This is a genomic window from Citrobacter sp. wls710, from assembly GCF_005281115.1.
In the GTDB taxonomy this organism is placed as follows: Bacteria; Pseudomonadota; Gammaproteobacteria; order Enterobacterales; family Enterobacteriaceae; genus Citrobacter; species Citrobacter werkmanii.
On the sequence record NZ_SZXD01000035.1, the window covers coordinates 1 to 115343 of the forward strand.

The 115343-nt window shown below is 52.3% G+C and carries 101 protein-coding genes and 1 riboswitch (1 of these 102 running past the window's edge); of the genes, 48 read left to right on the forward strand and 53 right to left on the reverse strand.

The window, feature by feature from the left end; all coding sequences use genetic code 11:
• Positions 1-410, forward strand: a 410-nt coding sequence (locus FDX14_RS16635; protein WP_286364582.1) for a nucleoside transporter C-terminal domain-containing protein, incomplete at its 5' end; no start/stop codon positions are given.
• Positions 411-453: 43 nt separating this feature from the next.
• Here FDX14_RS16635 and FDX14_RS16640 read toward each other — a convergent pair.
• The 3 genes from FDX14_RS16640 to FDX14_RS16650 all read right to left on the reverse strand — a co-directional run bounded on the left by FDX14_RS16640 (position 454) and on the right by FDX14_RS16650 (position 3517).
• Positions 454-1542, reverse strand: a complete 1089-nt coding sequence (locus tag FDX14_RS16640; protein ID WP_061382074.1) for a sugar kinase — start codon at positions 1540-1542, stop codon at positions 454-456.
• A 2-nt stretch (positions 1543-1544) separates the two neighbouring features.
• On the reverse strand, positions 1545-2402 hold the full coding sequence (gene nfo, locus FDX14_RS16645; protein WP_042307296.1) for a deoxyribonuclease IV: 858 nt from the start codon (positions 2400-2402) through the stop codon (positions 1545-1547).
• 65 nt (positions 2403-2467) lie between these two features.
• Positions 2468-3517, reverse strand: coding sequence for a YeiH family protein (locus FDX14_RS16650; RefSeq protein WP_042307297.1), 1050 nt, complete (start codon positions 3515-3517; stop codon positions 2468-2470).
• Positions 3518-3761: 244 nt separating this feature from the next.
• Here FDX14_RS16650 and yieE point away from each other — a divergent pair, with 244 nt between their 5' ends.
• Both yieE and lysP read left to right on the forward strand, forming a co-directional pair.
• Positions 3762-4643: a DNA-binding transcriptional regulator YeiE gene (gene yieE, locus FDX14_RS16655; protein WP_079223428.1), complete on the forward strand. Its 882-nt coding sequence runs from the start codon at positions 3762-3764 to the stop codon at positions 4641-4643.
• Between the two features lie 195 nt (positions 4644-4838).
• A complete protein-coding gene (gene lysP, locus FDX14_RS16660) occupies positions 4839-6308 on the forward strand; it encodes a lysine-specific permease (RefSeq protein ID WP_137349893.1) in 1470 nt (489 codons plus the stop codon).
• A 72-nt stretch (positions 6309-6380) separates the two neighbouring features.
• On the opposite strand, the gene FDX14_RS16665 is transcribed toward lysP, so the two are convergent.
• From FDX14_RS16665 to serB, 3 genes are all read right to left on the reverse strand, one after another.
• Positions 6381-8366 carry a ligand-gated channel protein gene (locus FDX14_RS16665; RefSeq protein WP_079223430.1) on the reverse strand — a complete coding sequence of 662 codons (1986 nt, stop codon included), beginning with the start codon at positions 8364-8366 and terminating at the stop codon, positions 6381-6383.
• A gap of 340 nt (positions 8367-8706) precedes the next feature.
• Positions 8707-10029 (reverse strand): MFS transporter, encoded by a 1323-nt coding sequence (locus FDX14_RS16670; RefSeq protein WP_137349894.1) that lies wholly within the window; start codon positions 10027-10029, stop codon positions 8707-8709.
• 30 nt (positions 10030-10059) lie between these two features.
• A complete protein-coding gene (gene serB / locus FDX14_RS16675) occupies positions 10060-10947 on the reverse strand; it encodes a phosphoserine phosphatase SerB (protein WP_137349895.1) in 888 nt (295 codons plus the stop codon).
• 215 nt (positions 10948-11162) lie between these two features.
• Here serB and FDX14_RS16680 point away from each other — a divergent pair, with 215 nt between their 5' ends.
• Both FDX14_RS16680 and FDX14_RS16685 read left to right on the forward strand, forming a co-directional pair.
• On the forward strand, positions 11163-12545 hold the full coding sequence (locus FDX14_RS16680; RefSeq protein ID WP_137349896.1) for an L-serine ammonia-lyase: 1383 nt from the start codon (positions 11163-11165) through the stop codon (positions 12543-12545).
• Positions 12523-12912: a helix-turn-helix domain-containing protein gene (locus FDX14_RS16685; RefSeq protein ID WP_061382069.1), complete on the forward strand. Its 390-nt coding sequence runs from the start codon at positions 12523-12525 to the stop codon at positions 12910-12912. Before FDX14_RS16680 ends, FDX14_RS16685 begins: the two co-directional genes overlap by 23 nt.
• On the opposite strand, the gene fghA is transcribed toward FDX14_RS16685, so the two are convergent.
• Positions 12913-13749 (reverse strand): S-formylglutathione hydrolase, encoded by an 837-nt coding sequence (gene fghA, locus FDX14_RS16690; protein WP_042307313.1) that lies wholly within the window; start codon positions 13747-13749, stop codon positions 12913-12915.
• Between the two features lie 322 nt (positions 13750-14071).
• Here fghA and folE point away from each other — a divergent pair, with 322 nt between their 5' ends.
• The 6 genes from folE to mglC all read left to right on the forward strand — a co-directional run bounded on the left by folE (position 14072) and on the right by mglC (position 20990).
• Positions 14072-14740 carry a GTP cyclohydrolase I FolE gene (folE, locus tag FDX14_RS16695; RefSeq protein ID WP_003027410.1) on the forward strand — a complete coding sequence of 223 codons (669 nt, stop codon included), beginning with the start codon at positions 14072-14074 and terminating at the stop codon, positions 14738-14740.
• 14 nt (positions 14741-14754) lie between these two features.
• A complete protein-coding gene (gene yeiB / locus FDX14_RS16700; protein ID WP_137349897.1) occupies positions 14755-15912 on the forward strand; it encodes a DUF418 domain-containing protein YeiB in 1158 nt (385 codons plus the stop codon).
• A gap of 144 nt (positions 15913-16056) precedes the next feature.
• A complete protein-coding gene (galS, locus tag FDX14_RS16705) occupies positions 16057-17082 on the forward strand; it encodes an HTH-type transcriptional regulator GalS (RefSeq protein ID WP_038641992.1) in 1026 nt (341 codons plus the stop codon).
• Positions 17083-17374: 292 nt separating this feature from the next.
• Complete coding sequence (gene mglB, locus FDX14_RS16710; protein WP_006683804.1) at positions 17375-18373, forward strand: galactose/glucose ABC transporter substrate-binding protein MglB; 999 nt, start codon at positions 17375-17377, stop codon at positions 18371-18373.
• 70 nt (positions 18374-18443) lie between these two features.
• The gene (mglA, locus tag FDX14_RS16715) at positions 18444-19964 is read left to right on the forward strand and encodes a galactose/methyl galactoside ABC transporter ATP-binding protein MglA (protein WP_005129207.1); all 1521 of its coding nucleotides are present in this window, start codon (positions 18444-18446) and stop codon (positions 19962-19964) included.
• 15 nt (positions 19965-19979) lie between these two features.
• Positions 19980-20990, forward strand: a complete 1011-nt coding sequence (mglC, locus tag FDX14_RS16720; RefSeq protein WP_005129205.1) for a galactose/methyl galactoside ABC transporter permease MglC — start codon at positions 19980-19982, stop codon at positions 20988-20990.
• 56 nt (positions 20991-21046) lie between these two features.
• Here the strand turns inward: mglC and preA are convergent, their stop codons facing one another.
• The 8 genes from preA to FDX14_RS16760 all read right to left on the reverse strand — a co-directional run bounded on the left by preA (position 21047) and on the right by FDX14_RS16760 (position 28002).
• Positions 21047-22282, reverse strand: a complete 1236-nt coding sequence (gene preA / locus FDX14_RS16725; RefSeq protein WP_042307320.1) for an NAD-dependent dihydropyrimidine dehydrogenase subunit PreA — start codon at positions 22280-22282, stop codon at positions 21047-21049.
• Positions 22276-23517, reverse strand: coding sequence for an NAD(P)-dependent oxidoreductase (locus FDX14_RS16730; RefSeq protein WP_061382066.1), 1242 nt, complete (start codon positions 23515-23517; stop codon positions 22276-22278). Before FDX14_RS16730 ends, preA begins: the two co-directional genes overlap by 7 nt.
• Positions 23518-23750: 233 nt before the next feature.
• Entirely contained in the window at positions 23751-23990 is a 240-nt protein-coding gene (locus FDX14_RS16735; protein ID WP_061382065.1) for a DUF2542 family protein, read from the reverse strand.
• A 2-nt stretch (positions 23991-23992) separates the two neighbouring features.
• Positions 23993-24712: an outer membrane permeability protein SanA gene (gene sanA, locus FDX14_RS16740; protein WP_038641981.1), complete on the reverse strand. Its 720-nt coding sequence runs from the start codon at positions 24710-24712 to the stop codon at positions 23993-23995.
• A 135-nt stretch (positions 24713-24847) separates the two neighbouring features.
• A complete protein-coding gene (gene cdd, locus FDX14_RS16745) occupies positions 24848-25732 on the reverse strand; it encodes a cytidine deaminase (RefSeq protein ID WP_137349898.1) in 885 nt (294 codons plus the stop codon).
• Between the two features lie 148 nt (positions 25733-25880).
• A complete protein-coding gene (locus FDX14_RS16750; RefSeq protein ID WP_038641977.1) occupies positions 25881-26576 on the reverse strand; it encodes a CidB/LrgB family autolysis modulator in 696 nt (231 codons plus the stop codon).
• Positions 26573-26971, reverse strand: a complete 399-nt coding sequence (locus tag FDX14_RS16755; protein WP_038641975.1) for a CidA/LrgA family protein — start codon at positions 26969-26971, stop codon at positions 26573-26575. The genes FDX14_RS16750 and FDX14_RS16755 overlap by 4 nt, the downstream gene beginning before the upstream one ends.
• A 122-nt stretch (positions 26972-27093) precedes the next feature.
• Positions 27094-28002 (reverse strand): LysR substrate-binding domain-containing protein, encoded by a 909-nt coding sequence (locus FDX14_RS16760; RefSeq protein WP_042307328.1) that lies wholly within the window; start codon positions 28000-28002, stop codon positions 27094-27096.
• A gap of 126 nt (positions 28003-28128) precedes the next feature.
• Between FDX14_RS16760 and mhbT the strand changes: the two genes are divergently transcribed.
• The 6 genes from mhbT (at position 28129) to dusC (ending at position 34120) form a co-directional block, all read left to right on the forward strand.
• On the forward strand, positions 28129-29487 hold the full coding sequence (gene mhbT, locus FDX14_RS16765; RefSeq protein WP_061382063.1) for a 3-hydroxybenzoate transporter MhbT: 1359 nt from the start codon (positions 28129-28131) through the stop codon (positions 29485-29487).
• 11 nt (positions 29488-29498) lie between these two features.
• On the forward strand, positions 29499-30536 hold the full coding sequence (gtdA, locus tag FDX14_RS16770; protein ID WP_061382062.1) for a gentisate 1,2-dioxygenase: 1038 nt from the start codon (positions 29499-29501) through the stop codon (positions 30534-30536).
• Positions 30537-30551: 15 nt separating this feature from the next.
• Positions 30552-31253: a fumarylacetoacetate hydrolase family protein gene (locus FDX14_RS16775; RefSeq protein WP_042307334.1), complete on the forward strand. Its 702-nt coding sequence runs from the start codon at positions 30552-30554 to the stop codon at positions 31251-31253.
• A gap of 8 nt (positions 31254-31261) precedes the next feature.
• Entirely contained in the window at positions 31262-31906 is a 645-nt protein-coding gene (maiA, locus tag FDX14_RS16780; protein ID WP_042307336.1) for a maleylacetoacetate isomerase, read from the forward strand.
• Positions 31907-31920: 14 nt separating this feature from the next.
• Positions 31921-33114, forward strand: coding sequence for a 3-hydroxybenzoate 6-monooxygenase (locus tag FDX14_RS16785; protein WP_042307339.1), 1194 nt, complete (start codon positions 31921-31923; stop codon positions 33112-33114).
• Between the two features lie 61 nt (positions 33115-33175).
• Positions 33176-34120, forward strand: coding sequence for a tRNA dihydrouridine(16) synthase DusC (gene dusC, locus FDX14_RS16790; RefSeq protein WP_137349899.1), 945 nt, complete (start codon positions 33176-33178; stop codon positions 34118-34120).
• 103 nt (positions 34121-34223) lie between these two features.
• On the opposite strand, the gene yohP is transcribed toward dusC, so the two are convergent.
• Positions 34224-34307: a small membrane protein YohP gene (gene yohP / locus FDX14_RS25755; protein WP_087855921.1), complete on the reverse strand. Its 84-nt coding sequence runs from the start codon at positions 34305-34307 to the stop codon at positions 34224-34226.
• A 70-nt stretch (positions 34308-34377) separates the two neighbouring features.
• A complete protein-coding gene (locus FDX14_RS16800) occupies positions 34378-35112 on the reverse strand; it encodes a class I SAM-dependent methyltransferase (RefSeq protein ID WP_061382058.1) in 735 nt (244 codons plus the stop codon).
• Between the two features lie 169 nt (positions 35113-35281).
• Here FDX14_RS16800 and mdtQ point away from each other — a divergent pair, with 169 nt between their 5' ends.
• A complete protein-coding gene (mdtQ, locus tag FDX14_RS16805; protein WP_137349900.1) occupies positions 35282-36721 on the forward strand; it encodes a multidrug resistance outer membrane protein MdtQ in 1440 nt (479 codons plus the stop codon).
• 24 nt (positions 36722-36745) lie between these two features.
• Here mdtQ and FDX14_RS16810 read toward each other — a convergent pair whose 3' ends face one another.
• Positions 36746-37318: a DedA family protein gene (locus tag FDX14_RS16810; protein WP_038641956.1), complete on the reverse strand. Its 573-nt coding sequence runs from the start codon at positions 37316-37318 to the stop codon at positions 36746-36748.
• Positions 37319-38377: 1059 nt separating this feature from the next.
• On the opposite strand from FDX14_RS16810, the gene FDX14_RS16820 reads away from it, so the two are divergent.
• Together FDX14_RS16820 and pbpG are read left to right on the forward strand one after the other, a co-directional pair.
• Positions 38378-38965 (forward strand): Yip1 family protein, encoded by a 588-nt coding sequence (locus FDX14_RS16820; RefSeq protein WP_038641953.1) that lies wholly within the window; start codon positions 38378-38380, stop codon positions 38963-38965.
• Positions 38966-39146: 181 nt separating this feature from the next.
• Positions 39147-40094, forward strand: a complete 948-nt coding sequence (pbpG, locus tag FDX14_RS16825; protein ID WP_038641951.1) for a D-alanyl-D-alanine endopeptidase — start codon at positions 39147-39149, stop codon at positions 40092-40094.
• A gap of 64 nt (positions 40095-40158) precedes the next feature.
• Here the strand turns inward: pbpG and dld are convergent, their stop codons facing one another.
• The gene (dld, locus tag FDX14_RS16830) at positions 40159-41868 is read right to left on the reverse strand and encodes a D-lactate dehydrogenase (protein WP_061382056.1); all 1710 of its coding nucleotides are present in this window, start codon (positions 41866-41868) and stop codon (positions 40159-40161) included.
• 232 nt (positions 41869-42100) lie between these two features.
• Here dld and bglX point away from each other — a divergent pair, with 232 nt between their 5' ends.
• From bglX to FDX14_RS16855, 5 genes are all read left to right on the forward strand, one after another.
• Positions 42101-44398: a beta-glucosidase BglX gene (gene bglX, locus FDX14_RS16835; protein ID WP_137349901.1), complete on the forward strand. Its 2298-nt coding sequence runs from the start codon at positions 42101-42103 to the stop codon at positions 44396-44398.
• A 223-nt stretch (positions 44399-44621) separates the two neighbouring features.
• Positions 44622-45539: a glycine betaine ABC transporter substrate-binding protein OsmF gene (osmF, locus tag FDX14_RS16840; protein WP_069323457.1), complete on the forward strand. Its 918-nt coding sequence runs from the start codon at positions 44622-44624 to the stop codon at positions 45537-45539.
• Between the two features lie 15 nt (positions 45540-45554).
• Positions 45555-46721, forward strand: coding sequence for an ABC transporter permease (locus tag FDX14_RS16845; RefSeq protein ID WP_286364583.1), 1167 nt, complete (start codon positions 45555-45557; stop codon positions 46719-46721).
• On the forward strand, positions 46714-47661 hold the full coding sequence (locus FDX14_RS16850) for an ABC transporter ATP-binding protein (RefSeq protein ID WP_137349903.1): 948 nt from the start codon (positions 46714-46716) through the stop codon (positions 47659-47661). Before FDX14_RS16845 ends, FDX14_RS16850 begins: the two co-directional genes overlap by 8 nt.
• The gene (locus FDX14_RS16855; protein ID WP_137349904.1) at positions 47645-48376 is read left to right on the forward strand and encodes an ABC transporter permease; all 732 of its coding nucleotides are present in this window, start codon (positions 47645-47647) and stop codon (positions 48374-48376) included. The genes FDX14_RS16850 and FDX14_RS16855 overlap by 17 nt, the downstream gene beginning before the upstream one ends.
• On the opposite strand, the gene FDX14_RS16860 is transcribed toward FDX14_RS16855, so the two are convergent.
• Together FDX14_RS16860 and mlrA are read right to left on the reverse strand one after the other, a co-directional pair.
• A complete protein-coding gene (locus tag FDX14_RS16860) occupies positions 48357-48464 on the reverse strand; it encodes a protein YohO (RefSeq protein WP_003027354.1) in 108 nt (35 codons plus the stop codon). The genes FDX14_RS16855 and FDX14_RS16860 overlap by 20 nt on opposite strands.
• Before the next feature lie 51 nt (positions 48465-48515).
• Positions 48516-49247, reverse strand: a complete 732-nt coding sequence (gene mlrA, locus FDX14_RS16865; RefSeq protein WP_042307362.1) for an HTH-type transcriptional regulator MlrA — start codon at positions 49245-49247, stop codon at positions 48516-48518.
• A gap of 225 nt (positions 49248-49472) precedes the next feature.
• On the opposite strand from mlrA, the gene FDX14_RS16870 reads away from it, so the two are divergent.
• Genes FDX14_RS16870 through FDX14_RS16880 form a run of 3 tightly spaced genes read left to right on the forward strand, consistent with a single transcriptional unit; the run spans position 49473 to position 52391 of the window.
• Positions 49473-51158, forward strand: a complete 1686-nt coding sequence (locus FDX14_RS16870; protein ID WP_137349905.1) for a sensor histidine kinase — start codon at positions 49473-49475, stop codon at positions 51156-51158.
• A complete protein-coding gene (btsR, locus tag FDX14_RS16875; RefSeq protein WP_042307368.1) occupies positions 51155-51874 on the forward strand; it encodes a two-component system response regulator BtsR in 720 nt (239 codons plus the stop codon). The genes FDX14_RS16870 and btsR overlap by 4 nt, the downstream gene beginning before the upstream one ends.
• A gap of 46 nt (positions 51875-51920) precedes the next feature.
• Positions 51921-52391, forward strand: a complete 471-nt coding sequence (locus FDX14_RS16880) for a YehS family protein (protein ID WP_042307978.1) — start codon at positions 51921-51923, stop codon at positions 52389-52391.
• 44 nt (positions 52392-52435) lie between these two features.
• Here the strand turns inward: FDX14_RS16880 and FDX14_RS16885 are convergent, their stop codons facing one another.
• Entirely contained in the window at positions 52436-52894 is a 459-nt protein-coding gene (locus FDX14_RS16885; protein WP_137349906.1) for a YehR family lipoprotein, read from the reverse strand.
• 205 nt (positions 52895-53099) lie between these two features.
• Positions 53100-55133: a methionine--tRNA ligase gene (metG, locus tag FDX14_RS16890; protein WP_079223487.1), complete on the reverse strand. Its 2034-nt coding sequence runs from the start codon at positions 55131-55133 to the stop codon at positions 53100-53102.
• Between the two features lie 164 nt (positions 55134-55297).
• Here metG and apbC point away from each other — a divergent pair, with 164 nt between their 5' ends.
• From apbC to FDX14_RS16920, 6 genes are all read left to right on the forward strand, one after another.
• Positions 55298-56407 (forward strand): iron-sulfur cluster carrier protein ApbC, encoded by a 1110-nt coding sequence (gene apbC / locus FDX14_RS16895; RefSeq protein WP_042307372.1) that lies wholly within the window; start codon positions 55298-55300, stop codon positions 56405-56407.
• 276 nt (positions 56408-56683) lie between these two features.
• On the forward strand, positions 56684-56968 hold the full coding sequence (locus FDX14_RS16900; RefSeq protein ID WP_137349907.1) for a DUF2574 family protein: 285 nt from the start codon (positions 56684-56686) through the stop codon (positions 56966-56968).
• Between the two features lie 271 nt (positions 56969-57239).
• Positions 57240-57824 (forward strand): fimbrial protein, encoded by a 585-nt coding sequence (locus tag FDX14_RS16905; protein WP_170973597.1) that lies wholly within the window; start codon positions 57240-57242, stop codon positions 57822-57824.
• Between the two features lie 63 nt (positions 57825-57887).
• Positions 57888-58571, forward strand: coding sequence for a fimbria/pilus periplasmic chaperone (locus FDX14_RS16910; RefSeq protein ID WP_137349909.1), 684 nt, complete (start codon positions 57888-57890; stop codon positions 58569-58571).
• Between the two features lie 14 nt (positions 58572-58585).
• Positions 58586-61072, forward strand: coding sequence for a fimbrial biogenesis outer membrane usher protein (locus tag FDX14_RS16915; RefSeq protein WP_137349910.1), 2487 nt, complete (start codon positions 58586-58588; stop codon positions 61070-61072).
• The gene (locus tag FDX14_RS16920) at positions 61044-62051 is read left to right on the forward strand and encodes a fimbrial protein (RefSeq protein WP_137349911.1); all 1008 of its coding nucleotides are present in this window, start codon (positions 61044-61046) and stop codon (positions 62049-62051) included. Before FDX14_RS16915 ends, FDX14_RS16920 begins: the two co-directional genes overlap by 29 nt.
• Positions 62052-62104: 53 nt before the next feature.
• Here FDX14_RS16920 and FDX14_RS16925 read toward each other — a convergent pair whose 3' ends face one another.
• Entirely contained in the window at positions 62105-62431 is a 327-nt protein-coding gene (locus tag FDX14_RS16925; RefSeq protein ID WP_032940076.1) for an RcnB family protein, read from the reverse strand.
• A 243-nt stretch (positions 62432-62674) separates the two neighbouring features.
• A riboswitch (TPP riboswitch) is annotated at positions 62675-62771 on the forward strand.
• 31 nt (positions 62772-62802) lie between these two features.
• Between FDX14_RS16925 and thiM the strand changes: the two genes are divergently transcribed.
• Genes thiM through FDX14_RS16940 form a run of 3 tightly spaced genes read left to right on the forward strand, consistent with a single transcriptional unit; the run spans position 62803 to position 65176 of the window.
• On the forward strand, positions 62803-63591 hold the full coding sequence (thiM, locus tag FDX14_RS16930; protein WP_042307380.1) for a hydroxyethylthiazole kinase: 789 nt from the start codon (positions 62803-62805) through the stop codon (positions 63589-63591).
• Entirely contained in the window at positions 63588-64388 is an 801-nt protein-coding gene (gene thiD / locus FDX14_RS16935) for a bifunctional hydroxymethylpyrimidine kinase/phosphomethylpyrimidine kinase (protein ID WP_042307381.1), read from the forward strand. Before thiM ends, thiD begins: the two co-directional genes overlap by 4 nt.
• A gap of 41 nt (positions 64389-64429) precedes the next feature.
• Positions 64430-65176, forward strand: a complete 747-nt coding sequence (locus FDX14_RS16940; protein WP_042307383.1) for a GntR family transcriptional regulator — start codon at positions 64430-64432, stop codon at positions 65174-65176.
• On the opposite strand, the gene FDX14_RS16945 is transcribed toward FDX14_RS16940, so the two are convergent.
• The 3 genes from FDX14_RS16945 to FDX14_RS16955 are packed head-to-tail and all read right to left on the reverse strand — an operon-like array spanning position 65150 to position 68393.
• Positions 65150-66118, reverse strand: a complete 969-nt coding sequence (locus FDX14_RS16945) for a PfkB family carbohydrate kinase (protein ID WP_137349912.1) — start codon at positions 66116-66118, stop codon at positions 65150-65152. The genes FDX14_RS16940 and FDX14_RS16945 overlap by 27 nt on opposite strands.
• Positions 66115-67119 (reverse strand): ADP-ribosylglycohydrolase family protein, encoded by a 1005-nt coding sequence (locus tag FDX14_RS16950; RefSeq protein WP_137349913.1) that lies wholly within the window; start codon positions 67117-67119, stop codon positions 66115-66117. The genes FDX14_RS16945 and FDX14_RS16950 overlap by 4 nt, the downstream gene beginning before the upstream one ends.
• Positions 67116-68393 (reverse strand): nucleoside permease, encoded by a 1278-nt coding sequence (locus FDX14_RS16955; protein WP_079223493.1) that lies wholly within the window; start codon positions 68391-68393, stop codon positions 67116-67118. The genes FDX14_RS16950 and FDX14_RS16955 overlap by 4 nt, the downstream gene beginning before the upstream one ends.
• 252 nt (positions 68394-68645) lie before the next feature.
• Here FDX14_RS16955 and fbaB point away from each other — a divergent pair, with 252 nt between their 5' ends.
• On the forward strand, positions 68646-69698 hold the full coding sequence (gene fbaB / locus FDX14_RS16960; RefSeq protein WP_137349914.1) for a class I fructose-bisphosphate aldolase: 1053 nt from the start codon (positions 68646-68648) through the stop codon (positions 69696-69698).
• A 21-nt stretch (positions 69699-69719) separates the two neighbouring features.
• On the opposite strand, the gene yegS is transcribed toward fbaB, so the two are convergent.
• The 7 genes from yegS to FDX14_RS16995 form a co-directional block, all read right to left on the reverse strand.
• The gene (gene yegS, locus FDX14_RS16965; RefSeq protein WP_137349915.1) at positions 69720-70619 is read right to left on the reverse strand and encodes a lipid kinase YegS; all 900 of its coding nucleotides are present in this window, start codon (positions 70617-70619) and stop codon (positions 69720-69722) included.
• A 131-nt stretch (positions 70620-70750) separates the two neighbouring features.
• Entirely contained in the window at positions 70751-71482 is a 732-nt protein-coding gene (gene artJ / locus FDX14_RS16970) for an arginine ABC transporter substrate-binding protein ArtJ (RefSeq protein WP_061382043.1), read from the reverse strand.
• A 178-nt stretch (positions 71483-71660) separates the two neighbouring features.
• Positions 71661-72329: an arginine ABC transporter permease ArtM gene (gene artM / locus FDX14_RS16975; protein WP_003844364.1), complete on the reverse strand. Its 669-nt coding sequence runs from the start codon at positions 72327-72329 to the stop codon at positions 71661-71663.
• Positions 72329-73045 (reverse strand): arginine ABC transporter permease ArtQ, encoded by a 717-nt coding sequence (gene artQ / locus FDX14_RS16980; RefSeq protein WP_006683859.1) that lies wholly within the window; start codon positions 73043-73045, stop codon positions 72329-72331. The genes artM and artQ overlap by 1 nt, the downstream gene beginning before the upstream one ends.
• A gap of 6 nt (positions 73046-73051) precedes the next feature.
• Complete coding sequence (gene artI, locus FDX14_RS16985) at positions 73052-73783, reverse strand: arginine ABC transporter substrate-binding protein ArtI (protein ID WP_003027298.1); 732 nt, start codon at positions 73781-73783, stop codon at positions 73052-73054.
• 16 nt (positions 73784-73799) lie between these two features.
• Positions 73800-74528, reverse strand: coding sequence for an arginine ABC transporter ATP-binding protein ArtP (gene artP / locus FDX14_RS16990; protein ID WP_003027295.1), 729 nt, complete (start codon positions 74526-74528; stop codon positions 73800-73802).
• Between the two features lie 227 nt (positions 74529-74755).
• Entirely contained in the window at positions 74756-75271 is a 516-nt protein-coding gene (locus FDX14_RS16995) for a lipoprotein (RefSeq protein ID WP_137349916.1), read from the reverse strand.
• 126 nt (positions 75272-75397) lie between these two features.
• Here FDX14_RS16995 and FDX14_RS17000 point away from each other — a divergent pair, with 126 nt between their 5' ends.
• Positions 75398-75721, forward strand: a complete 324-nt coding sequence (locus tag FDX14_RS17000; protein ID WP_001160725.1) for a heavy metal-binding domain-containing protein — start codon at positions 75398-75400, stop codon at positions 75719-75721.
• Positions 75718-76548, forward strand: a complete 831-nt coding sequence (locus tag FDX14_RS17005) for an N-acetylmuramoyl-L-alanine amidase (protein WP_137349917.1) — start codon at positions 75718-75720, stop codon at positions 76546-76548. Before FDX14_RS17000 ends, FDX14_RS17005 begins: the two co-directional genes overlap by 4 nt.
• On the opposite strand, the gene FDX14_RS17010 is transcribed toward FDX14_RS17005, so the two are convergent.
• The 4 genes from FDX14_RS17010 to poxB form a co-directional block, all read right to left on the reverse strand.
• Positions 76545-77558 (reverse strand): 3-beta-hydroxysteroid dehydrogenase, encoded by a 1014-nt coding sequence (locus tag FDX14_RS17010; protein ID WP_038641874.1) that lies wholly within the window; start codon positions 77556-77558, stop codon positions 76545-76547. The genes FDX14_RS17005 and FDX14_RS17010 overlap by 4 nt on opposite strands.
• 97 nt (positions 77559-77655) lie before the next feature.
• Entirely contained in the window at positions 77656-79086 is a 1431-nt protein-coding gene (locus FDX14_RS17015) for an SDR family oxidoreductase (protein WP_137349918.1), read from the reverse strand.
• A gap of 10 nt (positions 79087-79096) precedes the next feature.
• The gene (ltaE, locus tag FDX14_RS17020) at positions 79097-80098 is read right to left on the reverse strand and encodes a low-specificity L-threonine aldolase (RefSeq protein WP_038641868.1); all 1002 of its coding nucleotides are present in this window, start codon (positions 80096-80098) and stop codon (positions 79097-79099) included.
• A 36-nt stretch (positions 80099-80134) separates the two neighbouring features.
• Positions 80135-81853: a ubiquinone-dependent pyruvate dehydrogenase gene (poxB, locus tag FDX14_RS17025; protein ID WP_042307401.1), complete on the reverse strand. Its 1719-nt coding sequence runs from the start codon at positions 81851-81853 to the stop codon at positions 80135-80137.
• A 153-nt stretch (positions 81854-82006) separates the two neighbouring features.
• Here poxB and FDX14_RS17030 point away from each other — a divergent pair, with 153 nt between their 5' ends.
• A complete protein-coding gene (locus FDX14_RS17030) occupies positions 82007-82441 on the forward strand; it encodes a DoxX family protein (protein ID WP_042307402.1) in 435 nt (144 codons plus the stop codon).
• 67 nt (positions 82442-82508) lie between these two features.
• On the opposite strand, the gene hcr is transcribed toward FDX14_RS17030, so the two are convergent.
• From hcr to aqpZ, 4 genes are all read right to left on the reverse strand, one after another.
• Positions 82509-83477: an NADH oxidoreductase gene (gene hcr, locus FDX14_RS17035; RefSeq protein WP_137349919.1), complete on the reverse strand. Its 969-nt coding sequence runs from the start codon at positions 83475-83477 to the stop codon at positions 82509-82511.
• Positions 83478-83487: 10 nt separating this feature from the next.
• A complete protein-coding gene (gene hcp / locus FDX14_RS17040; RefSeq protein WP_042307407.1) occupies positions 83488-85140 on the reverse strand; it encodes a hydroxylamine reductase in 1653 nt (550 codons plus the stop codon).
• Positions 85141-85295: 155 nt separating this feature from the next.
• Positions 85296-86195, reverse strand: a complete 900-nt coding sequence (locus tag FDX14_RS17045) for a LysO family transporter (protein ID WP_137349920.1) — start codon at positions 86193-86195, stop codon at positions 85296-85298.
• A 142-nt stretch (positions 86196-86337) separates the two neighbouring features.
• Positions 86338-87033 (reverse strand): aquaporin Z, encoded by a 696-nt coding sequence (aqpZ, locus tag FDX14_RS17050; RefSeq protein WP_042307410.1) that lies wholly within the window; start codon positions 87031-87033, stop codon positions 86338-86340.
• A 371-nt stretch (positions 87034-87404) separates the two neighbouring features.
• Between aqpZ and FDX14_RS17055 the strand changes: the two genes are divergently transcribed.
• Entirely contained in the window at positions 87405-89063 is a 1659-nt protein-coding gene (locus FDX14_RS17055) for an ATP-dependent endonuclease (RefSeq protein WP_079223501.1), read from the forward strand.
• On the opposite strand, the gene FDX14_RS17060 is transcribed toward FDX14_RS17055, so the two are convergent.
• Positions 89060-90007, reverse strand: coding sequence for a VirK/YbjX family protein (locus FDX14_RS17060; RefSeq protein WP_137349922.1), 948 nt, complete (start codon positions 90005-90007; stop codon positions 89060-89062). The genes FDX14_RS17055 and FDX14_RS17060 overlap by 4 nt on opposite strands.
• A 160-nt stretch (positions 90008-90167) precedes the next feature.
• On the opposite strand from FDX14_RS17060, the gene macA reads away from it, so the two are divergent.
• Together macA and macB are read left to right on the forward strand one after the other, a co-directional pair.
• The gene (macA, locus tag FDX14_RS17065; protein ID WP_137349923.1) at positions 90168-91283 is read left to right on the forward strand and encodes a macrolide transporter subunit MacA; all 1116 of its coding nucleotides are present in this window, start codon (positions 90168-90170) and stop codon (positions 91281-91283) included.
• Positions 91280-93226: a macrolide ABC transporter ATP-binding protein/permease MacB gene (gene macB / locus FDX14_RS17070; protein WP_137349924.1), complete on the forward strand. Its 1947-nt coding sequence runs from the start codon at positions 91280-91282 to the stop codon at positions 93224-93226. The genes macA and macB overlap by 4 nt, the downstream gene beginning before the upstream one ends.
• A 74-nt stretch (positions 93227-93300) precedes the next feature.
• Here macB and cspD read toward each other — a convergent pair whose 3' ends face one another.
• Entirely contained in the window at positions 93301-93525 is a 225-nt protein-coding gene (gene cspD, locus FDX14_RS17075) for a cold shock-like protein CspD (protein WP_003036813.1), read from the reverse strand.
• A gap of 323 nt (positions 93526-93848) precedes the next feature.
• Between cspD and clpS the strand changes: the two genes are divergently transcribed.
• A complete protein-coding gene (clpS, locus tag FDX14_RS17080; RefSeq protein WP_042307420.1) occupies positions 93849-94169 on the forward strand; it encodes an ATP-dependent Clp protease adapter ClpS in 321 nt (106 codons plus the stop codon).
• A 30-nt stretch (positions 94170-94199) separates the two neighbouring features.
• Complete coding sequence (gene clpA, locus FDX14_RS17085; RefSeq protein WP_042307424.1) at positions 94200-96476, forward strand: ATP-dependent Clp protease ATP-binding subunit ClpA; 2277 nt, start codon at positions 94200-94202, stop codon at positions 96474-96476.
• A gap of 269 nt (positions 96477-96745) precedes the next feature.
• Here clpA and trhP read toward each other — a convergent pair whose 3' ends face one another.
• The 7 genes from trhP to FDX14_RS17120 form a co-directional block, all read right to left on the reverse strand.
• Positions 96746-98107, reverse strand: coding sequence for a prephenate-dependent tRNA uridine(34) hydroxylase TrhP (trhP, locus tag FDX14_RS17090; protein ID WP_042307426.1), 1362 nt, complete (start codon positions 98105-98107; stop codon positions 96746-96748).
• Between the two features lie 165 nt (positions 98108-98272).
• Entirely contained in the window at positions 98273-98995 is a 723-nt protein-coding gene (gene baeR, locus FDX14_RS17095; protein WP_043016895.1) for an envelope stress response regulator BaeR, read from the reverse strand.
• The gene (gene baeS / locus FDX14_RS17100) at positions 98992-100395 is read right to left on the reverse strand and encodes an envelope stress sensor histidine kinase BaeS (RefSeq protein WP_042307430.1); all 1404 of its coding nucleotides are present in this window, start codon (positions 100393-100395) and stop codon (positions 98992-98994) included. The genes baeR and baeS overlap by 4 nt, the downstream gene beginning before the upstream one ends.
• On the reverse strand, positions 100395-101807 hold the full coding sequence (locus tag FDX14_RS17105; protein ID WP_042307431.1) for an MFS transporter: 1413 nt from the start codon (positions 101805-101807) through the stop codon (positions 100395-100397). The genes baeS and FDX14_RS17105 overlap by 1 nt, the downstream gene beginning before the upstream one ends.
• Positions 101804-104884 carry a multidrug efflux RND transporter permease subunit MdtC gene (mdtC, locus tag FDX14_RS17110; RefSeq protein ID WP_137349925.1) on the reverse strand — a complete coding sequence of 1027 codons (3081 nt, stop codon included), beginning with the start codon at positions 104882-104884 and terminating at the stop codon, positions 101804-101806. The genes FDX14_RS17105 and mdtC overlap by 4 nt, the downstream gene beginning before the upstream one ends.
• Positions 104885-108007, reverse strand: coding sequence for an MdtB/MuxB family multidrug efflux RND transporter permease subunit (locus FDX14_RS17115; RefSeq protein WP_137349926.1), 3123 nt, complete (start codon positions 108005-108007; stop codon positions 104885-104887). It abuts the gene before it with no gap.
• Positions 108007-109254, reverse strand: coding sequence for an MdtA/MuxA family multidrug efflux RND transporter periplasmic adaptor subunit (locus FDX14_RS17120; protein WP_137349927.1), 1248 nt, complete (start codon positions 109252-109254; stop codon positions 108007-108009). Before FDX14_RS17120 ends, FDX14_RS17115 begins: the two co-directional genes overlap by 1 nt.
• 279 nt (positions 109255-109533) lie before the next feature.
• On the opposite strand from FDX14_RS17120, the gene FDX14_RS17125 reads away from it, so the two are divergent.
• Positions 109534-109593 carry a type I toxin-antitoxin system Ibs family toxin gene (locus FDX14_RS17125; protein ID WP_137350000.1) on the forward strand — a complete coding sequence of 20 codons (60 nt, stop codon included), beginning with the start codon at positions 109534-109536 and terminating at the stop codon, positions 109591-109593.
• A 99-nt stretch (positions 109594-109692) separates the two neighbouring features.
• Here the strand turns inward: FDX14_RS17125 and yegD are convergent, their stop codons facing one another.
• On the reverse strand, positions 109693-111045 hold the full coding sequence (gene yegD / locus FDX14_RS17130) for a molecular chaperone (RefSeq protein ID WP_137349928.1): 1353 nt from the start codon (positions 111043-111045) through the stop codon (positions 109693-109695).
• A gap of 136 nt (positions 111046-111181) precedes the next feature.
• On the opposite strand from yegD, the gene alkA reads away from it, so the two are divergent.
• Positions 111182-112051 (forward strand): DNA-3-methyladenine glycosylase 2, encoded by an 870-nt coding sequence (gene alkA / locus FDX14_RS17135; RefSeq protein ID WP_042307985.1) that lies wholly within the window; start codon positions 111182-111184, stop codon positions 112049-112051.
• Here alkA and FDX14_RS17140 read toward each other — a convergent pair.
• Positions 112019-115343, reverse strand: the 3' portion of a protein-coding gene (locus FDX14_RS17140) for a diguanylate cyclase (RefSeq protein WP_137349929.1). Its footprint extends 5 nt past the window's final position; the window shows 3325 of its 3330 coding nt (coding positions 6-3330); its start codon lies off the right edge, out of view — the gene reads right to left on this strand; it ends in the stop codon at positions 112019-112021. The two genes, alkA and FDX14_RS17140, sit on opposite strands and share 33 nt — an antisense overlap.

Consider the following 115343-nt stretch of genomic DNA (forward strand, 5'->3'; position numbering starts at 1 on the left):
GCGGAATTGGTGGTTGGTTTGGTTTTGGTCACGCCACCCTGGAAGGAATCTTCGGCTGGCTACTTGCACCGCTGGCTTGGATTATGGGCGTGGACTGGAGCGATGCGACGCTGGCAGGTAGCCTGATTGGTCAGAAGCTGGCAATCAACGAGTTTGTCGCGTATCTCAACTTCTCGCCGTATCTGCAAACCGGCGGGACACTGGATGTGAAGACCATTGCGATTATTTCGTTTGCGCTGTGCGGGTTCGCTAACTTTGGTTCGATTGGTGTTGTTGTCGGCGCATTTTCGGCGATAGCGCCACAGCGAGCTCCGGAAATCGCGCAGCTTGGAATGCGCGCGCTGGCAGCAGCAACGTTGTCAAACCTGATGAGCGCCACCATAGCGGGTTTCTTTATCGGTATAGCATAGTGAGAGCAATGCCGGATAAGCGTGGCGCTATCCGGCATTACATTTAAGCTGTTTGCAGCAAATATAAGGCGTTATCTGCCGAGAGGGTTGGGTTGTTGATGCTGACGCTGGCTCGCGATAATGCCGCGCAGGCCATGGCAAAGTGAGCGCTTTCACGAAACTCGCTACCTTCCAGAAAGCTGTACAGCAATCCCGCCATAAAAGCGTCATCGGCGCCAAAACTGTCTACGATCGTATGATCGGGAGGTGTCAGTAAAAACTGTTCTCCGTCCTTTTCGCTGCAAAAAACGGAATCATCTTCCAGGCAGACAAAGATCCGTTTTACACCTTGCTGATGCAGACTATTGACGGCCAGTATGCGATCGGCATCTGAATGGATAGGTTGGCCCCACAAAATCGCCAGCTCTTTCTGCGTTGGTTTAAGCGTATGAATACGCTTAAACCATGTCTTCATTTTTGCCGCTTTGAACTCTGAAACGGTGTCAATGAATACGGGAATATCATCAGCAATAGTAAAGACCCACTCAATGGCTTCGGCGGTCAGATTGCAATCTGCCAGTACGACACCGGAATGGCGGATCAAATCTCGCGACCCGTTCAGCAACTGTGGCGTTAATTGCTGCAGGATATGGGTATCGTTAATTGCCAGTACGGTTTCTTCCTGCTGATTAGCGATCGACAGGTAGGTTGAGGTGTTATGCCCATGCAGGCGTATGCAACTTGCAACGTTTACACCGGCCTGACGCGTTTGTTCCAGCAATGTTTCCCCATAGAAATCACTGCCAACAGCGGAAATTAAGTGAACGTCACGGCCCAGCAGCGCCAGGTTGTGGGCGATGTTGCGTCCTACGCCGCCTGCCGAGCAGTGAATGCTGCCAGGATTAGAAGCAGCCTGAGGATAGTGGATGTCTGCAACACCACGAATATCCATGTTGATAGCCCCGACAACCACGCAATAATCCTGTTCGGTAAGGATATAACCTTTACCTTTGATCATGCCTTTACGCATCAAATCCATAATATGCGCAGCGACGCGTGAACGGCTTATCTGCAGAATATCGGCGATTTCATTCTGCTGAATCAACGGATTGCGACGCAGGATCTTAAGGATCTGCTTTTCCCTGTCGTTCATAATTACGCCACCGCTTGTTCTGTTTGCTGGGCTTTCAGCCAGGCAATCTCTTCTGCCCAGATATCCGGATTAATCGTTTCCAGCACCAGCGGAATACCGTCAAAACGACTATCCTGCATGATCCAACGGAAAGCGTCGTGGCCAATATTCCCTTCACCTAAGCTATGGTGACGGTCAACGCGACTGCCAAACGTGCTCTTGGCGTCGTTCAGGTGCATTCCGCGTAGATAGTTGAAACCGACAATACGTTCAAATTCCGCAAACGTCTTTTCGCATTCCTCGACGGAACGCAAATCGTAACCGGCAGCGAAAGCATGGCAGGTATCAATACAGACGCCAACACGGGATTTATCTTCAACACCATCAATAATGGCGGCAAGGTGCTCAAACTTAAATCCGAGATTGCTGCCCTGTCCGGCGGTATTTTCGATAACTGCCGTAACCCCCTGGGTCTGAGCGAGGGCGATGTTGATAGATTCAGCAATACGCGCCAGACATTCATCTTCCGGGATCTGCATCAAATGGCTGCCCGGATGAAAGTTGAGCAGCGATAAACCGAGCAGCTCACAACGCTGCATTTCATCGATAAACGCATCGCGTGACTTTTCCAGTGCCTCGCTGACTGGGTGACCGAGGTTAATCAGATAGCTGTCGTGAGGCAGGATCTGGGCGGAAGTATAGTGATACTTCTCGCAAGCAGACTTGAAATCATCAATGATTTCAGTGGTCAGCGGCGCGGCGCGCCACTGACGCTGATTTTTGGTGAACAGGGCGAATGCGGTAGCTTCAATTTCTGCGGCCCGAATAGCGGCGTTAGCCAGACCGCCAGCGGCGCTTACGTGCGCTCCAATATATTTCATAAATTAAACCCGCCATACTCAAAAGGGGAGAGTATAGCGGGTTAAGGGAAGTGAGTCGTGATCGTTTATGCCATCAGCGCGTGGATAGCGACGTTAATCGCACCACCACCCACAATCAACCAGACAAACAGCAGTAGCGCCATTAGTAACGGTTTGGCACCGGCTTTTTTCAGGGCGCTCACGTGAGTGGTTAGCCCCAGTGCGGCCATTGCCATAGCCAGCAGCACGGTATCCAGCGTCACCAGCATACTCACTACCGACTGCGGCAGCAGGTGGAAAGAGTTAAAAATCGCCACCACAATGAACAGGATGGCAAACCATGGAATAGTGATTTTGCTCTTCTCACCACCTGTTGCCGGAGACAGTTGTTTTACTCGTGCGGCCAACAGGATGAGGAACGGCGCCAGCATCATGACGCGCAGCATTTTGGCAATCACCGCGGCGTTTTCAGCATCCGGGTTAATGGCGTGTCCGGCGGCAACAACCTGCGCAACCTCATGCATGGTGGAGCCAATGTAAATGCCGTAGGTTTCTGGACTAAACCAGTGCGCCAACAGCGGATACATCGCCGGATACAGGAAGATAGCGATAGTACCGAAGATGACCACGGTGGCGACGGCAACCGTCACTTTACTGGCTTCCGCTTTCACCACTGGTTCAGTTGCCAGCACGGCGGCGGCACCACAAATGCTGCTCCCCGCGCCAATCAGCCAACTGGTGTGTCGGTCCAGACCAAACACTTTCTGCCCCAGGAAGCAGGCAATCATAAAGGTGCTGCTGAGCGTTAACACATCAATTACGATACCGCTGACGCCGACGTCAGCAATTTGCGCGAAGGTAAGGCGGAAACCGTAGAGGATTATCCCCAGGCGTAATAAATGTTGTTTGGCAAACAGGACGCCGCCATCGCAGCTTTTCCAGATTTGTGGATATACGGTGTTGCCGATAACCATCCCAAACAAGATGGCTAAGGTGAGGGCGCTGAACCCGGCGCCAGCGACGGCGGGAATGGATCCCCCCCACAAGGCGACCCCAGTGATAACTGCACTCAGGGCAAGCCCCGGAATAAAATGCCACGCTGTACGACGATGAGTCTGTAAGGTGAGTTCTGTCATATCCTTCTCCTTTATCTGGGTAAAAGAGTACGGCGATGTGGTTTAAAAATAAAATTGATTATATATTTATAATTAATCTATATAAGTGGTATACCCGTCATACTTCAAGTTGCATGCGCGTTGGCTGCGCTCGTTCACCCCAGTCACGTACTTAAGTACGCTCCCGGGGATGCTCTCTCTTGCCGCCTTCCTGCAACTCGAATTATTTAGGGTATAAGTAACGGATATCCGGTGGAAAACGACTATGCATATCACCCTGCGACAACTTGAAGTGTTTGCTGAGGTACTGAAAAGCGGCTCGACAACCCAGGCATCTGTCATGCTGGCACTGTCGCAGTCGGCGGTGAGTGCGGCGCTTACCGATCTGGAAGGGCAGCTTGGCGTACAGCTGTTTGATCGCGTTGGCAAGCGGTTGGTGGTCAATGAGCACGGGCGCTTACTCTACCCGCGCGCGTTGGCGTTACTTGAGCAAACGATAGAAATCGAACAGCTTTTTCGTGAGGATAATGGCGCGATTCGCGTCTATGCCAGCAGCACCATTGGCAACTATATTTTGCCCGCCATGATCGCCCGTTATCGCCATGATTTCCCGGATTTACCCCTGGAGCTGAGCGTGGGTAACAGCCAGGATGTGATCAACGCAGTCCTGGATTTTCGCGTAGATATTGGGTTGATCGAAGGGCCGTGCCACAGCACAGAAATTATCTCTGAACCATGGCTGGAGGACGAACTGGTGGTGTTTGCCGCCCCGTCTTCGCCGCTAACAAAAGGCCCCGTGACGCTGGATCAACTGGCTGCTTCGCCGTGGATCTTACGTGAGCGAGGTTCCGGTACGCGTGAACTGGTAGATTACCTGTTGCTATCGCATCTGCCGAGATTCCAGATGGCGATGGAGTTGGGTAACTCCGAGGCCATTAAGCATGCGGTGCGCCATGGACTCGGTATCAGCTGTTTGTCGCGTCGAGTCATTGCAGAACAGTTACAGGCGGGCACGCTGAGTGAAGTTCCCGTGCCGCTGCCGCGTTTAGTTCGCACGCTCTGGCGCGTTCATCATCGACAAAAACATCTCTCTAACGCCATTACGCGCTTTTTACATTACAGCGACCAGGTTGCGCAGGGCGAATAACGCCCTCACTGGCGTAATATCACCTCTATGCATAATGGCGGTTTCGTCTTCAACGCCATGCTCCGCCCATTTTCTGCTTTACTTATAATCCGCGGCCAGTCATGAAGGTCTCTTATAACAGCGCATTTGTGCCGGAAGAAAGCCGTTTCGTCTGCTACAATCGCGCCTCATTTTTTGGATGGATAGCATTTTCACATGGTTTCCGAAACTAAAACCACAGAAGCGCCCACGCTACGTCGTGAACTGAAGGCGCGTCACCTGACGATGATTGCCATCGGAGGCTCCATCGGTACAGGTCTTTTCGTTGCATCTGGTGCAACTATTTCTGCGGCGGGTCCTGGCGGCGCGTTGTTCTCGTATATTCTGATTGGTCTGATGGTGTATTTTCTGATGACCAGCCTCGGTGAACTGGCAGCCTATATGCCGGTTTCCGGTTCGTTCTCTACCTACGGTCAGAACTATGTAGAAGAAGGCTTCGGCTTCGCGCTGGGCTGGAACTACTGGTACAACTGGGCGGTGACAATTGCCGTTGACCTGGTGGCCGCGCAACTGGTAATGAGCTGGTGGTTCCCGGACACGCCAGGCTGGATCTGGAGTGCACTGTTTCTCGGCGTTATCTTCCTGCTGAACTACATTTCCGTGCGCGGGTTTGGCGAAGCGGAGTACTGGTTCTCACTGATCAAAGTGACCACCGTGATTATCTTCATCGTGGTTGGCGTGATGATGATTGTCGGTATCTTCAAAGGTGCTCAGCCGGTGGGCTGGAGCAACTGGACGACCGGTGATGCGCCGTTTGCCGGTGGTTTTGCCGCGATGATTGGCGTGGCGATGATTGTCGGCTTCTCTTTCCAGGGAACTGAGCTTATCGGTATCGCGGCAGGGGAATCGGAAGATCCTGAGAAGAATATTCCACGCGCGGTGCGTCAGGTGTTCTGGCGAATCCTGCTGTTCTATGTGTTCGCGATTTTGATTATCAGCCTGATCATTCCGTACACCGATCCAAGCCTGCTGCGTAACGATGTGAAAGACATTAGCGTTAGCCCGTTCACGCTGGTATTCCAGCACGCGGGTCTGCTGTCTGCGGCGGCGGTAATGAACGCGGTTATCCTGACGGCGGTACTGTCTGCGGGTAACTCCGGGATGTATGCTTCTACGCGTATGCTTTACACCCTGGCCTGTGACGGTAAAGCGCCGCGTATTTTCGCCAAACTGTCTCGAGGTGGTGTGCCGCGTAATGCACTGTATGCAACTACGGTGGTGGCGGGGCTGTGCTTCCTGACCTCAATGTTTGGTAACCAGACCGTATACCTGTGGCTGCTGAATACTTCCGGGATGACGGGCTTTATCGCCTGGTTAGGGATTGCTATCAGCCATTATCGTTTCCGTCGTGGTTATGTGCTGCAAGGGCACGATGTGAAGGATCTGCCGTATCGTTCTGGTTTCTTCCCGCTGGGGCCGATCTTTGCCTTCGTGCTGTGCCTGATCATCACTCTGGGTCAGAACTACGAAGCGTTCCTGAAGGACAGCATTGACTGGGGGGGTGTGATGGCAACCTATATCGGTATCCCACTGTTCATGATTATCTGGTTTGGTTACAAGCTGACGAAAGGTACTCATTTCGTTCGCTACAGCGAAATGAAATTCCCGGGTCGCGTGAAGAAATAATTCTTACCAGCTACGGCAGAAAAAACAAAACCCCGGCATGATGAGTGCCGGGGTTTTTTTATTGCGCCAGACTTAGAAGCTGTAAGTCATGCCAACCGTGTAACGACGACCATCGAGAACGGTGTCGTAGGTATCATAATCGATTTGCTTATCCAGCACGTTGTATACGCCAGCGGTCATCAACAGATCCCTGGTAGCATAGTAACGTAAACCGACATCGACCTGCGTATAGGATGGCGTTCCCTGTGCCATAGAGGTACGGCTCAGGTACTCAGACGTTTTCCCGCGCAGATTCAGACGGCTCCAGAAACCAAGATCCTGCGTGGCCTGCCAGTCCAGGGTGGTGTTAAACATATGCTTTGGCATTTTGTTTAATGGCTGGCCGGAGAACTGTCCGCTCTTTTGCTCAGATTCCGTGTAGGTGTAGTTCGCCGTCCAGTTGACGTCGGAGGTGATTTTCCAACCGAAGGTGGATTCTACGCCGCGCATATTGGCTTTATCGACGTTCACGCGATCGCTGACGAAATCATAATGGATGCCACCGATGGTGCAGGCCGGGTCAGAACTGCTGTTACAGCGGCGTACTTCGGTAATTTTGTTTTTGAAGTCGGTATTGAACAGGGTCACGCCCGCGTTGAGATCGTTGCCGTTATCCCACAGTAAACCGATCTCTTCGCTCAGGCTTTTCTCTGGCTTCAGATCCGGGTTGCCAACAATGATCCCGTTCAGACGGCCGCCGCCGGTGACCTGTCCCCAACTGGCAGAAGACTGACGCAGATCCGGAGCGCGATAGCCCGCAGATACGCCACCTTTCAACGTCCACTGATCGCTCAGATGCCAGACACCGTAACCGCGCGGTGTCCAGTTGTCACCGTAGTTTTCATCTTTATCCATACGCAGACCGCCGGTCAGCGCGAAGGTATCGGTAATAGCCCATTCGTCTTCAGCAAACAGCGCCCAGCTCCAGCGGGTCAGTTTGTTCAGTCCATCAGCAGCTTGCAACTGGTTGCCATTATCGCGCAGTTTCTCATAACGGTACTGTCCACCCACTGTCAGGGTGTGCGCCCCGAGGAAAATCTGGTTCTGATTGTTAAAGATGGTGTTGTAGGACTTCATCTGGCGACCAGGGTTGTCGGTCTCTTCCTGCTGGACATAGCTGGTGGAGTTGAAGTCGTCGTAATAGCCGCTATGGGTGAGTGAATATGTGGTGTGCACATACTTGCTTTCGCTTTTACTGTTGGGCTTACAGCTTCCGTTGCGGCAGTTTTCTTGTGCCTTGGATTTGCCCGGCGTACTGTCACGATCCTGCAGTTCACGTGCGTAATCGAAGTCGATGTCGTTTTTATCATCCGGCGTGAAGTTCAGGGTTAAACCCCCGTTACGCATACGCTGTTCGTTGTAGCCATTGAGGATTTCATCTTCGGCACGATGAGAGAATAATCCGGTCACCTTCGCGCCGAGTAACCCGTCAATCAGCGGCCCGGACGCATAGGCATTGGTCTGGTAAATATCACCGGAATCTCTGTCTTCCTGGAAAGTGGCATCGCCGTGTAAGGATCCGGTCCAGGCTTTGGTATTCGACACTTTTTTGGTGATGACGTTGATAACGCCACCCATCGCATCGGAGCCGTAAAGCGATGACATTGGGCCACGGATGACTTCGATGCGTTCAATGGATTCCAGCGGCGGCAACCAGCCTTGTTCAATACCTGAGTTATCGCTGTTAGGTCGCGTGCCGCGTGTGCTGATGCGTTTACCATTGACCAGGAACAGCGTGTATTGCGAAGCCATACCGCGAATACTGATATCGCTGCTGCTACCGCCACCGGTGACAACGACGCCAGGGACATCTTTTAGCGCATCGGTGACATCGCGATAGGCTTTATCTTCAATCTGCTGCTTGGTAATAACAGATATCGACGCGGGGGCGTCCTGAATTTTCTGCTCGAAGCCGGTAGCGGTGACGACGACGGTGTCCTGTTCAGCGGCATGGCCGAGTGATGGGAGACTGGCGACGCAAACTGCGGCAGCTACAGCCTTAACGTGAGGTATAGTCATTTGTATCATTCCATTTAAATGAATCAAACTGCGCGTCATGTGAAAGGCCATGACAATTGTATGTATTTGTCTTTTAAGGACTCTTTTCAGTAAAGAAGCGGTGGGATTGTACAAAAGTGAGAATTTTTGTAAACACAAATGATAATAGAAATCATTTGTGTTTGATGTTTGTTGGGTTGGAATTGTTTTTAAATCAATAAGATAGGTTAAAAAGAAAAATGGAGAAAAAGTGAAGAAAGCGAGAAGAATGAAGAGGGGAAATGTTTTTGATGCTTAAGAATGGCTTACGTTTTTGACTTAAGGACAGCGGCTATAACCCCGCTGTCCTGTTATGGCTGGCTTATAGCCGATGGAATTTGGCGAGTAAGGCCAGTGACAGGGTGGTTAACAGGATGGCGATCACGGCATACAGATAAACACCAGACCACTCCCAGTTGTTCTTCACTAATATCACCGGTACGCCTGCTAATGCCGCGCCGACATAGCTAAATAATCCCCGGAAGCCGGTTATCGATCCCGCTGCGTCTTTATGAGTAACATCCAGACAACCTACGGCAAAAAGCATATGCGGGCCGTACAGGGCGAACCCCATGATGGTGAAAAGTATGGCCGTAATGGTATATGAAGTATCCTGTACCACTGGGATTAAGATAATACACACGCACAGCATTAAGGCGAATATTAGTCCTGTCATCCAGCGATTACTTTTAAACATAAAGTCCGATAAGTAACCCGCCAGTAGTCCTCCGGCAAGTCCGCCTGCTTCAAACCACGAGATAATAGAGTTGGCCTTAATCAGGCTCCAGCCATGTACCTGCGAATAGTAAATTTGCGGCCAGTCGTTAAGAATGGTGCGGGCAATATAAACAGACATATCGCCAATGATAATAATCCACACCAGCGGGTTAATCAGGATATATTTAACGAAAATCTGCCAAAAGGAGAGGTTGACCGGACTGGCCTTAACCTGGGCAAGTTCTGTCGGATCCTTGCGCCATTCGCCAACGTTAGGCAAACCTAAGGTCCCGGGACGGTCTTTAATCGTAAAGAGCGCAATGATCCCCATCAGCAGGGAGATCGCGCCCGGTACATAAAAACCCATTTTCCAACTGCCACTACAGACAATCGCAAAACTGGTCAACAGTGGGGCGAGACTGCCGCCGATATTATGCGCAGCTTCGACGACCGCCCACCAACGCCCTCGTTCATTTTTGGAAAACCAGGATGCCATGATCTTTGCCATTGGCGGAAAACTGGTGCCCTGGAGAATGGCGTTGAGGCTGTACAATACATAAAACGCGGCAACGCTGTCGGAAAAACCAAACAGAATATTGACGATCCCAACGCCAATGAGCACCGGGCCGGTCATGGCTTTCGGATTGATTTTATCAACCAGCATGCCGCCAACAAACTTCATTGACCCATACAGGATGTAAAACAGTGAAGACATGATGGCAAAATCTTCTGCGGTCAGAGGGGTATCAGACAACATTGCCGGCATGGCCGCTGAGAAGTTTTTACGCGTTAAATAAAAGACAGCGTAAGAGATAAAAACCGAGGTAATGATCTCTATCCTGAATTTTTTGTAAGTATGGTCAATCTCTTGTTTTTCTTTTACAACCGGCTTATCAGCCTGGCTGAATATAAACGATTTCAAGCTCATATGAGTTTCCCTTCAGGCAGTGCTCGTGGGTTATAATCCATCTTCGATGAAGAACAAAAGCGACTCGAATCCGTGAAAATTAATTTGATTTGTTATTAACTCTCTGACCGCCGGTTTAGCTTTCCAGGCAATACCCGTGCCTGCATATGTCAGCATGGGAATATCGTTAGCGCCATCACCGCAGGCGATAATATTATGCTGCGGTATCTGCAACGTTTCGGCGAGTCGCTCCAATGTTTTCTGTTTATTATCTGCATTCATGATGGGCGCAGCGATATTATCTGTCAGTTTACCGTCCCTGATTTCAACGGTATTAGAAAAAACATAATCCAGTTGATATTTTTCCTGTAATCTGCGAGTAAAAATGTCTAAACCACCAGAAATAATCGCCGTTTTAAATCCTTTCTGTTTGAGAATTGGCAAAATAGTGGTAATGCCGGGAGAAGCGGTCATTTGATCGCATACGGCATTAATCACATCGATATGGGTTCCTTTTAACATCCCGATGCGCCGGGTAAAGCTGCTATTGAAATCCAGCTTTCCTTCCATCGCCTGCTTAGTCAGTTCTGCTATCTGTGCTGAGATGCCCAGCACATGCGAAATTTCATCGACACCTTCTTCTTCGATAAATGTCGAGTCCATGTCGAATGCAATAATTCCTTTTGCTGGAATGATTTGTGGTTTAATGAAAAAATCAAACCGCTGAGTGTATGACGTGATCCGCAGTTTTTTATGTATTTCATTTGTGAATGATTCATCTGGCATTGATAATTTAAAATATGATTTATTGATGTGTGTTATATGTAATTGTTCCAGTGTGCACTGATTTTGTTTTGTGTCGCGATTTATAAACGTTTCATGTAACCATACCTGCAGTTTTTCAGGTTCTTTTGCGCTAATAAAATAAATAATTGCCATAAAATCACTCCTGTAAGCTGGAGTTATTGTAAGAGATGGTCGCGACGAGTGAATCCTGCTTTATCACAGATGTGAATGTTAAAAAAAAGATAAAATAGTATTGTTTTTTATACCAGCAAATATACAAAATCTGAAAAGTATCGTTTTTGATATATCACTCACGGTCTGTTTCTACTGGCGGCATATTCTATTGTGACCAACAGGATGAGGCTAAAATGGAAAGTTGTGTTGATATTTTTAAAGTCGCTATTGGACCTTCGAGTTCAAGAACGGTAGGGCCAATGCGTGCTGCGTTTAACTTTATTTCTCAATTAAAGCAGCAGGAGATTTTGCCGCTGACGCGAAAAATTGAGGTTGAGCTATATGGTGCGCTCTCGTTAAGTCGCAAGTGCCATAACGTTGATATAGCGCTTTACCTGGGCTTGTTGGGTAACCAGCCGGATGATGTTGATTTACGTCAGCAAATGGAGGCCATTAAACGTGCTGAACAAAACGGTATTTTGCTGCTCTCTCCTTCAGTTGCCGTGACGGTGACGATTCTGGCTAATCAGCAACCGCATGCCGGTCATCCCTATGCGATGACGTTTCGCGCCCGGGATGATTATTTTACGTTGTATGAAGAAACATGGTTTTCAACCGGCGCCGGACAGGTTCGTAAACCCGGCGCGTCGACGCCCGAGACAGCGGCGCAAGAAAACGTATCTCCTTTTGCTTTTCAGCATGCGGCGCAGCTGCAGGATCTGTGTCAGCGCAATGGTTTATCCGTTGCGGCATTAATGATGAAAAATGAGTTACAGGTGCATTCCCAGGCGGCGTTGCATGACTATTTTTCGCACGTTTGGGCGATTATGCAGCAGGCCGTCCATCGCGGTCTACATACTGAGGGGCTGTTGCCGGGGCCGTATCAGGTACCGCGCAGAGCCTGCGCGCTGCATAAATCACTGGTAATGAGACCCTCTGCTAACGACTTTCTCACCAACCTCAACTGGGTCAATGCCTTCGCGATTGCCGTCAGTGAGGAGAATGCCGCCGGAGGGCGGGTGGTGACCGCGCCGACCAATGGCGCGAGCGGTATCATCCCGGCGGTCCTTAGTTGGTATGATAAGTTTGTCTGTGAACTGGATAATGCGTCGGTTACCCGCTTTTTTCTAACCGCTGGCGCCATCGCGTTACTGTTCAAACAAAATGCATCTATTTTAGGTTCTGAGGTCGGGTGTCAGGGGGAGATCGGCGTGGCAAGTTCGATGGCGGCAGCCGGATTAGCAGAACTGATGGGGGCCTCAGTCGGTCAGGTGCTGAGCGCTGCAGAAATCGCCATGGAACACCATTTAGGTCTGACCTGCGATCCGGTCGGCGGGCAGGTACAAATTCCTTGTGTCGAACGCAACGCGATTTCGTCAGTAAAAGCGATTAACGCCGCAACGATGGCGATAAGCCGCATCAGTGAGCCATGCGTTTCGCTCGATGAGGTGATTGCAGCCATGTATGAAACGGGTAAAGACATGAGCGCGAAATACCGTGAAACGTATCATGGCTGCCTGGGAAAAATTCAGCCCAGAAAAAGGGGAGGGTGGCATGAAATATCACACCATGAATAATGATGAAATCATCTTGTCATTATGCGCGCGTATTCGGGAAACGCGGATTACTCTGGCGCTGACCCAGCAGCAGTTTGCCGACAGCGCTCAGGTGGGGATTGCCACCATTAAACGTATTGAGAAAGGTGGGGGATTGAATCTCGATACGCTTATTTCCCTGCTGCGGGCGCTGAATAAACTGCATCATCTGGATGCAATCTTATTCGAGTCTGAAGTACGGAATTTTAGTGAAGGACATGAGGGAAGTGAGAGTACGTCGCGATTACAGGTACGCCAACAGGCAGCCGATTTAAATCGCAAAGCGTCCGCGCCGCAGTCAGAAGAGATAAGCTACAGCGCGGCAATAGAAAACACTCTGTATTGGTGATCACTTCAGCAAATACTGAGCATGGAAGCGCAGGTGATCCTCAATAAACGACGCAATAAAGTAATAGCTGTGATCGTAACCCGGCTGGATGCGTAACGTCATTGGCCATGCGGTCTGACGTGCCGTTTCGGCCAGTACCGCGGGCTGTAGCTGATCGGCAAGAAACTGATCGCTGTCTCCTTGATCGATAAGCGTCGGAATCGCATCTTCGGGCCTGCTGGCCAACATTAACGCGCAGCTATCCCACTCGGTCCACTGCGATTTATCTTCACCCAGATAAGCGCTAAAAGCCTTCTCGCCCCACGGAACGCGGCAAGGATTAACGATGGGGGCAAAAGCGGAGATGCTGGTGTATTTCCCCGGATTTTTCAGCGCCATAATCAACGCCCCGTGGCCACCCATGGAATGTCCGCTGATGGCGCAACGATCGCTGACGTTAAACTGCGACTGAATCAGGGCCGGAAGCTCATCACGCAGATAGTCATACATGCGAAAATGAGTTGCCCACGGCTGCTGGGTGGCATTGAGGTAAAATCCAGCACCCTGACCCAAATCGTAGCCATCATCGTTGGCAACGTGATCGCCGCGCGGACTGGTATCTGGCATCACCAGCACAATACCCAGCTCAGCCGCGACACGTTGCGCGCCCGCTTTGGTGGTAAAGTTTTCGTCATTGCAGGTCAGGCCCGACAACCAGTACAGCACCGGAGGCGGGGTATTCTCACGAGGTGGGGGAAGAAAGATGCTGAAGGTCATAGCGCAATTTAACGTGGCGGAGTTGTGACGCCAGCGTTGCTGCCAGCCTTCAAAACAGCGGTGCTCTTCAAGCATTTCCATGCGTGGCTCCTTGTTGTGTTGAACCTGAATATGTTTGCGAATTCACCATAATACAGATTATTCATTGCACTGTGAGTAACTTTCACTTCCGCATTGGGCAAACATACTTCATCATCTATATAACTTTACATTAACACTCAACATCGCCGGGCTGAACGCTACGTGAATTTGGTACAGCTGAAAGGCTGTGCCAATTTCAATAATTATCGCGGTGAATACTGGATTATGTGCGCCGCCTCACGCACAATGTTCTGGCTGTGACACAGCCTAAAAACTTTGCCCCATGCAGGGCAGAGGCGCCACACCTGCAGGAGAAAAAGAAATGTCATCACTCAGTAAAGAAGCGGCTTTGGTTCATGAAGCGCTGGTCGCGCGTGGTCTCGAAACACCACTACGCCCGCCCGTGCAGGAGATGGATAACGAAACGCGCAAACGTCTTATCTCAGGCCATATGACCGAGATTATGCAATTGCTCAATCTCGATTTGAGCGATGACAGTTTGATGGAAACTCCGCATCGCATTGCGAAAATGTATGTCGATGAGATTTTCTCCGGTCTCGATTACGCCAACTTCCCGAAAATCACCGTCATTGAAAACAAAATGAAGGTGGACGAGATGGTTACGGTCCGCGATATCACGCTGACCAGCACCTGCGAGCATCACTTTGTCACTATCGATGGTAAAGCGACGGTGGCGTATATCCCGAAAGATTCAGTCATTGGCCTGTCGAAGATCAACCGCATTGTACAGTTCTTCGCGCAGCGTCCGCAGGTGCAGGAGCGTCTGACCCAGCAAATTCTCACCGCGCTGCAAACGCTGCTCGGGACGAATAATGTCGCGGTGTCGATTGATGCGGTGCATTACTGCGTGAAAGCGCGCGGCATTCGTGATGCGACCAGTGCGACCACCACCACTTCTCTGGGCGGATTGTTTAAGTCCAGCCAGAACACGCGTCAGGAATTCCTGCGCGCAGTACGTCATCACAACTGATTAAGGCAGGGGCCATGGAGCGTAATGTCACGCTGGATTTTATTCGTGGCGTCGCCATTCTTGGCATCCTGCTTCTCAATATTAACGCCTTTGGTCTGCCAAAGGCGGCATACCTCAATCCCGCATGGTATGGCAATATCACCTTAACCGACGCCTGGAGCTGGGCGGTGCTTGATCTCTTCGCCCAGGTCAAGTTTCTTACGCTGTTTGCATTGCTGTTTGGGGCAGGGCTGCAAATGCTGCTCCCGCGCGGCAAACGCTGGATCCAGTCGCGGCTAACGCTGCTGGTGCTGTTGGGGTTTATTCACGGGTTACTCTTCTGGGACGGCGATATCCTGTTGGCGTATGGCTTAATTGGTCTGATTTGCTGGCGGTTGATTCGCGATGCCCCTTCGGTAAAAAGCCTGTTTAACACCGGCGTCCTGCTTTATCTGGTGGGGATTGGCGTGCTGCTGCTGCTGGGCGTTATCTCCGGCGGGGAAACCAGTCGGGCCTGGACGCCGGATGCCTCAGCTTTGCTGTATGAAAAATACTGGAAAGTGAATGGCGGTCTGGAAGCGGTCAGCAATCGTGTAGATATGATGTCCAATAGCTTGTTGGCGCTGGGCGCGCAGTACGGCTGGCAACTGGCTGGGATGATGCTGCTTGGCGCAGCATTAATGCGCAGCGGCTGGCTGAAAGGACAGTACAGTTTGCAGCATTATCGACGTACCGGCGTACTGTTGGTCATTGTTGGGATGGCGATTAACCTGCCTGCTATTATCATTCAGTGGCATCTGGACTGGGCCTACCGCTGGTGTGCTTTCCTGTTACAAGCCCCGCGCGAGCTGGGTGCGCCGTTGCAGACTATCGGCTATGCCGCGCTGATGTTTGGCTTCTGGCCGCAGCTGAGCCGGTTAAAGTGGGTGATTGCCATCGCCTGCGTGGGGCGTATGGCATTAACCAACTATCTGTTGCAAACCTTAATTTGCACCACGCTGTTTTATCAATTCGGCTTGTTTATGAAATTTGATCGGCTGGAGCTGCTCTGTTTCGTCATTCCTGTCTGGGCCGTTAATCTTCTTTTCTCCGTCATTTGGCTGCGTTTTTACCGGCAGGGCCCGGTTGAGTGGCTATGGTGTCAATTAACCCTGCGTGCTTCAGGGACATCATTACCACGTACATCCAGATAACGATCTGGATCACATTCATTAACAAAATGGATGTAAGCGCTTTCATTCCTGTGACATCACTCACGCAGTCCGTTTCATTGTGCTGACAAAATACCCAGCCTGGGGTGTCTGTGGCTAACCGCAATCTAAAACAGGGCAGTGAATATGGTAACCATCCGTGATGTGGCACGACAGTCTGGCGTATCTGTAGCGACCGTTTCCCGCGTACTGAACAACAGTGCGCTGGTGAGTCCCGACACGCGTGAAGCGGTGATGAAAGCAGTCACTCAGTTAGGCTATCGACCCAACGCCAATGCGCAGGCGCTGGCGACACAGGTAAGTGACACCATTGGTGTGGTGGTGATGGATGTGTCAGATGCGTTTTTTGGCGCGCTGGTTAAAGCTGTCGATATGGTTGCCCAGCAGCATCAGAAATATGTCCTGATTGGCAATAGCTATCATGAGGCTGAAAAAGAACGTCATGCTATTGAGGTTTTGATTCGCCAACGCTGTAACGCTCTGATTGTTCACTCTAAAGCGCTCAGCGATCGGGAACTGGCAGAGTTTATGGATCAGATCCCTGGCATGGTGCTGATCAATCGCCTTGTTCCGGGTTACGCCCACCGTTGCGTCTGCCTGGATAATATCAGCGGCGCCAAAATGGCGACCCGCATGCTGCTGAATAATGGTCATCAACGCATTGGTTACCTGGCATCAAGCCATCGTATTGAAGATGATGCGATGCGCAAAGAAGGGTGGTTATCGGCCCTGAAAGAACAAGGGATTGATGCGGCGGAAAGCTGGATCGGTACCGGTTCGCCAGATATGCAGGGCGGAGAGTCTGCCATGGTGGAGCTGCTGGGGCGCAACTTGCAACTGACGGCGGTCTTCGCCTACAACGACAACATGGCAGCGGGCGCACTGACCGCGTTAAAAGACAACGGCATCGCCATCCCATTACATCTTTCTATCATTGGCTTTGATGATATTCCCATTGCGCGTTACACCGATCCACAACTGACAACCGTGCGCTATCCCATCGCCTCAATGGCAAAAATGGCGACGGAGCTTGCGCTGCAAGGCGCGGCGGGCACGTTAGATCCTGCGGCGTCGCATTGCTTTATGCCGACGCTGGTGCGTCGTCATTCTGTGGCATTGCGGCAGAATGCGGCACCGATCACTAACTCATAAAGTTGAGCCATGTAACCGCTTTCAATATGTGAGTAAATTCACAGTATATTAACAATGCGATAGCTATGATGACACTGTTTGTTGCGCTGTAACTACTATGTAACGGTGAATAATCACTTTCATCGAGGTATTGGTGCCTTAAACAAAAATTAAAGCCAGTTTTTGGAGCGTTGCCAGGCACGGAAGAATTATTTTTAAAAGTGAGCTTCGGCGATCAGTAACACTTCAGTAACGTTCTGCCTGCCGAGCATTTATCTCAAGTACTACCCTGCATAATAAAACCGGAGATACCATGAATAAGAAGGTGTTGACCCTGTCTGCTGTAATGGCAAGCATGTTATTCGGCGCGGCTGCGCACGCTGCTGATACCCGCATTGGTGTGACGATTTATAAGTACGACGATAACTTTATGTCTGTGGTACGTAAGGCTATTGAAAAAGATGCCAAAGCGGCGCCTGACGTACAATTGCTGATGAATGACTCGCAGAACGACCAGTCCAAACAAAACGACCAGATCGACGTATTGCTGGCAAAAGGCGTTAAAGCACTGGCGATTAACCTGGTTGACCCGGCAGCAGCAGGCACGGTAATTGAAAAAGCACGCGGTCAGAACGTGCCGATCGTGTTCTTCAACAAGGAACCTTCTCGTAAAGCGCTGGACAGCTATGACAAAGCGTATTACGTCGGTACTGACTCTAAAGAGTCTGGCATTATTCAGGGTGATTTGATTGCAAAACACTGGGCTGCTAACCCGAACTGGGATCTGAATAAAGACGGTAAAATTCAGTTTGTTCTGCTGAAAGGCGAACCGGGACACCCGGATGCTGAAGCACGTACCACTTACGTGATCAAAGAGCTGAACGACAAGGGCATTAAAACTGAGCAACTGCAGTTGGATACCGCGATGTGGGATACCGCTCAGGCGAAAGATAAGATGGATGCGTGGATGTCCGGTCCGAACGCTAACAAAATTGAAGTGGTTATCGCCAACAATGATGCGATGGCGATGGGCGCAGTTGAAGCACTGAAAGCGCACAACAAAACCAGCGTACCGGTATTTGGCGTGGATGCGCTGCCTGAAGCGCTGGCCCTGGTGAAATCCGGTGCCATGGCCGGTACCGTGCTGAACGATGCCAACAACCAGGCGAAAGCGACTTTCGATTTGGCGAAAAACCTGGCTGATGGCAAAGGCGCAGCAGACGGCACTAACTGGAAAATTGACAACAAAATTGTTCGCGTTCCGTACGTCGGTGTCGATAAAGATAATCTGGCTGAGTTCACTAATAAATAAATCTCCGTCTGTGGGCGCAATTTCATTGCGCCCTTAATAACGCGCTTTGCAAGGCCAACAAGGTATATTTATGGTCAGCACACATACTCAGTCGTCAGGCGAATACTTGTTGGAAATGACCGGCATCAACAAGTCTTTTCCCGGCGTTAAGGCTCTTGATAATGTTAATTTAAAAGTCCGCCCACATTCGATTCACGCCTTAATGGGCGAGAACGGCGCGGGGAAATCCACATTATTGAAATGTCTTTTCGGTATCTATCAAAAAGATTCCGGTAGTATTTTATTTCAGGGTAAAGAAATAGATTTTCATTCGGCGAAAGAGGCGCTTGAAAATGGTATTTCGATGGTACACCAGGAATTAAACCTGGTATTACAACGTTCCGTGATGGACAACATGTGGTTGGGGCGCTATCCCACTAAAGGTATGTTTGTCGATCAGGAAAAAATGTACCGTGATACCAAAGCGATATTTGATGAGCTGGATATTGATATCGATCCGCGGGCGCGCGTCGGTACATTATCCGTTTCACAAATGCAGATGATCGAAATTGCCAAAGCCTTCTCCTATGATGCCAAAATTGTCATTATGGATGAGCCGACTTCATCGTTAACCGAGAAAGAAGTTAATCATCTGTTCACCATTATTCGTAAGCTGAAAGAGCGTGGATGCGGTATCGTTTATATTTCTCACAAAATGGAAGAAATCTTCCAACTGTGTGATGAAATTACCGTACTGCGCGACGGGCAGTGGATCGCAACCCAGCCGCTGGAAGGGCTGGATATGGACAAGATCATCGCCATGATGGTTGGACGTTCGCTGAACCAACGTTTTCCTGATAAAGAAAACAAACCTGGTGAAGTGATACTGCAAGTGCGTAACCTGACCTCATTGCGTCAGCCGTCGATTCGTGATGTCTCGTTTGATTTGCACAAAGGGGAAATCCTCGGGATCGCTGGCCTGGTAGGCGCAAAACGCACTGATATCGTTGAAACGCTTTTTGGTATTCGTGAGAAATCATCGGGTACGATTACGTTACACGGCAAAAAAATTAATAACCACAGCGCCAATGAAGCCATCAACCATGGCTTTGCACTGGTCACGGAAGAGCGCCGCTCAACAGGTATTTATGCGTATCTGGACATTGGTTTTAACTCGTTAATCTCCAATATCCAAAACTATAAAAATAAAGTCGGCCTGCTGGATAATTCCCGCATGAAGAGCGATACCCAGTGGGTGATTGACTCCATGAGGGTGAAAACGCCGGGCCATCGTACACAAATCGGTTCACTTTCCGGGGGGAATCAGCAAAAGGTGGTTATTGGCCGCTGGCTATTAACACAGCCAGAAATCCTGATGCTGGATGAACCTACCCGTGGTATCGATGTCGGCGCAAAATTTGAAATTTATCAGTTGATTGCCGAACTCGCGAAAAAAGATAAGGGGATTATTATTATTTCCTCTGAAATGCCGGAGCTGCTGGGTATTACCGATCGTATTCTGGTGATGAGCAATGGTCTCGTTGCCGGAATTGTTGACACTAAAACGACAACGCAAAACGAAATCCTCCGTCTTGCGTCTTTGCACCTTTAAGATTAGGGGCTCCTCATGAGTGCGTTAAATAAGAAAAGTTTTCTTACTTACCTGAAAGAAGGCGGAATTTACGTTGTTCTTTTGGTTTTGCTGGCAATTATTATTTTCCAGGATCCCACTTTCTTAAGTTTACTCAACCTGAGTAATATTCTGACGCAGTCCTCAGTGCGTATTATTATCGCATTGGGTGTTGCGGGACTGATTGTTACGCAAGGGACAGACCTGTCGGCAGGGCGTCAGGTTGGCCTGGCGGCAGTGGTGGCGGCAACCTTACTGCAGTCGATGGAGAACGCCAACAAGGTATTCCCGGAAATGGCGACGATGCCGATCATCGTGGTTGTGCTGATTGTCTGCGTGATTGGCGCCGTTATCGGTCTGGTGAACGGTATCATCATCGCGTATCTGAACGTTACGCCGTTTATTACCACGTTGGGTACGATGATCATCGTTTACGGGATCAACTCCCTGTACTACGATTTTGTCGGCGCATCGCCAATTTCTGGCTTTGACAGCGGATTCTCAACCTTTGCGCAGGGCTTTATCGCGCTGGGCAGCTTCCGACTCTCTTATATCACCTTCTATGCGCTGATTGCCGTGGCCTTTGTGTGGGTGCTGTGGAACAAGACCCGCTTCGGTAAAAACATTTTTGCTATCGGCGGTAACCCAGAGGCGGCGAAAGTGTCTGGCGTGAACGTCGCGCTGAACCTGCTGATTATCTATGCGTTGTCTGGTGTGTTCTATGCCTTCGGTGGTTTGCTGGAAGCGGGACGTATCGGCTCGGCGACCAACAACCTCGGCTTTATGTATGAACTGGATGCGATTGCGGCGTGCGTGGTTGGCGGCGTGTCGTTTAGCGGTGGGGTTGGGACCGTCTTCGGCGTGGTGACCGGTGTGATTATCTTTACCGTCATCAACTACGGTCTGACTTACATCGGCGTGAACCCATACTGGCAGTATATTATCAAGGGCGGCATTATTATCTTCGCGGTGGCGCTGGACTCACTGAAGTACGCGCGTAAGAAGTAACGATAAAACACCAAAAAGCCGGTGCAGCGCAATCTGCACCGGCTTTTTTGTCAGCGTTATAATGTTAACGCGTGCTCTTTCTCTCCGGATTTAAATTTTACTTCACCCAGGTCGATACAGGCGACCGGGCAAACGTGGCCGCACAGCAAGCATCCCACACATTTTTCCGTGTCACAGTGTGGGGTGCGGGTTTGCTCATTCCATTCCATCGCCTGATGCCCACCGTCATAGCAGGAGATGTAGCAGCGACCACAGCCCACGCATTTATCGAGATGGATGTTCGGATAGACGATGTAGCTACGGTCAAGATCTTCTGCGGGGATGATATTGGCATTGGCAAGGCCCACCATCTCCTCCAGTGAGTCAAACCCTTGATCGGCGAGGTAATGCGACAGCCCGCTGGTCATGTCCTCCACAATCCGATAACCATACTGCATGATCCCGGTGGTCACCTGCAGCGTGGCCGCGCCTAACAGTAAAAACTCAGCGGCATCCTCCCAGGTTTCAATTCCCCCGATGCCGCTAATTGGGAAATCGCGCAGTTCAGGGTGCATGCGCAGTTGCTGAATAAATCGCAGGGCGATAGGTTTAACGGCCTTGCCGGAGTAGCCGGAAATACTGGATTTACCGTTGACGACGGGCATCCCAATTTTCCGGTTCAGATCGATATTGGTGATGGATTTAACCGTATTGATGGTCGCGATACCGTCGGCACCTCCGCGTTTTGCCGCCAGCGCCACCTCGCACATATCACCAATATTTGGCGTCATTTTAGCCAGCATTGGCAGGGTAGAGCCGCGTTTAACCGCCCGACAGTATTTTTCAACCAGCTCAGGGCTTTGCCCCACATCGCTGCCCATGGCATGTGAGGTCATTTGCGGGCACGAGAAGTTACACTCGATCATATCTGCACCCGCTTCTTCAACCAGACGGGCCAGCTCCTGCCATTGCTGCTCATTTTCTCCCATGATCGACGCAATCAGGACCTTGTCCGGGTAGTCCTGCTTCAGTCGGCGGATCGCGGCCAGATTCTCCTCCAGCGGATGCTCGGCAATTTGCTCCATATTTTTGAAGCCAACAAAGCCGGTATCTTCTTTGGTCAGATGGTCAAAACGTGGGGAGACTTCATTCGCAATAAAGAAACCGATGGTTTTAAAAACAATCCCGCCCCAGCCGGTATCATAGGCTTTGGCGCACATGTCATAGCAGTTGCCCACCGGAGAAGAAGAGAGGCAGAACGGGTTGGGGAATTTGACGCCGCAAAAAGTAATAGAAAGATCTTTCGTTAACATGAGCAAGCTCCCTCTAAGTAGTGATGAATGGCCTGAGCGGCTTCTTTTCCGGTTTTCACGGCGTAAACCACCGTTTTATCGCCTTTTACAATATCGCCCGCGGCAAACAAAGCGGGATCGGCGGTTTGATAATTATCCGTATCGATAAGATTGCGCTGTGGTTTTAACGCGGTGAAATTTTCAAGTTGAGCATGTTGACCAACGGCGAGAATAATATGTTCGGCTTCAAGCGTCAGTTCTCCCGGCAGGCGAACGTGTTTAAAAGTAACCCGATTTCCGCTAACCGCCACAGGCGTGAAACCGTCAATAATCGATACCCCTAACGCTTGTGTGCTGCTGAACTCTTTATCGCTGGCTGGGAAATCGGCCAGTTCTTCACGGGCGACACAGGTAACTGACGGACAGCCCAGTAGTTTCAACGTGCTGGCGACATCCATCGCGACATCGCCGCCGCCGATGATCAATGCGCTTTGCGCGACGGTAATATCGCCGCTGGTTTGCCGGGCTCGTTGCAGAAAATCGACGGCAATTTCAACGTGATTGGCCTTCTCAAACAGCGGTAACGTTGAACCGTAAGACATCCCTACGGTAACCAGTACGGCGCGGTATTCTGTTTTGAGTTGCTCAACGGAAAGGGCATGGCCGACTTCACAATTGCATTTGATGGTTACGCCCATCTCAACGATACGAGCAATTTCGTTATCTAAAACAGCATGCGGCAGACGAAACTCTGGAATGCCATAGCGTAACCAGCCGCCAGGTTGGGCCTGCTTTTCATAGATAGTGACGTCATAGCCCAGATTGCTCAGCGTTACGCTGGCTTGTAATCCTGCCGGGCCTGCGCCTATGATGGCGATCTTGCCCTGTGTTTTTGTGGCGGGCTGATAAATTTTCATTGCGGTCTGCTGCTCAAAGTCGGTAATAAAGCGTTGCAGACGTGCAATATCAATCGGCTTATCAATGCCTGAGCGTGTACACCCGCGTTGGCACAACTTTTCGGTTGGGCATACCCGGGCGCATACTGCCCCAAGGGCATTATTTTCACGAATAGTTTCGGCTGCACCCTTAAAATTACGAAAATAAATGGAGCGAATAAATTTTCCGGGGTCAGTTTGCGCCGGACAATCCTGGCTACAGGGGGCATCGTGACATAATAAACAGCGGGAAGCCTCTTTAATGGCTAATAATGGAGTAAAAGCAGGCGTGAGCTCATCCAGATAATTTTGTTGTGGCATATTTTCTTCCTTAATGCGTGAGTAAATTAAGGCAAACCGTTAATAACAAAATATAAAAATCGAAAGGCTATTCTTAAGGCTAAGCACTGCAGGAAGAGTATTCTGTGAAAGGATTCACAAATAGAAGAGTGTTGGCGGGAAATGCTAACGGGCAGCATTAATCCCTTACTTTGAAATGGTAACCGTTATCATAATATTAGCTATTCTCAAACACTAATATAAAGATAATATCTTTATCGATAAAAAATTAAGTAAATAACCATACCGAAGGATAAACATCCGCATCCGGCATAAACCAACACATAGGACCAAAATTGCAGGGGTTCTTGATTGCGATAAGCGTATACCGGTTCGCGTGCATTTTTCTTAATTTTATCTACGGCCCCGGTGCGCCAACCTTTCCAGGCCTCACGGAAACAAAACACAGGAATGAGCAGAAAGGCCAACACGACGAAGAGGGTTTGTACATCCATGCTTATTTTCCTTGTTTCTTTTGCAATTCGAGTAATTGTTCAGGCGTAACCGCTGGATACCCCTGCGCATCGTCGGGTACCTGATGCATAGTAGGGATGGGCACCAGTGGGCCTAAAAAACGGGGTTCACGTTTAAAAATATAGAGATCGGCGAGTGCGCCAAAACGCGCGCCGAATTCGCGTACCCGCACGGTAAGCATATCTTTTGGTGAAGGTACCGCATAGCACTGGGCCTGAATGCCCATATGCAGCGCAATAAACAAGGCGCGTTCACAGTGGAATCGCTGAGTAATAATGATGAAATCGTTGGTATCGAATACCTTACGGGTACGCACGATGGAGTCGAGTGTACGGAACCCGGCGTAATCAAGCACAATGTCAGCCGGATCGACGCCTGCGGCAATCAGATCCTTACGCATCGTCATGGGCTCGTTATAGCTTTGCTGCGCGTTGTCGCCGCTCAGCAGCAGATAGTTAACCTTGCCGCTGTTATAGGCGTTCAATGCGCCCTGAATACGGTAGCGGTAATACTGGTTGATAACGCCGGTTCGATAGTATTTTGCCGTACCCAGGACCACACCGACCTGGCGGTAGGGTAAATCCTGTAATTCGTCGTAGATATAGGGGGCAGTCTTCCAGCTCATCCATCTGTCGAGTCCAAGCACAGTCAACAGCAGCAGGCCTGACAGGACTAACAGGCTGTAAAACACGCGCTTTAACATGCAGAAAACTCGTTATTTGGGTGGAATTTCAATCAGGCTACTGTACCGGAAGACGTAGCGCAAGAAACAGCAGTCTGATTGAGGGGATTTTAGTCACTGTAACCCGGTTAGCGCAGCGCCACCGGGCTTTATGATTTAACTGAGCAGCACGCGCTCAATATTGTTGCAGCCCAGCGCGTTCAGGGTAGCGGAGGTCGCATCCCACTGGATCAACGGCGCATCGGCTTTTTCAGCCAGCACTGCGCGCTGAATGTCCGGATAGTCGTAACCGTTCAGACTCAACAGGTTTAACGCGCCTTGCAGCGGTGGGAGGGTGGGGTTAAAGGCGGCGTTTTCTGCATAGCTGCCACTGAAAATTCGCCCGTCTTTACACTCGAGCGCCACGCCGCTTGGCGATTTGCTGTACGGCATATGGCATCTGTTGGCGGCGGTAATTGCCGCCTGGGTCAGCGCGTCGCCCTGCAGCGCAAAGCCGTGATCCTGGTCGTCCATCAGTAACGTTTTGATGTCGAGATCTTTTGGCCCGAACGCGTCCGGGAGATAGTCGCGCAGTGCGTGTGGTTCGCGCCCCGGCAGATGAATGCGTAAATCCAACCCGCTGTTCAGTTCATTCATAAACTGGCGGCAGTGGCCGCAAGGGGTGTAGTTAACGGTGATGGCGGCGAGGCTTTTTTCACCGCGCAGCCAGGCGTGGCTGATGGCACTTTGCTCGGCATGAACGGTTTGCTGCATTGTTGCGCCCAGGAACTCCATGTTGCCACCGAAGTACCAGGTGCCGCTAATGCCGCGAGAGATCGCACCCACGTTGAAGTTGGAAAGCGGAGTACGTGCGCAGGCCGCAGCCAGCGGCAGCAGAGCGAATGCCAGCGCGTCTTCGTCCAGTCCCGATTCGCGTTTCAGCAAAGAGACCTGCTCAGCAGTCAGCATGGCGGGGAAATGCGTATCCGCCAGAACAGGGGCCAGGGCTGATTGCAAGTTATCCGCGAGTTGGGCAAAAGCAGTTTGAAAACGTGGATGCATGGCGATGCCTCATAACAATGTAATGGAATCGTAGTTTACGGGCCTGTTACGGCTTTATATGTGATCCAAATCTCATTGTGTGTGCAACTTATGAAACTTAAATGAAAAATGTGCAACGCATCGCAAATAAATAACCAAAAAGTGAAGGTTAGCCGACCACTGCCAGAATAACCGGGAACAGGAACGGGGCGACCAACGAGGTGATAATGCCGCAAATGACCAGCGCCAGAGAGCTAAACGCGCCTTCCTGATAATCCAGTTCTGCGCAACGCGCGGTTCCCAGGGCGTGCGAAGCGGTACCCATTGCCAGTCCTCGCGCGGCCTTCGTGCGAATGCGCATCGCATTCAGTAAAGTATGACCAAATACCGCCCCGAGAATGCCGACGAAAATGACGCACACCGCGCTGATGGCCGGAATGCCACCAATACTGCCTCCCACCGCCATAGCGATAGGTGTGGTGACCGATTTCGGCATGATTGACGCAGCAATTTCCGGTGATGCGCCCATCAACAGGGCGATTGTTGTGCCGGTAACCATCGCCACGACGCTCCCGGCAAAGCAGATAGCGATTATTGATTTCCAGCGCGCGCGAATTTGGTGCAGCTGTTCGTATAACGGATAGGCCAGCGCGACCACGGCAGGTTGCAGTAAATCGTTCAGCACCTCGCTGCCTTTGAAATAGTGATCGTAGGGAATTCCGGTCAGCATCAGAATGGGAATAATCACCACCATCGCGACCAGCAGCGGATTCAGCAGCGGCATTTTAAAGCGTGCTGCCAGCTTACGTGCGCCAAAGAATACTGCGAGAGTAAGGGGTAACGACCACCAGATATACGTCATCATTCTTTCGAACCTTTTTGGCCAACAATTTTGCGTTCACCGTGTACAAGGTGTGAGCTCCAGCTCACCACGAGGAAAACAACCAGCGTACTGATGGTGCATGACACCACCACCGGGCCAAATTGTGCGCGGAGCAAATCAAAGTACTGCATGATCCCCACGCCAATCGGGACAAATAACAGGGCCATATAGCGAATCAGGACATAACAGCCGGGATTAACCCATTTTGCCGGTAATACCTGCAATGCCAGTAAGACAAACAGAATCAGCATGCCGATGATGCTGCCCGGAATCGTGATCGGCAGCAGCGAAGCGATAAAAATACCTGCATAGAGGCAGGCATAGATTAGGACGAATGCGCGCAAATATTGCCAGATAATGTTCAGTGATTTGCTCATAATTGAAACCCTTGACGAGACTGATTCATCATACAATTAAACTTCAAAACGTGCTACCGATCACATCATGAATTCTAAGCATAGAGGAAATAGACATCTGGAACATTGCGCAAATGACTGCGCTAAACCTGCGCCAGGTAATACAAAAAGCGATTCAGGGCGGTGGTGGGCGTTTCATTGTTGCGCCAGAATACGCCTACGCTGCCTTTTTGTTCAATCTTCGGCAGATTCAGGATAGCCAACTGTCCCTGAGCGGCATAACGCTGTGCCAGACGCAGAGAAAGAATAGAAACCATGTCGCTACTTTGCAGCAGGTTGGTACTGACGTTTATCGACGCTGATTCAATGGTGTTTTCCGGCAGCATTACGCCATTATCGACCAGCGCGTTGTCAATGCTAATCCGAATGGGGGTGCCTGTCGGCCAGACAATCCAGCGCCAGTTAGCCAGATCGTTCCAGGTGAGCAGGGGATATTTTGCCAGCGGATGGTCGGGGCGGGCGACAAAACAGACCGGCTCGGTATACAGCACCTGGTAATTGAGCGGCAACTGGAGCGCCCGGCCGCCAACGCGACCGACGACGACATCCACTGAACCCGCCAGAAGATCGTGCAGTAACGGGGTCATCACTTTCTCTTCAATATTGAGATGCAAAGTGGGTAGCTCCGTAAGCAAACCCAGTATTGCTTGTGAAACGCAGTCGGTCGCCACCGGCGAGCAGCCAATCTTCAGGCTTCCCACCAGACCGCCTTGCTTGAAACGGGCAATTTCATACTGCGAACGCTCCATATCATTGATCAGGCGCTGAGCATGCTGCAGTAACAGCTTGCCGCCTTCGGAAGGACGCAAGCCTTTGCTGTGACGTTCAAAGAGCGTGATGCCAATCTCATCTTCGAGCTGTGATAACCATTTGGACAATGCAGGCTGGGTGATATTCATCATCCGGGCGACGTGAGTCAAATTTCCCTGTTCCCCTAGCGCGACCAGCGTTTGCAAGTGGTGCAACTTTAGTTTCTGTGCCCAGTTAGCCATTTGCTATAACCTCCAGGTTATGCCTCTGCATGAAAAGCCATTGTACATTTCATCTCCAAACATACAAAGTCGCAACATACCTAAAACAAAACAGACATCTACTTTACCTGCACTGAGGCATTCACTATGACTCAACAACGTGATCTACAAGCACTGATCGATTCTGCCCCCGTCGGTAAGACGCAGTGGCGCGTGATTATTTGCTGTTTCCTGGTTGTCATGCTCGACGGTTTTGATACCGCGGCTATTGGTTTTATCGCACCCGATATACGCACTCACTGGCAATTGACTGCCGGAGATCTGGCGCCGCTTTTTGGCGCAGGACTGCTGGGGCTAACTGCTGGCGCGTTGCTCTGCGGCCCGTTGTCCGATCGCTTTGGCCGTAAACGGGTGATTGAGCTTTGCGTGGCGCTGTTTGGCGCGCTGAGTCTGATCTCTGCTTTTTCGCCCGATCTGCAAACGCTGGTTATTTTGCGTTTCCTTACCGGGTTAGGTCTGGGCGGCGCGATGCCTAATACCATCACCATGACGTCGGAATACCTGCCAGCCCGTCGACGTGGCGCCTTGGTCACCATGATGTTCTGCGGCTTTACGCTCGGATCGGCTATGGGCGGCATCGTCAGCGCTCAACTGGTGCCGGTCATCGGTTGGCACGGCATTCTGGTGCTGGGCGGCGTTTTACCGCTCATGCTGTTTGTCGCTCTGCTGTTTGCGCTACCGGAATCCCCGCGCTGGCAGGTTCGTCGCCAGCTACCGCAAAACGTGATTGCCAGAACCGTCAGCGCGATTACCCGCGAACGTTATGACGATACCCATTTTTATCTCAACGAGAGTTCATCGATTGCCAAAGGCAGTATCCGCCAGCTGTTCGTCGGGCGACAACTGCCCATTACCCTGATGTTATGGGTGGTGTTCTTTATGAGCCTGCTGATTATTTATTTGCTCTCCAGTTGGATGCCAACGCTGCTTAACCATCGCGGAATCGACCTGCAACACGCTTCCTGGGTGACCGCGGCCTTCCAGATTGGCGGTACGTTAGGCGCGCTGGCGCTGGGCGTACTGATGGATAAATACAATCCTTTCCGCGTGCTGGCGGTGAGCTATGCACTGGGGGCGGTGTGTATCGTCATGATTGGCCTGAGCGAAAACGGTCTGTGGCTGATGGCGTTGGCGATTTTTGGCACCGGTATCGGCATCAGCGGTTCTCAGGTGGGCCTTAATGCGTTAACCGCCACCCTTTATCCGACGCAGAGTCGGGCCACGGGCGTTAGCTGGTCTAATGCGATTGGCCGCTGCGGCGCGATTGTCGGTTCGCTCTCCGGCGGCGTGATGATGGCGATGAATTTCTCATTCGATAACCTGTTTTTCATTATTGCCGTTCCGGCGGCCATCAGCGCGGTGATGCTTACGCTGCTGACGGTTGTTGTTCGCCAGTCGGCCTCTGTCCCTGACGCCTTGCCACGCGCAGGCATCGTGAATGAATAAGGAGAATCCCTATGTCTGAACTGAATCAGGATGTTAAGAACAGCCGTCAGCAGTTTTACCAGCATATTTCCGGGCAGAATCTGACCCCGCTGTGGGAGTCGCTACATCGGCTGGTGCCGTCAACGCCGAACGCGCATTGCGCGCCTGCGTACTGGAACTATCAGGAGATCCGCCCGCTACTGCTGGAAAGCGGCGATCTGATTGGCGCGAAAGAGGCGATTCGCCGCGTGCTGGTGCTGGAAAACCCAATGCTGCGCGGACAGTCTTCAATCACCCCGACGCTGTACGCGGGATTACAGTTGATTATGCCGGGCGAGGTTGCACCGAGCCACCGTCATAATCAGTCTGCGCTGCGCTTTATTGTCGAAGGGAAAGGGGCATTTACCGCCGTCGATGGCGAGCGCACCCAGATGCATGAAGGCGATTTTATTCTGACGCCGCAGTGGCGCTGGCACGATCACGGCAACCCAGGCAGCGAACCGGTAGTGTGGCTGGACGGTCTGGATCTGCCGCTGGTGAATCTGTTGGGCTGCGGCTTTGCGGAAGACTACCCGGAAGATCAGCAGCCGGTCACGCGCAAGGAAGGGGATTATTTACCGCGCTATGCGGCCAATATGCTGCCGCTGCGTCATCAAAAGGGTAATTCATCGCCCATTTTCAACTATCGCTACGATCGTAGCCGTGAAGCACTGCATGACCTGACCCGCCTGGGCGAGGCCGATGAGTGGGATGGTTACAAGATGCGCTACGTGAACCCGGTAACCGGCGGTTATCCCATGCCGTCAATGGGGACCTTCCTGCAACTGTTGCCGAAGGGCTTTTCTTCACGGATGGCGCGTACCACTGACAGCACTATCTACCATGTGGTGGAAGGAAGCGGACAGGTCACCATCGGCAACGAAACCTTCAATTTTTCGCCAAAAGATATCTTCGTGGTGCCGACCTGGCACGGTGTGTCGTTCCAGGCCAGCGAAGATGCCGTCTTATTCAGTTTTTCGGACAGACCGGTTCAGGAAGCGCTGGGGTTGTTCCGTGAAGCACGCTATTAATTTGGGAGAGAGAAAATGACGCAATACGTATTCGAACCACAAGCGCCGGTTACCGTTCCGGTGGTTGGTAGTGATGAACAATTTCCCGTGCGCCGCGTTTACTGCGTGGGGCGCAACTATGCCGCACACGCGCGTGAAATGGGCTTTGACCCGGATCGCGAACCGCCGTTCTTCTTCTGTAAACCTGCCGACGCGGTGGTTCCGGTGGCGGCTGGTCAAACCCTTGAACTGCCGTATCCATCGCAGACCGATAACTATCACTATGAGATAGAGCTGGTGGTGGCGATTGGTAAAAAGGGCAGCGATATACCGCTGGAAAAAGCGCACGAATATATCTGGGGCTATGCCACCGGTCTGGATATGACCCGTCGCGACAGGCAGATGGAGATGCGCCAGATGGGGCGTCCGTGGGAAATCGGCAAAGCGTTTGATCTCTCTGCGCCCATCGCGCCGCTGCATAAAGCCAGTGAAAGCGTAGATGTTAACAATGCGCCTATCTGGCTGCAGGTTAACGGCGACGATCATCAGCGGAGCGATATTCGCCACCTCATCTGGTCTGTGAATGAAACCATTAGCTATCTGTCCGGATTTTTCGAACTTCAGCCGGGCGATCTGATCTACACCGGTACGCCGGAAGGCGTGGGGGCGGTAGTGAAAGGTGATGTGATCACCGGCAACGTAGACGGTTTAACCCCCATCGCCGTGAAGATTGTCTGAGGTGGATGATGAAGCTGTACAGTTTCTTTAATAGCTCCGCGTCATATCGCGTGCGTATCGCGCTGGCGCTGAAGGGGCTCGATTACCGGACGGTAGGCGTCAACATTCGCATCGGTCAGCAGAACGAGCTGGCCTACCGGCGGATGAATCCGCTGGGGCTGGTGCCGACGCTGGTGACCGACGCCGGAGAATCGCTTGGGCAATCGCTGGCGATAACCGACTGGCTGGATAGCCACTTTCCGCAGTCGCCGCTGCTGCCTGCTGACTTCCCGATGCGCAGTCGGGTGCTGGAAATTGTCTATGCCATCGCCTGTGATATCCATCCAGTGAATAACATGCGGGTTCTGCGCTACCTGAGCGACGAGTTAAAGATCAGTGAAGAGGATAAAAAACGCTGGTATGCGCACTGGATCCAGCAAGGGTTAAGCGCAGTGGAACAGATGCTGCGCCAGAGTCATTCGGGGGCGTTCTGTGTGGGTGATGCGCCGACGTTGGCGGATTGCTGCCTGATCCCGCAATGGGCGAACGCGCTACGTATGGGCTGCGATTTGAGCGCATATCCACGGTGCAAGGCGGTCTATGATGCCTGTACCCAGCTTCCGGCGTTTATCGCCGCCGCGCCCGAGAACCAACAAGACAAAATTCCAGCCTGATAAGGAGAACGACAATGGCTAAAGTGACACGCGCAATTATCGTGGGTGGTGGGATTGGCGGCGCGGCGACCGCGTTATCGCTGGCCCGTCAGGGAATCAAAGTGATGTTGCTGGAGAAAGCGCATGAGATTGGTGAAATTGGCGCGGGCATTCAGCTCGGACCAAACGCGTTCTCTGCGCTCGACAGCCTTGGTGTGGGAGAGGTTGCCCGCCAGCGCGCCGTTTTTACCGATCATATCACCATGATGGATGCGGTAAATGCGCAGGAAGTCGTGCGTATTGAAACCGGACAGGCGTTCCGCGATCACTTTGGCGGTCCTTATGCGGTTATCCATCGGGTGGATATTCATGCTTCTGTGTGGGAAGCGGCGCTGGTTCATCCCAACGTTGAGTATCGCACTTCAACTAACGTGGTTGATATTCGCCAGACCGAGAATGACGTGACGGTATTTGACGAGCATGGCAACAGCTGGACGGCGGATATTTTGGTCGGCTGTGACGGGGTGAAGTCGGTTGTCCGTCAGTCTCTGATTGGCGATGCGCCACGCGTGACCGGGCACGTGGTCTATCGCGCGGTGATTGATTGCGATGATATGCCGGAAGATTTGCGCATTAACGCGCCGGTGTTGTGGGCCGGACCGCACTGTCACCTGGTGCACTATCCGCTGCGCGGCGGCAAACAATACAATCTGGTGGTGACCTTTCATAGTCGTCAGCAGGAAGAGTGGGGCGTGAAGGATGGCAGTAAAGAGGAGGTGCTCTCCTATTTTGCCGGTATTCATCCACGTCCACGGCAGATGCTGGATAAACCGACATCATGGCGGCGCTGGGCCACTGCTGACCGCGAGCCGGTAGAGAAATGGGGCACCGACCGCATTACGCTGGTGGGTGATGCCGCGCATCCGGTGGCGCAATATATGGCGCAGGGAGCCTGTATGGCGCTGGAAGATGCTGTCACGCTCGGTAAGGCGTTACAGCAGTGTGACGGCGATGCGGCTGATGCCTTTGCCCTGTATGAGTCGGTGCGCATTCCGCGTACGGCGCGGATTGTCTGGTCGACGCGCGAAATGGGCCGCGTTTATCACGCTGCGGGCGTCGAGCGCCAGGTGCGTAATCTGCTGTGGCAAGGCAAATCACAGGCGGAGTTTTATCGCGGTATGGAGTGGCTGTACGGCTGGAAAGAAGATAACTGTCTGTTGCCGCGCTGAGCCTCTTTAATCTCCCGAACAGAGGCGCTACCATAGCGCCTCTTTTTTTGCGGGTGACGATATGCGTGTTTTACTGGCGCCGATGGAAGGCGTGCTCGATTCCCTGGTGCGCGAACTGCTGACTGAAGTGAATGATTACGATCTGTGCATCACGGAGTTTGTGCGCGTGGTGGATCAGCTCCTGCCGGCAAAAGTATTTCATCGGCTCTGCCCGGAACTGCATAACAACAGCCGCACGCCATCCGGTACGCAGGTGCGCATACAGCTGTTGGGCCAGTACCCGCAGTGGCTGGCGGAGAACGCGGCCCGCGCGGTAGAACTGGGATCGTACGGTGTCGATCTGAACTGCGGTTGCCCGTCGAAGCTGGTCAACGGCAGCGGCGGTGGCGCGACGTTATTGAAAGATCCAGAACTTATCTACCGCGGCGCAAAAGCCATGCGCGAGGCGGTTCCGGACCATCTCCCGGTGACGGTGAAAGTGCGCCTGGGCTGGGACAACAGCGATCGGCAGTTTGAAATTGCCGATGCCGTCCAGCAGGCTGGCGCCAGCGAACTGGCGGTGCATGGTCGTACCAAAGAGCAGGGCTATAAGGCCGAGCATATTAACTGGCAGGCGATTGGTGAAATTCGCCAGCGACTTACCATTCCGGTTATCGCGAATGGCGAAATCTGGGACTGGCAGAGCGCCCAGGATTGTATGGCCATCAGCGGATGCGATGCGGTGATGATCGGCCGTGGCGCGTTAAATATCCCGAACCTGAGCCGCGTGGTGAAGTACAACGAGCCGCGAATGCCGTGGCCTGATGTGGTGAGGTTGTTGCAAAAATATACCCGTCTCGAAAAGCAGGGTGACACAGGGTTGTATCATGTGGCGCGTATTAAGCAGTGGTTAGGGTATTTGCGTAAAGAATATTCAGAGGCAACAGCACTGTTTCAGGAGATTCGCGCGTTAAACAATTCACCGGATATCGCTCGGGCAATTCAGGCCATCAAGATTACCGCCTGACATCAGTTCTGGTAGGCCGGATAAGGCGTTTACGCCGCCATCCGGCATCAGAGAGAATGATAGCCTGACATTTCTGCTATCAGGCCAGGGCGAAATAACGACATCAGAAAATCATCTTAAACACGCCCGTTACCACCAACAGCCCAATCAGAAAAATAATTAGAATAATCCACAGCAGAATTTTCATTAACTTTCCTTTTTTTGGTAAGTTCAGAATGAGTATAGGAAAGTATCAACTATTCTGCCTGGCGGTGCTGTTATGCTGGTTTACGTGCGCTCAGTAAAAACACCATTGGCCGCTCTTTTTCTTCATCCAACGCCGGGTTTTCAGCAATCTGTTGAGCAGAAGGGCCCCATTCATCAACACACACTATTTCGAATCCGGCGGCAATGAGCGCGTTAATCCAGGTCGCCAGCTTACGGTGCTGTTTTTTAACGCCTTCAGCAAACCAGTTACTGATACGCTCGCCTTCTTGTTGATAATGATTAACCGGCCAGGACAGCTGCCCGGTTTTGTCTTTTATCCAGCCCTGATTAAGCGGTGCGGTATAAATCGGGTGCTCGGCAGAGAAAACTAACATACCTCCCGGTGTTAATGCCTGGTAAATCGTTACGAATAATCGTTCAATATCGTGTAGATAATGCAGGGCAAGGGAGCTATAAGCCAGGTCGAAAGAAGCCGGTGAGAGAGTAAGCGTTTCGAGATCTTCACGGCGATAGACGATGCCATTGCCGTGAGTCATATTGTGCGCCTGGGTTAACATCTTTTGTGAGATATCCAGCCCCACGACGCTGGCGGCATGATTATCGCGCGCGTAGCGGCAAAACCAGCCATATCCGCAGCCCAAATCGAGAATGTTTTTACCCTGCAGAGCGGGGAGCATAGCTTGTATTGCTGGCCATTCCGGTGCGCCATCAAGCCCTTTTACTGAACGATCCAGTGTGGCATATCCGGCAAAGAATTCCGGGTCGTCATAAATATTCTGTGACATAAGGTTTCCATCTATAAATTATTAAAATTATTTAAACTGTGTTATTTGTGTGGTGTATATTTTTCTGATTATATATTTTTATTGCCAAAGATGTATTGCCACGCGTAACTAAAAAAGTAACAGCGACAAGTCGTACTCTCTGCGCATCTTTTCTTACCTGTATATCTCCATGAATCGTAATTCTGTTTTTGCCGCGACGGCATTGTTGCCTCTTTTTATTCTGATGGCAGGCTGTGCGCCTATGCATGATGACCGTCAGTCTCTGTCACAGCAGACCCCTGCTGTGAACGTCGATTCCGCATTACCTGCGGCATTAAAAAATGGCTGGCCGGACAGCCAATGGTGGAAGGCATACCACGATCCTCAGCTTAATGCGCTGATTGACAGCACGTTGCGAAACTCTCCTGATATGCAGGTAGCGGAACAGCGCATTCAACTGGCGGAGGCGCAGGCGAAGGCCGTTGAGGCGCAGGATGGCCCGGAGATCGATTTCTCTGCGGACGTTGAGCGTCAGAGAATGTCAGCTGAAGGGCTGATGGGACCGTTTGCCATTACCGATCCTGCCGCCGGAACGACAGGCCCGTGGTACACCAACGGGACCTTTGGTTTAACCGCCGGTTGGAATCTGGATCTGTGGGGGAAAAATCGGGCCGAAGTGACGGCGCGTATTGGGACCGTTAAAGCGCGAGAAGCTGAGCGTGAACAAACCCGCCAGTTGCTGGCGAGCGGCGTTTCACGTCTGTACTGGGAATGGCAGACGCAGGCGGCGCTGAAAAGCGTGCTGACGCAGATTAAAAATGAGCAACAGAACGTTATTAACGTCGATCGTCAACTGTATCAAAACGGCATTACCTCATCGGTGGAAGGCGTTGAGACCGATATCGATTCCAGTAAAACGGATCAGCAACTGAACGATGTTAACGGCAAAATGAAAGTGATTGAGGCGCGGCTGAGCGCCCTGACTAATTCACAGTCTACCGTTCTGAAACTGCATACCAGTAAGTTACCTACCGTAGAAAGCCAGCTCCCGTCCCAGTTAGGCTATTCGCTGCTGGCCCGTCGACCGGATTTACAGGCCGCGCACTGGTATATTGAATCATCCCTGAGCAGCATTGATGCGGCGAAAGCTGCGTTTTATCCTGACGTGAATTTGATGGCATTTTTACAACAGGATGCGTTACATCTGAGCGATCTGTTCCGCCATTCCGCGCAGCAGATGGGTGTCACAGCCGGACTCACGCTGCCTATTTTTGACAGCGGCAGATTGAATGCCAATCTCGATATCACCAAAGCGCAAAGCAACCTGACGGTGGCGAATTACAACAAAGCCGTGGTAGATGCGGTGAATGACGTGGCGCGAGCAGCTTCGCAGGTGGAAACACTGGCGCAGAAGAATCAGCATCAGCAGCAGATCGAACATGATGCACAGCGTGTGGTGGGACTTGCGCAGGCGCGATTTAACGCCGGTATTATTGCGGGTTCGCGAGTTAGCGAAGCGAAGATCCCGGCGTTACGTGAGCAGTGCAACGGTCTGGTACTGCAAGGCCAGTGGCTGGATGCTTCCATTCAGTTGACCAGCGCGCTGGGCGGCGGCTACCACGCGTCGTAACACACCTGCCCGGTAGATACCGTTCTACCGGGCCGTCTTCTTGCTGCTACGTTTTTTTAACCACCAGCGTGCGCCTACCACCAGTACAATCACCAGAACCAGCCATATCCAGTGCTTAATGTGCTGGTCGAGATTGTGCAGCCACGGCGCGATGACTTCTCCCCCCACATAACCCAGGGTGGTAAATATCAGCGCCCACACCAGCGCCCCGAGAATATTGAGCGGTAAAAAGATCTTCGGTGGCAGGTGACTGGCACCAATCAGCAAAGGGCCAATAACGCGAAAACCGTACATAAAACGCGTGCCGACCACAAACAGATAAGGACGCCGTTGGATCATCTTCTGCGCGTAATCAATTTTTGCCTGATGACGCGAAAAACGCCGCAGAATTTTGCCGCCAAAACGACGTCCGAGTAAATAGAGCAACTGATCGCCAATCATCCCGCCCAGCGCGACGGAGAGCACCACCAGCGGAAATTTAAGTACTCCCTGATGGGCCGCGACGCCACCTAACAGGGTAATGGTTTCCCCTTCAGCCAGACTGCCAATCACTAATGCGGCATAGCCGTATTGCGCAACATAATGATTTATATCCATACGATTGTATGACCTCCACCGCTTATAGCATACACCCTATGAATATTTGATGCCGGAAAAGCCGCGCCGTAGCGTTCTAATGCTTGTCAGTTAAGTATTATGAAGGATATGTGATTCTGGCTCAGGGTTCCGTTCACCTCCGCGGTGTCATTTCTCTGAAACGCCGTTACTCGTGAACGTGCAAGGGAGGCTCACCGCCGCCTCCCTTGCATCCCAGGCTCGCGGCGGGAAAATCGTCGCTGCGCGAGTTATTCGTCTTATGCCGTCTGCCTGTCGGGTCGGGGCCGAGCCTGCGTCCATGCAGGCCGTCCCCTCTGCCCGCCTCCCTGCGGGCAGACCCGGTCAACCGTCAACGCCTCATCGATTTTCAGCCGGACCGGAGTCATCGCTTCAACGCTCTGACTTCCAGTTAAATCTGTTTTGCTGTTTAAACAAAAAACGCAAATGGTCAGGTGTAGACTGGTCCGGCTGAAAATTGCCGACGTGTTTCCGTAAGGCCGGGAGAACCCGCAGGGATGCGGGTTCAGGGCGCGCTTTACAGGGACGCTACCTCGCGCCCGGCCCGGAAGCCTGGAGGAATGAGCGGAGGGAACCACGAAGTGGCAATTTTCCCAGACTGGTCCGGCTGAAAATTGCCGACGTGTTTCCGTAAGGCCGGGAGAACCCGCAGGGATGCGGGTTCAGGGCGCGCTTTACAGGGACGCTACCTCGCGCCCGGCCCGGAAGCCTGGAGGAATGAGCGGAGGGAACCACGAAGTGGCAATTTTCCCGCCGGGAGCCGGGATTGTTAAGGGTACGGCGATAGTACCCTTAACACGTTCACAGACAGTATCGTTTCAGAGAAGTGATAAACATAGGGTGAACGTCACAATACGCCGGAGGTATCAGATTCATTACCTCCGGATGTTCCGCTCTCAGTTATCGTGACGGTTACTCTACTTCGTTAATTAACTGACATTGCGCCGTAGCGATCCGGTATTTTCTCTGTGTACATAAAATAATCAAAAGCTGAATTATACTTGAAGTGTTGAGGTCCGGAGCTGACAAGAAGGGGGCGGTATGAACCATGTCTGGGGGCTGTTTTCCCATCCCGATCGTGAAATGCACGTGATCAACAGCGAAAACGAAAGCGTTTCGCATCACTATACCCATCATGTACTGCTGATGGCGGCAATCCCGGTTGTTTGCGCGTTTATCGGTACCACACAAATCGGCTGGAATTTTGGCGACGGCAACATACTACAGTTATCCCTGTTGACCGGACTGGCGCTGGCCATTCTGTTTTACGGCGTGATGCTGGCGGGCGTGGCTGTCATGGGCCGGGTTATCTGGTGGATGGCGCGTAATTACCCGCAGCGTCCGTCGCTGGCGCACTGTATGGTCTTTGCCGGATATGTCGCGACTCCGCTGTTTTTAAGCGGTCTGGTCGCACTTTATCCGCTGGTCTGGCTGTGTGCTTTGGTTGGAACTATCGCGCTGTTTTACACCGGTTATTTACTCTATCTCGGTATTCCGACATTCCTGAATATCACTCGCGAGGAAGGGTTAAGTTTTTCCAGTTCCACGCTGGCTATTGGTGTGCTGGTACTGGAGGTTCTGCTGGCGATTACGGTAATCCTGTGGGGTTACGGCTATCGCTTATTCTGATCTGTAAAACTCCTCTGCGCTGCGTTGTTGACGTAAAAGTCAGCAACGCAGCATTTCGAGACGATTCTCCTGTAGCGGCAAACCTGCCGGATCGCTATGATGCCTGAGCTAGCCTGAGAAAATACTTAATCTCGGGCGGTGTGCGTTGTGACGTGCGTGAACCCTTATCAGAAATCTCATCATGCTGAAATTCCGAGTTTCATTATTAAGCCTTGCCCTGGTGCTGGCCGTTCCTTTTGCACCCCAAGCCGTGGCGAAAACGGCACCTACCGTAGCGGCTTCTCAACCTGAGATAGCGTCCGGTAGCGCGATGATTGTTGATCTGAATACCAACAAGGTTATCTATTCGAACCACCCGGATCTGGTGCGTCCGATTGCGTCGATTACCAAATTAATGACGGCGATGGTGGTGCTTGATGCGCGACTGCCGCTGGATGAAAAACTGAAAGTTGATATCAGTCAGACGCCTGAGATGAAAGGAATTTACTCTCGCGTACGGCTGAACAGTGTAATCAGCCGTAAAGACATGCTGTTACTGGCGCTGATGTCATCTGAAAACCGTGCGGCAGCCAGTCTGGCACATCATTACCCTGGCGGCTATAACGCGTTTATCAAGGCGATGAATGCGAAAGCGAAAGCGCTGGGCATGACCCATACCCGTTTTGTGGAGCCGACCGGGTTATCGATTCATAACGTCTCAACCGCGCGTGATTTAACGAAGTTACTGATTGCCAGCAAACAGTATCCGCTGATTGGTCAGCTAAGTACTACGCGTGAAGATATGGCGACGTTTGCCAATCCGGCGTATACATTGCCGTTCCGTAATACCAACCATCTGGTGTATCGCGATAACTGGAATATTCAGTTAACTAAAACCGGGTTTACCAATGCGGCGGGCCACTGTCTGGTGATGCGCACGGTGATTAATAACAAACCGGTGGCGCTGGTGGTGATGGATGCTTTTGGGAAATATACCCACTTTGCCGATGCCAGCCGTTTACGCACCTGGATTGAAACCGGCAAGGTGATGCCGGTTCCGGCGGCAGCGCTGAGCTACAAAAAGCAAAAAGCGGCGCAGATGGCGGCGGCAGGTTCAGCTACGGGTGAACAAACCGCGCAGAACGATTAAACCGTAGGCCGGGCAAGCGAAGCGCCCCCGGCAACGTGCCCGATGGCGCTTACGCTTATCGGGCCTACGACTCTTTCCAGAACTTCTGCTTACTCGTTTTCCCAATACCCGGGTTCATACTGTTGGTTGGGTCATTCTCGCGGTAAAAGCGGGTCAAGGTTTCTGGCGCCTGGTATAGGTGTCCGACGTTATGCTCCGCCGGATACTGTGCCCCACGCTCGCGCAGTAACTCCAGCATCTGCTCTTTTAGCGCATGAGCATCCACGCCTTTTTTAACGATGTAATCCTGATGGAATACATAGCACATAAAGTGCCCGTAATAGAGCTTATGCACCAGCTGACTGTCGATTTCTTGCGGCAGATGTTCATACCATTCGGTGTCGTTACGACGCAGCGCGATATCCAGCGCCAGAATATCTTCTACTTCATCCGCATGAACGGCCTGGTAACGAATAGCCGCGCCAGCCGCCGCAAAGCGGTGCAGGAACGCCTTACTGCCTTCTTCCGGCGTACAGGCAAAGAAGTCGCCCTCTGCCGTTTTGAAAAACTCATTTAGCCAGTTTTGCGCTTCAGCCACGCCGCCACCGGCCATTTTTAACAGCAGGTGATGCTCGTATTTGTCGCGCCAGCTTTTCATACGCGCCGGTAAGTGGCTGGGGAATAAATGGCCAAACTTCTGCATCGCCCGGTCGGTGAAGTGCGGACGGAAAAATTTCACTTTTTCCAGCATCGCATCGGTGCGGCCTTTCAGGGTGAAGAAAAACGGCATTTTGTCGGTGCCGAGTTTGTCTATCATCAGGAACGTATCTTTGCCGTACTGCTCAGCGATGTCGTAAATATCGCGATGCATATATTCACCGGCAACCGGCAGATGTTCAAACTTCGCCAGAATATGACGGCGGATCTCCGTCAGCACCTCAGGCTGGTTGGTGCCGATATAAAAGACCTGCTGATTTTTTTCGGCTTCGAAAGTGTCCAGACGCACGGCGAAAACTGCGAGCTTTCCGGCACAACCGGACGATTCAAACAAGCGGTCCGGGTCGGCGTTATAGCGTGCGGGCGTATCCGCCTCAATATCTCTGACGCGGGTCACGTAGTCGTGATCGTGCGCATGACGTCCGTCGTGGTGAACATCGTCATCTTTGATGCGCTCGTCATCGAGTTTGCTGAGGATCTGCTCTGGGGTTTGACCAAGCTCGATGCCCAGATGGTTAACCAGCTGCAATTTGCCCTGTTCATCAATACGCGCAAACAGTGACATCTCCGTGTAGGCCGGGCCTCGTTGCACCAGTGAGCCGCCGGAGTTGTTACAAATGCCGCCAATCACGGAAGCGCCGATACAGGAGGAACCGATCACTGAATGCGGTTCACGACCAAAAGGTTTGAGCGCTTTTTCCAGCGAATAAAGCGTTGTTCCAGGCCAGGCCAGCACCTGTTCGCCTTTGCCGATGACGTGCAGCTTATCAAGACGCAGGGTGCTGATAATAACAATCTCACGGTCATAATCATTGCCGCTTGGCGTAGAGCCTTCGGTCAGGCCGGTATTGGCGGCCTGCATCAGAATGATTTTGTCTGCGGCGACACAGGCGTTCAGGACGCGCCACAATTCTAAAAGCGAGCCCGGAAAAACGACGGCGAGTGCATCGCCCTGGCCGGAGCGAAATCCCTTGCGATAGCGGGCGGTTTTAGCGGGTTCAGTGAGCAGGTGCGAATGACCCACCAGGCGGGTCAATTCATTCAGGAAAGCTTTATTATCTGTTGTAATGGAAGACATTCTCCACTCCTTGTGGTGGGACTCAATATCAGGAACAAGCATAGCGCTTTGTATGACAATACGCTTTCTCATTCATATTGTCTCTGGCTTGTCTTTCATTGATTCACGCTGGTTTTGAAAATTAGGAGAATAACCTTAGCTTTCTTTAGCGCTCCCGTTTAGTCTTACGGCAAATTGCGGTTTTTGTTATATTTTCGCTGATGCGTCAGGAAAAAATAAAGAGAGAATCAACATGAAATGGCTATGTTCTGTAGGTGTTGCGGTGAGTCTGGCGGTGCAACCCGCGCTGGCGGACACTCTGTTTGGTAACCATCCGCTAACGCCAGAAGCGCGGGATGCATTTGTTACCGATTTACTCAAACAGATGACCGTGGATGAGAAAATTGGTCAATTACGCTTAATCAGCGTCGGGCCTGATAATCCGAAGGAAGCCATCCGCGAGATGATCAAAGACGGGCAGGTTGGGGCAATTTTTAACACCGTAACACGCCAGGATATCCGCAAAATGCAGGATCAGGTGATGGAACTCAGCCGCCTGAAAATTCCTCTCTTTTTTGCCTACGACGTATTGCACGGCCAGCGTACCGTGTTCCCGATAAGCCTCGGTCTGGCGTCCTCCTTTAATCTCGATGCGGTCAGAACCGTCGGTCGCGTTTCAGCGTATGAAGCTGCCGATGATGGCCTGAACATGACCTGGGCGCCGATGGTTGATGTCTCCCGCGATCCTCGCTGGGGCCGGGCATCGGAAGGGTTTGGCGAAGACACGTATTTGACCTCCACGATGGGTAAAACCATGGTGGAAGCGATGCAGGGGAAAAGCCCTGCCGATCGCTATTCGGTAATGACCAGCGTCAAGCACTTCGCCGCTTATGGCGCGGTAGAGGGCGGGAAAGAGTACAACACCGTCGATATGAGCCCGCAGCGTCTGTTTAATGACTACATGCCGCCGTACAAAGCCGGGCTGGATGCCGGTAGCGGCGCGGTGATGGTAGGACTTAATTCGCTTAACGGTACGCCGGCGACGTCGGATGCCTGGCTGTTGAAAGACGTGCTGCGCGATGAGTGGGGCTTTAAAGGCATCACCGTTTCCGATCACGGCGCGATTAAGGAACTGATTAAGCACGGCACCGCCTCCGATCCTGAGGATGCGGTACGCGTGGCTATCAAGTCCGGTATCAACATGAGTATGAGCGATGAGTATTACAGCAAATACCTGCCGGGGCTGATTAAATCAGGCAAAGTGACAATGGCGGAGCTTGACGACGCTGCTCGTCACGTGCTGAACGTGAAATATGATATGGGGCTGTTTAACGATCCGTACAGCCATCTGGGAGCCAAAGAATCTGATCCGGTGGATACCAACGCCGAAAGCCGCCTGCACCGTAAAGAAGCGCGTGAAGTGGCGCGTGAAAGCCTGGTGCTGCTGAAAAACCGCCTCGACACGCTGCCGCTGAAAAAATCCGCCACCGTGGCGGTTGTCGGGCCACTGGCCGACAGCAAGCGTGATGTGATGGGCAGTTGGTCCGCAGCCGGGGTTGCCGATCAGTCGGTCACGGTGCTGACAGGGATTAAAAATGCCATTGGCGAGCAGGGTAAAGTGGTATACGCCAAAGGGGCTAATATCACCAACGATAAAGGCATTGTCGACTTCCTGAACCTGTATGAAGAGGCGGTGAAAGTTGACCCGCGCTCGCCGCAGGCGATGATTGATGAAGCCGTTAATGCGGCGAAACAGTCTGATGTGGTGGTTGCGGTGGTCGGTGAGGCACAGGGAATGGCGCATGAAGCCTCCAGCCGTACGGACATTACTATTCCGCAGAGCCAACGTGACCTGATTGCCGCGCTGAAAGCAACGGGTAAACCGCTGGTGCTGGTGCTGATGAATGGACGTCCGCTGGCGCTGGTTAAGGAAGATCAACAAGCTGATGCGATCCTCGAAACCTGGTTTGCCGGGACGGAAGGCGGTAACGCCATCGCCGATGTGTTGTTTGGCGATTACAACCCATCAGGCAAGCTGCCGATGTCTTTCCCACGCTCTGTCGGACAGATCCCGGTCTATTACAGCCATCTCAATACCGGTCGTCCGTATAACGCCGATAAGCCGAATAAGTACACCTCGCGTTATTTTGACGAAGCAAACGGTCCGTTGTATCCCTTTGGCTATGGCCTGAGCTACACTACCTTTACCGTTTCGGATGTGAAACTCTCTGCACCGACGATGAAACGTGACGGGACAGTGACGGCCAGCGTCCAGGTGACCAACACCGGCAAGCGCGAAGGTGCGACGGTGATTCAGATGTATTTGCAGGATGTGACCGCTTCAATGAGCCGTCCGGTAAAACAGCTGAAAGGCTTTAAGAAAGTGAATCTTAAACCGGGTGAAACGCAGACCGTCAGCTTCCCGATTGATATCGAAGCGCTGAAATTCTGGAACCAGCGTATGAAATACGATGCTGAACCGGGTAAATTTAACGTCTTTATCGGCGTGGATTCCGCCAGAGTGAAGCAGGGTGAATTTGAACTGCTGTAGTTGATGAAGAAAGCCACGCATCATGCCTGATGGCGCAATGCTTATCTGGTCTATGAAATAACGCTATCCGGCAAATTCACCTTGGGTTTGCCGGATTTTTTTATCGCCTTACTGCTAATTACTCTCAGTGTTACTACCCAATTGCCAGGTTAAGGCCTGATTTTTCGACTATGCTTTTTCCTCAAGTCTCTGAAAAGGGCCGCAAAAGGATGAGGAGCACAGCATGATAATCTCAAAGTTTGGGGTAGGGTCGTTGGCATTGTTAGCCGCGATAAGTATGCCCTTGCAGGCCGCGTCGCCCGTTACGGTTGGGTCAAAAATTGATACCGAAGGGGCGCTGCTCGGCAACATTATTTTGCAGGTGCTCGAAAGCCATGGCGTGAAAACCGTCAATAAGGTGCAACTGGGGACTACGCCAGTGGTACGTGGCGCGATTACATCCGGCGAGCTGGATATCTACCCGGAATATACCGGCAATGGCGCCTTCTTCTTTAAAGATGAGAATGATCCGGCGTGGAAAAATGCGCAGGCTGGTTTCGACAAAGTGAAAAAGCTGGACGCAGAGAAAAATAAACTGGTCTGGCTAACGCCTGCGCCCGCCAACAATACCTGGACCATTGCGGTCCGCCAGGATGTCGCCGAAAAGAATAAACTGGTTTCGCTTGCAGATTTAGGGCGCTACCTGAAAGAGGGGGGCACCTTCAAACTGGCCGCCTCTGCGGAGTTTATCGAGCGTGCGGACGCGCTGCCCGCGTTTGAAAAAGCCTATGATTTTAAACTGAATCAGAATCAGCTTTTATCACTGGCCGGGGGGGATACCGCCGTGACGATTAAAGCCGCAGCGCAGCAAACCTCCGGCGTCAATGCCGCGATGGCCTACGGCACCGATGGTCCGGTCGCCGCGCTGGGGCTGCAAACGTTAAGCGATCCGCAAGGCGTTCAGCCGATTTATGCGCCTGCGCCAGTGGTACGTGAGTCGGTACTCAAGGCCTATCCGCAAATGGAAGAATGGCTGCAGCCTGTTTTTGCCAGTCTGGATGAAAAAACGCTCCAGCAGCTTAACGCCAGTATTGCCGTAGAGGGGCTGGATGCAAAAAAAGTTGCAGCAGATTATCTGAAGCAAAAAGGATGGGTTAAGTAACGGAATTTACGGCGGGTGGGTGTTTTGTCGAATATCTCGGTTAATCGGGTGCTGTTGCTGCTGGTTCTTCTGACCTTCGCAGCAACTGCGCTTCCTTTCATTAGTTATGCCCCCAATCGCCTGGTTTCCGGCGAAGGTCGTCAACTCTGGGATATCAGGCCCGACATGGCGTGGGGACTGGCGGTGGCATGTTTGCTACTGTTTCTTCTGTGCTTTGTGTCGGGCAAATCCGGCCATATATTGACGCTTGTTATTAGCCAGCTGTTGGTGATTGCGGCGCTGGTAACTGCAGGTACAACGGCAACGTATCTGGCGCAGACGGGCAGTACGCTGGCCAGAACCAGTCTTGGCTCCGGGTTCTGGCTGGGTCTCGGATTCATGTTGCTGGCTGCCAGTGACGCCATTCGGCGCATCACCCGTCAGATGTTGTGGCGATGGGTGCTGCATGCGCAACTTTTTGTTATGCCGATAGTGTTATTACTGTCCGGCACGTTTAACGATCTTTCCCTGCTTAAAGAGTATGCCAACCGCCACGATGTCTTTAACGACGCACTGGCGCAGCATCTGACTATTCTGTTCGGCACCGTCATACCCGCGCTATTCCTTGGTGTGCCGCTGGGCGTTTGGTGCTCTTTTTCTGACTCGCGTCAGGGACCGGTTTTCGCCGTACTGAACATTATCCAGACCATCCCCTCGGTGGCCTTGTTTGGCCTATTGATTGCGCCGCTTGCTGGGCTGGTTAAGTATTTTCCCTCGTTAAGCTCACTCGGCGTTGCGGGAACCGGCTTGACACCCGCGCTTATTGCGTTGGTACTGTACGCGCTCTTACCGTTGGTACGTGGCGTCGTGGCTGGACTGAATCAGGTTCCAGTGGATGTACTGGAAAGCGCCCGGGCGATGGGGATGAGCGCGCGTCAACGGTTTATATCGGTGCAGTTGCCGCTGGCGCTGCCGGTCTTCTTGCGCAGTTTGCGGGTGGTGATGATCCAGACGGTAGGGATGGCGGTGATTGCCGCGCTGATCGGCGCCGGGGGCTTTGGCGCGCTGGTCTTTCAGGGGTTGCTCAGTAGCGCTGTTGATTTAGTGCTGCTGGGTGTGATCCCGGTAGTTGTGCTGGCAGTGTTGATTGATGCGCTGTTTGATTTAGGGCTAGCGCTGCTGAAGGGAACGAATAATGATTGAATTTAGTCATGTCAGTAAAACCTACGGTCAGCAACAAGCCGTCGATGACCTTAATCTGCATTTGGCGGAGGGGAGCTTTTCGGTGCTGATTGGCACGTCGGGTTCCGGGAAATCCACCACACTGAAGATGATCAACCGACTGGTCGAGCATGACAGCGGGCAGATTCGTTTTGCGGGGGAGGAGATCCGTAGTCTGCCGGTACTGGAGTTAAGGCGGCGTATGGGGTACGCGATCCAGTCTATCGGTTTGTTCCCGCACTGGACCGTCGCGCAGAACATCGCCACCGTGCCGCAATTACAAAAGTGGTCGCGCTCGCGTATTGATGATCGAACAGATGAACTTATGGCGCTGTTGGGGCTGGAGGCGAGTTTGCGTCACCGTTACCCACATCAGCTTTCCGGTGGGCAGCAGCAGCGGGTCGGGGTTGCGCGCGCCCTGGCGGCAGATCCACAGGTGCTATTGATGGATGAGCCTTTTGGCGCGCTGCATCCTGTCACCCGCGGTGCGTTGCAGCAGGAGATGACCCGTATTCATCGTCTGCTGGGGCGTACCATCGTATTAGTGACGCATGATATCGACGAGGCGCTGAGGCTGGCGGAACATCTGGTCCTGATGGACGCGGGGAAGGTCGTGCAGCAAGGGACGCCGCTATCGATGCTGACTGCGCCAGCGAACGATTTCGTACAAACGTTCTTTGGCCGCAGCGAACTGGGCGTGCGGTTACTGTCGCTGCGTACGGTGGGTGATTTTATCCGTCGCGGCGAACATTCAGACGGTGAGCCGCTGGTGGCTGAAATGACGCTGCGTGATGCGCTGTCGATGTTTGTGGCGCGGGGGTGCGATGTCCTGCCGGTTGTGACGCCGCAGGGCGTGTCCTGCGGTACGCTTCACTTTCGCGATCTGCTTTCGGAGATGCCGCCCCGTGAAACGTCTTGCTGATCCACTGCTGTGGCTGGTTGTCCTGTTCCTGATCCTGTTGGTCGGGTTACCGCACAGTCAGGCCCTGTTTAGTTCGCTGTTTCCTGAGTTGCCGCGCCCCGTGTATCAGCAGGAAAGTTTTACGGCGCTGGCGCTGAGTCATTTTGCGCTGGTAGGAATATCGAGTCTTATCGCCGTACTCATCGGCACCGGTGCCGGGATTGCGGTAACCCGGCCCTGGGGGGCTGAGTTCAGGCCGATGGTGGAAACTATCGCCGCCGTGGGGCAGACTTTTCCCCCGGTCGCGGTGCTGGCGATTGCCGTGCCGGTGATGGGATTTGGTCTTGAGCCGGCGGTTATCGCGCTGATCCTGTATGGCGTGTTACCGATCCTACAGGCAACCCTGGCGGGGCTGGGAGGCATCTCTGCCAGCGTGATGGATATCGCCAGCGGGATGGGGATGAGTCGCTGGCAGCGCCTGCGTAAAGTGGAGTTGCCGCTGGCGGCACCGGTTATTCTGGCGGGGATCCGCACGTCGGTGATCATTAATATCGGCACCACAACGATAGCCTCAACCGTCGGGGCGAATACGCTGGGTACGCCGATAATTATCGGACTTACCGGATTCAATACCGCGTATGTGATTCAGGGGGCGTTGCTGGTCGCGTTGGCGGCAGTGATTGTCGATCGCGGATTTGAGCGATTAGCGAGCTACCTTACCCGGCACGTAAAATGAATGTGTAGCCTGCCAGCATGACGCCGCCGATACCGCCGATAGCCATCAGCAGGAAGAGGGTTATTACACCGATTTTAGCTGCGCTCATTGTGCACTCCCTATGTGAATCTAAGGATTGTACACTTTTGTTAATAGAATATTAAATACCGAGTGGATAAATATCGTGACCTAACGCGCGCCATTCACTCAACTGCTGTTGCTGAGCGGGCGTTTGGTTCTCGCCGCACCAGACAAGTAAGGTTCGCCCTTCGAACATTTCCGGTCGTAGTTGGTTCAGTGAATGGGCCAGAACGTCAACGCGCCATCCCTGCTGACTGGCAACCCAACCCTCCAGCCATAAGCGGGTGGTATCGTGAATATTCCAGCCGACAACCAGCGCATCTTTACCCTGTTTCTTGCGTGCTGAGGCCAGACAAATCGCGATGTAGTTGATGAGAACGCCGTCGAGGATCCCGAGTAACGCCTGGAGGATCGGCTGCTGACACTGTAGACGGCGGCGTAACGGTGTGAACAAATGGGTGTTGAGCGTTTGCGCAGGATAATCCTGGCCACGCTCTTTGATCCACATTCTCAAACTATGCAAATTATTGCTTTGCAAATAGCTTAATAGCGTCTCTTGCTGTTCACGCCAGCCGTTATGCACATCAATGTTCTCATTGCTGAGCAACATTTTCACCTTACTGACCTGAACGCCGTTGTTTATCCAGCGTTTTATCTCACGGATCCTGTCGATATCCGCGTCGTTAAACAGACGATGACCGCCGTCTGTCCGCTGCGGTTTGAGTAATCCGTAACGCCTCTGCCACGCGCGTAAAGTGACAGGGTTGATATCACAAAGCAAAGCCACTTCACCGATTGTGTAAAGCGCCATCGTCGTCTCACTCTTGCTCGCGAGGTCCCAGTTTTACTTTAGACGCTCTTTTACGAACCAGGTAGTTTTGTCTGTTTTTTGATCAATGAATGGTTGGGTTTGTCGTCATACTCGCGCTTTCGAGTGATCGTTCTCACAAATTCCTGTTTTTTTGCAACACTTCAAAGAAAGTTACGCGCAGCCCATGTATGTTACGCGCTTTTAAGTGATGTGTGGTTGGCGCGTATGTACGAGTTTAATCTGGTGTTGCTGCTGCTTCAGCAGATGTGCGTGTTTCTCGTTATCGCGTGGCTGATGAGCAAAACGCGTTTGTTTATCCCGCTGATGCAGGTCACTATCCGTCTCCCGCACAAACTGCTTTGCTATGTCACCTTTTCCATTTTCTGCATTTTGGGCACCTATTTCGGGCTGCACATTGATGATTCTATTGCCAACACCCGTGCTATCGGCGCGGTGATGGGCGGGCTGCTTGGCGGCCCGGTGGTTGGCGGTTTAGTCGGTCTGACCGGTGGCTTGCACCGTTATTCAATGGGCGGTATGACGGCGCTAAGCTGCATGATTTCGACCATTGTGGAAGGTTTACTCGGCGGGCTGGTGCACAGCGTGCTCACCCGTCGTGGTCGTACCGATAAAGTCTTTAGCCCACTGACGGCGGGTGCCATCACCTTTGTGGCTGAACTGGTACAGATGCTGATTATCTTATTAATTGCTCGTCCGTTTGATGATGCGTTTCGGTTGGTCAGCAATATTGCCGCGCCGATGATGGTCACCAATACCGTGGGCGCAGCCCTGTTTATGCGTATTTTGCTCGATAAACGAGCGATGTTTGAAAAATACACCTCCGCTTTTTCCGCTACTGCGCTCAAAGTTGCCGCCTCTACGGAAGGTATTTTGCGTCAGGGATTCAACGAGGTTAACAGCATGAAGGTGGCTCAGGTGCTGTACGAAGAGCTGGATATCGGCGCGGTGGCGATTACCGATCGTGAGAAGCTGCTGGCATTTACCGGCATTGGTGACGATCACCACCTGCCTGGTAAACCGATTTCGTCGTCGTACACTCTACGGGCAATAGAAACCGGAGAGGTGGTGTATGCCGACGGGAATGAAGTCCCATACCGTTGTTCTTTGCATCCGCAATGCAAATTAGGCTCGACGCTGGTGATTCCGCTGCGGGGTGAAAACCAGCGGGTGATGGGGACCATCAAACTGTATGAGGCTAAAAACCGCCTCTTTAGCTCGATCAACCGCACGTTGGGGGAGGGGATCGCTCAGCTACTTTCGGCGCAAATACTGGCTGGACAGTACGAGCGGCAAAAAGCAATGCTTACGCAGTCAGAAATAAAACTCCTGCATGCCCAGGTGAATCCTCATTTTCTGTTCAATGCGCTCAATACCATCAAAGCCGTGATCCGCCGCGATAGCGAGCAGGCTAGTCAACTGGTGCAGTACCTGTCGACCTTCTTTCGCAAAAACTTAAAGCGTCCGTCGGAGATTGTCACACTGGCCGATGAAATTGAGCACGTGAACGCCTATTTGCAAATTGAAAAGGCGCGATTCCAGTCGCGGCTGCAGGTGACCTTAACGGTGCCTGATGAACTTTCGTATCAGCAATTACCGGCTTTTACCCTGCAGCCCATCGTGGAGAATGCCATTAAGCACGGTACCTCTCAGTTGCTGGATACCGGAGAGGTGTCGATTACCGCCCGCCGCGAAGGGCAGTATCTGATGCTTGATATTGAAGATAATGCCGGACTGTATCAGCCAACGTCTGAGGCCAGCGGGTTGGGTATGAATCTGGTTGATAAACGACTGCGCGAGCGGTTTGGCGATGATTTTGGCATCAGCGTAGCGTGTGAACCTGACCACTTTACCCGAATCACATTACGACTTCCTCTGGAGGAACAGGCATGATCAAAGTCCTGATTGTCGATGACGAACCGTTAGCGCGGGAGAATCTGCGGATCCTGTTGCAGGAGCAAAGCGACATCGAGATTGTCGGGGAATGTTCGAACGCAGTGGAAGCCATTGGCGCGGTACATAAACTGCGCCCGGATGTCCTGTTTCTCGATATTCAGATGCCGCGTATCAGCGGCCTGGAAATGGTCGGTATGCTTGATCCCGAGCATCGCCCGTACATTGTTTTCCTGACCGCCTTTGATGAGTATGCGGTTAAAGCCTTTGAAGAACACGCGTTTGATTATCTGCTCAAGCCGATTGAAGAGGCGCGGCTGGAAAAAACGCTGAGCCGTTTGCGTCAGGAACGCACGAAGCAGGATGTATCGCTACTGCCCGAGCATCAGCAGGCGCTGAAGTTTATTCCGTGCAGCGGTCATAGCCGTATTTATTTGCTGCAAATGGATGATGTAGCGTTTATCAGTAGTCGTATGAGCGGCGTGTATGTCACCAGTAGCGATGGTAAAGAGGGGTTTACAGAGTTGACGCTCAGAACGCTGGAAAGTCGTACGCCACTACTGCGCTGCCACCGCCAATATCTGGTGAATTTAGCGCAGTTGCAGGAAATCCGGCTGGAAGATAATGGCCAGGCCGAGCTGATTTTGCGTAACGGGCTGACCGTTCCGGTGAGCCGTCGTTATCTTAAAAGTCTAAAAGAGGCGATTGGACTGTAAAACTGATACACTGCGCGCCATTGCATCACCGACTGTTGAAGGCTCTATGCTAAGTAACGATATTCTTCGTAGCCTGCGCTACACCCTGAAAGCGAACAATAACGACATGGTGCGTATTCTTGCGCTTGCTGACATGGAATCCACCTCTGCGGGTTTTGATACCTGGATGACAAAAGAAGATGAAGATGGGTTTGTGCGCTGCCCGGATATCATTCTTTCCGGTTTTTTAAACGGTCTGATTTATCATCTGCGCGGGAAAGATGATTCAGCGCCGGAACTGGCGCTTGAGCGTCGTGTTAATAACAATACGGTGCTGAAAAAGCTGCGTATCGCCTTTTCGCTGAAAACCGATGATATTCTGGCCATTATGACCGAGCAGAAATTTCGCGTGTCGATGCCGGAAATTACCGCCATGATGCGCGCGCCGGATCATAAAAACTATCGCGAATGTGGCGATCAGTTCCTGCGTTATTTCCTGCGCGGTTTGACCTCTCGCGTACACAACGCGAAAGCATAACGAGAAAAACGGGCGACCACGATTAAAATCGGGTCGCCGGTCGTTTATTTCACTTCTTTAAAACCCGCCGCTTCCATTACCGTTTGCATTTGCTTCATGCTGATGTTTTTATCGGCATTCTCAGATAGCTTCATCCCGGAGATGGCCTGCAACGATTTTATATCGACCTTTTCCATATCGATAGTGACATTTTCTTGCGCGTAGGTGTCTGAATAGGTGAGCTTTTCTTCTATGCCAGGGATGTTTTGATATTTAGCGCTTAAGGCGTCGAAGATTTTTGCTGCTTCTTCTTTATTGCTGGCACCGACAGACGCATAGCTGATTTTACTTTCAGAAATTTGTTTCAGAACCTTATCGCCCTTATAGGTGTAAGAGACGGTAATATCCGAGCCGTTAAGGTTGGCATTGAAAGTTTTCGTCTCTTCTTTATCACCGCAACCCGCGAGGGAAAAAACCAGAATAGATGCCGCGGCGAGTGAAAGTAATTTTTGTAACGCTTTCATGTAAAACTCCATTTCATGAATATTAGATGCAAAATAATAGAGCCTGTGAATTTAATGGACCCGTACGACCTTAATAGCAAAGCAGTATAGAATAAATCTAATCGTGATAACTGAGCAGTCCGAAAATGGAGTGAAGTGACGAGTTTAAGATTAGGGGAAAAGCTAACGCAAAAAAAAGCGCTGCCATTGCAGCGCTTGATATATCTTACTTCACCTGTTGGCCAGGTTTTGCACCTTCGTCCGGGCTTAACAGGAAGATATCTTTCCCGCCAGGACCTGCCGCCATTACCATACCTTCGGAAATACCGAAGCGCATTTTACGTGGTGCCAGGTTGGCAACCATAATGGTCTGGCGTCCAATCAGGACCTGCGGATCCGGATAAGCAGAACGAATACCGGAGAAGACGTTACGCTTCTCGCCACCGAGATCCAGCGTCAGACGCAGCAGTTTGTCAGAACCGTCTACGAACTCAGCGTTTTCAATCAACGCGACGCGCAGGTCAACTTTGGCGAAATCGTCAAAGGTGATGGTTTCCTGAATCGGATCGTCCGCCAGCGGGCCGGTAACCGGTGCGGCCGCGGCTTTCACCTCTTCTTTAGACGCTTCAACCAGCGCTTCAACTTGCTTCATGTCGATGCGATTGTAGAGCGCCTTAAAGGTGTTGACCTTGTGACCGAGCAGCGGCTGCTCGATAGCATCCCAGTTCAGTTCGCTGTTCAGGAAGGCTTCAACGCGTTCAGCCAGCGTCGGCAGTACCGGTTTCAGGTAAGTCATCAGAACGCGGAACAGGTTGATGCCCATTGAGCAAATTGCCTGCAGGTCCGCATCGCGGCCTTCCTGTTTAGCCACAACCCACGGGGCCTGTTCGTCAACGTAGCGGTTTGCCACGTCGGCCAGCGCCATGATTTCACGGATAGCTTTACCGAATTCACGGCTTTCCCACGCTTCGCCAATGACTGCAGCGGCATCGGTGAAGGTTTTATACAGTGCCGGGTCGGCCAGTTCAGCCGCCAGCACGCCGTCGAAACGCTTGGCGATAAAGCCAGCGTTACGGGAGGCCAGGTTGACCACTTTGTTGACGATGTCGGCGTTAACGCGCTGGACAAAGTCTTCCAGGTTCAGGTCGATGTCATCAATACGTGAAGAGAGCTTCGCCGTGTAGTAGTAACGCAGGCTGTCGGCGTCGAAGTGCTTCAGCCAGGTGCTGGCCTTAATAAAGGTGCCGCGAGATTTGGACATCTTCGCGCCGTTCACCGTCACATAACCGTGTACGAACAGGTTGGTCGGCTTACGGAAGTTGCTGCCTTCCAGCATGGCAGGCCAGAACAGGCTGTGGAAGTAGACGATGTCCTTGCCGATGAAATGATACAGCTCGGCGTCGGAGTCTTTTTTCCAGTACTCATCAAAACTGGTCGTGTCGCCGCGCTTGTCGCACAGATTTTTGAACGATCCCATATAGCCAATTGGCGCATCCAGCCAGACGTAGAAGTACTTGCCAGGCGCATTCGGGATTTCAAAACCGAAGTACGGTGAGTCGCGGGAAATATCCCACTGCTGCAGGCCAGATTCAAACCATTCCTGCATTTTGTTGGCGACCTGCTCCTGCAACGCGCCGCTGCGCGTCCACGCCTGCAGCATTTCGCTGAACGATGGCAGGTCAAAGAAGAAGTGTTCTGAGTCACGCATCACCGGTGTTGCGCCGGAAACGACGGATTTCGGCTCGATAAGTTCGGTCGGGCTGTAGGTTGCGCCGCAGACTTCACAGTTATCGCCGTACTGATCCGGAGACTTACATTTCGGACAGGTGCCTTTAACGAAACGGTCAGGCAGGAACATGCCTTTTTCCGGATCGTACAGTTGGGAGATAGTGCGGTTTTTAATAAAACCGTTCTCCTTCAGGCGCGTGTAAATCAGCTCAGACAGCTCACGGTTCTCTTCGCTATGCGTAGAGTGGTAGTTGTCGTAGCTGATGTCAAAACCTGCAAAATCAGTCTGATGCTCCTGACTCATTTCACCGATCATCTGCTCTGGCGTGATCCCAAGTTGCTGTGCTTTCAGCATGATTGGCGTACCGTGGGCGTCGTCCGCGCAGATGAAGTTTACCTGGTGGCCGCGCATTCGCTGGTAACGGACCCAGACATCAGCCTGGATGTGCTCCAGCATATGGCCGAGGTGGATAGAGCCGTTGGCGTACGGCAGCGCGCACGTTACCAGAATTTTCTTCGCGACTTGAGTCATAGTGGGCAATTACTTCTTTTGTAGTGAAAAGGGCTTTGATAGTACCAAAATGGTAATTACTGCGCCAAGCGATAAGGGCATTTATACGTAAATGAATAATTGTTGCGGTTGGAGTAAACTACCTGGTGACTATTGTATTTTCAGAACAACAAAAAGGAGTCGGGATGAACCCACAATCCCAGGCCAAATCACCAGAAACCCTGCGCGCGATGGTCGCCGGGACGCTGGCGAATTTTCAGCATTCAACCCTGAAGCATAATCTGACGACGCTTAAAGCGTTGCACCACGTCGCCTGGATGGATGACACGTTGCACGTCGAGCTGGTCATGCCCTTCGTCTGGCATAGTGCGTTTGAAGCATTAAAAGAGCAATGCAGTGCCGATCTGCTGCGTATTACCGGCGCGAAGGCGATTGACTGGAAGTTGTCGCATAACATCGCGACGCTGAAGCGCGTGAAAAACCAGCCGGGTATTAATGGTGTGAAGAACATCATTGCCGTTAGCTCGGGCAAAGGTGGCGTAGGAAAATCCTCGACCGCGGTGAACCTGGCGCTGGCGCTGGCTGCGGAAGGGGCGAAGGTGGGCATTCTTGACGCCGATATTTATGGCCCGTCCATCCCGACGATGCTCGGTGCGGAAAACCAGCGTCCAACTTCGCCGGACGGCACTCATATGGCGCCGATTATGTCTCACGGTCTGGCGACCAACTCCATTGGCTATCTGGTCACTGACGATAACGCCATGGTGTGGCGCGGCCCGATGGCCAGTAAAGCGCTGTTGCAGATGCTGCAGGAAACCTTATGGCCGGATCTTGATTATCTGGTACTGGATATGCCGCCAGGTACCGGTGACATCCAGCTGACGCTGGCGCAGAACATTCCGGTAACAGGGGCGGTTGTAGTGACCACGCCGCAGGATATTGCGCTGATCGATGCGAAAAAAGGCATTGTGATGTTCGAAAAAGTCGAAGTGCCGGTGTTGGGTATTGTTGAGAATATGAGTATGCATATTTGCAGCAATTGCGGTCATCATGAGCCAATCTTTGGCACCGGTGGCGCGCAGAAACTGGCCGAGCAGTACCACACCCAACTGCTGGGACAAATGCCGCTGCATATTTCTCTGCGTGAAGACCTCGATCGCGGTACACCGACGGTTATCAGCCGCCCAGACAGCGAATTTACTGCCATTTACCGTGACCTTGCAGGGCGCGTAGCAGCGCAGCTGTACTGGCAGGGTGAAGTTATTCCTGGCGAGATTGCCTTCCGCGCGGTGTAATTTTTGCTGACGTAAGAAGTGTTATACCTATTCACCGTATTAATGATATATTGGTGCGGTGAATATATTGGCCGAACAAACTGCACAATATTATTCATCACATCACTATAATTCACGCCTTTTTCCGAATATTTCCTCTTAACGCATCATTCAAATTGATCAAACCAATTTCATCAATCTATAATTTCAATTGGTTTTAGCAGGGAAGTTATCTCATAATTCAACGGACAAGCAGCTTGTGCGCTGTTTCTACCCCATGACAGGAATAATGAACGCATGAAAACTAGTTTATTCTTGGGAATTATCACTCTGGCTTATGGAATGAGTTTGCAGGCAGTTGCTTCTGATTCACTTGACGGAAAGTTAACTATTGTTGCGCATGTCGTCGAGCCTACGTGCCGTGTCGACATGACTGGCGAAAAACCCCGAACTGATTGTCAGGAGACCGGGGCGCGGTTGATGGCCAGAAGTGAAAAGCCAAACTACCAGGGCATCAGTACCCAACGTGTTATGTTGCCGGGTGATACTCAACGACAAATCGTGCTCAATACCTACGATTAATCACGACAAAATTTATTCTGTTGAACAGCAGCTTACGCAATGTGATGCTGCTGTTTTTTTTGTTCTTTTTTGTAAATGAATTTACTTTCCGTTATTTATTATATTTGTGAATTTCTTAAATAACTATTATCTAATAATTAAATAATGCTTATTGAAATTTGCTTTAAATCAAATAAAACATCATTTCATATTGCATCAGGATTAGGCCTGTGACATTTTGATTTCCAGGATGTTAAAAGGATGTGTTTTCTATACCTATAAGGAATGTCGTATGAAAAGATCAATTATTTGCTCAGCGGTTCTCCCTTTTTTATTTGCAGGCATGGCACACGCGGCTGATCAGAATGTTATCACTGAAGAAGGACAGTTGATTATTAAAGCAACTGTGGAAGGTTCTTCGTGTCATTTTAATGCAGGTGGTGGAGAGTCCGCGATCATTGATATGGGCACGATCTCAACATCTGATGTTTACAAAATTAATGTTGGTGCAGTCAATCCTACTAAATGGGATGCGGGCGCCGATTCAATTGAAATTATTTGCCCGAAAAGCGTGAAGTTACAAAACATTACTTTTTCGCCAACTAGTTTCTCATCACTTCCAGGATTATTGCAAGATGATGATGGCGATACTACTGGCGTAGGTTTCTCTGTTAATTTTTATAACACCGCCTCGAATTTTGTTAATATTAACAATAACGATCAGATTGTGGATGTTAGCCAGTTGGATGGCGAAGATATTGGCGCTGAGGGCGTTAAATACACCTTAAAATTTGATGCACAATGGGCCCGTCTGGCTCAGGATATTAAAGCGGGCGAAGTAAAATCCACTATTAAATTTACTGTCGTAACTGATTAATTCTCAATGGCTATATTGCCGGGAGTTGCCGGCAATATAGCGCTATCACTAAGGTAGTATATTATGAAACGGATTTTACTTGCAGGCCTGATAGCGCTGACGCTCCCGGCACACGCCGATATCGTGATTTATGGCACTCGTGTTATTTATCCGGCTGATCAAAAAGAAATTGTCGTTCAGTTAATGAACCAGAGCAGTAGACCATCTCTGGTACAAAGCTGGATTGATGATGGAGACACGTCATTACCACCAGAAAAGATTAATGTACCATTTTTGCTTTCACCACCGGTTGTTCGTGTTAAAGGCAATTCAGGTCAGCAAATAAAAATTAAGAAAATGGCCAATACGCTGCCAGATGACAAAGAAAGTATGTTTTATTTTAATGTACTGGATATCCCACCCAACACCAACAATCAAGATGGAAAAAACACACTTAAATTTGCCATGCAAAATAGGTTGAAAATGTTGTATCGGCCAAAAGGTGTTGAGGCGGTCACACAAAATAGTATTAAAAAATTAACCTTTTCTCGCAATAGTAGTGGCTTAAGTTTGCAAAACGCTACGGCTAACTGGATTACAGTGCCAAAAATTGAGGCAAATAAAGTACAACTAAATGGTAAGACGATTTTATTGCCACCGTTATCCAGCCAGATACTTCAACTGAGAAACAACGGCAGCAATCGATATATTGTCACCATTATTGATGATCGTGGGAATTATGTTAGCGATACGGTCAGTGTTAAATAATATGAGGTGTGGCTATGTTAAGGATAACTCCACTTGCTTCTGCGATCTTTTTGCTGCTGTTTTCAGGCCAGTTATTTGCTGAAGAGGAAACTTTTGATACCCACTTTATGATGGGGGGATTGAAGGGCGAAAAAATTAGTAATTTTAGTTTCAATGGTGAAAAACCGTTACCTGGCACCTATGATTTAGATCTTTATCTAAACAATCAATGGCGTGGTAAGTATGAGCTCAACGTGAAGGATGAACCTGATGAGACCTGCTTAAGCTGGAGTCTCGTTCATCGTCTGGGCATTAAGTCTGAAGGGATTAAAGCTGATAAAGATGCACAGTGCGTCCCGCTAAAAGCGGCGTTGCAGGGCGGAACGTCAACGTTTGATATGAGTCGATTTCGCCTTGATCTCAATGTCCCGCAAGCTTTTGTCAATGAGCTTGAATACGGTTATGTCGAACCTGAAAACTGGGATCGCGGGATTAATGCGCTATATACGTCATATTATGTCAGCCAATACTATAGCGATTACAAAGACGCAGGTAACAGTAAAAATACCTTTGCGCGCTTCAATAGCGGGTTAAATTTATTTGGTTGGCAACTGCACTCTGATGCCAGTTACAACAAAACTGATGATAGTAGCGGTGAGTGGAAGAGTAATACTCTTTATCTGGAACGTGGGATCCCTGAAATCCTCGGAACGTTGCGCGCAGGCGATATGTATACATCATCCGATATTTTCGATACCGTGCGGTTTCGCGGGGTACGCTTATATCGTGATATGCAGATGCTCCCGAACTCAAAGCAGAATTTTACGCCGTTAGTGCAGGGGATCGCGCAAAGCAATGCCCTTGTTACTATTGAGCAAAATGGTTTTATCGTGTACCAGAAAGAAGTGCCGCCGGGACCTTTCTCAATTGCTGATTTACAGTTAGCTGGCGGGGGGGCAGATCTTGATGTGAGTGTAAAGGAAGCGGATGGAACGGTTACGACCTATCTGGTTCCTTATTCCTCCGTACCCAATATGCTGCAGCCTGGCGTATCTAAGTATGATTTTGTCGCGGGTCGCAGCCATATAGAAGGGGCCAGTAACCAAAGTGATTTTGTTCAGGCCAGCTATCAGTATGGCTATAATAATCTCTTAACGCTGTACGGCGGCACAATGCTTGGGGATCACTATAATGCCTTTACGCTGGGGACTGGCTGGAATACGCGTATTGGCGCTGTTTCTTTTGACGCCACGCAATCACATAGTAAACAGGATAATGGCGATGTTTTTGACGGACAGAGTTATCAGGTCGCCTGGAATAAATATCTTACGCAAACAGGTACGCGTTTCGGCTTAGCTGCCTATCGATATTCTTCCCGAGATTACCGAACTTTTAACGATCATGTGTGGGCGAATAATAAAAATAATTATCACCGTGACGAAAATGATGTTTACGATATAGCTGATTATTATCAGTATGATTTTGGCCGTAAAAATAGTTTTACAGCCAACATCAATCAATCTCTTCCTGAAGGTTGGGGATCCGTATCGCTAAGCACATTGTGGCGTGACTACTGGGGGCGTAGCGGTAGTAATAAAGATTACCAGTTGAGCTATACCAACAGCTGGCAGCGTATTAGTTATACGCTTTCGGCCAGTCAGGCTTACGATGAAGATCATAATGAAGATAAACGTTTCAACATTTTTATCTCTATACCGTTTAATTGGGGAGATGGCGTATCAACCCCACGGCGACAAATGTATCTCTCAAACTCGACTACGTTTGATGATGATGGCTTTGCGTCAAATAACACCGGTATTAGCGGTATTGCAGGTGATCGTAATCAGTTTAATTATGGCGTAAACCTGAGTCATCAGCGGCAAGATAGCGAAACGACGGCCGGAGCAAATCTGACATGGCGAGCTCCTGTGGCAACGGTTAATGGGAGCTATAGTCAATCGTCAAAATATAAACAGAGCAGCGGAAGCCTGTCTGGTGGGATAGTGGCATGGTCTGGGGGAGTTAATCTGGCAAACACATTCTCGGATACTATTGCGATAGTGGAGGCGCCAGGACTTGAAGACGCCTATATCAATGGACAGAAATATCGGGTCACAAACAGCAAAGGGACCGTGGTATATGATGGTATGACACCGTATCGCGAGAATATGCTGACGCTGGATGTGTCTAATTCGCATAGTGAAACAGAGTTACAAGGTAACCGTAAAAGTGTTGCGCCATATCGCGGAGCTGTGGTCAAAGCTCGCTTTGATACAGACCAGCGTAAACCCTGGTATTTTAAAGCACTGCGACCGGATGGTTCCCCATTAACCTTTGGTTATGAAGTGGAAAGCGAACAGGGCGAAAATATTGGTCTGGTTGGGCAAGGCAGTATGTTGTTTATTCGCACTAATGACGTACCTGCAAAAATAAAAGTTGCCATTGATAAACAACAAGGACGTTACTGCACAATATCCTTCAATCAGGAGATTGATGCCAGTAAGACATACTCTTGCCAGTAAAAGGATGATGATGATGAGATGGATATTGTTGATGGTATTAACATTATGCTCTTTTTGGGCACAGGCTGATAAATGTGACTTTGTTCTTCCGGGAGATATTACGGGGGCATATTCATTCACCCCAGATGCAATGTCAGGTACGCTTTCTGGTGGCGTTTTTTCCTCTGGTCAGGACAGCATGGTCATACTGCAATGTACCTCAAAAGAGAATGCCTGGTTGAAGGCGGCAATGGCCTTTATGCGTAGTAATGAATATGCATTTAAGGTTGGTAGTAAATACTATATTATTTCATTTTCAGTGAGTTATAATTCAGGTAATCCCCCTGAAAGTAAAATGCAATATACGCTATCCGACTTTTTTAACATGGCAGGGTTGGTCCTGAATTATAAAATTGTTGAAGCGTCAAGCCCTGGCAGTGCAACGATTATCGCGCCTGGTGCAACTATTCCACTGGTTACTGAGTTAACGCTCGATTATTGTCAAGGAAAAGAGGATAAATGTAACCCTAAAAAAATAATATATAATCTGAATGTTACTATTCTTATCGATATCACAACCTGCTATTTTGGCAATCAGGAAATTGATCTTGGCGTTATTAACATTAAAGATCTTGATAAGAAGGAATTTGAGCTTCATCCGGTAAAATTCACCTGTCAGGCAAGCGGGGCAGGAAGTCTAAAATTTACACCGGATAATCTGTTATTTTATTTTGAACCCATGAGTCAATTGGCTCCAGATGCGGTTACGCTGACTAATGACTATGGTACTGCGGCGAACAGCGCAGGCTCAGTGGGATTTCAGTTATCCATGGATGGTATCAACAGTATTCAGTATGGAAGTCATAATCTTTACCGATCTGAGGAAGTGACAGGGAATACGGTGCCAATCAATATCTATGCCCGCACCAGAACGTACGCAGGAAAAGTCACGGCTGGGGATACAATGAGTCGGGTAAAAGTTGTTGTAGATTATAACTAAAAATGTCAGTTTGACAGAAAGTTGACGCACCCAATAATGTTGGGTGCGTTTTTTTAGCGATGATAAAAAATCTCGCCGTCGTAGGCTTTAATGATCTTAGCATCGGCATCATTGACCAGCACATACGCGCCGCCCATATAGGTCCAGTGGGTACCTGCCGTCGGTGCGGGCAGGTTGCGCAGATTCCACTGCTTAATGGTGTATTCGCTGGTGAGATACAGTGGTGGAACTTTGTCACCGGGTTTGAAATGGGTAAAGTCAGCAATAAAACTTTTTAGCTCATATTGATCAATACCCTTTGCGGCAGCAGTAGCTGTAGGCGCGGCCCAGACAGTGCTGGTTACGAGCAACAGCGCGCCCAGCAACATTTTCTTCTTCATACCCATCCTCTCTACCTGTTCGGGTCATCAAAATCAGTCATGTATGATTCCTGGCTAACAGGACATCTGACAAGCATTATTTTGTGATCACTCCAGTAATTTCGTAAAAAGTGTAAATGAAAGTACAGAAATCCGGCAACTGTGACCAGAGGTTTAGCGGCGAAGCATCAGCGTGCCGTGCCGATTTACATCATCAGACACAGGCAGTATCCTGTTGCTGAAACCAGCATATTACGTTTGTGTTTCAACGACTCGGGGTGCCCTTCCTGGTGAAGGCTGAGAAATACCCGTACCACCTGATCTGGATAATGCCAGCGTAGGGAAGTCTGACACTGCTCGTGTCCCTTCTTCGCGCGGGCAGGAGCTGAACCATGCAGCCTGACCTGCACAGCCGCGCGCTCGCGGCCCACGCCTTACACCAATTTAGAACGCTTTCCCCACTTGTACACTGTATGACCAATGAGGTCGTGCAAAACTTTACCGCCAATACGCTGTTGGCGTTAGGCGCATCACCTGCGATGGTGATTGAGCCCGAGGAAGCCAGCCAGTTTGCGGCTATCGCCAGCGCGTTGCTGGTTAACGTCGGCACGCTTACTCGTGACCGGGCCACGGCGATGCGCGCTGCCGTTGAGCAGGCATACCTTGCTAAAACCCCCTGGGCGCTCGATCCCGTTGCCGTGGGCGCTCTTGAGTTTCGCCGCCGCTTTTGTCTGGATTTACTGTCGCTACAGCCAGCCGTAATTCGCGGTAATGCCTCGGAAATACTGGCGCTGGCGGGGATGAACGGCGGGGGGCGTGGCGTGGATACGACCGATACGCCAACCGCTGCGCTTGGCGCGGCCCAGGCGTTGGCTCGTGAGGTAGGGACCATCGTCGTGGTGACCGGCGAAGTGGACTATGTTACCGATGCTCAGCGTACCGTCTGCGTGAATGGCGGCGATATATTGATGACGCGCGTGGTCGGCACAGGTTGCGCGCTATCTGCGGTCGTTGCGGCCAGCTGTGCCTTGCCCGGCGACCGGCTTGATAACGTCGCCTCCGCCTGTAGCTGGATGAAGCAGGCTGGACAAATCGCCACGCAACAATCGACCGGACCGGGCAGTTTTGTCCCTGCATTTCTCGACGCCCTCTATAACCTGAACGCGCAGGAGCAAGCATGAAACGGATTAACGCATTAACGATCGCCGGAACCGATCCCAGCGGTGGCGCGGGTATTCAGGCCGATTTAAAAACTTTCTCCGCGCTTGGTGCTTACGGCTGTTCGGTGATCACCGCGTTGGTGGCGCAAAATACGCGCGGGGTGCAGTCGGTGTATCGCATTGAACCTGACTTTGTCGCCGCACAACTGGACTCGGTGTTCAGCGATGTACGTATCGATACCACCAAAATCGGCATGCTGGCGGAAGCGGATATTGTTGAAGCGGTGGCCGAACGTTTGCACCGCCATCGGGTGCAAAATGTCGTACTGGATACGGTGATGCTGGCGAAAAGTGGCGATCCGTTACTGTCGCCCGCGGCGGTAGAAACGCTGCGTACCCGTTTGTTGCCGCAGGTTTCAATTATCACCCCAAATTTGCCGGAGGCAGCGGCATTGCTCGGCGCATCGCATGCGCAAACTGAGCAGGAGATGTTAGAACAGGGAAGGGAGCTGCGAGCGCTGGGCTGTGAGGCGGTGCTGATGAAAGGCGGTCATCTGGAGGATGCGCAAAGCCCGGATTGGCTGTTTACCCGTGATGGCGAACAGCGTTTTACTGCGCCAAGGGTGATGACCAAAAATACCCACGGTACCGGTTGTACTCTTTCCGCAGCGCTGGCGGCGCTGCGTCCACGGCATAACAATTGGGCTGATACGGTACAGGAAGCCAAACTGTGGCTTTCGGCGGCGCTGGCACAGGCTGACACGCTGGAAGTGGGTGAGGGAATTGGTCCGGTGCATCATTTCCACGCGTGGTGGTAATGAGTATACTGGCTGCAGAAACGGCTGCAGGAAAAAGATAAATGGAACAAGCGCATACCCAGCTTATCGCGCAACTGAATGAACGCATTGCAGCGGCAGATAACACGCCGCTGTATATGAAATTTGCGCAAACGGTGAAAAACGCTGTGCGCAGCGGGATTCTGGAGCATGGCAATATCCTGCCCGGCGAGCGTGATCTCAGCCAGTTGACTGGCGTGTCGCGGATTACGGTACGCAAGGCGATGCAGGCTCTGGAGGAAGAAGGCGTGGTGACACGCGCCCGCGGTTACGGGACGCAGATCAACAACATCTTCGAGTATTCGCTCAAAGAAGCGCGGGGTTTTTCGCAGCAGGTCGTTTTACGCGGAAAAAAACCAGATACGCTGTGGGTCAACAAGCGCATTGTGCCTTGCCCGGAAGAGGTGGCGCAGCAGTTGGCTGTTGCTGTCGGGAGTGAGGTCTTCCTGCTCAAACGTATTCGCTATGTCGATGAAGAAGCCGTTTCTATTGAAGAGTCATGGGTACCGGCCCAACTAATCCATGATGTGGATGCCATCGGCGTTTCGCTGTACGACTATTTTCGCAGCCAGCATATCTTCCCGCAGCGTACGCGTTCACGCGTCAGCGCCCGGATGCCAGACGCGGAGTTCCAGGCTCACATTCAAATGGACAGCAAAGTGCCGGTGCTGGTGATCAAGCAGGTAGCGCTTGACCAGCAGCAACGGCCCATTGAATACAGCATCAGCTATTGCCGAAGCGATCTATACGTCTTTGTGTGCGAGGAGTAACGCCTCTCGCGAGGGGGCGCAATCGCCGCCGCGATGCCCGACTACCCAGGAAGCCACCGCATTGCCCAGCAGTACCGCATCAGCCAGCGGCCAGCCTGACGCCAGTCCGGCCAGCATGCCGCCAGCGTGGCTGTCGCCCGCGCCAATGGTATCAACGACGGTGGTCTTAAATGCTGGCACGCAACCGGATGTTTGCGCGCTGAAATACCACGCGCCGTCTTTATCGTGGCGTATCACCACCGGCGCGGCGAAACGGCGCACCCACTCTGCTCCAAAACCCTCTACATCCTGGCTTAATGCAAACCGCTCGGCGGCAATTTCGGCCTCCTGTCGATTGAGCGATACTAGCGGGCGGCAGGCCATGATTCGCGCCATTAAGTCGTCTGAAATATCGCCGATTCGCGGACCAAAATCGATAAATGGCGTCACGTCTTCCAGACCTTCCAGCCACTGTACCAGCAGCTCGCCACATGGAGAGGTTAACTGATAGCCTGACAGATAGACCAGGCTGTTACGCGGGATGTTCAGACGCGCCAGCCAGTCGGCGTTCCACTGGTTTTCGACGCCGCTAAAAGACATAAAGGTACGTTCGCCATCCGGTTCCACCAGCGCCAGACACCAGCCGTTATCGCCTTCCGCGTTGTCGATCAGGCTATGCAATCCCTCTTTTGCCATCCGGTTGCGGATAATATCGGCCCATACCCCCTGACCCAGCGGTAGCGCATTGCTGGCGTTGATACCTAATCGCTTAAGCGCAACGGCAATATTGAGCGCGCAGCCGCCAATGTTAACGCCTTGCTGTTTAAGCTCGATATCACATCCGCGCCATGGGAGGGCATACGCATCGGCAATGACATCAATGACCGCTGCCCCCACCACCGTGACCGGCCTGTGTGAACCTAACTGCGGGATAAGTTGTTGCAGACGCGAGGTGCTGTTCATAGCGCCTCCCGTTGTCCGCGCAGTCGCAGTAATCCGCTGGCATAGCGGGTAAAGTCCAGCTGATTTACCGCATCCAGTTCCTGTTTCAATGCCGGGTTAATCGCGCTTACGCCATGCAGCGCACCGCAAATGGCGGTCGCCATTGCCCCGATGGTGTCGGTATCGCCGCCAAGATTCGCGCACAGAATGGCGCAGCGGTTAGGATCGGTCTGCGACAGTTCGACCATCGCGATGGCGCAGGGCACGGACTCAATGGTGCTGGTTCCGGCCCCAACGACCTGGTACAACTGCTCGCTGGCGGACTCTATACCATCGGCATGACGGACGATTTTTAGCGCCAGTTCAAGGCGGGCAGAGAGCGAGGCGCTAAAGGTGGTGATCCGTTTTTGCTGCGCATGTCGGGCAATGGCAGGCAGCGTGTCAACAATCTCGGACCATTTTCCTCCGTCGATAGCACGCGACACCGCCCACGCGATGACGACTGCGCCGGCGATAGCCAGATCCGATTTATGCGTCGGGCTGGAGGCCAGTGCCACGTCATCAATAAAGGTATCGAGATCGCGCACGGGCAGTAGGCATCCCAGCGGCGAAACGCGCATTGCCGCCCCGTTAGTGACGCCATTATTTTCCAGTTCGGCAACTGGTTTACCGTTGCGAATGGCATTTAGCGCAATTTTTGACGTTGGACCAAGCACGTTTTTATTAAAAGCATCGAAACGTTCGGCCCAGGCCAGAATATTGCGGCCAATAACGTCTGGGACTATCTTTCCGTCACATTCAAGCAGGGCATCAGCCAGACACAAGGCCATGGATGTGTCATCGGTAAATTCCGCCTGGTTAAAATAGCAGGCGGCATTATTTTCCGCAGGTCCAGGCAAGAAACGGTCGATCCAACCGAAGTGTGCTTTTACCCGGGTTCTTGGCCACAGTTCCGACGGCATGCCCATCGCATCCCCTAACGCCTGCCCATAAAGAGCACCGAGAATACGTTCTGCTTTCATTCCACTTCCCCTTGTTTCAACGCTACATCGCGATCATCCACCTTAATGGCGGTAATTTCTTTGTCTGATTCGCGAAAGAAAATCATAAACAGCACGGCAATGACGGCGATCATGATCGCGCCAAATCCCCACATGCCCGCCCAGTTGAAGGTGAGACCATTAACCGGTTCCTTATAGGCAAACATTTTTTCCATCATTACGCCGCCCAGGCGATAACCCAGCAGGCTGCCGAATCCCTGACAGCAGAGCGTGATAAGCCCTTGCGCTGCGGTGCGCATGTGTACCGGCGCTTTTTTATCGACATAGATATAGGCCGTAACGTAGTAGAAGTCATAACTGACGCCGTGTAGCAGAATGCCGAGAAACAGCAGGGCATAAGTGAAATATTCTTCCGCACCGCCGTAAACGAAGAATCCGTAGCGGATAGCCGCAGTAATAAGACCAAGCAATAATACCTTTTTAATGCCAAAGCGTTTGGTGAAGAACGGCAGCGCCAGCATAAAGAAGATTTCAGAGAACTGGCCCAGCGTCATCCAACCGGTGGCATTTTTCATCCCAACTTCTGTCAGATAACCGTTGGCGAAGATGTAATAAAACGCCAGCGGCATGGCAAACAGGAATGAGCAACAGAAAAAGACGAGGAAGTTCTTATCCCGCAGCAGGATCAGCGCATCCAGCCCCAGCATGACTTTGAAATCCATCTTGCCGGTACTTTTCGGCGGCGTATCCGGTAAAAAGAACGCAAAAACGCCTAACAGCGCGGAACTTCCGGCCGTGACAAGCAGGGGAATATTGGTGGGGGAAATATCGCTATAGCCGAGCATTTGCGGCAAGAAGCCGCAGGCCAAACCAGACGCAATCCAGCCAATGGTGCCCATCACGCGAATGCGTGGGAAATCACGCTCAACGTCCGGTACGTTGGCAAAAGCGATACTGTTGGTTAACGCAATTGTCGGCATGTAGGTCAGTGAATAGGCCAGTAACAGCGGGAAGAATCCGCTGAAGGTGGTTTGCTGCGCGGCGAAGTACATCAGGATAGCGCCGACAAACATCAACACGGCGAGGACTTTTTGCGCTGAGAAGAAGCGGTCAGTGATAGAGCCAACCAGAATCGGCGACAGGATCGCGGCAATGGCGGTACAGGCGTATGACCAACCAATTTCACCCGCGGTAAAGCCACTTTTGCTGAGCCACAGCCAAAGTGGGACAAACCAGGCGCCCCAGATAAACCACTCAACAAACATCATGAACGACAGCTTAACTGTAGTTTTCATCTTTAAATCCTTCATGACAGGTAAGGTACGCGTTGATAGTACCACCTGATAATACCTTTAAAATACCTTTGTGGTCTAAATTTGACCGCCTTAACACTATTTCTTCCTGAATCGTTCCAGCGGAAATCGCTGAAAAGTGCGCTAAAGATGGAAAAAAAGCGCAGTCGGTACCAGGCTTATTGCTGCCCGCAAAAAAGCGGGTCAGGATAATTCACATTCCGATTATTAATCGGAACTTACGGGAGCATAGCTATGACTGATATTGCGCAGTTGCTTGGCAAAGATGCCGACAGCCTTTTACAGCATCGTTGTATGACCATTCCTTCTGACCAACTTTACCTGCCAGGACATGATTACGTTGATCGCGTAATGGTTGATAACAACCGTCCGCCAGCCGTACTGCGTAATATGCAGACGCTGTATAACACGGGGCGCCTGGCTGGAACAGGGTACCTGTCGATTCTTCCGGTGGACCAGGGCGTGGAGCATTCCGCCGGGGCATCGTTTGCGGCTAACCCGTTGTACTTTGATCCAAAGAATATCGTGGAACTGGCAATCGAAGCAGGGTGTAACTGCGTGGCATCGACCTATGGCGTGCTGGCTTCTGTTTCCCGCCGTTACGCGCACCGTATTCCGTTCCTTGTGAAGATTAACCACAATGAAACGCTCAGTTATCCCAATACGTTTGACCAGACGTTATATGCCAGCGTCGAGCAGGCGTTCAATATGGGCGCGGTGGCGGTCGGGGCGACTATTTATTTCGGTTCTGAGGAGTCTCGACGTCAGATTGAAGAGATTTCTGCCGCGTTTGAGCGTGCCCATGAACTGGGTATGGTCACCGTACTGTGGGCTTATCTGCGTAACTCCGCGTTTAAGAAAGACGGCGTGGATTATCACGTCTCCGCCGATCTCACCGGTCAGGCTAACCATCTGGCGGCCACCATTGGGGCGGATATTGTGAAGCAGAAAATGGCGGAAAATAACGGCGGATACAAAGCCGTTAACTTTGGCTACACCGACGATCGCGTCTACAGCAAGCTGACCAGCGATAACCCGATTGACCTGGTACGCTATCAGTTAGCGAACTGCTATATGGGTCGCGCCGGATTAATTAACTCTGGCGGCGCTGCCGGTGGAGAAACCGATCTGAGCGATGCGGTACGTACGGCGGTCATTAATAAACGTGCTGGCGGTATGGGGCTGATCCTTGGACGCAAAGCTTTCAAGAAAACCATGGACGACGGCGTTAAGCTGATTAACGCCGTGCAGGATGTTTATCTGGACAGCAAAGTCACCATTGCCTGATTCCGGCGGGGTGCCGTTTTGTTAGCGCAACAACGGGCAACCCGGCGGCAGTCTGCAACGTAGCGCCGCGGGCAGGATTTCAATATGAAATTCCTGTCCCCTGAGCGGTTCGCCATCAAGATTAAAGGTAATTTCGTGTGGGGCGCGGATATCAAACCACGATGAAGCGCCATCAATGATATTAGGGTTGTCTTCAGATTGCGTTAACGCTGAAAGCAGCCCAGGCAGCAACTCCTCGCCGGTGAAAATGCGCAGTTGCAGCAGACCGTCGTTAATCAGCGCCGTCGGGCAAAGCTGTTGTCCACCACCGGCCTGGCGGCCATTACCAATCCCAATCACCAGCGCTTTGCCCTGCCAGTGAAAATCTTCTCCACGGATGTCGCAGACGTCGGGTTTGAGCGTATCCATGCGCATTAAACCGTGAATAAAATACGATACGCCGCCCAGCGCGGCTTTGAGTTTTTCTGGCGTTTCGGTGGTGATGCGTGTACCGAAGCCGCCGGTCGCCATATTGATAAAACAGGTTTTATCATTGACCTGTACCATATCTATTTCAGCGGCATTTGCGGCAATAGCCAGCTTTAACGCTTTATCAAGGTCGTCGGGTATACCCACGCTGGTGGCAAAGTCATTCGCCGTTCCCAACGGTAAAATACCCAGAGCGGGAATATTGCCCCCCTGTGACTGGATTAGCGCTGTCGAGACTTCGTTGATCGTGCCGTCGCCGCCGCCGGCAATCACCGTTGCAACGCCTAATCGACGCGCTTCATCCACGTAACGTTGAGCGTCGCCTTTTTCCCAGGTGACGCGAACATGGATTTCCACACCCTCATCACGCAGATTTGCAATGGCGTCACGTAGGGGAAGATTATCAGCACTTTTTCCATTGAGGATCAGCAAGCTGGCAGGAAACGCTATCATCCTTATGCCTCATTCTTTATCGTTTTAACTAGTGTATGCCATGAATGCATTTATGGCGTAAGAACTGACTGAAAGCGCAGACGAAGAGATAAAAAAAAGCCGCGGTTGCGGCTTTTCAGATTGAGCGGAAATTACTGCGGGAACCACTGATCGCTGATTTTTTGGTAGGTGCCGTCCGCTTTGATGGCGGCCAGCGCGTTATTCAGTTTTTCCAGCAGGGCTTTGTTATCCGGGCGAACCGCAATGCCAAGACCGGTACCGAAGTATTGTGGGTCGGTCACTTTGTCGGTAGCCACGCCTAATTGCGGGTTAGTTTTCAGCCACTCGTTAACGACGGCGGTATCGCCAAATACGCCATCAATACGGCCATTTTTTAGGTCGATAATCGCATTCTGATAGCTGTCATAGGCCACGGTTTTCACTTCAGGATGTTTGTCCTGCAGGTATTTCTGGTGCGTGGTGCCGTTTTCCATACCGATGCGTTTTCCTTTCAGATCGGCAAAGGTTTTATAGGCGTCTTTCTTGGCAATAACCAGCGCGGAGTTAGCATAGTAAGGCTGAGTGAACGCAACCTGTTTGCTACGCTCAGGCGTGATATCCATTCCGGAAATCACTGCATCATATTTTTTGAATTTCAGCGCGGGGATCAGGCTGTCGAAAGCATGATTGGTAAAAGTACATTCCGCCTGCATTTGTTTGCACAGCGCCGTTGCCAGGTCAATGTCAAAACCAACAATTTTGTTGCTCGCGTCCAGCGATTCAAATGGCGGATAAGTCGCTGATACACCAAAGCTAATTTTATCAGCGGCTGAGGCGCCAGCGGCGAAAGTAGCCAGTAATGCGGCCAGTACTAACTTTTTCATGGTGGAACTCCCGTCTGTCAATCTTATGATGATTTACCGTGTCTGCGGCGTGAATTAACAATGCCATTTAATGAATTTATATGCAATAAAAATGATTAAGTATTTTATTGGTATAAAAAAAGACGGGCGGTTGTTAGACTTGCCCGTCTTTTGTTTTTCGCTTTATGCAGTTATCGGCTTAATTTCTATGTTCAAACGCCAGCGCTTTACGTTCGATTAAGCGCATCATCAGCGTCAGCAAACCGTTGACGATCAGGTAAATCACGCCCGCCGCGCCGAAGACCATGACGTCATAAGTGCGACCATAGAGCAGCTGACTATAACCCATGACTTCCATCAGCGTGATGGTGTAAGCCAGTGAGGTACTTTTAAACACCAGCACCACTTCGTTGGAATACGAGGAGAGGGCGCGTTTAAAGGCATATGGCAACAGAATCGCCAGCGTATCCTTTTTGCTCATCCCCAATGCACCGCATGACTGCCACTGGCCTTCCGGGATGGCGCGGATAGCGCCGTAGAACAGTTGCGTGGTGTAAGCCGCACTGTTTAACGACAGCGCAATTAACGCGCACAGCCACGGTTCGGAGAGCAGATGCCACAGTACCGGATACTCCTGCAGCGTCGGGAACTGTCCTGGCCCGTAGTAGATCAGGAAGATTTGCACCAGCAACGGCGTACCGGTAAACAGCGTGATATAGGCGCGGACCAGCCAGACCAGTACCGGCGTTTTTAGCGTCAGGATGACGGTGAAAATCAGTGCCAGCACCAGAGCAACAACGATGGAGGCGACCGTCAGCGTCAGGCTGGTATGCAGCCCTTTTAACAATTCAGGTAAATACTCGAGCATCAGCCTGGTCTCCGCTCAAAACGTGTCGCGCGCAGGTCAATGCGTTTGAGAATGTACTGACTCACCAGCGTAATCACCAGGTAAATAGCTGCCGCCACAATGTACCAGGTAAAAGGCTCCTGGGTACGCGTGGCAATGCTTTTGGTTTGCAGCATCAGATCGTTCACGCTGATTAGGCTGACCAGTGCGGTATCTTTCAGCAATACCAGCCACTGGTTACCCAGTCCCGGCAGAGCGTGACGCCACATCTGCGGCATCACCAGGCGAAAGAAGATCGCGGCTTTAGATAAACCCAACGCCTGACCCGATTCCCATTGTCCGAGTGGTACGGCCTTCAATGCGCCACGCAGCGTTTGCGACGCATAGGCGGCGTACAGCAAAGACAGCGCAATCACACCGCACAGGAACGGACTGACGTCGAAGTTTTCGATCTGCATCTGTACCGGGATGTCTACAAACCCGAGATTAATCGTAAAACCATCGGCCAGCGTCAGCAGCAGTTGCGAGGAGCCGAAATAGATAAACAGAACCACCAGAATTTCTGGTAACCCGCGCAGAATGGTAACCAGCGCTGAACCTGCCCATGCCACCGGACGCCATTTTACGGACTCCCAGACGGCAAAAAACATGGCGAGCGCGAGGCCAATGATTAGCGCACAAACCGCAAGGCCGACGGTCATCCCGGCGGCGCTTGCTAACGGAAAAAATTCATTCATCAAATATTACTTCTGGAACCATTTGTTGTAGATGGTCTCGTAAGTCCCATCTTTCTTCACTTTTTCCAGTGCAGCGTTAAATTTCTGCTGCAGCTCAGTGTTGCCCTGACGCACCGCGATGCCCAGACCCGTACCGAAGTAATCTTTATCCGTCACTTTGTCGCCAACCGCAGCCAGTTTTGGATTGTCTTTCAGCCACTCGGTTACCACTGCGGTATCACCGAATACACCGTCAATGCGACCGTTTTGCAGATCGAGTTTGGCATTCTGATAGCTGTCATATGGTACGGTGGTCACTTCCGGATGCTTATCCATGATGAATTTCTGGTGCGTAGTCCCGTTTTGTACGCCAACTTTTTTGCCTTTCAGCTGATCAATGCTGGTGTATTTACCCTGCTGGCCAACAAACAGCGCAGAGTTGTCGTAGTAAGGGGTGGTAAACAGGACCTGTTTTTCACGCTCAGGCGTGATGTCCATGCCTGCCATCACTGCGTCAAAACGACGGAATTTCAGGCTTGGGATCAGGCTGTCGAATGCCTGATTGGTAAACGTACAGGTAGCATCGATCTCTTTACACAGCGCGTTCGCCAGATCAACGTCAAAACCTACGATCTTGTTATTCGCATCGATAGATTCAAACGGAGGATAAGACGCTTCGGTAGCGAAACGAATGGTTTGGGCTGCGGTAGCGGAAAGGCTAAAACCTGCGATTAGCGCGGCAATCAGAACTTTTTTCATTGTATTGTCCCGAATCTTAGTGAGAAAGATAGTTTTTAAACGCTTCGGTTTGCGGGTTGGCAAAGCAGCTCGCATCCCCAAACTCGACGATATGACCGTTTTCCATATACACCACACGACTGGCCGTTTTACGAGCAACTTCCACTTCGTGGGTGACGATCACCTGAGTAATGTTGGTTTCCGCCAGCTCACGAATGATGCTGACGATTTGCGCGGTAATTTCCGGATCAAGCGCGGCGGTCGGTTCGTCAAACAGCAGTACCTGTGGTTCCATCATCAACGCGCGGGCAATTGCCACACGCTGCTGCTGGCCGCCGGAGAGATGCAGCGGATAACGATCGCTGTAGGGCTTCAGACGCAGACGTTCGAGCAGTTTCTCGGCGCGCGCCATTGCCTGCTCTTTTGTCAGACCGAGCACACGGCAGGGCGCTTCAATCAGATTCTGTACAACCGTGAGGTGCGGCCAAAGATTATATTGCTGAAAAACCATACCCACGTTCTGGCGCAGATCGCGAATAGCTTTATCTGACGGCGTTTTCGTGAAGTCGAAACGGTTACCCGCAATAGAGAGCGTGCCCGAGCGCGGCATCTCAAGCAGGTTGAGTACGCGCAGTAGCGAGCTTTTCCCGGCTCCACTAGGGCCAAGTAACACCAGTGTTTCACCCTGAGGGCAATCCAGCGTGATATCGAACAGCGCCTGATGTGCGCCGTAGAAGCAGTTAATGCCGTTTAATTGAATACTCATTGACACTCGTATGCTGGCAGTCTGATAGCTATTGAAGCCGCAGATACTACCTTTGACAGAATAGTTATGCAATATTTATGCGTTAAAAGTTAAATGCAAACCGCATTCTTATCTAAACATAGCACAAAATAGCGGGGCCACCAGTGGGCAAGAATAATTGTCGGCATTCTATGCAGAATGCCAGACAATTTATGGGGTTTATGAAACAGGCGGGTGAATGGGGGCGACTAGCGGTTTTCCACAGACTGGCGCAGCGTCCCGGCTGGCGCGTGTACGCTGCCGCCCAGATAGCGGACGTCGTCTACTACCCAGCACTGGCCTTCGCGGATCATCAGCACTTCGTCACGCCAGCTTTGGTCACCCTGTTTCAGCTCTACGCGCAGCGGAATGTTGCGTGCATCACTATTCGGAATAGTCGATGCGCTGGCGACGCTGGCTCTATCTGGTAACGTAGAGCGGCTAGAGAACGGATCGCTGTTAAACAGATCGCGATGCGCGTTATCACGGCTGGCATCGGTCAGCAGTTTAGCCAGATAGTCGCTGAGGTATGGACGAAGGGCGGTAATGTCATTGTTTCGATGCTGAATACGGTAATCATAGAATTGTTGAGCCACGCTGTCTGGCCCGCCTTCTACGCATGCACCGCTACGCGTGCCGTTATCTTTATAGGCCGGAGTCACGGTAGTACAGGCGCTGAGAAGTAGTGCACATGGAACCAGCAGAGAGAGTTTCGAGTAGCGCATAATGATTTCCTTATTAGCTTTCTACTATTAGTGTTCTACGTTGATAGAATATATCCTTTCAATGATAGTGGATCGGTTCGATAATGCTTTTGAGATCGTGCTCTTAGCGCAAAAAGGAGATTAACCATGCAGTTTTCAACTACCCCAACGCTTGAAGGGCAGAGCATCGTGGAATACTGCGGTGTGGTGACGGGTGAAGCCATTTTAGGCGCGAATATCTTCCGTGATTTCTTCGCTGGCATTCGCGATATTGTCGGCGGCCGCTCCGGCGCGTATGAAAAAGAGTTGCGCAAAGCGCGCGAAATTGCTTTTCAGGAGCTGGGTGAACAGGCGAAAGCGCTGGGTGCTGATGCGGTCGTCGGTATCGACATTGATTACGAAACCGTGGGTAAAGATGGCAGCATGTTGATGGTGAGCGTCAGCGGTACTGCGGTGAAAACTCGCCGATGAAGCGTCTGTTGTGGCTGCTGGCATTGACGCTGCTGCTGGCGGGCTGCGCTGGCGAAAAAGGGATTGTCGATAAAGACGGATATCAGTTGGATACCCGCCGTCAGGCGCAGGCCGCTTACCCGCGCATTAAAGTGCTGGTTATCCATTACACGGCCGATGATTTTGACGCTTCTCTGGCTACGCTGACCGATAAAAACGTCAGTTCACACTATTTGATCCCGGCTGTGCCGCCGCTTTATCACGGCAAGCCGCGTATCTGGCAACTGGTCCCGGAAAAAGATTTGGCCTGGCATGCGGGGATTAGTTTCTGGCGCGGCGCGACGCGGATTAACGATACCTCGATTGGCATTGAGCTGGAAAACCGCGGCTGGCAAAAAGCGGCGGGAACGAAATATTTTGCCCCGTTTGAGCCAGCGCAGATTCAGGCGTTGATCCCACTGGCGAAGGACATTATTGCTCGCTACGACATCAAGCCGCAAAACGTGGTGGCTCATGCGGACGTCGCACCGCAGCGTAAGGACGATCCTGGCCCATTGTTTCCATGGAAACAGCTGGCTGCACAGGGAATCGGCGCATGGCCAGACGCCCAGCGCGTGGCGTTTTATCTTGCCGGCCGAGCGCCCCATGCGCCGGTGGAAACCGCATCGTTACTCGATCTGCTGTCGCGCTATGGTTATGAGGTGAAACCCGAAATGACGCCGCGTGAACAGCAGCGAGTGATTATGGCATTCCAGATGCACTTCCGCCCGACGTTGTGGAACGGCGTGGCGGATGCAGAAACGCAGGCGATTGCGGAGGCCTTGCTGGAGAAATACGGGCAGGGTTAACGTGGTAGCTTACCGTGGTCGCGCAGCCAGGCCGCGGTACGCTCAATCCCTTCATCCAGCGTGACGATGGGCTGGTAACCTAACTCTTCCTGAGCGCGGGTGGTATCCAGCGTAAAGTCAAAATTCAGCTTCGAGACGCCGTAGTGCGTAAGCTTTGGCTCTTTCGCCGATTTATTGCCCAGACGCTCCATGCTGCGAGCAATCATGTCCAGCATCGGGTAGGGCACCGAGCGGATTCGGCAATCAATATTCAACTCGTCGATCAGCTTCTGCACGATACTGCGCAGCGTTCGATGCTCGCCGTTAGTAATGTTGTATGCGCGGCCTGACGGCAGGTTATCGCAGGCTTCCTGGCTTACCAGCCACATCGCGTGTACCGCGTTCTCATAATAGGTCATATCCACCAGCGCACTTCCACCGTGCGGCAACAGGATGCTGCCGTAGTGGTACATCATGTGGGCCAGACGGGGGATAAAAACTTTATCGTGAGGTCCGAACAGACTTTGCGGGCGCAATACTGTGAAGCGGGTCTGCGGGTTAGCCTGTGCGAGCAGTGCAATCACATCTTCACCAGCCGCTTTACTGCGGGCGAATTCATTGGCGAAGCGATGTGGTCGGAAGTCTTCTTTGATATCCCGATGGTGGTGATAGTCAAAATAGAGCGACGGAGAGGAGATATGGATAAAGTTACGTACGCCCCAGGCAACGGCCCATTCGCCCAGACGGCGGGTAGCACGAACGTTGGCCAGATCGAAGGCTTCCTGCGTTCCCCACGGCGAGGTAAAACTGGAGCAGTGCCACAGCGTGTCGATACCTGCGAGCATGACCTTTGCCTGCGAAGAGACCAGTTCGGTCAAATCCGCATGCACAAATTCTGCGCCCATTTTCTCCAGCAGCTTGCCCATCGCTTCGTTGCGACCGGTGGCTCTGACGCTGACGCCTTTGCTGCATAGAAACTCAACCGCATTTCGGCCCAAGCCGCTGGTGGCTCCGGTAACCAGTACCTTCATATCAATCCACTGTGTTTAAAAAACATCGTGCGCATTCTTCCGTGAAATACGCCTGTATGCAATGGGAAACGTGAAAGAATACAGTCTCTTTTTGTCATTAGTCTGTGATTTGTTCTGCAAGTTTGGCGATACGCTTTGCCATCCCTCTGAAAATGAACAGATGAGCCGGGATCATCAACAACCAGTAGAAGAGACCGGGCATGCCGTGCGGATGCCACCAGGCGCGTACATCGATGCGCCGATGATCGCCTTTATCTTCCAGTGTAAAGCTTAAACGGCCTAATCCCGGCGCTTTCATGCCAAACAGCAGTGTGAGCTGTTTTTCTGGCTCAACGATGATCACTTTCCAGCTATCCACGGCATCGCCAACCTGCAACAACGGGTTTTCCGGGCGGCCTTTTGCCAGCTTATGGCCGACCAGCAGGTCCAGCGCGGCGCGCGTCTTCCACAAAAAATTGCCAAAGAAATAGCCTTCTTTCCCGCCGAGTCGGTTCACCACTTGCCACAGCGCTTTCAGACTGGCGGAGGTGTCGACGCTAAAGCCAGCCTGTTTGGCAAAATAGCCATATTCGGGACGCCAGCGGGCGAATGCCTGAGCGTCATACCCCCAGTCGCTGGAGTTAACCAACTTCTGTTCTTCTTTCAGCGTGCTGCGCACTGCGTCATCAAAGGGGATCAGCTTTTGTGGGATCAGCGCGCGTAGCTCAGCGTCATCGGCCAGCAAGTCATGCTTTAAGCCTTGTATCAGCGCCTTTGCCGTAGTGGGCGGTACCGACGTAATAACATTCAAAAACCACACCGAAATCCAACTGGTCGGAAAGGGGATAGGGATCAACAAGCGGTGCTTGCCGCTGACTGCCATAAAATGTTCGAACTGTTCCTGATAGCTTAATACCTGCGGCCCTGCGGCTTCGAGTATGCGGTGATGGCTTGTGGGATGGTCCAACAGCGCCACCAGATAGTACATCAAATTTTCCAGCGCGATGGGCGTGGTACGCGAACGTACCCAGCGCGGAGGCGTAAGTACCGGCAGGTTGTAGACCATATCGCGCATTATTTCAAAAGCGGCGGAACCCGCCCCGACGATAATGCCTGCACGCAGTTCGGTCACCGGTACGTCTGACTCGCGCAAAGTGTCTGCGGTTATCTGTCGCGCACGCAGATGATCGGATTGTTCATGCCGGGGAGCCTGCAACGAGCTCAGGAAAATAAGCTGTTTGACGGGGATGCTACGTAGCGCATCACGCACGTTCATCGCGACCTGGCGCTCATGAGCGATAAAATCACCGCCTTCACCCATGCCATGGACCAGATAATAAACCGTATCAACATCCGTCAGCAGCGGCGTCAGGTTATCAGGCCAGGTTAAGTCGACTTTGTGGCAACTGACGTTAGCCAGTTGCAGTTTTTCCAGACGTTCAATACGGCGTGCCGCAGCCAGCACCTGGTGCCCTTGCTGGCTGAGCGCCTGTACCAGATGCTGACCAATGTAGCCACTGGCGCCAAGAACCAAAATCCGTTGCGGCACGCCCATCTCCTTAGCGAGTTAAAAAAGCGCGCCAGTGGGCGGCGACTTCGGCAAGTTGTTCACGCGATACGTCCAGATGCATCACCAGGCGTACAATTGGGGAGGCGTTAATCAGTACGCCTTGCGCCTTCATATACTCGCCCAGCGCAGCAGCGTGCTCTTCGCCAACGCGGACAAACAGCATGTTGGTATCGTGACGCATGACGTCTGCGCCTGCTTCGCGCAGCTGTTCCGCCATCCAGGCCGCATTGTCATGGTCTTCCTGTAAACGCGCCACGTTATTTTTCAACGCATACAGTCCGGCCGCAGCCAGAATCCCGGCCTGACGCATTCCGCCGCCGGTCATTTTACGCCAGCGGATAGCACGTTTGATGTAGTCGTGACTACCGACCAGCAGTGAGCCTACCGGCGTCCCCAGACCTTTGGAGAGACAAATGGTGAACGAGTCGCAGTATTGCGTGATCTCTTTCAGCTCACAGCCGTAAGCAACGACGGCGTTAAAAATACGCGCGCCATCAACGTGCAGAGCCAGATTGCGCTCACGAGTGAATTCCCAGGCATCTTTCAGATACTCGCGTGGCAGCACTTTGCCGTTGTGGGTGTTTTCCAGACTAAGCAGACGTGTGCGGGCAAAATGGATATCATCCGCTTTGATTTTTGCCGCCACTTTGTCCAGCGGTAAGGTGCCATCCGGCGCGGCATCGATAGGCTGCGGCTGGATGCTGCCGAGCACCGCAGCGCCACCCGCTTCGTAGAGATAGTTATGTGCGCCCTGGCCTGCGATATACTCTTCACCGCGCTGGCAGTGGCTGAGCAGCGCAACCAGGTTCGCCTGAGTGCCGGTAGGTAAGAAAATAGCAGCTTCTTTGCCAGAAAGCTCAGCAGCGTATTGCTGGAGAGCGTTAACGGTAGGGTCATCTCCGTATACGTCGTCCCCGACCGGGGCCGCCATCATCTCTTCCAGCATGGCGCGGCTCGGCCGGGTTACGGTATCACTGCGTAAATCAATCACGGGCATTCCTTTTTTAGTGAGGTAATGCCCTCTGTTTTACCTGAGCCAGTTAGTTTTCGCCAGTTCCATCACTTCATCACCGCGTCCACTGATGATTGCGCGCAACATATACAGGCTAAAACCTTTCGCTTGTTCGAGTTTGATCTGCGGCGGGATGGCTAACTCTTCTTTCGCCACCACCACATCGACCAGTACCGGACCGTCAATCGACATCGCCCTTTGCAGTGCCTCATCGACCTCTGAGGATTTCTCCACACGAATGCCCGTAATGCCGCAGGCTTCGGCAATCCGCGCGAAGTTGGTGTCATGCAGCTCCGTGCCGTCGGTCAGATAACCGCCAGCCTTCATCTCCATCGCCACAAATCCCAGTACGCTGTTGTTGAAGACGATAATCTTTACTGGCAGCTTCATCTGGACAACCGACAGAAAATCGCCCATCAGCATGCTAAAACCACCGTCACCGCACATGGCGATGACCTGGCGTCCCGGTTCGGTCGCTTGTGCGCCGAGTGCCTGTGGCATAGCGTTCGCCATCGACCCGTGATTAAACGACCCGAGAAGGCGACGTTTGCCGTTCATTTTCAGATAGCGTGCAGCCCAAACCGTTGGGGTACCAACATCGCAGGTAAAGATAGCGTCGTCAGCGGCAAAATGGCTGATCTGCTGCGCCAGATACTGCGGATGAATGGCTTTATCGCTCGGTTTGGCTAAATCATCCAGACCCTTGCGCGCCTCACGATAGTGCTCCAGCGCTTTGTCTAAAAACTTCCGCTCGGTTTTTTCCTCCACCAACGGCAACAGGGCGCGGAGAGTGGATTTAATATCGCCCACCAGCGCCATATCAACTTTACTGTGCGCGCCGATGCTCGCCGGATTGATATCAATCTGAATAATTTTGGCGTCGGTGGGGTAGAACGGGCGATAGGGAAACTGGGTGCCGAGCAGGATCAGCGTGTCGGCATTCATCATGGTGTGGAATCCGGATGAAAAGCCAATCAGCCCGGTCATACCGACGTCGTACGGGTTGTCGTATTCGACGTGCTCTTTACCCCGCAGGGCGTGGACAATCGGCGCTTTGATTTTTGCCGCAAACTCTACCAGTTCTTGATGCGCACCGGCACAGCCGCTGCCGCACATCAGGGCGATATTGCTGGAATAACGCAGTAGTTGCGCCAGTTTTCTGAGTTCTTCTTCTTCCGGGGTGACGACCGGTAACGGCGCATGATACCAGTGCGTGCTGGCGCTTTCCGGCGCGGGCTTCAGTGCGACGTCGCCGGGTAATACCACCACCGAGACGCCACGATTTAATACGGCTTTACGCATGGCAATGGCGAGTACCTGCGGGATCTGTTCAGGGCTGGAAACCAGCTCGCAATAGTGGCTACATTCGCGGAACAACTCTTGCGGGTGGGTCTCCTGAAAATAACCGCTGCCGATCTCACTGGAAGGGATATGTGCGGCAATCGCCAGGACCGGAACATGGTTGCGGTGGCAATCAAACAGACCATTGATCAGGTGCAGGTTGCCTGGTCCACATGAACCGGCACAGACGGCCAGTTCACCAGTTAGCTGCGCTTCTGCGCCAGCTGCGAAGGCGGCAACTTCTTCATGACGGGTCGGCATCCAGTCAATCGTTCCCATGCGATTGAGACTGTCACTGAGGCCATTTAATGAATCACCCGTTACGCCCCAAATGCGTTTAACGCCAGCTTGTTCGAGGGTTTTAGCAATAAAAGCGGCAACCGTTTGTTTCATGGTTTTCCATCTCCTTTAATGTGATACCGGTTACAAGTTTAGATGAAGATGATAGTTATGCTTCTCATTTCCCCCTTATTTTCGGCAGCTTACATTTCGAGCAGATAACGCGTAGTTTGATATCTGGCATGGTGAAACAAGGAATGAATTCAAATGGTTACTAAACTATTAAATGCAGTTAACCGAACGCTGACTCATGAAGACTTTGGCAAGTTTCTGTTACGCATCGCCGTTGGTGGATTGATGCTGTTTCATGGCTTACATAAATTGTTCTCCGGTATTGATGGCATCAGCGGCATGCTGGTAGCGAAAGGTTTTCCGGGCTTTATTGCTTACGGCGTTCTGTTGGGGGAAGTCGTTGCGCCTTGCCTGATTATCCTTGGGATCCTGACCCGTCCGGCGGCGTTGGGGCTGGCCTTTACGATGGTGGTGGCATGGCTGATGGTCGGGATGGGCGAAACCTGGTCACTGGATAAAACTGGCGCATGGGCGATTGAGAGTCTGGTGTACTTTTTTATCGGTGCGCTGGCTGTCGCGTTTTTAGGGGCGGGGCGTTTCTCGGTGGCAAGGAATTCGGCCTGGCGGTAAAAAAAGGCCGGATATGGCGTAAACGCATTATCCGGCCTGGAGCAGCTACGAAGGGGTATTTTATAGGTTAAGCGAGTACTAAATCGCCCTGCGGATGACAGGAGCAGGCCAGTACATAGCCTTCGGCTATTTCTGCATCCGTCAGCGTCATGGTGCTGCTGACCGTGTAGTTACCGTCAACCACTTTGGTTTTGCAGCAGCCGCAAACGCCCGCACGACATGCGGCAACGACCGGCACTTTATTGCTTTCCAGCGCTTCCAGCAGCGTACTGCCCACCGGCGCGTAAAACTCTTTTGCCGGTTGCAGCTTGGTGAACTTCAGACCGCTGGTGGCGGCCTCGGCAACCGGCGTGAAGAACTGCTCTTTAAAGAAGCGCGTCACGCCCAGCGCTTTGACTTCTTTTTCGACCAGATCCATATACGGCGCCGGGCCGCAGGTCATCACGGTACGAGAGACCAGATCCGGCACGCTTTTCAGCAGATCGGTCGTCAGTCGGCCAGAAACAAAACCGTGGGTGGCATTGTTTTCAGCGACTAAGGTCACCGGATATTCGCGCCATTCGTCGGCAAAAATAACATCTTGCGGTGAACGAACGTTAAAGATCACCTGCACATCGGCCTGTGGGCGGTACTTTGCCAACCAGCGACGCATTGACATGATTGGCGTAACGCCGCAACCGGCAGCCAGCATCAGGAACTTATCTTCCGCCTTATCTTCACAGGTAAATTCACCCATGGCATCGGACAGCCAGATATAGTCGCCGCGCTTCACGTCGCGGGTCAGCCACTGTGAGCCTGCACCATCGTCAATCCGGCGAACAGTCAGCGTGATGTACTCGCTGACTCCCGGTGTGGATGAAATGGTGTAAGCACGCAGCGTCTCCGCTGAATTACCTACGCTGACCAGTGCATACTGCCCGGCGCGGTACGGATAATAGTCGTGGCACAGCAACGAAATTGTCCATACATCCGGCGTTTCCTGATGGATGTGATGCACCTGCATCCGCCATGGGCACTGATGAGTTGGCATTGTCATTCTTTACTCCTTACGCGCTCAGCAGCTGCTTCATGTCTTCTTCAACGGTGGTCACGGAACGCAGGCCGAATTTTTCGTTGAGCACAGCCAGCAGATCCGGTGTGAAGAAACCAGGCGCCGTCGGGCCAGTGACGATGTTTTTCACGCCCAGCGACAGCAGGGTCAGCAGAATCACAATCGCTTTCTGTTCAAACCAGGAGAGCACCAGAGACAGCGGCAGATCGTTTACGCCGCAGCCCAGCTTCTCTGCCAGAGTGACCGCCAGGATGATGGCAGAGTAAGCATCGTTACACTGACCGGCATCGACCAGACGCGGCAAACCCTCGATATCGCCGAACTCCAGTTTGTTGAAACGGTATTTACCGCACGCCAGGGTCAGGATCAGGCAATCGTCTGGTACGCTGGTGGCGAAGTCGGTGAAGTAGTTACGTTCGCCGCGCGCGCCGTCGCAGCCGCCGACCAGGAAGATGTGACGCAGTTTTTCACGGCTGACCAGGTCGATTAAGGTATCAGCAGCGCCCAGCAGCGTCTGACGACCGAAACCTACGGTGATCAGGTGCGGGATTTCGCTGTACGGGAAGCCAGCCATCTGCTGCGCCTGAGCAATAACCGGACCGAAGTTGTCGCCTTCGAGGTGGCTCACGCCCGGCCAGCCGACGATGCTACGGGTCCAGATACGGTCGTCGTAAGCACCCACTGTTGGGTCGATGATGCAGTTAGAGGTCATCACGATTGGGCCTGGGAAGCGAGCGAACTCAACCTGCTGGTTCTGCCAGCCGCTGCCGTAGTTACCAATCAGATGTTTGAACTTGCGCAGTTCCGGGTAGCCGTGTGCTGGCAGCATTTCGCCGTGGGTATAGACGTTAACGCCGGTACCTTCGGTCTGCTCCAGCAGGTTGTAGAGATCTTTCAGGTCGTGACCGGAGATCAGGATGCATTTACCAACGGTTGCTTTAACATTGACCTGAGTCGGCGTCGGGTGACCGTATTTGGTGGTTTCACCGGCGTCCAGGATGCTCATTACTTTGAAGTTCATCTGGCCGATTTCCATAGAACACTCCAGCAGAGCGTTCATGTCGGAAGGCCAGGTTCCCAGCCACGCCATGATTTTGTGGTACTGAGCATAGATGTCGTTGTCGTACTGGCCGAGAACGTGCGCGTGTTCCATATAGGCCGCCGCACCTTTCAGACCGTACAGGCACAGCAGGCGCAGGCCGAGAATATTCTCGCCAATCGTCGCTTTGTCTTTGTTCGGGGTAAATTCCGCTGCCTGACGTTGCAGGTCGCCCAGATCGTCGCTGACCAGTTGCAGGTCCGCCATCGGGTTGTCGACCGCTGCGTTCGCATCAATGTTCAGACATTGCGCTTTCAGCGCTTCTCGCAGGGCAATCGCTTCGCGGGCATAGCCGACGATACGCGGGGAGTCGAAGTTTACGTTGGTCAGGGTAGAGAAGAACGCGCGCGGGGCGAAGTTATCAATTTCATGGTCGATGATGCCGTATTCACGCGCTTTAACAGCCCATGCAGACAGACCTTGTAGGGAAGCAATCAGCAGATCCTGCAAATCGGAGGTTTCAGCCGTTTTACCGCACATACCCTGCGCGTAAGAGCAGCCGTTCCCTGCCGGAGTACGGATGGTTTGTTCACATTGCACACAAAACATGGTCACACCTTTTAAAGTTATATTTAATATACATGTTTAAGGTTATGCCTGTGCGCGCAGGGATAAAAGGGATTTCTGCTACAACTTGCAAGGAGATTGATTTAGCGCAATTTTGGCGGTAGCTGACTACCGCCAGAGAGGTATTTGAGTGAGGGTCAGGCGGAGAAAAATGCCATCAGCAGAGGGACTAACAGACTCAGGATAAAACCGTGCACGATGGCTGCCGGAACCATTTCCAGTCCGCCGCTGCGTTGTAAAACTGGCAGGGTGAAATCCATCGATGTGGCCCCGCATAGCCCCAACGCGGTAGAGCGACTGCGGCCCACCATGCCGGGAATCAACATAATGGCAATCAGTTCACGCGCCAGATCATTAAAAAAGGCGGCACTCCCAATCACCGGCCCGAACGACTCGGTTAACAGAATACCGGACAGCGAATACCAGCCAAAACCTGACGCCATCGCCAGCGCGGTTTTTACCGGCAGGCCGAGGATCAACGCATTGATAACCCCCGCCAGCATCGAACTGGCGACGACGACGACGGCCACAATCATGCCCCGGCGATTCAACACGATTTGCTTGAGGGTCATGCCGCTGTTGCGAAGCTGAATCCCCACCAGGAACAGTAAAAAGATTAATGTATATTCGCTGGCTTCGGTGGCGTGCTGCAAAAAGGAAAGACCGGTGAGACCCAGCAGGAAACCCACCACAACAACCCCGCAAAGCTGGAGCGACTCAAACGCCATCGCGATTCGCGACGGGAGTTTCTCTTGCTGGTGGTTATGCCGCCAGGGCAGTGAACGCTCCAGCCAGAATAGCGCGGCGATATTACACAGCAAAATGACCGCCACGCTGACAGCAGAATAATGAAGTATGGCTAACAGGTTGCTGGCGAGATTATCCAGAAACGCCAGGCTGATGCCCATAAAAAAGAGAATAAGGTAGACGATCCAACTCAACAGGCGATTGATGAGTTTTAATGCGCCCATATGCCGAAGTGGAATAAGGTAGCCCACAATAAGGGGAACCAGAATGATTAACAGCCCTGAAAACATGAAAGCCCGATCCTTGCTGAGATGTAAGACGAAATGCGCCAGCACACACTACTCAATGCAAAGAGGGGAGTAAAGTTGCAAATAAAAGGAAATATAGAGAGAAAAAAAAGACCTGACTTTCGCCAGGCCTTTTTGTTATCGATTAATCGCGTTTTTCCAGCAGAGTGCGGTAAATAAGACCGCCGAGAACCCCACCGATAATCGGCATAACCCAGAAGAACCACAATTGTTGCAATGCCCAGCCGCCCTGGAAGATGGCAACTGCAGTACTACGTGCCGGGTTTACTGAGGTATTAGTGACTGGAATGCTGATCAAGTGGATTAATGTTAACGCCAGACCAATCGCAATAGGTGCAAAACCTGCCGGAGCATGTTTGTCGGTCGCGCCGTGGATCACTAATAAGAAGCCAGCGGTAAGAATAATTTCAATTACAACAGCAGAAAGCATGGAATAACCGCCTGGTGAATGATCACCAAAGCCGTTCGAGGCAAAACCGCTGGCGGTTGCATCAAAACCTGCTTTACCGCTGGCAATAAGATACAGAGCCGCTGCTGCAACAATACCGCCCACAACCTGCGCAATAACATATCCAATAACGTCTTTCGCCGGGAAGCGACCGCCAGCCCATAAACCGAAGGTCACTGCCGGGTTAAAATGTCCACCTGAAATATGGCCTACGGCATAGGCCATAGTTAATACGGTCAGACCAAATGCCAATGCGACACCGGCAAATCCAATTCCCAATTCCGGGAATGCTGCGGCCAGTACTGCGCTACCGCACCCACCAAAGACGAGCCAAAACGTACCGAAGAATTCGGCTGCTAATTTCCTGAACATAACCACCTCAATTAAAAGTTCCGGGTTTGTGTTGCTTGCCCGGTAATTCATCGCTTAAAGGGACGATGATGAAAGAGCGGGTATTTTAGAAAAAAACATCATCCCTTCGCCAGTTAAATTGATGAAAAAATTTGATTTAAGGCAATATGTCGTGATTCCTTTTTGAATATTCGATGAATGAAGCATAGTTCAATTAGCTAAAAATGATGATTGAGCTTAGAAATTATAATCACAGGGAAACATAAGAAGAATATTCTTAATTTTTTTGGTTTCTGCGATTAACCTCCTGATGATATCGGGTGCTCTGAGCGCCCGGTTAACGTTATACTCCTGATAACTTGAAGGAAAAAGTTAGCATTTCCGGAGGCTATATGATTCTCGAACGCGTTGAGATTGTTGGATTTCGTGGTATTAACCGCCTGTCGTTGATGCTTGAGCAGAGTAACGTGCTGATTGGGGAGAACGCGTGGGGTAAGTCCAGTCTGCTGGATGCTTTAACCTTGCTGCTGTCGCCGGAGTCTGATTTGTACCATTTTGACCGTGAGGATTTTTGGTTCCCGCCGGGGGATATACAGGGCCGGGAACATCATTTGCACATTATCCTGACGTTTCGAGAATCTCAACCGGGTCGTCATCGGGTTCGTCGGTACCGTCCTCTGGAAGCCTGCTGGACGCCGTGTAACGATAGTTATCACCGTATATTCTATCGTCTGGAGGGCGAGTGTGCGGATGACGGGACTGTCCTGACGCTACGTAGTTTTCTTGATGGCGATGGTCATCCGTTAGAGCTCGACGACATTAACGATCTGGCGCGTCATCTCGTGCGCCTGATGCCTGTGTTGCGTCTGCGTGACGCGCGTTTTATGCGGCGCATTCGTAACGGTACGGTGCCGGATTCGGCGGATGTTGAAGTGACCGCCCGCCAGCTGGATTTTCTGGCGCGTGAACTGGCTACCCGACCACAAAACCTCACTGATGGGCAGATTCGTCAGGGGCTGTCGGCCATGGTGCAGCTATTGGAGCACTATTTTTCTGAGCAGGGTTCTGGTCAGTCCCGCTATCGCCTGATGCGTCGCCGCTCCAATAACGAACAACGTAGCTGGCGCTATCTGGATATCATTAACCGCATGATTGATAAGCCCGGCGGACGAACGCATCGCGTTATTCTGTTGGGACTGTTCTCGACGCTGTTGCAGGCCAAAGGCACGTTAAGGCTTGATAAAGATGCCCGGCCTTTATTGCTGATAGAAGACCCGGAAACGCGTTTACATCCCATCATGTTGTCGGTTGCCTGGCACTTGCTGAATCTACTTCCTCTCCAGCGGGTGGCGACCACCAACTCCGGTGAGTTGCTGTCTCTCACGCCGGTGGAACATGTTGTCCGTCTGGTACGTGAATCATCCCGGGTAGCCGCCTGGCGGCTGGGACCGGGTGGGATCAGCGCGGAGGACGGTCGGCGTATCGCTTTCCATATTCGTTTCAATCGTGCATCTTCGCTGTTTGCCCGCTGCTGGCTGCTGGTGGAAGGCGAAACGGAAACCTGGGTCATTAACGAGCTGGCCCGCCAGTGCGGACATCACTTTGATGCGGAAGGTATTAAAGTCATTGAATTTGCTCAGTCAGGTCTCAAACCACTGGTTAAGTTTGCCCGCCGGATGGGAATTGAATGGCACGTGCTGGTCGATGGCGATGAAGCCGGGAAAAAGTATGCCGCCACGGTGCGCGGTTTATTGAATAACGACCGAGAGGAGGAGCGCGATCATTTAACCATGCTCCCCGCGCTGGATATGGAACACTTTATGTATCGCCAGGGGTTCGCCGATGTCTTTCATCGCGTTGCGCAGATCCCGGAAAACGTGCCAATGAATATGCGCAAAATTATTTCCAAGGCGATTCATCGGTCGTCAAAACCGGATCTGGCGATCGAGGTGGCGATGGAAGCAGGGCGGCGTGGCGTAGACGCCGTCCCTACTTTGCTGCGTAAAATGTTTTCCCGCGTACTGTGGCTGGCACGCGGCAGAGCGGATTAGTGGCGAAACATTGACGACAGCTGCGCGTGGATGCTGTCCAGTAGCTGATAGCGACGGCGGTATTCTGCGCGTTTTTTACTGGCAATCTCCGCTTCGCTTTTTCGAGCCAGCGCACGCGGAATATGATAGTACCCGCGGCTGTCGCACTCGCCGCCAAGCGACGCCCAAAATGCGTTGTAGTCGGAAAGAATCACTTTGTTTTGATCGTGGTAACGCGGACTGCGAAAGATATGCTGTTCATTACTGACAGCCATTACCTTTTCGATATTCAATTGTTCTGCCAAACGACAAATAGCTTCCATAACAAGGCGTTTGGGGAATATTCCGTGGCAGGATTTGGTCGCTTTTTGTGTTGCTTCGTGCGGAAGTTGTGAATTGCCCTGCATGCCGCCAATAAATAATGTACTTTTCCCATTATATTCGCAGAACGTAAATGTCATTTTAGTCAGTTCGTCACCCTCGCCATTTCGCACCAGAATGGTACTTTCACCCTCTTTATCGAGTACCGGAAACATCATCATGGTCACGGTAAATATCTCGTTATCTTTGCCTTCAATTTGCGCCAACTGTAAGCCGTCATGACTTAATAAGGCGTTAAATTCACCAGGTAAGAATGCATTGCGGATAACATGGTAATGAAAACGCACCGCATCTAATCGCATTCTACGATCGAAGTTGGCGGCAAGGTAAGGACGATGCAGACGAACGGGTAGCCGGGGTTGACGGGCGAGGACGTTTTCAAGCTCCGGCCACTGCGCCAGTTCAGTCATCCATTCCCGGGTAAGGCGAGGTATCAGTAATGAACGCCAGATAAACTTACGCCGAAAGCTCCGTTTATCCCAACACTGTGCAGGTCGTAACTGACCGCGGCTCAGGCTGTAAAAAAGACCAAGGCTGGTGATGGGTTTGGTAGAAAGAAAAGCGCTTTCAGTTAGTTGACTCATAATATAAATCCGATTGATACCCTGGCATTAATTTCAGCACAGTGGAACTTAACCATTCATCAATAACTCTGTTATTCTTGCGCTTTTCAACGGCTATTTATTTAACGTTGATGTTTAACACTCCACTCTGATGGACGTATTGGGGGAAATTGGGACATTTATGAAGCTCAAGGGAAAAATCAAAAAACGCTATTTTATCTTCGCCATCATCCTTATTGTGGCGATAATTGCGCTATGGCGTACGCTTAATGCGCCTTTACCTCAGTATCAAACGTTAATTGTTCGTCCCGGCGATCTCCAGCAGAGTGTACTGGCTACCGGAAAACTGGATGCGCTGCGTAAAGTTGACGTCGGGGCGCAGGTCAGTGGGCAGTTAAAAACGCTGTCGGTCGCGATTGGCGATAAAGTAAAAAAAGATCAACTGCTTGGCGTTATCGATCCTGAACAGGCGCAAAACCAGATCAAAGAGGTTGAAGCGACGCTGATGGAATTACGCGCCCAGCGTTTACAGGCTGAAGCCGAGTGGAAGCTGGCGCGAGTGACGCTTTCCCGTCAGCAGCAGTTGGCGAAAACCCAGGCGGTTTCACAACAGGATCTCGATACCGCGGCTACCGAGATGGCGGTAAAACAGGCGCAAATTGGCACCATTGATGCACAGATTAAGCGTAATCAAGCCTCTCTTGATACAGCCAGGACCAACCTTGATTACACGCGCATTGTAGCGCCAATGGCGGGTGAGGTTACGCAAATAACCACCCTGCAAGGACAAACCGTTATTGCCGCCCAGCAGGCACCTAACATTCTGACGTTAGCAGACATGAGTACAATGCTGGTGAAAGCGCAGGTTTCCGAGGCGGATGTTATTCACTTGCATCCCGGACAAAAAGCCTGGTTCACTGTCCTCGGCGATCCGCAGACGCGCTACGAAGGTACGCTGAAAGATGTCCTGCCGACGCCGGAAAAAGTGAATGACGCGATTTTCTACTATGCCCGCTTTGAAGTGCCTAACCCGAAAGGGATCCTGCGTCTGGATATGACCGCACAGGTCCATATTCAGCTCACGGATGTCAAAAATGTCCTGACCATCCCGCTGTCGGCGCTGGGCGATCCTATTGGCAATAATCGCTATAACGTCAGGCTGCTGCGTAACGGTGAAACCCGCGAGCGTGAGGTGGTGATCGGCGCGCGCAATGACACCGATGTGGAGATTGTGAAAGGGCTGGAAGAGGGAGATGAAGTCATTACCGGCGAGGGCAATTCTGGAGCGGCGAAATGACGGCATTGCTTGAGCTGAGCAATATCCGCCGTAGTTACCCGTCAGGCGAAGGGCAGCTCGAGGTGTTAAAGGACGTTTCCTTGAGCATTCAGGCCGGTGAAATGGTGGCGATTGTCGGCGCGTCTGGTTCGGGTAAATCGACGCTGATGAACATTCTCGGCTGTCTCGATAAGCCTACCAGCGGCACGTATCGGGTGGCCGGGCGCGATGTCTCCACCCTCAATAGCGATGCGTTAGCGCAACTGCGACGCGAGCATTTTGGTTTTATCTTCCAGCGTTATCATTTGCTGTCGCATTTGACCGCCGCGCAAAACGTTGAGGTGCCAGCGGTCTATGCCGGGACAGAACGTAAGCAACGTCTGGCTCGTGCGCAGGAATTACTCCAGCGGCTGGGGCTGGGCGACAGGGTTGATTATCAGCCATCCCAGCTTTCCGGTGGCCAGCAGCAGCGGGTCAGCATTGCGCGTGCGTTGATGAACGGTGGGCAGGTGATTCTTGCCGACGAACCCACCGGGGCGTTGGATAGCCATTCTGGCGAAGAGGTGATGGCGATTTTGCATCAGCTTCGCGATCGCGGACATACGGTGATTATCGTTACGCACGACCCGCAGGTGGCCGCGCAGGCCGAACGCGTAATTGAAATTCGCGACGGAGAGATTGTACGCAACCCGCCGCCGCACAAATCTCCTGGCGGACGCGAAATCTCCGTGCCGACAGTGAAAACAGTGTCGGGCTGGAGTCAGTTTATCAGTGGTTTTCGCGAAGCGCTCACCATGGCCTGGCTGGCAATGGCTGCGAATAAGATGCGTACGCTGCTGACCATGCTAGGGATCATCATCGGTATTGCTTCGGTGGTTTCGATTGTGGTGGTGGGGGATGCGGCAAAACAGCTGGTGCTGGCAGACATTCGCGCTATCGGTACCAATACCATTGATATCTATCCCGGCAAAGATTTCGGCGATGACGATCCGCAGTATCAACAGGCGCTGAAATATGACGATTTAACCGCGCTGCAGAAACAGCCCTGGGTAAGTTCGGTGACGCCTGCGGTGTCGAAGAACCTGCGGCTACGCTACGGTAATATTGACGTGGCTGCCAGTGCGAACGGCGTTAGCGGCGACTATTTCAATGTCTATGGCATGACGTTTAGCGAAGGGACCACCTTTAACGCTGAGCAGCTGGCCGGGCGGGCGCAGGTGGTGGTGCTCGACAGTAATACCCGACGTCAGTTGTTCCCCAATAAAGCGAAGGTGGTGGGCGAAGTCATTTTGGTGGGAAATATGCCTGCTACGGTGATTGGCGTTGCAGAGGAGAAACAGTCGATGTTCGGCAGTAGTAAGATCCTGCGGGTCTGGCTGCCTTACAGCACCATGTCCGGGCGAATTATGGGGCAATCGTGGCTGAACTCAATCACCGTGCGGGTGAAGGACGGTTTTGATAGCGCTCAGGCTGAACAGCAGCTTACCCGCCTGTTGTCGTTACGCCATGGGAAGAAAGATTTCTTTACCTGGAATATGGACGGCGTCTTGAAAACCGCCGAAAAGACCACACGTACATTACAACTCTTCCTGACGCTGGTGGCGGTCATTTCGCTGGTGGTAGGTGGAATCGGCGTGATGAATATTATGCTGGTTTCGGTAACCGAACGAACGCGCGAGATTGGCATTCGTATGGCGGTTGGCGCGCGCGCCAGTGATGTGCTGCAACAGTTCCTCATTGAAGCGGTGCTGGTATGTTTGGTTGGCGGCGCGTTGGGCATCACGTTGTCGATGCTGATCGCCTTTACGCTACAGTTATTCCTGCCCGGCTGGGAAATTGGCTTCTCACCCGTTGCGCTGCTCACGGCATTCCTGTGCTCAACCGCTACCGGAATTTTGTTTGGCTGGTTACCGGCGCGTAATGCGGCCCGGCTTGATCCGGTAGATGCGCTGGCGCGGGAATAATACTGTCGAGATAAAAATGCCAGCCGCAAGGGCTGGCATTTTGACTGCGGGATGTACACAATGAGACAGAAGGGTTATGCGACGGCTTCTGCTTCAATGACAGGCACGATGACACTGGCATGGTTGCCTTTTGGCCCCTGGTGGACATCAAACTGGACAGACTGTCCGGCTTTTAGCGTTCTGTAACCATCCATCTGAATGGTGGAGTAATGGGCGAAAATGTCTTCGCCGCCGCCTTCGGGGCAGATGAAACCAAACCCTTTGGCGTTGTTGAACCACTTAACAGTACCCGTTTCCATACTTCGACATCCTTCGTAGATCTTATATAAGTAAGATGGAATGAACCGGTTGCGGAGTGGGGGCTGTTCAAAACCTCGCCAACTCTCGAAACTACAATTTAGAGAAATCAGGCGGGGCGTCAAGCGTCAGACGGATGGAATAGGGTAAAAATGCATCAAAATTTGAAGCAGCTAACGCTATTGTCGGTTCTGTGACAGATGTCGCGGATGACACTAATAGATGATAGTTATCTAATACTTGAGGTAGATTGAGTGTGTGCATAGGCTGCTTGTCAGCGGCAACATTTTCTGCCGGAAACCGTAACTGAAGATGACGACTGACAATGAGTAAGACGAACGACTGGCTGGATTTCGATCTGCTGGCGGAAGACAAATTGCGCGACGCGCTAAAACCGCCATCTATGTATAAAGTGATATTAATCAATGATGATTACACTCCGATGGAGTTTGTTATTGACGTGTTACAAAAATTCTTTTCTTATGATGTAGAACGTGCAACGCAACTGATGCTTGCAGTTCACTATCAAGGTAAAGCTATTTGCGGCGTGTTTACTGCCGAAGTGGCTGAAACCAAAGTATCGATGGTGAACAAATATGCGAGGGAGAACGAGCATCCGTTGCTGTGTACGCTGGAAAAAGCCTGAATGCAGGCATAAATATTGGGGGAGGTGCCTATGCTCAATCAAGAACTGGAACTCAGTTTAAACATGGCTTTCGCCAGAGCGCGCGAGCACCGACATGAGTTTATGACCGTCGAGCACTTGTTACTGGCGTTGCTCAGTAACCCATCGGCCCGCGAAGCGCTGGAAGCGTGTTCTGTGGATCTGGTGGCGCTCCGTCAGGAACTCGAAGCCTTCATTGAACAAACCACACCCGTATTGCCTGCCAGTGAAGAAGAGCGCGACACGCAGCCAACGTTGAGTTTTCAGCGTGTACTGCAACGTGCGGTCTTCCATGTTCAGTCCTCCGGGCGCAATGAAGTTACCGGCGCAAATGTTCTGGTAGCTATCTTTAGCGAGCAGGAATCTCAGGCGGCCTATCTGCTGCGTAAGCATGAAGTGAGTCGTCTGGACGTGGTGAATTTTATTTCTCATGGCACGCGCAAAGACGAACCAAGTCAGTCTTCTGACTCCGGGAATCAGCCAAATAACGAAGAGCAAGCTGGCGGGGAGGACCGTATGGAGAACTTCACGACTAACCTTAACCAGCTTGCCCGTGTGGGCGGGATTGATCCGCTCATTGGCCGGGACAAAGAGCTGGAGCGCGCCATTCAGGTACTGTGCCGTCGCAGAAAAAACAACCCGCTGTTGGTGGGGGAATCTGGCGTCGGTAAAACCGCGATTGCCGAAGGTCTTGCCTGGCGCATTGTCCAGGGCGACGTGCCGGAAGTCATGGCGGACTGCACCCTTTACTCTCTGGATATCGGGTCGCTGCTGGCGGGCACCAAATACCGCGGCGATTTTGAAAAACGCTTTAAGGCGCTGTTGAAACAGCTGGAACAGGATACCAACAGCATCCTGTTTATTGATGAGATCCACACCATTATCGGTGCGGGTGCGGCTTCGGGCGGCCAGGTGGATGCGGCTAACTTAATCAAGCCTCTGCTCTCCAGCGGTAAAATCCGTGTAATAGGTTCCACAACCTATCAGGAATTCAGCAATATTTTTGAGAAGGACCGTGCGTTAGCGCGCCGTTTCCAGAAAATTGATATCACTGAGCCGTCGGTAGAAGAGACCGTGCAGATCATCAACGGTCTGAAACCGAAATACGAAGCGCACCATGACGTTCGCTACACCGCTAAAGCGGTACGTGCCGCGGTCGAACTGGCGGTGAAATACATCAACGATCGTCATCTGCCGGATAAAGCCATTGACGTGATCGATGAAGCGGGCGCGCGTGCGCGTCTGTTACCGGTCAGCAAACGCAAGAAAACCGTTAACGTAGCCGATATTGAGTCCGTGGTGGCCCGCATCGCGCGTATCCCGGAGAAGAGCGTGTCGCAGAGCGATCGTGATACGCTGAAAAATCTGGGTAACCGTCTGAAAATGCTGGTATTCGGACAGGATAAAGCCATTGAGGCGCTGACTGAAGCGATCAAAATGAGCCGTGCCGGTCTCGGACATGAGCATAAACCTGTCGGTTCATTCCTGTTTGCCGGACCGACTGGCGTTGGTAAGACCGAAGTCACGGTACAGCTGTCCAAAGCGCTCGGCATTGAGCTGCTGCGTTTTGATATGTCTGAGTATATGGAACGTCACACCGTCAGTCGTCTGATTGGTGCGCCTCCGGGATACGTCGGTTATGACCAGGGCGGTTTGCTGACCGACGCGGTCATTAAACACCCGCATGCGGTCCTGCTGTTGGATGAAATCGAAAAAGCGCACCCGGATGTCTTTAACCTGCTGCTGCAGGTGATGGATAACGGTACGCTGACCGACAATAATGGCCGTAAGGCGGACTTCCGTAACGTGGTGCTGGTCATGACCACCAACGCCGGGGTACGTGAGACCGAGCGTAAATCGATTGGGCTTATTCATCAGGACAACAGTACTGATGCGATGGGCGAAATCAAAAAAGTGTTTACGCCGGAATTCCGTAACCGTCTCGACAACATTATCTGGTTCGACCATCTCTCTACCGAGGTGATTCATCAGGTTGTTGATAAGTTTATTGTCGAGTTGCAGGTACAGCTGGATCAGAAAGGCGTCTCACTGGAAGTAAGCCAGGAAGCACGTAACTGGCTGGCTGAGAAAGGCTATGACCGCGCGATGGGCGCACGTCCGATGACGCGTGTTGTTCAGGACAACCTGAAAAAACCATTGGCCAACGAACTGCTGTTCGGTTCGCTTGTGGATGGGGGGCAGGTAACCGTTGAATTGGATAAAGAGAAAAATGAGCTGACCTATGGTTTCCAGAGTGCGCAAAAGCACAAGCCAGAAGCTGCACATTAAGTTCTAATCACCTCATGAGCCGGGCGTAATGCCCGGTTTTTTTTCGCCTGACTGTAGTGATTTGAATTGGGAGAACCCGGCGTGTTTAAACGGCAGGTAAAAAATAAGCCTGCGTAAGGGAGATTACGCAGGCTAAGGAGGTGGTTCCTGGTACAGCTAGCATTTATGGGTTATGTTTTTCAGCGGGTGGGATAATACCCTTAATGAACGAAACGGTATGTGATCGATTTCTAAGAATCTTCCGAACGCTGAAAAATAACCGTAATTAACTACTTAGCATGCGGGTTGCGCGTGGACTCACCGGCAAAATTACGCATTAACAAGGCATAATTCAGATCGATATCCTCAGGTACCGGCATCCACACGGTGTAGCCATCGCCCGGAGCAACCGGCATGGCTTCGCCTTTCGCGTTTTCCATCTGCTCAAGGGTAAAGTTGATATTGCCCTGTGGGGTCATTAATTCCAGGCTGTCGCCGACGGTAAATTTGTTTTTCACCAGCACGGCTGCCAGTTCGCCTTTACGTTCGCCGGTAAATTCGCCAACAAACTGCTGGCGTTCGGAAACGGAGAAACCGTATTCGTAGTTCTGATAGTCGTCATGCGTATGGCGGCGCAGGAACCCTTCGGTGTAACCGCGATGCGCCAGACCTTCCAGCGTTTCCAGCAGTTGCGGGTCGAACGGTTTGCCGGCAGCGGCATCATCAATTGCTTTGCGATAAACCTGCGCGGTACGTGCGCAGTAATAGTATGACTTGGTACGGCCTTCGATCTTCAGCGAATGCACGCCCATTTGCGTCAGACGCTCAACGTGGGCAATGGCACGCAAATCTTTCGAGTTCATGATGTAAGTGCCGTGTTCGTCTTCAAACGCGGTCATGTACTCACCTGGTCGCTGGGCTTCTTCAATCATAAAGACTTTATCTGTCGGCGCGCCAATACCCAATGTGGGTTCGACGTTTTGTACCGGGATCGGCTCGTACTTATGTACGATATTGCCCACCACGTCTTCTTTCCCTTCCTGCACGTTGTATTCCCAGCGGCAGGCATTGGTACAGGTGCCCTGGTTCGGGTCGCGCTTGTTGATGTAACCAGAGAGCAGGCAGCGCCCGGAATAGGCCATGCACAATGCACCGTGAACGAAGATCTCAATCTCCATATCGGGCACCTGGGTACGGATCTCTTCAATTTCTTCCAGCGACAGTTCGCGAGACAAGATCACGCGGGTCAGCCCCATCTGCTTCCAGAATTTGACCGTCGCCCAGTTAACGGCATTAGCCTGCACCGACAGGTGAATATCCATGTCAGGGAAGTTCTCGCGCACCAGCATAATCAGACCCGGGTCCGACATGATCAGCGCATCCGGCCCCATTTCCACCACCGGTTTCAGATCACGAATGAAGGTTTTCAGCTTGGCATTGTGCGGGGCGATGTTAACCACCACATAGAATTTTTTACCCAGTTCATGGGCTTCATTAATGCCGCGCTGCAGGTTTTCGTGGTTGAATTCGTTGTTGCGTACGCGCAGTGAATAACGCGGTTGGCCCGCATACACAGCATCTGCGCCATAGGCGAAAGCGTAACGCATATTTTTCAGCGTTCCCGCCGGGGAAAGGAGTTCCGGTTTAAACATAATTATCTCGTTCTGATGACAGGTCAGACTCGCCTCACTTAATGAGGCGGTTAGGGGAGTGCCCCCATATTAAGGGCGGGCATTGTAGCGCTGAGGGGCGGGCAGGTAAAGTCATTGTGCTGGTGGTTGCTTCGCCTTACCCGATATCATTTGGACTATCGCTGATTACGCAATTCGGCACGCATCGGCTTCCCAGCGATACCCTACGCCATACACCGCGCGAATGAAGGACTGCTCTGCATCCAGCGACTCCAGCTTACGTCGCAGGTTCTTAATGTGGCTGTCGATGGTGCGGTCGGTAACGACGCGGTAGTCGTCATACAGATGATTGAGCAACTGCTCGCGGGAGAACACTTTTCCCGGCTCGTGTGACAGCGTTTTGAGTAAGCGAAATTCCGCAGGCGTTAAGTCGAGCATTTTCCCCCGCCACGACGCCTGAAAACGACCTTCGTCGACGATCAGCGGACTGTCTGCATCCATTTGTTGCAGTTCGCGCTGTGGCTTGCAACGGCGCAGGATCGTCTTCACGCGAGCAACGACTTCGCGCGGGCTGTAGGGTTTACAAATATAATCATCCGCACCAATCTCCAGTCCCAGCAGACGGTCAATTTCTTCTATCTTGGCGGTTACCATCATGATAGGGATTTCAGAGAAACGGCGAATTTCCCGACACAGGGTCAGGCCATCGGTACCGGGCAGCATCAGATCCAACAGGATCAGATCGGGCGGCGTTTGACGCACGTAAGGCAGCACCAAATCGCCATGGCTGATGAGCGTAGGCGCGTAACTTGCTGCACGCAGATAATCGATAAGCAGTTGTCCCAGCTTGGGCTCGTCTTCCACGATCAGAATACGCGGCGTGTTTTCATCAATGGGTAACTCTGTCATACATCTCTCTGTAAATCGCGTTCGAGCGGTAGCTCTACTGTAATGCTAACCCCGCCAAAAGGCGAATGGGCGGCACGGATCAGACCATTATGCGCCTGTACAATATTGACGCAAATCGCCAGCCCCAAGCCGGAACCACCGCTGGCTCGGTTACGCGAGCCTTCAGTGCGATAAAACCGTTCAAACAGCTTCTGCAACTGCTCTTCACTCACGCCGGGAGCGGAATCAGCGAAGGTTAATAACACCATTCGTTCACGTTGTTCAGCGCTGATATGCAGCCCGCCGCCGTTGTCGGTGTAGCGCAAGCTGTTTTCCAGCAGATTGTTGAACAGCTGCATCAGACGATCCCTGTCGCCAAATACCGTCATACTGTCCGGGAGAGAAAGTTGTATCGTCAATCCCCGGCTGGCAAAGCGTTCACGAAATGCACCGCTTGCCACTTCCAGCAGGGGAATAAGATCCAGCGATGTTTTCTGGTAGGCCAGCGCGCCTTCATCGGACATGGAGAGCTGATGAAGATCGTCCACCAGTTTGGTGAGCGTTGCGACTTCGGCCTGTAAAGAGGTCACGGAGTCGGGGGTAAACTGGCGTACGCCATCCTGAATAGCTTCCAGCTCGCCGCGTAGCACCGCCAACGGCGTACGCAGTTCGTGAGAAATATCGGCCATAAAATCACGCCGCATCTGCTGGTTTTTTTCCAGCGTACTGGCAAGCTGGTTGAAATCTTGCGCCAGTTTGCCCAGCTCATCGGTACTGGTCGGCGCAACGCGGGTGGTGAAATCGCCTGCAGCCAGTTTATGCGTGCCTTCCACCAGTCGTTTGACCGGGGCCAACAGGCCGCGCGCCAGCGTAAACGTTGCCAGCGCCGCCAGAATCGTGGAGAGCGCGACGATAAGCCAACTGGAGCGTCTTTGCTGCATGTCGAAATTGATATCCGTATTTCGCGTTAAGCGCTCTACGGGAGAAGCAATCACGGCACCCACTTCGCTACCGTTGACGCGGATAGGATGGCGCATACCGTCGTGAGGGACCGGAGCGCGCGGACCGACCAACACGCGAGCGTTTTGATCAACAACCCAAAACTGGGTACGCCAGCCGTGCGGCGGCATGCCGGGACCGGGTTTATCATCGTCGTTGTCGTGTTCAAAAGAGCGCAGGATCTGAAAAACAAAGCGATCGTTATTGCGTAAGAACCGCCAGTTGCCATGCTGCTCATACTGCTCGCTCAACGCGTCGCTGAGCATTTGCAGCCTCTGCTCATTACCGTGTTTGATATAGTCAATAAAACCACGTTCGAAGCTAATGCGTACGGCCCAGTGCATACTGATCAGCAACACAATGCAGGTGGCGAAAATCGCCAGAAACAGTTTGCCGGTGATACCGGGCCGCCAGAACTTCATCAGGTGCTCCTTTTGCGCCGTGAGATCACCGCGTTAGTTTGCGTGTCGTTCGGCACGCGGGCAAAAATAATGGCGGGCAGAGCAATAATGAATGCAATGCACAGCCAGGTATACATAAAGACGGTATGCGTACTGCCGCTGTCGATAGCGATATGCTGCTGACCAAACATGCCTAGCAACAGGCCAGCGATAGTCACCCCGATACTCATCGACAATTGCATGATCATCGACAGCAGGCTGTTGCCGCTGCTGGCAAGATCGTCTGGCAGGTCTTTAAGTGTAAGGGTATTCATGGATGAAAAACGCGTTGAGTTGACCATTCCCTGTAAGAACAGCACAAAGGGCAGGGCGTAATACCAGCCGAGCAGCGCGGTGGTCATCAGCAACAGGCTGACCAGAGACAGGCCAAGCGTTGTAGTGACCAGTACGCGGCGGTAGCCAAAGCGGTTAACGACCTGTACCACGATGCGCTTCATGCCCATACTGCCGAGCACCATCGGGACCATCATCAGCCCGGCATGAAAAGGTGAAAAACCGAGTCCAATCTGTAAAAACACTGGCGTCATAAACGGCAGCATACCGCTGCCGATACGTCCGGCAAAACTGCCGAGCAGACCTAACGAGAAGGTTGGTGTGTGAAACAGATTCAGACTAAACAGCGCGCGTGGGTTACGATGGGCGTGTTTCAGATATAGCGCAATAGCCAACGCCCCGCAGATAACCAGCACCGCCAGCGTGATACCGGAGATGCCGGTTCCTTTACTGCCATCGAGCGCCAGCGTTAGCACCGCCATGCCGACCGCCAGCATCGCGAATCCCGAAAGATCGAAGCGTCGCGTTTGCATGGTGTAGTTGGGCATCAGCATTAACGTTGCTATCGCGCCGACAATGCCAACCGGAATGTTCAGCAAAAATATCCAGTGCCAGGAGGCATACTCAACCAGAACGCCGCCTAACGCCGGACCCAGCAATGGGCCAATCTGGCCGGGTAACGTGACAAACGTCATCGCCGCCATATATTGCTCACGCGGGACGATTTTCATCACCGTTAGTCTGCCAACCGGCACCATCATCGCGCCACCAACGCCTTGTAAGACGCGCGCCATCACCAGCTCGTTGAGCGTGCTGGACCAGGCGCAAAACAGCGAGCCAAGCGTAAACAGGATGATGGCGGTGAAGAAGATATTGCGCACGCCAACTTTGTCCGCCAGCCATCCGCTGGCGGGCAGCATTACGGCAACGGTTAATACATATGACACAATGACCATATGCATATGTAACGGGCTTTCTCCGAGGCTGGCGGCCATCGAAGGAAGCGCGGTATTGACGATGGTGGTATCCAGCGACTGCATAAAAAAGCCGAATGCCACAATCCAAAGTTGCCAGCGGGTGCTGTCGGGAAGTTCTGTCATAACTCTGCTACCGGTTTGCTATTTTTACGTGAAAAACGCAGACGCAGACGGTCGAAAAAGAGATAGACCACGGGTGTGGTGTACAGCGTCAGGAGTTGACTTACCACCAGCCCGCCGACGATGGTGATCCCCAAAGGCTGGCGCAGTTCGGAGCCATCACCTGCTGATAACACAAGCGGCAGCGCGCCAAACAGCGCAGCCAGCGTGGTCATCATTATTGGGCGAAAGCGTAACAGGCAAGCCTGGAAAATGGCTTCCTCCGGTGGCAACTTACCGTTTCTCTGCGCTTCCAACGCAAAATCGACCATCATGATGGCGTTTTTCTTCACAATGCCAATTAATAGCATGATCCCTATCAGGGCGATTAGGCTGAACGGGGCATTGAACAGCTCCAGCGCCAGTAAAGCCCCAACGCCCGCTGAAGGCAGTGTGGAAAGAATAGTCAGCGGGTGAACATAACTTTCATACAACATGCCCAACACGATGTAGACCGTTGCGATGGCGGCGATAATCAGGATCACCTGCGAGTTCATGGTGTCCTGGAAGACCTGTGCCGTACCGGCAAAACTGCCGCGAACCGTCGAGGGAACGCCAAGCTGGGTCATCGTTCTGTTGATGGCCTCCGTCGCTTCAGAAAGTGAAGAGCCTGTCGGCAGGTTAAACGACACCGTTGACGCGGCGGACAAGCCCTGATGATTCACCGACAGCGGGGCATTCGCCGGTTGCCATTTGGCAAAGTACGATAACGGGATCGCCTTACCGTCATTGTTGATGACGAACATTTTGTCCAGCGCGCTGATGTCCTGGGTGTAACGTCGATCAACCTCCATCACCACTTTGTACTGGTTCATCGGTTGATAAATTGTCGAAATCTGCCGTTGTCCGAAAGCGTTATTCAACAGGCTGTTGGCGGCGGCAACATCTATTCCCAGACGCGACATGGTGTCGCGATCGTAAATCAGATTCATCTCCGCGCCATTGTCCTGTTGATCGGAGTTGACATCCGCCAGTTGGGGCAGGGCGGCTAACGCCTTGCGAATTTTAGGTTCCCATTCACGCAGCGCCGCCAGATCGTCGGACAGCAGTGTGTACTGATAGCTGGCGTTGGCCTGGCGTCCACCGACGCGAATATCCTGCACCGCCATCAGAAACAGATTCGCGCCCGGCTCTTTGGCCAGCGCGACGCGCAGGCGGTCGATCACCTGTTGAGCGCTTTCACGGCGTTCATCGCGTGGTTTGAGGGTAATAAACATCATCCCGCTATTGACCCGGGAACCACCGGTGAAGCCAGTGACGTTATTCACCGCCGGATCGTCGCGGATGATCTGCATAAAGTCTTGCAGTTTGCCGCGCATCGCCTGGAAAGAGATGCTTTGGTCAGCCTGGATCCCGCCCATCAATACGCCTGTATCCTGCTCAGGGAAGAAGGTTTTTGGGGTGGAAATGTAGAGCCAAATGTTCAGCGCAATGGTGCCGAGTAATACCACGCCCACCAGCCGCGTATGGCGCAGCACCCATTTAAGCGATGTGCCGTAGCCCTGTTGCAGCGCCACTAACACGCGACCAAATCCCCGCTTACGCGTTTGTTCGCGCGGGGCGCTGGATTTGAGCATCCAGCCACACATCATTGGCGTTAATGTCAGTGACACCAGCAGGGAAATGCCGATTGCCACCGACAGCGTGACAGCAAATTCGCGCAGCAATCGCCCCGGCAGGCCGCCCATCAGCAACAGCGGTAGGAATACCGCGACCAGCGACAGGCTCATGGAGAGAACCGTAAAGCCCACCTCGCGCGTGCCCTGTAGCGTGGCCTGAAGTGGTTTCATTCCCGCCTCGAGGTGGCGGGCTATGTTTTCCAGTACCACGATGGCGTCATCGACGACAAAACCCGTGGCAATGGTTAGCGCCATTAACGACAGGTTGTTCAGGCTGAATCCGCACAAATACATGGCGGCAAATGTGCCGATTAGCGAGACCGGAACCGCGACGGCGGGGATGAGTGTTGCACGTCCGGAACGCAGAAAGACAAAGACCACCAGGATAACCAGCGCCACGGAGATAATCAGCGTCTGTTCAACTTCCTCCAGCGAGGCGCGAATGGTCGGCGAGCGGTCCTGGGCGATTTGCAGATCGATGGAGGCCGGGACCAGCGTTTGTAATTCCGGCAATTTAGCCCGAATGCTGTCTACCGTCTGAATGATATTGGCTTCCGGCAGCTTGCGGATCATCAGCAGAATGGCCGGTTTGGCATTGGTCATCCCCGCATTGCGCACGTCCTGTACCGAGTCGCTCACAGACGCAACGTCACCTAACCGCACCGCAGCTCCGTTATTGTAGTGGATGATAATCGGTTGGTATTCGGCTGCCGTTTTCAGCTCATCGTTGGTTTGTACCTGCCAACGATGGGTTTCACTCTCGAGCGCTCCCTGCGGTTTACGCACGTTGGCGTTGTCGATTGCGCTACGCACGTCGTCCAGCGATACGCCCTGGTTAAACAGCGCTTGCGGGTTGAGTCCTACACGCACGGCAGGCAGAGAACTTCCTCCCACGTCCACGTCACCCACGCCGTCGATTTGCGCGATGGTTTGCGCCAGTTGGGTCGACGCAAAATCGTACAGTTCACCCTGGGAATACGTATCAGAAGTGAGCGTCAGGATCATGATCGGCGCGTCGGAAGGGTTAGCTTTGCGGTACGTTGGGCGACTGGGCATTCCGCTAGGCAGCAGGCTTTGTGCGGCGTTGATTGCGGCCTGAACGTCTCGCGCAGCGCCGTTGATGTCTCGGTCGAATTTAAATTCGAGAATAATGCGTGTGCTGCCAAGCGAACTGCTTGAAGTCATTTCGTTCACGCCCGCGATGCGGCCCAGAGAGCGTTCCAGCGGGGTGGCGACAGAGGAGGCCATCGTTTCGGGAGACGCGCCGGGTAATGAGGCGCTGACCATAATCACCGGGAAATCCACCTGCGGCAGCGGGGCCACCGGTAGCAGACGAAAGCCCAGTATGCCGCACAGAGTGATGGCCACAGAAATGAGAATAGTCGCCACCGGACGATGAATGAAAAGCGCGAAAAATTTCATTTACGCTTCCTCTTCCTGACGTGGGAAGCGGCTTTTCACATACAGCGATAAACGGTCAAACAGCAGATAAATCACTGGGGTGGTGAACAGGGTTAATACCTGGCTTACCAGCAGACCGCCGACCATGCCAATCCCTAATGGACGGCGTAACTCTGCGCCCACGCCGGTGCTTAACATCAGGGGCAATGCGCCCAGCAGCGCCGCCAGCGTGGTCATCAGGATCGGGCGAAAACGCAGCAGACAGGCCTGGAAAATAGCTTCACGCGGCGCCATACCCTGTTCGCGCTCTGCGGCCAGGGCAAAGTCGATCATCATGATGGCGTTTTTCTTGACGATACCGATGAGCAAAATAATGCCGATAATCGCAATGACGTCCAGTTCGCTGCCGGCAATCATTAACGCCAGCAGTGCGCCAACGCCTGCCGTGGGCAGCGTGGAGAGAATGGTAATCGGGTGAATAAAGCTTTCATACAGCACGCCGAGTACGATATACATCGCGACAACCGCCGCCACAATCAGCCAGATAGTGTTACCCAGCGCGGCCTGGAAGGCCAACGTACTGCCCTGAAACTGGGTGGTAATGTTCGCTGGCAGGTTAAGCGTTTTTTCGGCATCCAGAATCGCCTGTACCGCATCGCCCAATGAATAGTCGTCTGGCACATTGAACGAGATGGTTGTCACCGGAAACTGATCGAGATGGTTAATCGACAGCGGAGCAAAACGCTGTTCAATGCTGGCGATAGCGCTGAGCGGCACCACGCCGCCGTCGCTACTGGTCAGACGAATAGTCTCCATAGCCGCAAGCCCTGGCGTCGTGTCGGTGTCATGTTCTAACACGACGCGATACTGGTTTGCCTGCGTATAGATGGTTGAAATCAGGCGTTGGCCGAAGGCGTTGTACAGGGCGTTATCGACATCTGCCATGCTGATACCTAAACGGCTGGCGCTGTCGCGATTGACGTTCACATAGGCTACCAGCCCTTTGTCCTGCCAGTCACTGCTGACATCAGACACCTGCGGTAGCTGTTGTAGCTTTTCCAACAGTTGGGGAACCCAGGTGCTGAGCGCATCCAGGGAGGTTGCTTGCAGCGTGAATTGATATTGCGTCCGGCTGACCTGAGTATCAATCGTCAGGTCTTGCGTAGGCTGCAGATAGAGGTCGACGCCGGGAACGTTGTTTACTGCCTCTTGTAACCGCGCGATCACTTTCTGCACGCGATCATCGCGTTCATCCAGTGGCTTAAGGTTGATTTGCATACGTGCGCTGTTTAATGCCGGATTGGTGCCGTCCACGCCAACAAAAGCGGTCAGGCTCTCAACCGCCGGATCTTGCAGGATGACATCTGAGACCTGACGCTGACGCTGGGCCATGCTGGCAAACGAGCTGGACTGCGGTGCCTGCAGCGTGCCCTGGATGATGCCGTTATCCTGTATCGGGAAGAAGCCTTTTGGAATAAAGACCCACAGCATGACGCTTAGCGCCAGCGTGCCAAGCGCCACGCTGAGCGTCAGCCACGGATGGTTGAGTACCTTTGCCAGCCAGTGACCGTACGCGGCGATAATGCGATCAAACATCCGTTCCGAGGCGCGCGAGAAGCGGTTCTGTTTACGTAACGATGCCTGACTAAGCATACGCGCGCACATCATCGGCGTGAGGGTAAGTGATACGACGGCGGAAATCAGAATCGCCACGGCCAGCGTAACGGCAAACTCGCGGAACAATCGCCCGACAATATCGCCCATAAACAACAGTGGGATCAGCACGGCGATCAGCGAAAATGTCAGAGAGATGATGGTAAAACCAATCTCGCCCGCACCTTTCAGGGCGGCGGTCAGCGGTTTTTCGCCTTTTTCGATATAACGTGAAATGTTCTCAATCACCACGATGGCGTCATCCACCACAAAGCCGGTGGCGATGGTTAGCGCCATTAAGGTCAGGTTATTGATAGAGAAATCAAGAAAAACCATCACCGCGAAGGTGCCAATTAGCGACAGCGGCACGGCGACCGCGGGTATAATCGTTGCCGGGATATTGCGCAGAAACAGGTAGATAATCATAACAACCAGTGCAATCGCCAACATCAGCTCAAACTGGGTGTCGGCTACGGATGCACGAATATTGGTTGTACGATCGGAAAGCACGCTGACCTTTACTGATTTAGGCAGGCTTTCAGTGAGCTGCGGCAACATTTGGCGGATGCTGTCAGCAGTGGAAATGATGTTTGCCCCCGGCTGGCGCTGAACATTCATCACAATGGCTTGTTGCTTATTGGCCCATGCGCCCAGCCAGCTATTTTCTGCCCCTTGCTCAACGCTCGCGACATCGCCCAGACGAACCGGCGCGCCGTTTTTATAGGCAATAATAAGCTGACGATATTCATCCGCAGACTGCATCTGGTCGTTAGCTGAGAGCGTGACGGCGCGCGTTGGGCCATCAAGACTGCCTTTAGCCGAGTTGACGTTGGCGCCGGTAATGGCCGTACGGATGGTTTCGCTGGTCAGACCGAGCGCGGCAATGGCCTGCGCATTAAGCTTCACGCGGACAGCCGGACGTTGCCCACCGGAAAGCGTCACCAGACCCACGCCGGAAACCTGAGAGATTTTCTGGGCGACGCGGGTTTCGACCATATCTTCCACCTGCGTCATCGGCATCGCGCTGGAGGTGACAGCCAGCGTCATGATTGGTGGATCCGCCGGGTTTACCTTACTGTAGACCGGCGGGTTAGGCAGATCGCCCGGTAATAAATTGGTGGCGGCATTAATGGCGGCCTGAACTTCCTGCTCGGCGACATCCAGCGGGAGCGTCAGTTGAAACTGCAACGTGACGACCGAAGCACCGCCGGAGCTTTGCGAGGACATCTGTTTTAAGCCGGACATTTGTCCAAACTGACGCTCAAGCGGCGCGGTCACCGCCGAAGTCATAACGTCCGGGCTGGCGCCGGGGTAGAGCGTTACGACCTGAATTGTGGGGTAATCCACTTCTGGTAAAGCGGCGATCGGCAGGAAGCGATAACCAATAATACCTGCCAATAAAATGGCGACCATCAGCAGCGTGGTGGCGACGGGGCGCAGAATAAACAGGCGCGATGGGCCGCCTGAGTTGCCAGGAGGTAACACCTGCATCAGGAGTTAGCTCCTTTTTTTCCGTTGCCGCGCGGCGTAGTTTTTTCGTCTGTTACAGAGGTGTCGTGCGCCTCTACGACTTCAACTTTGGCCCCTTCCGTCAGGCGGTCAATACCGTCGGTCACTACGCGATCGCCCACGGACAGTCCGGCGGCAATCACCACTTTCTGGCTATCCTGGATACCCGGTTTAACCAGGTGTTTACTGACGTTATTGTCGCTGTTAAGCACCCAGACAAAGTGACCTTCATTACCCATTTGCAGGGCTGCTGTGGGGATAACAACGGCATTTTGTTCCGTGTCGACCAGCATGCGGGCATTAACGAACTGATTTGGGAATAAGGCATCATCCTGATTGTTAAACCGGGCCTTAACTTTGATGGTTCCGGTGGTTGCGTCGATTTGATTGTCGAGGCTCAGCAGGACGCCTTCGCTGAGTTTTTGCGAATTAGTACGGTCCCAGGCTTCGACCTTCAGCGGGTTCCCCGATTTTTGCGCCCGCAACACGGTGGCGATGTCGTTTTCGGGTAAGGTGAATATCAAGTCGATGGGGTGGGTTTGTGTAATGACGACGATGCCGGTGGTATCACCGCTGGAAATCTGGTTGCCAACATCCACCTGTTTCAGACCGACCCGTCCATCGACAGGCGCGGTTATACGGCTCCAGTCGAGCTGCAATTGGGCGCTGGCGACGCTGGCTTCATCCGCTTTGATTGTCCCTAACGTCTCATTTACCAGCGCCTGTTGGGCATCCAGCTCCTGGCGGGAGACCAGATTGGTTTTTACCAACTGCTGATAACGCGCAAGATCGCGACGGGCATTCGCCAGCGTGGCTTTATCTTTTGCCAGTTGCCCCTGCGCCTGAGCCAGAGCAACTTTAAACTGGCTGGGGTCTATCTCTGCCAGCAAGTCGCCGGCTTTTACCTGTTGCCCTTCCGCGAAGTGTAACGCGATGAGCTGGCCATCTACCCGGCTTCGCACCGTAGCGGTATTGGCGGCAGTAATAGTGCCTAGCCCCGTCAGATAACGTGGAACGGCTTCCTCGGTGGCGGTGGCGGCCTGAACGGGAGCCAACGGCCCGGAACGCATACCACGACGCCCAGCTCCTGGCGAGTGCTGCGCTGGTTTGGTCGCGCCGGGTGCGGTGCCCTGGGGTTCACTGCGGCTTTGCCAGAACCAGAATGCGGCGATGGCGGTCACGACGATCACAGTTGCTATCACCCAGCGGGATTTGTTACTGCCTTTCATTGTTATGGGTTTCTCATCCTGAAACGATTCGCGGAATGATACTAGTTTAGCCAGCGAACAAGGGAGAAAAATGGAGGAATTATGAAACACTGTCGGGATTCGTCTGAATGCTGATGCGGCTTTGCGAGGCGTTACGCAACATTTAGCGTTGAAAACGGCGAACAAGAAATAGTGCGTTAGAGTGCGTTCAAGGCAAAAAGGAGGTAAGCCAGAGATTTCAGCGGGACGCTGGAACGGGAAAGCCCCTCCCGAGGAAGGGGCCAAAATAAGGAAAGGGTTATGATGAAGCACGTCATCATACTGGTGATATTCTTAGTCATTAGCTTCGCGGCTTACTAAGACACCAGGGGGAGGGGAAGCCCTCCCTAACCCTCACTCCTGAAAATAAGCCACAGCAACGGTGATGTCAATATGCACACCTTTCAGCTTGCGAGCGGCTTAGCGGAAAACAACCTCAGCCCAGCGGGCCAGTCCAGCGGTAACGGAACCGAAATCATCGCCACCGGCAATTGGGATCCCCGGAAGCTGCTCTGCGAGAGCTTTTTTGATCAGCGGTGAACGCGCGCTGCCGCCGGTCAGGTAAATCACGTCCGGTTTTTCCTGCGCGTTTTCCAGCGCCAGTTGCACCTGCTCGAGAATGCGCGCCAGGGGCTGATTAAGCGCGGTTTCCAGTCCGTGTTGACTGATATCGGTGGCCAGCGTTTCGCTGATAAACGGTATTGCCACCGTAACTATGTTCTGGTCGGACAGCGCGATTTTGCTCTCTTCTGCGCTGCGCACCAGGCGGTAGCTCAGACGCTCGCGCCAGACTTTGAGCAACAGCGCGACTTTATCGGCTTCCCGGGCGTCACGTACAAGATCGTTTAATAAGCGTCCGTTGGCACTACTGTAGAACTCACTTTGCGCGGGGACATCGTTAATCGCGACCGCGTTCCACCAGGGCAGAATAGGTAAGGCGATGCCTTTTTCCGTTTCTCCACCCATGCCGAGGAGCGGCATCAAGTGTTTAAAGGCCAGCGCAATATCCAGATCGTTCCCGCCTACGCGGCAGCCGCTGTGCCCCAGCAGGCTGTTTTCGCGATCGGCGCGTTGATGCCATTGTGGTCCCATTAGCAACAATGAACAGTCGGTTGTACCCCCGCCAATGTCCACGACCAATACGCGTTTTTCTTCCTGCAGCGTGGCTTCGTAATCCAGACCAGCTGCTACCGGTTCGTACTGAAAGACGACATCCTGAAAACCAGCGCGTTTTGCCGCACGTTCAAGGATACCTTGCGCCTGAATATTGGCGTCATCGCCACCTAAACCCTGGAAGTTGATTGGGCGACCAATAACGGCCTGGGTGATGGCTTCCGGCAACTGGCTTTGTGCCTGATTACGAATATGCAGCATCATGGCACAGACCAGATCCTCAAACAGCGCAACCTGCTGCGGTTTCAGACCGCTGGCACCGAGAAAGGATTTTGGTGATTTAACGAAGTACACCTCTTCCGGATCGTCAATATAGTGACCCAGCGAAGCCAGACCGAACTGCACGCTGTTGGCATTAACATCGATATCTTCTTCGCGGTTATAGCGCATCGCACGGCGCAGTAACGCCTGCGTTTCATCATCCGTGGTTGGAACGTCGTGATGCCGATACAGCCATTCGCTGACCGCTTCGCGTGTTGGCGCACAAAGCATTGAGGGCAGAAGCGTGCTGTTATTTTCCATTTTGAGCAACTGTGGCTGCCCATCTCGCATAACGGCCACTGAACAGTTTGCCGTACCGTAGTCAAAACCAATAAACACCGTAAAAATCCCCATGCCAGTGAAGAAGGGGCGTGACTTTAACGAAATGTTGACGTCCCGACAACTGGAATATGAAAGCAAGGCGTATCGTTTGAATACCGTTTATGCTGTAGGTTTGCTGGAAAAGGAAAATGCAATGTTCACGCTGAGTTGGCAACCGCCTTACGACTGGCCCTGGATGCTGGGGTTCCTGGCCGCCCGTGCGGTGGAAGGGGTAGAAACCGTGGGGGATCTGCGTTATGTCAGAAGCCTGTCCGTCGGGAATCATCGTGGTCTGGTGCGCGTGATACCGGATCTACACACCCATCAACTACACGTGACGTTGAGTCAGGGGCTACAGCCGGTGGCCGCAGAGTGTCTGGCTAAAATGACACGTTTATTCGATCTTACCTGTTGCCCGCAGCAAATAGCCAGCGCGCTGGGAAGCCTTGGGGCAGCGCGTCCGGGACTGCGTTTGCCGGGCAGTGTCGATGCTTTTGAACAAGGAGTACGAGCGATTTTAGGGCAGTTAGTCAGCGTGGCTATGGCGGCGAAACTGACGGCGAAAGTGGCGCATACTTATGGGCAAACGCTGGAGGATGCGCCAGAGTATGTGTGTTTCCCTACCCCTGAAGCGCTCGCTGATGCCGAACCATTACACCTGAAAGCGTTAGGGATGCCGCTCAAACGCGCTGAAGCGTTAATTCATCTGGCTCGCGCGACGCTGGATGGAACGCTTGCGACGCAAGCGCCTGCCGATATCGAGCAAGGCGTCAAACATCTGCAAACGTTCCCCGGAATAGGGCGCTGGACCGCCAACTACTTTGCGCTGCGGGGCTGGCAGGCGAAAGATGTTTTTCTGCCGGATGACTATCTGATTAAACAACGTTTTGCCGGCATGACGCCCGCCCAGATACGGCGGTATGCAGAGCGCTGGAAACCCTGGCGCTCCTATGCGTTATTACATATCTGGTATACGGATGGCTGGCAGCCGTCAGTTGATGGCGAAATTACTGGTATTCAGTAGCAGATCCAGCGGTTGGGCGTCGGCAATGATATCGCCATAAATCATATCAATCCCGATGCCAGAAAGCGCATCCATGATCAGCGGCAACTGCACCGGGCCGGCGATGGTTTTAATGTCCAGACGCTGAGCATGGCCCTGGATAATGGACACCCACATTTCGTCAATCAAGTTACCGTGGACGCTGGCGCTTAGCTCGCTGTCGAGCAGCAGGTAATCAACCATGCGATACTTCAGGTTGTCAAACAGCTCTAAATCGCGACCGACATGACTTAAAATAATTCGACATCCGCACTGACGCAGTCGATGTAATGTGGATATAGCCTGCGTTGGGTTTGTTTTTATCACGTTAGACGGAACGGTCAGGTGCAGCAGTCGTGGTGGTAACGGACTTCTTTGCAGTTGCCCCAGCAGCTCGTCAACAAGTTCTGTATTCAGCAGCCCGGCGGCGGAAAGGGGCAGGGCAATGCTGAGTCCCTTACTGGCGACGGCCGGGGCAGCACTCTGGAAGAACTCGGTGAATACCCGGCGGTCAAGCGCCTGATTCAATGTAGGATCGACCAGCCCGGCACGGAAAGCGTGTTCTTCAATAATCTCCCCTTCAGCTGTCCCTAAACGTAGCGAGAGGAGCCAAAAGCTGAACGTCTCCGGTATACGCGGGGAGGCCACGCCCCTGGCGATGATTAACATTGGATTGTGCGTAATGGTGTGTCTTTGTTCATCCAATGACAGCTGGCTTCGCGCAGCATGAGCCTCGCTTTGCTGGGGTTCATAAACGCAGACTCGCCCACGCCCACTGTTTTTCGCCGCATAACAGGCAATATCCGCCTGAGACATGACGTCGCTGGCGACATGGTTTTTTTCATCAATGAGCGTAATCCCCGCACTGGCGCCAATGCGGTGTAACCGGCCCTCCCACATAAAGTGGTAATCGTTGATGGCGCTGATGATGCGACCTGAGATAAAGCGGGCACTTTCGATATTACAATCCGGCAGCAACAGACCAAACTCGTCGCCGCCAAGGCGCGCCAGCATATCGCTGGAACGCAGCATGCTTAGCATCAGTGAAGAGAGTTCGCGTAGCAGGGCATCGCCTGCGGCGTGACCGGCGCTATCGTTTACGGCTTTAAAACGATCGAGATCGATAAAAACCAAAGCATGCTGTTGGTGCGTGTCGTGAACCGTATGCAGTAACTGCTTTAGATGATTTTCGAAGCTGACGCGGTTTGCCAACTGCGTCAGATCGTCATGCGAGGCGCTATAGCTAAGCTGGCGCAGCATTTTACGTGATTCGGTGACATCCTGAATCACCAGCACCGAGCCAATGCTGCCGCCATCGAGAGTACTAAGGGGGGTGATGCTGTACTGAATGTCATAACTGCTGCCGTTGCGACAATGCAGAACGACTTCCTGCTCGATGGCCGTACGCGACATGTCAGCACTGTAGATATTTTCCATCAGCGGACCGTTGTCGCCGAAAGTAATACGTAGTACCGTCAGCAGCGGAATGCCGATTGCGCTTTCCTGCTGCCAGCCGCTCATTTTCTCTGCGACCGGATTCATAAAGGTCACGTTCATATCAACATCAATACAAATCACCGCTTCGCCAATTGAATCCAGCGTAATGTGCAGACGTTCTTTTTCCTGATACAACGCTTCGTTAAGCTGCTTCACCTCGGTCATATCCATATTGATGCCAAGGAAGCGTTCAACTTCACCGTCTTTATTCAGTACCCGGTTTGCCAGTGAGCGGATATGCCGCACGCCATCTTTGACCGCAATACGAAACTCGAGCTTAAAGGGGGCCCGGGCGGCCAGCGAATCGCGAATGACATTTTTAGCATGTTCACGATCTTCGGGCACAACGCAGTCATACCAGACTTGCCAACTGGGTTTGATATGCGCAGGGACTTCATAGAGGTCAAACATGCGCTTATCCCAACTGATTACGTCAGGCTGAAGCTCCCATTCCCAGATTCCGATTCCCCCGGCTTCGTTGGCGAGGGTAATGCGCTCCATCAGCCGCTTGTTAATCCACTCGGTATGCTTCAGATCGTTAATATCCTCAACCTGCGCAATAAAGTAGAGGGGGGTATTGTCGCTATGACGCACCAACGAAACGGCCAGCAAGGCCCAGACGACATCACCGGAGCGCGTGTAATAGCGTTTTTCCATGGAGTAGCTGTTGATTTCTCCGCGCGCCAGCATATCCAGCTGTTCGAGATCATTGTTCAGATCTTCCGGCCAGGTTAATTGCTGGAAGGTTAGCGAACGTAGCTCATCCTGGCTGTAGCCCAGAAACTGGCACAACGCTTTATTCGCCTGGAGCCATTGCCCTTCGGTCCCCACCAGCGCCATACCAATCGCGGAATATTCCATGGCATTGCGAAAGCGCGATTCGCTTTCAGAGATATGTTTGCGTTCGGCCCGAAACGCGTACATCACCATCGTCATCATATTGGCCGGCAGCAGGATCATCAAAAACGGCAGCCACGGCAGGCTGGTCATCAAGTTGGGTTTGGGGATGTAGAGCAGAGAAGGGTCTGCGGCCAACATCATCGAGACCATCATCACGGTGCTGAGGAAAATTAAAAATGCCTCCATTCGCGGCAGGCGAACAGCGCTCCACATCAACAGGACGATAACGCAGGTAAAAGGCCATGGAAGATACATCATGGACAGCCAACTGAACGTCAAGGTCACCAGAAGTGTGATGACGGTTTCCAGCAGTAACCGCGGGTCGCGGTGGCGGAGCAAATAATGTGGCTTAAACAGCAAACCTAACGGCACCAGCGCCAGCGCGCCGATGGATTCTGACAGAACCCAAATAAGAAAAGTATTTAACGAGGTTTCCTTTGGCAGCAATAACCACAGTAACAAGCCGCCCAACACAGGGGGAACCACGGCGCTGCCAAATGCCAGGCGCGCCCAGTCGTTAAGATTTTGTAAGGGGTTGTACCAGGGCAGCAGTTTACGCAATAGCATTGCGCCAACGATAGCCTCAATAATGTTGATGGTCGTATAGGTGAAGCTTAGCGATTCTCCGGGGAAGAAGAGTAAAGACGCGCCGATATTACCAAATGAACAAGCCAGCGCGATTCCCGGCCACATCTTTCCCGCATGGCGGTAAAAAGCCACCATCATGATTGACGTTGGGAACCAAAGCGGGGCCAGCTGCGCACCGAAACGTGACAGTTCCAGCGAGAATAGCGTAAAAATGAAAGCCACCAGACCTAAACTGGCCATGCGCAGTAGAGGATGAGGTAAGGTAACTAAAACATGTTGGGATTGTTTA

Coding starts and splice junctions, on each gene's coding strand:
- FDX14_RS16915 (WP_137349910.1), top strand. CDS start 58,586: ATGTTAAGGATAACTCCACTTGCTTCTGCGATCTTTTTGCTGCTGTTT.
- pbpG (WP_038641951.1), top strand. CDS start 39,147: ATGCTGAAATTCCGAGTTTCATTATTAAGCCTTGCCCTGGTGCTGGCC.
- serB (WP_137349895.1), bottom strand. CDS start 10,947: ATGGCAATTATTTATTTTATTAGCGCAAAAGAACCTGAAAAACTGCAG.
- FDX14_RS16760 (WP_042307328.1), bottom strand. CDS start 28,002: ATGGCTAACTGGGCACAGAAACTAAAGTTGCACCACTTGCAAACGCTG.
- FDX14_RS17010 (WP_038641874.1), bottom strand. CDS start 77,558: ATGAAGGTACTGGTTACCGGAGCCACCAGCGGCTTGGGCCGAAATGCG.
- FDX14_RS16680 (WP_137349896.1), top strand. CDS start 11,163: ATGGAAAGTTGTGTTGATATTTTTAAAGTCGCTATTGGACCTTCGAGT.
- apbC (WP_042307372.1), top strand. CDS start 55,298: ATGAACCCACAATCCCAGGCCAAATCACCAGAAACCCTGCGCGCGATG.
- FDX14_RS16910 (WP_137349909.1), top strand. CDS start 57,888: ATGAAACGGATTTTACTTGCAGGCCTGATAGCGCTGACGCTCCCGGCA.
- hcp (WP_042307407.1), bottom strand. CDS start 85,140: ATGTTTTGTGTGCAATGTGAACAAACCATCCGTACTCCGGCAGGGAAC.
- FDX14_RS17030 (WP_042307402.1), top strand. CDS start 82,007: ATGGTTACTAAACTATTAAATGCAGTTAACCGAACGCTGACTCATGAA.
- bglX (WP_137349901.1), top strand. CDS start 42,101: ATGAAATGGCTATGTTCTGTAGGTGTTGCGGTGAGTCTGGCGGTGCAA.
- mdtQ (WP_137349900.1), top strand. CDS start 35,282: ATGAATCGTAATTCTGTTTTTGCCGCGACGGCATTGTTGCCTCTTTTT.
- yeiB (WP_137349897.1), top strand. CDS start 14,755: ATGGAGCGTAATGTCACGCTGGATTTTATTCGTGGCGTCGCCATTCTT.
- artQ (WP_006683859.1), bottom strand. CDS start 73,045: ATGAATGAATTTTTTCCGTTAGCAAGCGCCGCCGGGATGACCGTCGGC.
- FDX14_RS16870 (WP_137349905.1), top strand. CDS start 49,473: ATGTACGAGTTTAATCTGGTGTTGCTGCTGCTTCAGCAGATGTGCGTG.
- metG (WP_079223487.1), bottom strand. CDS start 55,133: ATGACTCAAGTCGCGAAGAAAATTCTGGTAACGTGCGCGCTGCCGTAC.
- mhbT (WP_061382063.1), top strand. CDS start 28,129: ATGACTCAACAACGTGATCTACAAGCACTGATCGATTCTGCCCCCGTC.
- FDX14_RS16900 (WP_137349907.1), top strand. CDS start 56,684: ATGAAAACTAGTTTATTCTTGGGAATTATCACTCTGGCTTATGGAATG.
- FDX14_RS16750 (WP_038641977.1), bottom strand. CDS start 26,576: ATGATGACGTATATCTGGTGGTCGTTACCCCTTACTCTCGCAGTATTC.
- FDX14_RS16685 (WP_061382069.1), top strand. CDS start 12,523: ATGAAATATCACACCATGAATAATGATGAAATCATCTTGTCATTATGC.
- artJ (WP_061382043.1), bottom strand. CDS start 71,482: ATGAAAAAGTTAGTACTGGCCGCATTACTGGCTACTTTCGCCGCTGGC.
- trhP (WP_042307426.1), bottom strand. CDS start 98,107: ATGTTTAAACCGGAACTCCTTTCCCCGGCGGGAACGCTGAAAAATATG.
- folE (WP_003027410.1), top strand. CDS start 14,072: ATGTCATCACTCAGTAAAGAAGCGGCTTTGGTTCATGAAGCGCTGGTC.
- btsR (WP_042307368.1), top strand. CDS start 51,155: ATGATCAAAGTCCTGATTGTCGATGACGAACCGTTAGCGCGGGAGAAT.
- FDX14_RS16920 (WP_137349911.1), top strand. CDS start 61,044: ATGCCAGTAAGACATACTCTTGCCAGTAAAAGGATGATGATGATGAGA.
- nfo (WP_042307296.1), bottom strand. CDS start 2,402: ATGAAATATATTGGAGCGCACGTAAGCGCCGCTGGCGGTCTGGCTAAC.
- FDX14_RS16860 (WP_003027354.1), bottom strand. CDS start 48,464: ATGAGCGCAGCTAAAATCGGTGTAATAACCCTCTTCCTGCTGATGGCT.
- FDX14_RS16800 (WP_061382058.1), bottom strand. CDS start 35,112: ATGTCACAGAATATTTATGACGACCCGGAATTCTTTGCCGGATATGCC.
- FDX14_RS16735 (WP_061382065.1), bottom strand. CDS start 23,990: ATGGATGTACAAACCCTCTTCGTCGTGTTGGCCTTTCTGCTCATTCCT.
- FDX14_RS16940 (WP_042307383.1), top strand. CDS start 64,430: ATGGAACAAGCGCATACCCAGCTTATCGCGCAACTGAATGAACGCATT.
- cspD (WP_003036813.1), bottom strand. CDS start 93,525: ATGGAAACGGGTACTGTTAAGTGGTTCAACAACGCCAAAGGGTTTGGT.
- baeR (WP_043016895.1), bottom strand. CDS start 98,995: ATGACAGAGTTACCCATTGATGAAAACACGCCGCGTATTCTGATCGTG.
- macA (WP_137349923.1), top strand. CDS start 90,168: ATGAAGCTCAAGGGAAAAATCAAAAAACGCTATTTTATCTTCGCCATC.
- FDX14_RS17045 (WP_137349920.1), bottom strand. CDS start 86,195: ATGTTTTCAGGGCTGTTAATCATTCTGGTTCCCCTTATTGTGGGCTAC.
- FDX14_RS16820 (WP_038641953.1), top strand. CDS start 38,378: ATGAACCATGTCTGGGGGCTGTTTTCCCATCCCGATCGTGAAATGCAC.
- aqpZ (WP_042307410.1), bottom strand. CDS start 87,033: ATGTTCAGGAAATTAGCAGCCGAATTCTTCGGTACGTTTTGGCTCGTC.
- dld (WP_061382056.1), bottom strand. CDS start 41,868: ATGTCTTCCATTACAACAGATAATAAAGCTTTCCTGAATGAATTGACC.
- thiD (WP_042307381.1), top strand. CDS start 63,588: ATGAAACGGATTAACGCATTAACGATCGCCGGAACCGATCCCAGCGGT.
- FDX14_RS16730 (WP_061382066.1), bottom strand. CDS start 23,517: ATGCCACAACAAAATTATCTGGATGAGCTCACGCCTGCTTTTACTCCA.
- mdtC (WP_137349925.1), bottom strand. CDS start 104,884: ATGAAATTTTTCGCGCTTTTCATTCATCGTCCGGTGGCGACTATTCTC.
- clpA (WP_042307424.1), top strand. CDS start 94,200: ATGCTCAATCAAGAACTGGAACTCAGTTTAAACATGGCTTTCGCCAGA.
- FDX14_RS17055 (WP_079223501.1), top strand. CDS start 87,405: ATGATTCTCGAACGCGTTGAGATTGTTGGATTTCGTGGTATTAACCGC.
- mlrA (WP_042307362.1), bottom strand. CDS start 49,247: ATGGCGCTTTACACAATCGGTGAAGTGGCTTTGCTTTGTGATATCAAC.
- thiM (WP_042307380.1), top strand. CDS start 62,803: ATGCAGCCTGACCTGCACAGCCGCGCGCTCGCGGCCCACGCCTTACAC.
- mglB (WP_006683804.1), top strand. CDS start 17,375: ATGAATAAGAAGGTGTTGACCCTGTCTGCTGTAATGGCAAGCATGTTA.
- FDX14_RS16955 (WP_079223493.1), bottom strand. CDS start 68,393: ATGAAAACTACAGTTAAGCTGTCGTTCATGATGTTTGTTGAGTGGTTT.
- FDX14_RS16995 (WP_137349916.1), bottom strand. CDS start 75,271: ATGCGCTACTCGAAACTCTCTCTGCTGGTTCCATGTGCACTACTTCTC.
- FDX14_RS16670 (WP_137349894.1), bottom strand. CDS start 10,029: ATGAGCTTGAAATCGTTTATATTCAGCCAGGCTGATAAGCCGGTTGTA.
- FDX14_RS16905 (WP_170973597.1), top strand. CDS start 57,240: ATGAAAAGATCAATTATTTGCTCAGCGGTTCTCCCTTTTTTATTTGCA.
- FDX14_RS17115 (WP_137349926.1), bottom strand. CDS start 108,007: ATGCAGGTGTTACCTCCTGGCAACTCAGGCGGCCCATCGCGCCTGTTT.
- preA (WP_042307320.1), bottom strand. CDS start 22,282: ATGTTAACGAAAGATCTTTCTATTACTTTTTGCGGCGTCAAATTCCCC.
- FDX14_RS17005 (WP_137349917.1), top strand. CDS start 75,718: ATGAAGCGTCTGTTGTGGCTGCTGGCATTGACGCTGCTGCTGGCGGGC.
- maiA (WP_042307336.1), top strand. CDS start 31,262: ATGAAGCTGTACAGTTTCTTTAATAGCTCCGCGTCATATCGCGTGCGT.
- fghA (WP_042307313.1), bottom strand. CDS start 13,749: ATGGAAATGCTTGAAGAGCACCGCTGTTTTGAAGGCTGGCAGCAACGC.
- galS (WP_038641992.1), top strand. CDS start 16,057: ATGGTAACCATCCGTGATGTGGCACGACAGTCTGGCGTATCTGTAGCG.
- yegS (WP_137349915.1), bottom strand. CDS start 70,619: ATGATAGCGTTTCCTGCCAGCTTGCTGATCCTCAATGGAAAAAGTGCT.
- FDX14_RS17120 (WP_137349927.1), bottom strand. CDS start 109,254: ATGAAAGGCAGTAACAAATCCCGCTGGGTGATAGCAACTGTGATCGTC.
- osmF (WP_069323457.1), top strand. CDS start 44,622: ATGATAATCTCAAAGTTTGGGGTAGGGTCGTTGGCATTGTTAGCCGCG.
- mglC (WP_005129205.1), top strand. CDS start 19,980: ATGAGTGCGTTAAATAAGAAAAGTTTTCTTACTTACCTGAAAGAAGGC.
- FDX14_RS16925 (WP_032940076.1), bottom strand. CDS start 62,431: ATGAAGAAGAAAATGTTGCTGGGCGCGCTGTTGCTCGTAACCAGCACT.
- FDX14_RS16665 (WP_079223430.1), bottom strand. CDS start 8,366: ATGACTATACCTCACGTTAAGGCTGTAGCTGCCGCAGTTTGCGTCGCC.
- FDX14_RS16755 (WP_038641975.1), bottom strand. CDS start 26,971: ATGAGCAAATCACTGAACATTATCTGGCAATATTTGCGCGCATTCGTC.
- FDX14_RS16810 (WP_038641956.1), bottom strand. CDS start 37,318: ATGGATATAAATCATTATGTTGCGCAATACGGCTATGCCGCATTAGTG.
- artP (WP_003027295.1), bottom strand. CDS start 74,528: ATGAGTATTCAATTAAACGGCATTAACTGCTTCTACGGCGCACATCAG.
- alkA (WP_042307985.1), top strand. CDS start 111,182: ATGTTCACGCTGAGTTGGCAACCGCCTTACGACTGGCCCTGGATGCTG.
- FDX14_RS16880 (WP_042307978.1), top strand. CDS start 51,921: ATGCTAAGTAACGATATTCTTCGTAGCCTGCGCTACACCCTGAAAGCG.
- sanA (WP_038641981.1), bottom strand. CDS start 24,712: ATGTTAAAGCGCGTGTTTTACAGCCTGTTAGTCCTGTCAGGCCTGCTG.
- yohP (WP_087855921.1), bottom strand. CDS start 34,307: ATGAAAATTCTGCTGTGGATTATTCTAATTATTTTTCTGATTGGGCTG.
- FDX14_RS16885 (WP_137349906.1), bottom strand. CDS start 52,894: ATGAAAGCGTTACAAAAATTACTTTCACTCGCCGCGGCATCTATTCTG.
- FDX14_RS16775 (WP_042307334.1), top strand. CDS start 30,552: ATGACGCAATACGTATTCGAACCACAAGCGCCGGTTACCGTTCCGGTG.
- artI (WP_003027298.1), bottom strand. CDS start 73,783: ATGAAAAAAGTTCTGATTGCCGCGCTAATCGCAGGTTTTAGCCTTTCC.
- FDX14_RS16945 (WP_137349912.1), bottom strand. CDS start 66,118: ATGAACAGCACCTCGCGTCTGCAACAACTTATCCCGCAGTTAGGTTCA.
- clpS (WP_042307420.1), top strand. CDS start 93,849: ATGAGTAAGACGAACGACTGGCTGGATTTCGATCTGCTGGCGGAAGAC.
- dusC (WP_137349899.1), top strand. CDS start 33,176: ATGCGTGTTTTACTGGCGCCGATGGAAGGCGTGCTCGATTCCCTGGTG.
- FDX14_RS16640 (WP_061382074.1), bottom strand. CDS start 1,542: ATGAACGACAGGGAAAAGCAGATCCTTAAGATCCTGCGTCGCAATCCG.
- hcr (WP_137349919.1), bottom strand. CDS start 83,477: ATGACAATGCCAACTCATCAGTGCCCATGGCGGATGCAGGTGCATCAC.
- FDX14_RS17000 (WP_001160725.1), top strand. CDS start 75,398: ATGCAGTTTTCAACTACCCCAACGCTTGAAGGGCAGAGCATCGTGGAA.
- baeS (WP_042307430.1), bottom strand. CDS start 100,395: ATGAAGTTCTGGCGGCCCGGTATCACCGGCAAACTGTTTCTGGCGATT.
- FDX14_RS16850 (WP_137349903.1), top strand. CDS start 46,714: ATGATTGAATTTAGTCATGTCAGTAAAACCTACGGTCAGCAACAAGCC.
- fbaB (WP_137349914.1), top strand. CDS start 68,646: ATGACTGATATTGCGCAGTTGCTTGGCAAAGATGCCGACAGCCTTTTA.
- macB (WP_137349924.1), top strand. CDS start 91,280: ATGACGGCATTGCTTGAGCTGAGCAATATCCGCCGTAGTTACCCGTCA.
- FDX14_RS16950 (WP_137349913.1), bottom strand. CDS start 67,119: ATGAAAGCAGAACGTATTCTCGGTGCTCTTTATGGGCAGGCGTTAGGG.
- mglA (WP_005129207.1), top strand. CDS start 18,444: ATGGTCAGCACACATACTCAGTCGTCAGGCGAATACTTGTTGGAAATG.
- poxB (WP_042307401.1), bottom strand. CDS start 81,853: ATGAAACAAACGGTTGCCGCTTTTATTGCTAAAACCCTCGAACAAGCT.
- artM (WP_003844364.1), bottom strand. CDS start 72,329: ATGCTCGAGTATTTACCTGAATTGTTAAAAGGGCTGCATACCAGCCTG.
- yieE (WP_079223428.1), top strand. CDS start 3,762: ATGCATATCACCCTGCGACAACTTGAAGTGTTTGCTGAGGTACTGAAA.
- cdd (WP_137349898.1), bottom strand. CDS start 25,732: ATGCATCCACGTTTTCAAACTGCTTTTGCCCAACTCGCGGATAACTTG.
- FDX14_RS16785 (WP_042307339.1), top strand. CDS start 31,921: ATGGCTAAAGTGACACGCGCAATTATCGTGGGTGGTGGGATTGGCGGC.
- lysP (WP_137349893.1), top strand. CDS start 4,839: ATGGTTTCCGAAACTAAAACCACAGAAGCGCCCACGCTACGTCGTGAA.
- FDX14_RS17060 (WP_137349922.1), bottom strand. CDS start 90,007: ATGAGTCAACTAACTGAAAGCGCTTTTCTTTCTACCAAACCCATCACC.
- FDX14_RS16650 (WP_042307297.1), bottom strand. CDS start 3,517: ATGACAGAACTCACCTTACAGACTCATCGTCGTACAGCGTGGCATTTT.
- gtdA (WP_061382062.1), top strand. CDS start 29,499: ATGTCTGAACTGAATCAGGATGTTAAGAACAGCCGTCAGCAGTTTTAC.
- FDX14_RS17105 (WP_042307431.1), bottom strand. CDS start 101,807: ATGACAGAACTTCCCGACAGCACCCGCTGGCAACTTTGGATTGTGGCA.